The sequence below is a fragment of the Stappia sp. G46H5W genome (genome assembly GCF_058448995.1).
Map to the genome: position 1 here is coordinate 396,146 of NZ_JBZFLL010000003.1, position 111,033 is coordinate 507,178.

A 111,033-nucleotide genomic window follows, 5' to 3' on the forward strand; every position below is an offset into this window, starting at 1 on the left:
CCATCGGGACGTTTTCATTGTCTGATCCGAAGCAAAAGATATCGGGCGGGCGCCCACGGGACGCCCGGCAGGAACCGGCTCGAAAAGCCGGACGATCAGACAGGAAGGGGTGGTCCGCGCGCCCGCGCACAAAGCGGACCGGACGCGCACGCGGCCTCCTGCTCCGTCGCATTGACAGACAAGAGGCGCTGCGCGGGCAGATCGACGGGATCGCCGGCAAGCTGGTCGTGCGGATCGGGGCCCGCCGATGTGTTCAGGCCCTGGCGACGCAGGCTCGTCTGGAGCTGGTGGCGTGCCCGGTCGCGGTCGAGGATCGCACGAGGCGTCGTCGCTCCGCTGCCCGGACGGCTTTCGCCGCTGGCCTGCGAGGAAGCTGCCGGGCCATCTCCAGGCACAGCTCCGCCCCCCGCCGCCGCCAGCAGAAGCAGCAGCGCAGGCAGCAGCAGCCAGGGCAGAACGCCCGCAGAGGCGGCGCGGTTACGCCGCCAGACGATCCGAAAGCGGTTCATGTGGTGCCGACAGGCCCGCTGAGGGCCTTAGCCCGCGGCCGCCGGCAACACGATTTCGGCAACGCCGGAAACCGTCAGGATCACGCCGCCCATGAGAAGCGCGGTGATCGCCAGCGCCATGACCGAGGCCATGCCCGGCTGGGCGGCAAGAACGGCGAACATGCCCTTCTCGCGGGGGGTGCTGTAGACGATGGAAAAGATTGCGGCCACGAAAATGGCCAGCCCAACGGTGATCTGCATGGGAAGTCTCCGCGTCGGCACGCCGGCATCCTGATGCGGCACATGCCCTGAAATCGTTCGGCCGCCCGAAGGCGGCATCGACAGGTTTCAGGCGGAAACGGGAGGGGCGCGCGGAGCATGCGCTGCCCCGGTACGGCCCGGTAGAGCCGCGCAGCAGGCAATCAGCGGCAAACCGCCCGCCGCCACGATTTCGGCGGGCATCGGCATCGCCATGACGACGGCGTCGTCCTGATCGCTGCCGGAAGGAGACGGCGCCGGGAGGGCTCGCTGGCGGATGTCGTGATCCAGCTTCGGCAGCACGGCCGAGGTGGCCGCTCCGCTGTCGCTGGTCAGAACCGGCTGGGCGAGTTTCGGCGTCGGATAGCGCGCGCCGTAGGGAACAGCGGCCGCAAACGCGAAAAGCACCGCCAGGAACGCGATGATCCATCGCTCCAGGCGGAGCGGGCGTCTGGCATCCGTTCCGTTTGTCGTCATCGGCAAAGTCTACACGAGCGCCGGGCAAAAGACGACGGGAATAGTGGCCAGGCTCAGGCCGCCCCCTCCGGCAGGACGGTGTCGACGATGGACGCATCGAGCGCCTCGTACTCGGCAAGCCCGATGGTCTGGTAGAGCTCTGCCCGGCTCTGCATCTCACCCAGCATCGCCTGTGTCGAGCCGTCGCGCGCCAGCACCGTGTAGAGCTTCTCCTGCGCCTTGTTGGCAACGCGCAGCGAGGACACCGGCCAGATCACCATCCGGTAGCCCATCTCCTCGAACTCGCTCGCCGTGAAGAAGGGCGTGCGGCCGAATTCCGTCATGTTGGCCAGCAGCGGCACGCCGGGCATGCGGGCGGCGAACTCGCGGAACATCTCGGCCGTCGTCAGCGCCTCGGGGAAGATCGCATCGGCACCTGCCTCCATGTAGAGCTTCGCCCGTGCGACCGCGCCGTCGATGCCCTCGCTCGCGGCCGCATCCGTCCGCGCGACAATGTAGAGATGACGCCGCGCCCTGGCCGCCGCCGCGACCTTCGCCGCCATGTCTCTCGCATCGGCGAGCTTCTTGTCGTTGAGATGCCCGCACTTCTTCGGCAGCAGCTGGTCCTCCAGATGCACGGCGCCGGCGCCGGCATCCTCGAACGTGCGCACCATGTGCATGACGTTGAGCGCCTCGCCATAGCCGGTGTCGCCGTCGACGAGCAGCGGAAGACCGGCCGCGCGGGTGATCTGGCGGATGAAGAAGGCGACCTCGTCCACCGTGATGATGCCGAGATCGGGAATGCCCATCGAGGCGGTCATCGCCGCCCCGGAAAGATACAGCCCCTTGAAGCCTGCCGCCTTCGCCTGCAGCGCCGCCATGCCGTTATGGGCGCCCGGCAGCCGGGCGATGCCGCCCTGCTCCACCAGCGTGCGAAAACGCTTCCCGGCGGGACTGTCGGGCAGATGGCTGGAAACGAGATAGGGCATCGGCTTTCCTCGTGCGGACCTGCGGTGCCCTCGCCATGATGGCACCGCTCTCCCGACCGAAATAGCCTGCCGGCGAGGCGCTGTCAGCCCCGCCCGCCCCTTCCCGCCATCTCTCCTCGGCAAGCCGGATGCGTCCTTGCCCCGGCCCGGTTCGCGGATCAGAACGTCACGCGCCAGTTGGCAGCCAACCATGCGCTGGCGCCTTCGCCCTTGGTGGTGGCGTTGCCCATCACCGACAGCGTCGATCCAGACACATCGACCTCGAAGCCCGCACCGGCGCGCAGCCAGTCTTGCCGGTACTTGGCCGCGCCCAGGTTGAACGCCCCCAGGCCCACCACCTGGCCGGTAACGTTCGACCCGCTGCTCTCGAAGCGGTGGACGCCCTCCAGCGTGCCGATCAGGCGGAACTGCTCCATGAGCGGATAGCGGGCATCGAAGCCGTAGCGGACTTCGGTGCTGGCATCGCACAGGCTGTTGAACGCCGCCGGGAAGGCGCCGCCCGCCTCCGTATAGGCGCCGAGGCAGGTGCGGGCATAGGAGAGTTCGCCATAGGGAGACACATGCGGAAACAGGTTCTCCCACTGGAGACGACCGCGAATGCCGTAGCCTTCCACATCCGTCTTGCCGGTGGACGTGTTGACCACACCGCCGGAAAGGTAGTTGCGGGCGATATCGGCATTGCCCCAAAGGCCCGTGCCGGTCATCACGGCCCACAGACCGCTGTTCTCGTCGCCCGTGATCTGGCCAAGGGCCTCCAGCTTGACGTAGCCGGCGCGCACCTCGCTCGAGCCGCCCAGCACCGTCGTCTGCTCGGCGCCGGTATAGCCGGCGACACCGTTCAGCTGCACGGGGCCGAAGTTGTAGCCGACGCCGATCTCGCCGAGCCCGAGGCTACCGTCGCGGCTGCCATGGTCGTCGCGGCCCCAGTCGCCGCCCACCCACATCGTGAACTTGCCGTCCGGCGCGCGGCGGTCGAGCGGACGCGACCCCGCGCCGTTGACGATCACGCCCATGGACTTGACGGACATGGTGTTGGTGGCGCCGGCGGAGCCGAGGCTGCTTCCCAGCGCCTGCAACGTGATGATGCCGGTACCGCCTGTGCCACCCGTGCCTCCGGTGCCGCCTGTACCGCCAGTTCCACCGGTCCCACCAGTGCCTCCGGTACCACCCGTTCCGCCTGTGCCGCCAGTTCCACCCGTGCCACCAGTCCCGCCGGTGCCGCCAGTTCCGCCCGTGCCGCCGGCCCCGCCGGTGCCAGTGGGACCTGTGCCGGTGCCGCGGGCGATATAGACCTCGTCATCGCGCGTCAGGCCGATGACGATCGAGCCGTCCTCGTTGGTTGCTTCGGCGGTCATGGTGATATCTGACCGGTTCGGCTCGCTGGGGAGACTGCTCACGATCGTCGCGCCGCTGTTGCGCAGCCAGTCCTCGACGGTCAACATCCCGTCGCCTTCGGTCCACCGAAAGCCATGGCCGGTGCTGCCGCTGGAGATATTGCCGACGATGACCTCACCGTTGCCGGAGACCGCCTGCGCCCAGGACAGGACGCTGGACGCGCCGTCCAGGCCGCCCAGCGAGAAAATCTCGCCATCGACCCAGCGGACCGCCTGCGCCGCATATCCCTCTACGGAGTGGCCGACGATCACCCGCCCGTCCCAGGAAACGCCGGTCGCGCCGGAGATGTTGGAGCGCGCCGTGCTGTCGGTCAGCGTCGGCAGCGCCACCATGCCGGTGTCCTCGGTCCAGCGGAAGGCCTGGAACCGGTCGTCGCTCGACAGAGCCGAGCCGACGATCACCGAGCCGTCATAGGAGGCTGCCGTCGCCTGGTCGTTGCCGTACGTATCGCGGCCGTCGAGCCAGCCGAGGCTCTGCATGCCGCCGCTTTCGGTCCAGCGGAAGGCCTCGCCGCCGGTTGCGCCGACATAACCGACGACGACACTGCCGTCGCCGGAGACCGCCGTCGCCTCGGAGAACGGGTTGGTGTTGCCCTCCAGCGAACCGAGCGGCTGGAAGCCGCCTGCAGACGTCCAGCGATAGGCGCGCAGGCCGAACTCGCCGCCGGACACGCCGGGCGCCGCCCGGCCGACGATGACGCCGCCATCGGCGGAAATGCCGTTGGCGTTGTAGTTCTGGCTCCCGTTCAGCGGTCGGGCGACCGACGGATCGCCGACCGGCCTCACGCCGTCCTGGCCGGTCCAGACGAAACCGCTGGTGATGCTGTTTCCGTAGCTGCGATACACCGTGCCGACGAAGGTGCCGCCATCGGCCGTCATGCCGCCGATGCGGGCCGGGTCGGTCAATCCGGGGCTGTAGCCGGGCTCGTCCGGGTCGCCGTAGAACAGGCGGATCACATGCGCGGGGCTCAGCAGATTGATATCGGCAACTTCCTGCGCGGAAAGCGGATACGCTGCCAGAAGCGACAGGGACGCCAGTGCAGTCGACTGAAAAAGTCCCTTGTATTTCTCAACCCTCATTGACAACGTACCCTCTCACTCACGCCATTCCATTGAAGAAATTCCCGACAACCTAGTGGAACAGGCGACGGCACGGCATCACCTGAACAGGTGAGCGACACGTGCTCGCCTCGCCTGATACGTCTTTGCGCGGAGACGCAAACCAGGTGCTCAAGAGACTGACCCCCTTCACGGTGCTGGCCGTCACGGCGACTGCCGGACTGATCGCCGCAACCCTCGTGCTGGTCACGGTGCTGAACCAGCCCTGGCTCGGCGTGGGGCTTTCGGCCGACGCGCAGTCCGGCCTCGTGCGGGTCGCCACGGTCGCGTCCGGCGGTCCCGCGACCGCCCTGCCCGCAGGCGTTCCGCTTGTGGCGGTCGGCGGCATCCCGATCGAGGCGGGCGATCTGGTCGAGGAGCCCGATGTTGCGGAAAACTACGCAGCGCTGGAACGGTTCTTCGACCGGCAAGGCGCCCTCCATGCCGCTCTCGCAGGCGGCAGCGTGATACTCGAGACCGGCGGGCCATCGGGACTGCAGGTCGAGGTGACGCCGATAGCCGGCCGGCCGCTGTCCAGCCTTCCGCCGACCGTCTGGGTGCAGCTTGTCACCGGTCTCGTCAGCGTGATCGTCGGCGCCTGGGTCTGGAGCCTGCGCCGCAACGAGCTTTCGGCCGCCCTCTTGGCGCTGGCCGGGCTTGCCATCCTCGTCTCCGCCTTTCCCGCCGCGGTCTATTCCTCGCGCGAGATCGCCATGCCGGGCGGGCTCTTCCGCGTGCTGTCGGCCACCAATCATTTCGGCGCGCTGGCATTCGGCGTCGCCATGGTGGCGCTCTTCCTGTCCTATCCGCGCCGCCTCGTCCCCCCTTCCCTGCTCTGGCTGCTGCCGGCCGTCTACGGCGCGATCTGGGCACTGGACACGATCTGGATCGGGTTTCCGGGTCCGGCCGAAGGCCACCACCTGCCCACCGTGACCCTCATGGCCGGCATCCTCCTCGGCGCGCTGCTCCAGTACCGGGCCAGCCGCGACGATCCGGCCGCGCGCGCGGCGATCCGCTGGTTCGCCCTGTCGGTCGGCCTGTGCGCCGGCACCTTCGTCACCGTCGTGCTGATGCCGAACCTGTTCGGCATGCAGCCGACCATCTCGCAAGGCTATGCGTTCATCCTGTTCGGCATGCTGTTTCTGGGCGTTGCCGCCGGCGTTGCCCGCTACCGTCTGTTCGAGCTGGAAGGCTGGGCCTTCTCTGTCCTTTCCTATTTCGGCGCGGTTCTGCTGCTGGTGGTCTTCGATGCCCTGCTGATCTCCTTCGTTGCGATCGACCGCCCCGAGGCCTTCGCCGTGTCGCTGCTCGGCGTGGCGCTCCTCTATCTGCCGTTCCGCGACTGGCTGGCGCGGCGGCTGATCAAGCGGCGGGAGATCGACCGGGAGGAGCTGTTCACCCGGATCATCGACGTGGCCCTGACCACGGACGCCTCCCGCGAAAGCCGCTGGCGGGAGGTCCTGCGCGACGCCTTCACCCCGCTGCAGATGTCCGCCGTCTCGGCCCCTGCGCCCGAAAAGCCCGCTATCTCCGAGGACGGCTTGTCGCTGCTGCTGCCCGGCCTGCCGGGCCTTGCCCCGCTCAGGCTGTCGCATGCGCATTCGGGCCGGCGGCTGTTCAGCCCGCAGGACCGGCGGTTTGCCGGCGAGCTCTACGCCATGCTCGCCCACGCCATCGCCAGCCGCGATGCGCACGAAAAGGGCGCTGCCGAAGAGCGGGTCCGCATCGCCCGCGACATGCACGACAACATGGGCGCGCAGCTGCTTTCCGCGCTCCACAGCGAGCGGCGCGAGCGCAAGGACACCTTGATCCGCGAGACGATCTCGGACCTGCGCGACATCGTCAACAACGCCGCGCGGGGCGGCAAGACCGCCTCGGACCTGCTCGCCGACCTCAAGGTCGAGGCGCTGGAGCGCCTGGCCGCCGCCGACATCCGGCTCGACTGGCAGGACACCTGCGAGGACGGCGAGCGGACGCTCGCCCCCAATATCGCCTATTCCCTGCGCTCCGTGCTGCGCGAGATCATCAGCAACACGATCCGGCATTCCGGTGCCGACGCAATGCGGGTGCGGATCGACATAAGCGACGGCCTGCTTCATTTGCAGGCGAGCGACGACGGCAGCGGACTACCCGAAGGCGTTCAGGGCAAGGGCAACGGCCTGTCCAACCTTGCGGCCCGGTTGCTGGCGCTCAAGGGCACGCTCTTCCTGGAGGATGCGGGGCCGGGCCTGACCGTGCGTGCCAGCTTCCCGCTCGGCGGAGGTGACGCGAAATGACCCGGATCCTGATTGTCGAGGACCTGGCGGAAGCGCGCAAATGGCTGCAAGGCGTCGCGCAGGAAGCCTTCCCCGGCCCGCATGAGATCGACGCCAGGACCACCTTGCAGGATGGCCTGGCGGCCGCGGCCCGGCACGAATACGACGTCGCGCTCATCGACCTGCGCCTGCCGGACGGGTCGGGCATCGAGGTGCTGCGCGCCCTGCGCCAGCGCAATTCCAGGACGCTCTGCGTCGTCACCACCGCCATGGCGGACGACGTCCATATCGTTGCCGCCCTGTCGGCCGGGGCCAACGGCTACCTGCTCAAGGAACAGCCCTCGGGCATGATCGTGCGTCAGCTGTCGCAGCTCGCCGACGGCATTCCCGCCCTGTCGCCGGCCATCGCCCGCCGCATCATGGAGCATTTCCAGCTGACCGGCCCGGCTGCGGAACCCGAGGAAAGCCTGACCGAGCGCGAGAAGGAAGTCCTCGCCCTGATCGGCCGCGGCATGCGCAACGTCGACGTCTCAGAGCAGCTGTCCTTGTCGGGCAATACGGTGGCGACGCATATCAAGTCGATCTACCGCAAGCTCGGCATCTCCTCCCGCGCCGAAGCGTCCTGGCACGCGGCGATGCTGGGCCTTGCCCCCGGCAAGACGGACACGCCCGACACGCAGGCGACAAGCGGGGCAACCGAGGGCACGGCCAAATAGCTGCGGGCCCGGTCTCGAGGCGCGAGGGAAACCGGGCTGGCTTTGGTTAAAGGTTCGGAAACCGCGTCGGTCGTATTCCTTGGTCCGCTCGCCTGAACAAGGGTTCCCTCCAGATGCCGCTCTTCTCCAGTAGAAATCATGACCTGATCGAGGCTATCGGTCGGTCTCAGGCCATGATTCATTTCAGGCCCGACGGAACCATTATCGACGCCAACGAAAACTTCCTTTCACTGATGGGGTATTCGCTCGGCGAAATAGAAAACAAGCATCACCGCATGTTCGTGGACGCAGCTTATGCGGCGAGCGAAGCGTATCGTTCCTTCTGGAAAGAGCTCGCCAGCGGGGAATTCAAGTCCGACGAATTCATGCGCGTGACCAGCAGCGGCGCTCAGGTCTGGATACAGGCGACATACAACCCGGTGTTCGACAGCAAGGGCGAGGTCTACCGCATCGTCAAGATTGCGACCGATATCACGGCCGCCAAATTGAAGAGCTCGGATGCTCAGGGGCAGTTGGAGGCAATCAACCGCTCGCAAGCCGTCATTCACTTCGACCTCGACGGAACCATTCTGGAAGCCAACGACAATTTCCTGAAGGCGGTCGGCTACACGCTCGACGAAATCAAGGGCCGGCACCACTCGATTTTCGTCGCGTCCGACGAGCGCGAAACGCAGGAATACAAGGCGTTCTGGAAGCAACTCGGCGCCGGGCGCTTCATGGCGGGCGAGTTCAAGCGGATGAGCCGGGACGGCGATGAGATCTGGATCCACGCCACCTACAACCCGATCCTCGACGCGGCCGGCCGGCCTTTCAAGGTGGTGAAATTCGCATCCGACATCACGGCCGAAAAGCGCAAGAACGCCGAACATGAAGGCCTGATCGCAGCAATCGGCCGCAGCCAGGCGGTGATCTCCTTCAGCAAGGACGGCATCATCCTGGATGCCAACGAGAACTTCCTGAAGGCGGTCGGCTATCGCCTCGACGAAATCAAGGGCAAGCATCACCGCATGTTTGTCGAGGAAAAGTATGCCCAGTCCGAGCAATATGCCGAGTTCTGGCAGACCCTCGCCGGGGGCAAGCACTTGTCGGCAATCTATCAACGCTTCAACAAGGCGGGAAATCCGATCTGGTTGCAGGCAAATTACAATCCGATCTTCGACGCCTCCGGAAACATCATGAAGGTGACGAAGTTCGCGACCGACATCACCCAGAACATGACGGCGCGACAGGCGGCCATCGAGGCAGCCGAGGAAACACTGAACACGGTAGGGCAGACGGCGCATTCCGCGCAGCATGTGAACTCGTCCGCGCAGGGCATTTCCCGCGGCATGGAGAAAGCCCGCACGGCCGTCGAGGCCATGCACGGGCGTTCCGAGATTGCCGAGCGGTCGACCGAAAAACTTCGCTTGGCCGCTGCCTCCATGGACGGCGTGGTGCAGCTCATTTCCAAGGTCGCGGACCAGATCAACCTGTTGTCCCTGAACGCGACCATCGAGGCCGCCCGGGCGGGCGAAGCCGGCCGCGGCTTTGCGGTCGTCGCCAACGAGGTCAAGACGCTCGCAAACCAGACCTCCCAGGCAACGACGCGGATCTTCTCCGAAATCGCTGAAATGCAATCGGTCGCAGGTGCGGTGGACGAGGCCTTGAAGTCCATCCGCAGTTCGATCTCCGACGTGCAGGACCTCGTTCTGTCGACCACCAATGCGACCGAACAGCAATGTGTGTCCACCGACGAAATCAGCGTCCGTCTCCAGTCGGCGTCCACCAGCGTCGCCTCCGTGTGCGAAAGCCTCGACAAGTGGGTGATCGGCATGGAGAACCGCCGCCGCGACGAGCGCAAGCGCGTCCACCGGGATTGCCTGATCGGCGGCATCAACGGGGAGAAGATCCGCGGCTCCCTGCGCGACATCTCGGACTCCGGCGCGAGGATCTACGTCGCCGATGGCTCGGCGATCCCCGATCAGGTCGTCGTGGAACTGGAAGACAAGAGCGTGAAGCGCGGCACGGTCGTGCGCCGCAACGGGCGGGAGCTCGGCGTCGAATTCCGCACTGAAGCGGCCTCTTTCGCAGCCTAGGTCGCGGCACGGGGAAGCAGAATCATAAGGCCGCGGCCCGGGCTCCTGCCTCGCTTCCCTTTGCGCGGCGAAGCGGGTTTTGCGTGAGCGAAAAGATGGTGGGCCCGGCAGGACTCGAACCTGCAACCAATCCGTTATGAGCGGACGGCTCTAACCATTGAGCTACAGGCCCATCGACAAGCTGGATGCCCGTCGCGCCGGGCGGGGCGGGAACGGCAATGCCCCGCGCGGCGTGCGATCCTTCCTACAACACCTTTTCGAGGGGTTGCAAGGCGGGGCGCGACGCGCGACAAGCGGAAATGCGCAAGGCTAGGCGCAGCGCCCGGGCCGCATGCGAGCAACAGGGAGCCCCATGCCGCAATTTCCGCTCCTGGTCGCCACGACGCTGGTGTCCATCACCCTGTTCGGCTGGCTTCTCGTGCTCGGCCGCTCGCTGCTGATCCCCTTCGTCATCGCCCTGCTCGTCTGGTATCTCATCGTCGCCCTGGCCGAGGCGATCCGCACCCTGCCGCTCGGCCGCGTGCGCCTGCCGCGCCTCGTTGCGGTGCCGGCCGCGCTGGCCGTCATCTTCATCGTCTTCAGCATGGCAGTCGACATCCTTGCCGCCAACCTGACCGAGCTTGCCCGCGATGCGCCGGTCTACCAGGCCCGGCTCGACCAGCTTCTCGAGAGCGGCTCGATCTGGGTCGGCCTTGCCGACCCGATCCAGATGCGCGATCTCGTGCCCGACAACGCCCTCAACCGGGCGCTCAGCGCCGGCGCCAACGCGATCACCCAGATCGCCGGCTCCGCCTCGCTGGTCTTCATCTACGTGCTGTTCCTGCTGCTCGAACAGTCCACCTTCGACCGCAAGATGGCGCGGCTGTTCTCCTCGCGCGAGCGCATGGAGATCGCCTTCCTGATGCGCGAACGCATCACCGGGGCCCTGCGCCACTATCTCGGCATCAAGACCGCGGTCAGCGTGCTGACCGGCGCGCTGACCGCCGGCCTGCTGACGCTGCTCGATCTGCCCTATGCCGCGCTCTTCGGCTTCATCGCCTTCGCGCTCAACTTCATCCCCACCATCGGCTCGCTGATCGCGGTGATCTTCCCCAGCCTGCTGGCGCTGGTGCATTTCGAGACGCTGACCCCCTTCCTGGTGATCAGCCTGGGCCTCGGCACCATCCAGTTCCTGATCGGCAACCTGCTGGAGCCGCGGCTGATGGGCAACAGCCTCAATCTCTCAGGCCTGGTGATCATGCTGTCCCTGTCCTTCTGGGGAGCGGTGTGGGGCGTTACCGGCATGCTGCTCTGCGTGCCGCTGACGGTGATGGTGCTGCTCATCTGCGCCCAGTTCCCGGCCTCGCGCCCCGTCGCCGTCCTGCTGTCCGCAGACGGCGAGGTCGGGGCCCCGATGGTGCCCAGCCGCCCCGGACCGCCCTCGCCGCCGGCGTGAGGCGGGCCGGCACGCCCCTCCCCGCACACGCCAGACCGTCACCTTGCAAATCCGCGCAAGGATCCTGCGCAATTGACCCTTTCCCCCGCCGAAATCGCCCCCAAACCAAGCAATTTCTAGCCTGACACCGCAAAACCAATCGTTATAAATACCTAAAACACCATCCTTGACGCGAAACGCTTGGCCAGTTTATGAAACCTTGTGACCCTGACGTCGACGAAAGACTAATTCGGGAATGTCAGCCCCATCATTCACAGAACAAAGACACGCTTGCGGGTGTCGATTGACTTTGTGTCCTTCGCACACTCTTTAAATAATTTAGGAGGAAACAGGATGAATATCTTGAAGGCAGCCGCCGCTGCCGTGATCACGCTTGGCATCAGCGCGGTCCCGGCGCTCGCCGAGATCGACACCGTCAACCTGCGCCTGGCGCATGTCGTGAACGAGCAGGACGGCTTCCATGCCGCCGCGACCAAGTTCAAGGAGCTGGTTGCCGAGCGCTCCGACGGCAAGATCACCGTCGAGATCTTCCCCAATGCCACGCTGGGCGACGAGCGCACCCTGCTCGAGGGCATGCAAATCGGCACCGTGGACATGGGCGTCATTACCAACGGCCCGGTGTCCAACTTCCTGGAAGAGATGGCCGTGTTCGAGCTGCCCTTCCTCTTCCCCTCGCCCGAGGCCGCCTACAAGGTGCTCGACGGCGAGATCGGCCAGGAGCTGCTCGACCGCCTGTCGGAGGTCAACCTCAAGGGCCTCGCCTATGCCGAGCGCGGCTTCCGCAACCTGACCAACTCCAAGCGCCCGATCAACACCCCGGCCGATCTCAGCGGCCTGCGCGTGCGCGTGATGGAGAACCCGGTCTATATCGACAGCTTCCGCGAGCTGGGCGCCGACGCCATCCCGATGGCCTGGACCGAAGCCCTCACCGCCATGCAGCAGGGCACGATCGACGGCCAGGAGAACCCGGTCGGCGTCGTCTACTCGTTCAAGCTGAACGAGACCCAGACCAACATGACCATGACCCGCCACACCTATGCCCCGGCGATCTTCGTCATGGGAATGCCGAAGTGGAACGAGCTGTCGGAAGAGACCCAGCAGATCGTCCGCCAGGCGGCGCAGGAAGCGGCCGAGTACGAGCGCGCGCTCAACGCCCGTCTTGAGGGCGAGCAGCTCCAGGCGCTCAAGGATGCCGGCATGACCGTGGTCGAGAATGCCGATCTGTCCGCCTTCTCCGCCGCCGTTCAGCCGGTCTACGAGAAGTACGGCGAGAAGTTCGGCGACTACCTGCCCCGCATCCAGGAGGCGCTGAAGTAAGATGCTGGCAGGGTTGGCGTGGATTGACCGTCTTCTGGGCGAGACGCTCAAGCCCGTGGTCTTCGTGGGGATGGCTGCGCTCGTCGCAGTCATCACGCTCCAGATCGTCTCGCGGGTGTTCTTCACATCCGTGAGCTGGACGGAGGAAGTCGCCCGCTTTCTCCTGATCTGGATCACCTTCCTCGGCGCCACGCTGGCCTATCAGCAGGGGCGGCATATCGCGGTCACGATCATGCGTGACAGCCTGCCGCCCGCGTTCAAACGGATCGTGACGGGGGCCGCAATCCTCGTCACGATCGCCTTTCTCGTGGCCCTGGCCCGGGTCGGCTGGCAGTACACGATGCTGCAGAGCTTCCAGAAGTCTCCCTCGCTGCGCCTGCCGATGAACTACGTCTATATCGTCATGCCGATCTCTGCCGCGCTGATTGCCTTCCTGTCGTCCATCGACCTGATCCGGCTGCTCGCTGGCGGCGGCATGCGCGAGACCCCGTCCGAGATCGACGTCGAGCTCGAAACGCAGATCCACGGGAAGGATCGCCGGGTATGAGCCTCCTTCTTTTCGGACTGTTCGTCCTGTTCCTGCTCATGGGGCTGCCGGTCGCCATCGTGATCGGGGCGGCCACCATGACGGCCCTCCACACGGACGGCACCTCGCTGATGGCCGTGCCGCAGCAGATGTTCTCCGGCATCAACTCCTTCGCCCTGGTCGCCGTGCCGATGTTCATCCTGGCCGGCGACGTCATGGCGCAGGGCGAGATTTCCAAGCGCCTCGTCGCCTTTGCCGACAGCCTCTTCGGCTTCATCAAGGGCGGGCTGTCCATTGTCTCGGTTTTTGCGGGCATGTTCTTCGCCGCGATCTCCGGCTCGGGCGCGGCGACCACGGCCGCCGTCGGCGCGAGCCTCGTTCCCGAACTGAAGCGCAAGGGCTACGACCCGGCCTCCGCCGCCTCGTTGATCGCCGCCTCCGGCACCATCGGCGTCGTCATTCCCCCGTCCGTGCCGATGATCATCTATGCGGTGATCGCCCAGGAATCGGTCGCCAAGCTCTTCCTCAACGGCTTCATTCCGGGCGTCGCCATGGGCGTCGGCCTGATCATCATCGCCGTGATCCAGGGCCACCGCCGCGCCTATCCCCGCGGCACGGAGCTGAACCCGCGCATCATCTGGCGCACCTTCGTCGCCGCCAGCTGGGGCCTGATGGCGCCGCTGATCATCCTGGGCGGCATCTTCTCCGGCATCTTCACCCCGTCGGAAGCCGCCGTCATTGCGGTGAACTACGCGATCCTGATTTCCTTCGTCATCCATCGCGACATGACGATGAAGCAGCTCTACGACATCGTGCTGCGCGCGGGCGTGACCACGGCGGTCATCATGTTCGTCATCGCGGCTTCGTCCGTGCTGAGCTGGACCCTGTCGAGCTGGCAGGTGCCGAACCAGATCGCCACCGCCGCCCTGTCGCTGTCGTCCAACCCCTATGTCCTGCTGCTGTTGATCATGGCGGTGATCCTGGTCGCCGGCGTCTTCCTGGAGACCGCCTCGGCGCTGATCATCCTGACGCCGATGCTGCTGCCACTCGCGGCCCAGCTCGGCCTCGACACGGTGCATTTCGGCATCATCATCGTGGTGGGCCTTGCCATCGGCATGGTGACCCCGCCGGTCGCCATCAACCTGTTCGTCGCCTCGACCATCGCCGGGCTGCCGATCGAGCGGATCGCCAGGGCGGTGATGCCCTATCTAGCGACGCTGCTGGTGGTCTATCTGCTGATCGCCTTCGTGCCCTTCGTCTTCTGACGGGGGCCGCGCATCGACGTTTTCGGAACGGCCGCCGCGATCCTGTCGCTGCGGCCGTTTTCGCATGCGGCCCCATGCCGTCCGGCCGGGCCATGTGGATTGACCCGAAACGACCCGAAAACCACCGGGCGAGCGCCTTCCGTCCGCCGCAATTGCTCGCGATGGTCGCGCCATTCCGCGTCCTGCGCCCGAGGGCTGCGGCGGACCGATTCCGTTTTTTGAAGGAGATATTCGATGACCTCGCTCCAGACCGCCGCTCGCCTTGCCTTCGTCGGCTCGCTTGCCCTGGCCGCCGCCACCCTGCCCGCACGGGCGCAGGAGACGCCGCGCATCGCCACCATCGACATGGTCGGCACCGGCATGGTCAGCGCCGCCCCGGACATGGCGATGATCACCAGCGGCGTTGTCAGCGATGCCGACACCGCCGCCGAGGCGCTGGCCGCCAACACCGAGGCGATGTCCGCCGTGATCGCCCGCATCAAAGAGGCCGGCATCGAGCAGCGCGACATCCAGACCTCGGGCTTTTCCGTGCAGCCGCGCTACCGCCAGGTGAAGAGCTCCGCTCCGGAAGAGTACCGCAGCGAGGTGTTCGGCTACCGCGTCTCCAACAATGTCGGCGTGCGCGTGCGCGACCTTGCCAAGCTCGGCGGGCTGATCGACGTGATGGTGCGCGACGGCGCGAACCAGGTCGGCGGCGTCACCTTCATCGTCAGCGAGGAAGGCAAGCTCAAGGACAGCGCCCGCAAGGAGGCCATGGCCGACGCGATCCGCAAGGCGGAGATCTATGCCGAGGCGGCCGGCGTCAAGCTCGGCCGGGTCCTGTCGATCAACGAGCAGGACTTCGGCGGCCCGCGTCCGGTGATGATGATGGCCCGCGCCGAAATGAAGATGGACGGCGCGCCGGCGCCGATGGAAGCGGGCGAGAGCTCGCTCGAGGTGCGTGTCAACGTCACCTGGGAGCTGGTCCAGCCGTAACGGCTGCCTGCCCCCGCAAGACGCTCTCCGGCGCGGGTCATCCCGCGCCGGACTTGTTTTTACCGCCCGCTGCTACGCCGTCACCTTGCGCCGGCCGCTATCAGCCGGATAGCAGCCCATCGCGCATCCACACCTGCATCTGCTTGCGGCTGGAGGCCGTCTCGCCGACATCGGGCCAGTCGAAGCCGACCTTCAGCCCCTCCAGCGGCAGATAGCCGCGCTTGCGCCAGAACGGGTCGAGCGGGCTGTAGTCCTTCGGCCGCTCCGGGTGGTCCGCCGGGCGGATCACCGCGCAAAAGGCCGCGCGGTCGAAGCCGAGATTGCGCGCATGTGCCTCGCGGCCCTCGAAGAAACCGTGCCCCAGCCCCTGCCCCCGATACTGCGGATCGAGCACGGATTCCGCGAAATAGAAGATCGTCGCCGGATCGAGGCCGGCGGCCGCGAACGGATCGCGGAAATCCGCGACTTCTTCGCCAAGGGGCTGTCCGGTCGCCGCGCCGACAAGTCTTTTGCCGGCTAACGCGCCGACGACGACGGCGCCCTTTCCTTCCGCATATCGACGCAGATAGCCGCGCTCGTAGTCCAGCGATCCTTCGTAGAGATACGGCCATTCCCGGAACACCCTGACCCGCAATTCCGCTAGGTCGTCGAGCACCTTGTAAATTTCCTTACCCGTCAAAGTAACAAGCTCTGCCGTCATCGCCTCTCGCCGGTTTTCGGGGACTTGCGGAAAAACGTCCATTGCATCGCAGCACGAACCACCCTATAGCACCCCCGTTCGGGACTGAACCCGGGTTTCATCTGCTGGTTGGGGAGACCGCCATGTCTGACGACGGCCTCTTCCAATTGGGGATGGACTTGGAAGCACGTCACCATGAAGGCGCCGACGCATCGTTTGCGGACGCATATGCCTTCGACGTGCCGAGAAGCACCACCCATACGGAAGACAACGACACTACCGCGCCTGCGGCCAACACGCAGGACGACCGGCTCGATCACTTCATCGAGCGCGAGGGCGTCCGCTGTGCCGGTTCGCATCTGATCATCGATCTCTACGACGCCACGCGTCTCGACGATCTTCCCTTTATCGAGGAGACGTTGAAGACCTGCGTCACGGAGGCCGGTGCAACGCTGCTGCACATCCACCTGCACCCGTTCGAGCCTACCGGCGTGAGCGGCGTCGCGGTGCTGGCCGAAAGCCATATCTCGGTCCATACGTGGCCCGAGGCAGGCTATGCGGCCTTCGACGTGTTCATGTGCGGCGATGCCCGGCCGGAAAAATGCGTGGAGGTTCTCGAGCAGGCCTTCCGCCCCGGTCGCACCAGCGTCAGCGAATTGCTGCGCGGCAAGGAGGTCGCATGAGCGACGGGCTGGTCTTCCGCGAGACGCTCTATCCTGGCGTCCAGGTGCAGTATTCGTGCGACGACATCCTGTACCAGGATCGCTCCGAGCATCAGGACCTCGTGCTGTTCGCCAATCCGGTGTTCGGCAAGGTCTTGATGCTCGACGGCATCACCCAGGTCACCACCGCCGACGAGTTCATCTATCACGAGATGATGGCGCATGTGCCGATCCTCGCCCATGGCGAGGCGCGCGAGGTGCTGATCATCGGCGGCGGCGACTGCGGCATGGCCGAGGAAGCCCTGAAGCACAAGGGCATCGAGCGGCTGACCCAGGTGGAGATCGACGACGCCGTCGTCGAATTCTCCAAGGAGCATTTCGCCGATTTCAACGCCTCCGTCTTCCAGGATGACCGCTTCGATCTGGTTATCGCGGACGGCGCGCGCTTCGTGGCCGAGACCGACCGCCGCTTCGACGTGGTGATGGTGGATTCCACCGACCCGATGGGTCCGGGCGCCGTGCTCTTCACGCCGGAGTTCTATCGCGGCGTTCACCACTGCCTGAAGCCGGGCGGCGTGCTGGTCACCCAGAACGGCGTCCCCTTCCTGCAGAAGGGCGAGCTGGTGTCCTCCATCGGCCACTTCTCGAAGATCTACCGCGACGCCTATGCCTATGTCGCGGCGATCCCGACCTATTTCGGCGGCCACATGGCGCTCGGCTGGGCAAGCGACAATCCTGCCTTGCGCCGCCAGCCGCTCGACGTGCTGGAACAGCGCTTCGAGGCAGCCGGCATCGACACCCGCTACTACACGCCGGAAGTGCACCAGGCCGCCTTCGCGCTGCCGCGCTTCATTCGCGATGCGGTCGCGGAAGGCAAGAGCGGCGCCTGACGCCTCTCTCCTTGCCGAAAACAGAAAAGCCGCCGCCCCTCGGGACGGCGGCTTTTTTTGCGGCGCGCCCTTGGGAGGGTGCCTCGCACTGCCCCTCCTCGGCGTCTTCCCGGACGAGGCCGAAGGCCGAAGATCCGGGACCGGAGAGCCACGGTGCCCGAGGCAGGCGTGAAGCGGTTCCACGAACGCCCTCGGCGCTCCGATCCCGCATCTCCGCTGCGCTGCGTGCGGGATGACGAGGAGAGGGTTTCCGGTATCCTCGCTGCCGCTCTGGCAACCAATAGGCCCCGGCTCGCGCTTCGCTTGACCGGGGTGACGGCAGAGGGGATGCAAGGCTTTTGCCAGTCTCTTCGGCTGTCATCCCGGCCGCGCGCAAGCGCAGAGCCGGGACCCATTGGCACCCTCAGCGGGCGTGAGGCGGGAGCGCATCGCCACCTCCACGGCTGTCATACCTGCGAAGGCAGGTATCCAGTATCCACCGGGGCGGATGGTGCCGCGAAGCTAGCCGCCACCGGCGTTCTCGCGGCAACGCCCCCCTCAGTCGCGCGCCTCGAGCCACTCTCTCAAACCGGCCCGGTCGCCGGACAGAACCCCCTCGGCCACCCGGCGCCCGACCGCCGCGCCGAACTTGTAGCCATGGCCCGAGCAGGCCGAGACCACCGTCAGCCGGTCTTCTCCAGCGACGAAGAAATGCTCGTCGGCGGTGAACGTGTAGGCGCAGGTCACCACCTCGTTCACCCGGTACTCCTCGATGCGTGCGAACGGCGGGGCGAAATGATCGCGCAGCCGCTCGCCCTCGCCCGGCTCGGGAACGCGCCGCTCATCGGCGCCCGAGCGCACCTTGTGGATGCCCGCCCCCACCTTCAGCCCCGTGCCGCGCACCGGCGGCAGCACATAGCCGTCGACCGTACCGCCGACATCGAGGATCACGGGCGATGCCTGCCAGGCGTCAACCAGATCCGCCGGCGGGGCAAGATAGGCAACCGCCGTGCGATAGGAGGTCAGCCGGTCGGAAAGCTGCGGGAACAGTTGCAGCACCCAGGCGCCGGCCGTCACCACCACATGGTCGCCGGCAAGCTCCTCGCCCCCGGCAAGCCGCACCTTGCCCGACGCAGCATCCACCGCCTCCACCCGCGTTTGCGGGCGGATCGTCACGCCGGCGCGCTGCAGGAAGCCCAGCAGGTCCTGCCCGATATGCCGGCACAGCAGCACGCCGCCTTCCGGGCTGAAGGCCGCCGAATGCACGCCGCCGGGATCGAGGAACGGGTGCCGGCGCACCGCCTCATCGCAGCTCAGGTCTTCCACCGGATAGCCGCCGGCCAGCAGGCTGTCGCGATACTCGATGGAGGAGTCCCGCCCGGTCTGCGACACCAGCAGGAACCCCGTATCGGCCAGATGCTTGGCGCCGAGGTCGGCCCACATCTCGTCCCAGGCCGCATAGGCCTCGTCGATCCGCCGCTGATAGCCGCCCTGCGCACCGTAGGCACGGCGGATGATGCGATGATGGTCGCCGGAGGCCGACAGCGGGTTGGGGATCGGCCCCTGCTCCAGCAGCACCACCTCGACGCCGCGCTTTGCCAGCGACCATGCGGTGGACAGGCCGGCAATGCCGGCCCCGACGACGATGACCTTCATGGGAACTTGCCTCCTTGCGGGCGTGGGCCGCCTGCGGCTGCGGGCTGGTTTCAGGCGCCGACCTGGGCGATCCACTCCTGCAGATTGTAATAGGTGGTGATGCGGGCGATCCGCCCCTCGCGAATGTCGAAGAACGTGCCGGCCGGCAGGCGATAGGTCTGGCCCGCCGCCGGCGGCAGGCCCTCGTCGGTGACCAGATAGGTGCCGGAGACGATGAACTCGGCCGCCGCACGGCGGCCGTCCTCGCTGGCGAAGATCACGATCTCCGACAGCTCTTCCTTGTAGCAGCGCGTCATGTGGTCGTTGAACGCGGCGAACAGCGCCTTGCCCTGCCGCCGCTCGCCCTGGTTCACGTCATGGGCGATGTCGTCGGTGACGAGCTCCAGCATCGCTGCCGTGTCGCCCGCGTTGAAGGCGGCATAATAGGCGTCGAGGAGCTTGAGGGTCGCAGCGTGCGGCATGTCTGTTTCCGGTGCTTTCGGCAGGGAGAAGGGGAAGGACGTCCGGGCCGCATTCTGGCCTTCCCGTCCCGGCCTTGGCAAGCCGCAGCCATCCCCCTTGTCCACACCGTCCGCACCGTGCTCCCGCACCCGCCCCTCCACCCCTCACTCGGTCGGAACGGCATCCTCCGCATACTGCGCCAGGAACGCCGCGCTCGGCGGGATCGGCTTGATCATGTCGATCAGCACGCCATTCGGATCGCGTGTGATGAAATGCCGCTGGCCGAAATCCTCGTCGCGGATATCCAGCAGGATCGGCAGGCCCGCCGCCTTCAGTCGCGCGTATTCGGCATCGACATCCGCCACCTCGAAATTGAGCAGCAGGCCGGCGACCGACTGCCCGCGTGCAGGCGCCGGGATCGTCTCATGGCTGCCGTCCAGCACGGCAAGGTTCACGGACGGATCGCTTTCCGACTGCAGATGCACGTACCAGTCGGCGCTGAAGGCCCGGCGAAAGCCGAAATGCGTCTCGTAGAACCGCGCGGTCGCGTCCACCTCGCCGGTCATCACCACCGGATAATAGCTCGTCACCTTCATGGCCCGTCCTTCCTTGCTTTCCATCGGCAGCGCGCCCGCCGCCCCCGCGGCCCGGCCGTCTTGCCCGTCCCTCGGCGACAGCATCAAACCCTTGCCTGCCGCCGCCGCTCCATGTCACATACATGCAGCATGTATCCATATACATACAAACAGTCTGTATGTAAACAGGTGACCGATGGACCACTCGATGACGGAAAAGCCCGACCGGCGGCGCGGCAAGGGCCGGGGCAATTCCGAGCGCTCCGCCGAAATGCGCGGCGAGCTGATCGCCGCCGGCCGGCGGCTCTTTGCCGAAAAGGGCTTCGCCGACACCTCAACGCCGGAGATCGTTGCCGCCGCCGGCGTGACGCGCGGCGCGCTCTATCATCACTTCGCCGACAAGACCGCGCTCTTCGCCGCTGTTTTCGAGGCGGAGAGCCGGGAGGTCGCGCGCGAGATCGAGGACGAGTCGAACGATGCCGCATCGGCGCGCGAGGCGCTGCTTGCCGGCGCGCGGGCTTACTTTACGGCGATGCGCGCGCCCGGCCGCTGCCGCATCCTGCTGGTCGACGGCCCGGCGGCGCTCGGCCCCAATGAGGCCATCCGCCTCGACGCCCTGCATGCCGGCCGCACCCTGCGCGAGGGGCTGACGGAAGCCCTCGCGCAAGGAGCGCTGCGCTCCCTTCCCCTCGATGCGCTGACCGGCGTGCTCTCCGCCGCCTTCGACCGCGCCGCCCTCGACATCGCCTCGGGCGCGGACGAGACCGGCTTCCTCGCCGTCTTCGAGGCGCTTGTCGACGGGCTGCTCCCCCCGGAACGGTAAGACCCGCTCCGGGCACGCCTCAGGCCAGCCCCAGTTCCTTCAGCGCTGCCTCCAGCCTCACATGGCCGAGGAACCCGCCCGCGGAGGCCACCTCCTCGCCCGCTTCCACGCCGGCGGCAAAGCGCACCGCCGGATCGTCCGCAAGCCGCGCGAACAATGCCTGCAGGCGCGGGAAGGCGCTGCGGTCAGGCACGCCGTGATACTCGGCCCAGCGCGCGATCCCGTAGAAATAGGCATCGGCCAGCGTCCGCCTCTCGCCCAGCAGATACGGCCCCTCGCCCAGCATTCGCTCCAACTGCGCATGGGCGCCGGTCAGCTTCGCCTGCGCATAGGCGACGAGCACCGCCTTCGCCTCGCCTTCGACGCCATGCTCATAGGCATGCCAGAGCGGGCTGAACCCGTCGAACAGCGCCGTGTTCAGAAAGGCCAGCATCTGGTTCAGCCGGTCGAAGCCCGCCGTTCCCTGGCGAAAGCCGAGACCTCTTTCCGCCCCCTGCGGCGCCAGATGGTTGAGGATCGCCATGCTCTCCGCCACCAGCCGGCCGTCGGCGGTGGCAAGGCTCGGCGTCTCGGCGACCGGGTTGATGCGCCGATAGGCCTCGCTGCGGATCTCCTCGCCGGCCATGTCGATGCGGCACAGCCGGTAGGGGATCTGCAGCCATTCCAGCGCGACGATCGAGCCGAAGGAGCAGCCCGCCGGCACGCCGTAGAACAGGATGGGGGTCATGATGTCTTGTCCCTTTGCTTGCGGGGCGAGAGGTCTCGCCCGGATGCCGGGACTATGCGATCATGGACGCCGGTGCTGTAGCCCACGATATATCCCCTTCAAGTCCACAGATATGGACGCTGCCGATGTACAATCTCAACGACCTGCGCTTCTTCGTCCGGGCGGTGGAGGGCGGCGGCTTTGCCGCTGCGAGCCGCCTGTCGGGCACGCCGAAATCCACCGTCGCCAAGCGCGTTGCCGAGCTGGAGCGCCAGCTCGGCGCCCGGCTGGTGCATCGCAGCTCCCGCAGCTTTCGCCTCACCGATGTCGGCCGAGACGTCTACGAGCATGCGCGCGCGGCGGTGATCGAGGCGGAAGCGGCCGAGGCCGTCGTGCGCCGCCGTCTTGCCGAGCCGAGCGGCACGGTCCGCCTGACTGCCTCCGTGCCCGTCTCCCGCTTCCATCTGGCGCCGAAGCTCGCGACGATCCTGCAGCGGCACCCGAAACTCTCGGTGAAGCTGCATGTCAGCGACCGCTTCGTCGACCTTGCGCATGAGGATTTCGACATCGCCGTGCGCAGCCACCGCGCGGCGCTGCCCGATTCCGGGCTGATGCAGCGGCGCCTGTCGGAGGAAGCGGTGATCCTGGCCGCCGCGCCGGCCTATCTCCAGCGCGCCGGCACGCCGCAGACCCCGGCCGACCTCGCCGGCCACGAGCTGATCGACATCGGCGACGGTGCCCCCTGGCAGTTGGAAGGACCGGACGGCGCCCGTGCCGAAGTCCGCCCCGGCTCCCGCCTGTCGCTGAACGAAGCCGGCATGCTGCTCGCCGCCGCCTGCGCCGGGCTCGGCATCGCCTGCCTGCCGCAGCAGGTCGCCGCCGGCGTTCTGGAGCGGGGCGAGCTGCTCCCCCTCCTGCCCGGCTGGCGCGCCGGCACCATCACCACGACCATCCTCACTCCGCACCGCCGCGGCGTGCTGCCGGCCGTGCGCGCGGTGATCGAGGCCCTTGTCGAGGCGTGAGCTGCGCCCGTCCGGTCACACCATGTCGTGCGGCACCAGGATGGCATCGTCGTCGAGCCGCACCGGCGTTCTCGCCGGCCGAACATCGTCCGGCACGGGTGCGGACAGCAGCTTCACCGGCAGCGGAAACGGCACCGACCGCCCCTCGGCCTCGATCTTCGCAAGCACCCCCTGAAGCATCTCCAGATGCTGGTGGTTGGCATGGGTGCTCGGCCACATCGTCTGTTTCAGCACCGGCCCGGCGAACCCGCCCTCTTCCGAGCGCTCGCAGATCGCCCGCAGAAGGCGCACCTCGTCGCTGTCGTTCGGATCGAAGCCACTTGGGGCCCATCTCGTTCCGCCCGATGCGAGGTCGAGCGTCACGTCGTCGTTCATCAGGCTCAAGATGTCGATTGCCGTTGCCGCATCGCAGTCCGGCTGGCGCACGACCCATAGCAGGATCGGGTGCAGATGCTCCGCATGGTCCCAGTTGAGGTCGGGCAATATGTGCCAGAGATCCGGGCTGCGCGGCGCCCGCGTCTGCAGCCAGGCCAGGATCTCGGGCATTTCGATACGCGTCATGGCGGGCGGCTCTTCCGGCCGGGCAATGGTGGCGGCGGGCGCGTGCTGCTGCTTCCGCCGCCTGGCTACGCGTGGCAGATGGCGCACGACCAGAAAGGCCGTTCCCGCGATCACGACAAGGTACCAGAACCAGATCGGCAATCCGTCGAGCATGGCAATCACCTCAAGAAAGCAGTGCCTCGACCATGCCGGCACGGCCTTAAGCCGGCCCTAACCCGACCCAAAAACTCAGGCCCGAAAACGCAAACGGGCGCGGCAATGCTGCCGCGCCCGAAAGGGTCATGGTCTTGCGAAAACAGCCTCAGGCCGCGCCGCGCATCCGGTCGATGCTGATCGGGCCGGGGCCCGCCGCCGACAGGTACAGGAAGGCGAAGCAGTAGAGCGCCGCCAGCTCGCCGCCGTTGAGGAGCGGGTAGAAGTTCTGCGGCGCATGCACCATGAAATAGGCGACCGCCATCGTGCCGGAGGCGAGGAACGCGGCCGGCCGCGTGAACAGGCCGAGCACGATCAGCGCACCGCACACGAGCTCGATCAGGCCGGCAGCGCCGCCCATGGTCATCGGCGAGGCGCCCGACATCTGCGTCGGCGGCAGGCTGAGATACTTGGTCGTGCCGTGCTGCAGGAACAGCAGACCCGCCGCGATGCGGAAGACGCTGAGAAGCGGTCCGGAATAGCTCTTGAGGAACGTCATTCAAGCCTCCTTCGTGCCGCGCTCCCGATTGTGGGCGCCCGCCCTGCAAACAGGATGCAGGCAACGTCCCGGCGCGGCAAGCGCCAGCCTAAGCCGATTTTCCCGGCGAACGGGAGCCCCCTGACACGAATGTGAGGGGATAACCGGGGGGCAGGGGGGCGGATCACGAGGACCAGAATCACCCAAAAGCTCAGTTGCCGGGGAAGCCGCGGGCCGACCATTCCGAGGGCGGGACCGGCGCGCCGACGCGGAAGGTGAAGCTTTCCACCCGCGTCACCTGCGTGTTCAGCTCGCAGCGGAAGGCAAGGTCGTACCACTGCCCGCCGGCGCGGAAGGCCGCCCGTCGCGGCTGCAGCACCGTGCCGCTTTCCAGCCGGAAAGAGGGTAGGAGATCGGGCTGATAGGGCGGCGTTGCCGTGCGCAGCTGCGCCCGCAGCTCGGTCATGCACAGAAGATCGACGCGCGCGGCCTGCGGCATGCCATTCATCGCCGTCCGCATGCGCGGATCGTCGGAAATGTCGCGCGAGAACAGGCGCGTTGCCGTGGTGCCGCCGGCAAGCTCGCCCTCGCCGCCCCCGCCGCTCGGCCTGGCAAAGCTCAGCCCGCCGGAGCCCGGCGTCGTCGCGGCGATCGCCCGCGCCACCGCCTCGGCCTCCGATTGCGGGTCGGCACGGGACCCGGCAAACAGCGGGATGTCCGCCGGCTTTGCCCGCGGCACGGCCGTCCCGCCCGCCGGCACGCCGGCCCCTTCCGTCGGCGCGGCCAGCACGTCGAGATCGCTCGGTCCTTGCGTCTCCGCCTCGCTCGGGTCGGTCAGCGCCGCAACTTCCGTCTCGGCCTCGCTCTCCGCGTCCGGCTCGCTTTCGGGCGCGGCTTCGGGCGCAGCTGCGCCCTCCTGCGGCGTGCCCTCTTCCTGGGCGCCCGGCGTCTCTGCCGCAAGCTCCTCGGCAGCGCCCGTCTCGCCGCTGTCCGCGGTTCCCTCGCTCTCCGCCTCGCCAGGACCTTGCTGCGCGCTGTCGCCTTCGGCCTCGCCCGCGGGCTGGTCCTGCCCCTCCGCGCTGGCGGACGTCTCGGGCGCCTCTTGCGGGGCGGTCTCGGCCGGCTCGTCCTGGCCCTCGCGCAAGGTAATCTCGCCGGCCTGGTCCTCGCTGCCGCTGTCCTCCTCGGCAAACTCGGTCACCGGCATCAGCACGCGCGGCACCGCCGCCTCGGAGGCTGCCTCAGGCGCCTCGGGCATTTCTTCAGGGGTCTCTTCCGGCGTCTGTTCTTCCGGAGCCGGCGGCGGAGGTGGTGGCGGAGGCGGCGCGGTCTGCGCCTCCTCTTCCGGCACGTCCTCTTCTTCCGGCGGCGGGGGCGGCGGTGCGGACGGCTCGGTCTGCTCTTCCGCCTGTTCCTCCGCTGCGGGCGGCTCGATCAGCACCACCTCGATCGGCTCGTCGACGGTCGGCGGCAGCGCGCGCACCGCGCCGGGGCCGAAGAACACCAGCCAGGCGGCCGCCCCGTGCAATAGCAGCGACAGGGCAAGCCCCGCCCCGATTCGTCGCCGCAAGCCGGTCCCCCGCGCCGCCACGTCCGCCGTCTCGCCGGCAGCGCTTTCGGCAACGAGGTCGGGCGCGACCTGCAGCAGGTCCTGCGACGCGGGCACGGCTTCGCCCCGCCGCTCGCCCGCCCGTTCGTTGGCGGGTGGCAAGGACGTGAAACCCGGCTCCTGCTTGTCGATTGGCTGTCTCAGGGTCAGGCCCCGTCGCTCCGTTCGGTGTGGTCGGGCACGGTGTTTCGCGCGCCCGCTGCTACGCCTACCCCAGCTTCGGGGAAAAAGGGAGGCCGCACCTGCACGCACCGCCCGTCTCGCGCCTACGTGATCGACGCTCTCCCGCCTCATGCCTGCCTAAGGTGCCAATGGCTCCCGGGTCGCGCTTCGCTTGCCCTAGATGACAGCCCGTGAGACTGGCAAAAACCTCGCATCCCTTCTGCCGTCACCCCAGACGAACATCGCGAGATCCGGGGCCCAATCGTTCCCAGAGCGGCTGCGAGAGGAGCCCCCAAAAACACAGGGCCCGGCGTTGCCGCCGGGCCCCGAAAAATATCTGAGCCCTGGCTCCGCCAGCGTCCTCAGCTGTCGAGGAACGAGCGCAGCTTGCGCGAACGCGAGGGGTGCTTCAGCTTGCGCAGCGCCTTCGCCTCGATCTGGCGGATACGCTCGCGCGTCACCGAGAACTGCTGGCCGACTTCCTCCAGCGTGTGGTCGGTGTTCATGCCGATGCCGAAGCGCATGCGCAGCACGCGCTCCTCGCGCGGGGTGAGCGAGGCCAGCACCCGCGTCGTCGTCTCGCGCAGGTTCGACTGGATCGCCGCGTCGATCGGCAGGACCGCGTTCTTGTCCTCGATGAAGTCGCCCAGGTGGCTGTCTTCCTCGTCGCCGATCGGCGTCTCGAGCGAGATCGGTTCCTTGGCGATCTTCAGCACCTTGCGGACCTTCTCCAGCGGCATCTGCAGCTTTTCGGCCAGCTCCTCCGGGGTCGGCTCGCGGCCGATCTCGTGCAGCATCTGGCGCGAGGTGCGCACGATCTTGTTGATCGTCTCGATCATGTGCACCGGGATGCGGATCGTGCGGGCCTGGTCGGCGATCGAGCGGGTGATCGCCTGCCGGATCCACCAGGTCGCATAGGTGGAGAACTTGTAGCCGCGCCGGTACTCGAACTTGTCGACCGCCTTCATCAGGCCGATATTGCCTTCCTGGATGAGATCCAGGAACTGCAGGCCGCGGTTCGTGTACTTCTTGGCGATGGAGATGACGAGGCGCAGGTTGGCCTCCACCATCTCCTTCTTGGCGATGCGCGCCTCGCGCTCGCCCTTCTGCACCATCGAGACGATGCGGCGGAACTCGGCTGTCTCCAGGCCGGTCTCCGAGGCAAGGCTCTGGATTTCCTGGCGCAGCTCGCGGATCGTTTCCTTCTCCTGGGCGACGAAGTTCTTCCAGCCCTTGGAGGCAAGGTTCGCGACCTTGCGGATCCAGTTCGGATCGAGCTCGTTGCCCTGGTACTGCTTCAGGAAGTCGCCGCGGTCGACGCCGTGGCTGTCGGCAAGGCGCAGCAGGCGCCCCTCGTAGCCCATCAGCCGCTTGTTGATGTCGTAGAGCTGCAGGACCAGCGCGTCGATGCGCTGCTGGTTCAGCGACAGGCTCTTCACATCGACGACGATGTCTTCCTTGAGCTTCTTGTAGCGGCGCTCCTGGGACGGCGACAGGGTCTTGTTGGCCAGCTTGTTCTCGACAAGCTGGTCCTGCAGGCGGCGCAGCTTCTTGTAGTCGTCGGCGATGCGGTCGAAGGTCTCCAGAACCTTCGGCTTCAGCTCGGCCTCCATCGCGGAGAGCGAGATGTTCGCCTCGAACTCGTCGTCCTCCTCGCCGTCGCCCTCGCCCTCGGTCTCGCCGGAGGCTTCGCCATCGCCCGCCGGGCGGGCAGAGCCCTCGCCGCGGGCCGTCGTCTCCTCACGGGCCGTTCCCGATGCGCCGGAAGCGCTCGTCTCGCCCTCAGAAGCACCCTCCTCCTCGCTCTCCTCGGCATCGTCGCCGCGGAAATCGGGGCCCGCATAGGTCGCCTCGAGATCGATGATGTCGCGCAGAAGGACCTTGCCCTCGTTGAGCTCGTCCCGCCAGATGATGATGGCCTGGAAGGTCAGCGGGCTCTCGCAGAGCCCGGCGATCATCGCCTCGCGGCCGGCCTCGATGCGCTTGGCGATGGCGATCTCGCCCTCGCGCGACAGGAGCTCGACCGAGCCCATCTCGCGCAGATACATGCGCACGGGGTCGTCGGTGCGGTCCGTCGGCTCCTTGGCCGTGGTCTTGGCGACGGTGGTCGGCCCGGCCTCGACGATCTCGCCGCCCTGGTCGTCCGCCTGGGCCTCCTCGGCCTCTTCTTCCTCGATGACGTTGATGCCCATGTCGGACAGCATCGCCATCGTGTCCTCGATCTGCTCGGACGTGACCTCCTCGGACGGGAGCACCTCGTTGAGCTCCTCGTAGGTCACGTAGCCGCGCTTCTTGGCGAGCTTGATCATCCGCTTTACAGCGGCATCGGAAAGATCCAGAAGCGGACCGTCAGAGGTCTCGGTCGCGGTTTCCTGGGTCTCTTCCGCCTGGGTCGATTTGGCTGCCATGGTTGTCTCCGGCCCCGCCGGCCCGCGGGCCTGGCGCTGTCGTTCGTGTCACGCTCGTTGCCCGCCAGGCGGGCCCGGTTTCCGCTTTCCGCGCCTCAGGGCGCCGTGAAAGCCGGAGGACCGGCTGATTCATTTCGCGGCTGAATGCCGGATCCTTTCCCGGCCACGGCCTTGCGGCCATGCAGATCCCCTCCCTGCGACGCGCCGCCACGCCAGCCGGGACAGAATGTCAGTCTTAGTCGCTGTCCGTTAAGTGCCACTTAACCCTGCAACCCGGTTCGACAAGACAAGACACCGGACCAAGCCGTCGCACAATGAAGGCTCCGGCCGTCCGGTTCCGCACGGGATATCGGCAGGCAAGGTGATTTCGGGCCGCCGTGTCGGCTCCTGTCATGTCTTGCGACCTCTTGTCTCCTGGACCGGGTCTGCATGACGGGCCTGTCGCGGCTCTGGATGCTGCCTGAATTGCTTATGTAGCGCAAAGGTTCGGATTCGCAAGAGTGATTCGTTGGACGTCAACCAAAGAGGCAGCGCGATCCACAGCCGCGCGCCCCTCGTCCGTCAGCCGCCGGCGCCGGCAACCGCCCCGTGCGTGCCCCCGCCCTGCACACCTGCACCCTGGGCCATCGCGGCCCGGGCGCGCGCCGCAGCTCCCGCCGGGCTGGAGGACACCGGACGGGCCGAGCGGAAGACCTTGCCCCGCTCGGCGATCTCCTGCTCGTCGCGCGCACATTCCTCGCGCCGCCGGGCAAGGTCCTGCGAATGGGCGCGGATGCGCTCCCAGTCCGCCTCGTCCAGCCCGTCGCCGAGCGCGGCCAGTTCCGCCTCCAGATCCTGCTCCAGCGCCCGCAGCTCCAGCACGTCGAGATAATGGCAGAACAGATCCTCGATGAACTCCACCGGCGGCTCGTGCCGCAGGATCGGCAACCGCTGCAAGAGGTCGTGGAAGCGGGTGATCAGCCCGCGGCCTCCGCCGCCCCCGGCCTCCTCCGGCCCGTCCAGCGCCTCGGACAGGATCTGGAAGAAGCGCGTGTCCAGCGTCTCGAAGAAGCCGCTCACCGGCACGTCCTGCAGCTCGGTGGCGATCCGGCACAGCTCGTCGCGGAAGCGCGCATGCAGCACATCGCCGAACTGCGCCTGCGACAGCCGCTCCACATGCCGCTCCAGCAACTCGGGATATTTCAGGCACAGCCCGCACAGCATCCGCTCATGGCCGAACATCGAGCTTTCGGGCAGGTCCGACCCGCGCGCCTGGCCGGAGGGCGCCTTCTGGGCGCCGCCCTGGCCGAAGCCCTGCCCGCCCCCCTGTCCGCTGCCCTGCCCACTGCCCTGGCCCCGAGCGGCACGCGCCTGCCGGTAGAACAGGTTGGACAGCCGCAGCCGGATATCGAGCTGATAGCCCCGGCGCACCCGCTCGTCGGCGATGGTGCGCACCAGGTCGTCGAGGCTCTTTTCCAGGGCCGCGCGCCGCTCCGGCGTGTCGATGCGCGCCGCATCCACCTCGCGCGACCACAGGACGTCGATCAGCGGCTGCGAGCCCTCCAGCGCCTTGGTAAAGGCGGCCAGTCCGCCGTCGGCGATCAGGTCGTCCGGGTCCTTGCCGTCGGGCAGGAAGACGAAGCCGAAGGAATGGCCGCTGCGCAGGCCCGGCAGGATGCGGTCGACCGCCCGATGGGCGGCCGAGGTGCCGGCGGCATCGCCGTCGAAGCAGATCACCGGCTCCGGCGCCAGCCGCCACAGCCGGCCGACCTGCTCCTCGGTGAAGGCGGTGCCGAGAGCCGCGACCACATTGCCCATGCCCGCCTGGGCGATGGCGATGGCATCCATGTAGCCTTCCACCACCACCGCCTGGCCGGTGCGGTGGGCGGGCTCGCGCGCCCGGTGGAAGTTGAAGACCATCGTGCCCTTGTGGAAGAGCGGGGTCTCGGGCGAGTTGAGATATTTCGGCTGGCCGTCCGGGTCGAGCGTGCGCCCGCCGAAGGCGATCACCCGGCCGCGCTCGTCCTGGATCGGGATCATCAGCCGGTTGCGGAAGCGGTCGTAGGTCGGCCGGCCGTCATCGGGGCGGATCACCAGCCCCGCCTCCACCATCGAAGCCTCGTCGACGCCCTTGCCTATCAGGTGACGCTTCAGCGCATCGCGCCCGTTCGGGGCATAGCCGATGCGGAACTCGCGCACCGTGTCCGGGCGCAGGCGGCGGCGGGAGATGTAGTCGCGCGCCTGCTCGCCGCCGCTCATCGCCAGCGCGTCCTGGAAGAAGCGCGCCGCCATCTCACAGATTTCCGCAAGGCTGGCGCGCTCGGCCGCCCGGGCCGCCGCCTGCGGATCGGGCGCCGGCAGCGCCACGCCCGCCTGCTCCGCCAACCGCTCCACCGCCTCGGGAAAGGACAGCCCCTCCGTCTCGGTCAGGAAGCGGAAATGGTCGCCCGAGGCGCCGCAGCCGAAGCACTTGTAGCGGTTGCGCCGGTCGTCGACGTGAAAGCTCGGGGTCTTTTCCTGGTGGAACGGGCAGCAGGCCCAGAAGTCGCCGCGCGCCGGCTGGGACTTGCGCCGATCCCAGCTCACCCGCCGCGCGACCACCTCCGACAAAGGCACTCGGGCACGAATCTCATCGAGGAGACCGGGTGAAAATCGCATGGGCTTACAGGCTTTCGAAAACGGAGGACCGCCGGCGCGCGGCCCCCGGCGAGGGCGGCGGCGCCGAGCATCGGTTTCAGGGTAGGACAGCCGGGCGGAGATTTCCAGTCGCCGAGAGGGCGTGCCGCCATGCGGCCGCCCGGTGCGGGGCGCGAGACGGCTCGCGCCGGGCTATTCGCTGCGCAGCAGGTCCTTGACCAGGCAGCTTGCCCGCACGAAGTCCATCTGCCCCGGAAAGCGCTCCTTGAGCGCGCTCATGCAGCGGCCCATGTCGCGCAGGCCCCGTGCATTGATGTCGCGCACCACGTCCTCGCAGGCATCCTGCATCGCCCGCTCGTCGAACTGGCGCGGCAGAAACTCCTGGATGACCGCCATTTCCTCGCGCTCCTGGGAGGCAAGGTCCAGCTGGCCGGCTTCCTCGAAGTCGCGCACGGAGCTTTCGCGCTGGCGCAGCATCTTGTTGAGGATCTCGCGGATCTCCGCATCCGGCACGACGTCATGACCCAGCTCGCGGGAGCGCGCATCGCGGTCCTTGATCGCCGCCAGCATCAGCCGCAGCGTCGCCGCCCGGCGCTTGTCGTCGCTCTCCACGGCGTCCTGCAACGCCGCATCGATACGTTCACGCATGATCTGCCCTGCCGTTTGCCCGGGCCGGAAGCGCGGAAACTTTCCTCAAAGCTTCGGCTCCACTGCCGGACACCTCGCTCATCATGTTGATTTACAAGGATTATTTTTGTATTGTGTGTTGGTTGACCCTCACGCGCGCTTCCCCTAGAGTGCCGCGCGACACGCACCGTTGACAGCCGAGCCCCGCTCCGTCAAGGCGCGTTCAGCGAAATCATGTCATCGAACCGATCGAGAAAGCAAGATATGACGACCGCCGACGTCTGGTCCGCGCCGCCGACCACGGCCGTTCTCGTCCTGGCCGACGGAACAGTGATCGAGGGCAACGGCTTTGGTGCCACTGGCCAGGCCTGTGCCGAAGTCTGCTTCAACACCGCCCTTACCGGTTACGAGGAGATCCTCACCGATCCCTCTTATGCCGGTCAGATCGTTACTTTCACGTTTCCGCATATCGGAAATGTGGGGACGAACGAGGAGGATGTCGAGACCGTCAACATGGCCTCGTCCTCCGGCGTGCGCGGCGCCATCGTGCGCGCCGATGTCACCGAGCCGGCCAACTACCGTGCCTCCCGGCATTTCGATGCCTGGTTGAAGGCGCGCGGCATCATCGGCCTGTCGGGCATCGACACCCGCGCCCTGACCGCCCTGATCCGCGAGACCGGTGCTGCCAACGCGGTCATCGCCCACGATCCGGACGGCAATTTCGACATCGAGGCCCTGAAGCTTGCCGCCCGCAACTGGCCGGGCCTGGTCGGCATGGACCTTGCCAAGGACGTCACCTCCTCGCAGAGCTACGGCTGGACGCAGACCCCATGGGTCTGGGACCAGGGCTACGGCGAGCGTGAGGACGGCGAGTTCAACGTCGTTGCCATCGACTACGGCATCAAGCGCAACATCCTGCGCCTGTTGACCGATGCCGGCTGCAAGGTGACGGTGCTTCCCGCCGATGCGAGCGCCGAGGACGTGCTCTCGCGCAAGCCCGACGGCATCTTCCTGTCCAACGGTCCCGGCGATCCGGCGGCAACCGGCGAATATGCCGTGCCGGTGATCCGCGACCTGGTCGCCAGCGGCCTGCCGGTCTTCGGCATTTGCCTCGGCCACCAGATGCTGGCGCTCGCCCTTGGCGGCGAGACCGAGAAGATGCACCAGGGCCATCACGGCGCCAATCATCCGGTCTTCGACCGCACCACCGGCAAGGTCGAGATCACCTCGATGAATCATGGCTTCGCGGTCAACGCCAAGAGCCTGCCGGAGACGGTCGAGGAGACCCACGTCTCGCTGTTCGACGGCTCCAATTGCGGGCTGCGGCTCAAGGACAAGCCGGTCTTCTCGGTGCAGTACCACCCGGAAGCCTCGCCCGGCCCGCGCGACAGCCACTACCTGTTCCGCCGCTTCACCAACCTGATGCGCGCCCGCGCCGGCACCCCGGCGCTCCCGGAAAAGGACGCCGCCGCCTGACAGGCGCGCCCCGGCCGAACCGGACATGATCACGACACGCCGCCCGCCTTGCGGGCGGCGTTTTCTTTTGCCCTAGGGAGACGCCGCCGCGCCACCATCCGCCCGGCGGATACTGGATACCTGCCTTCGCAGGCGTGACAGCCGTGGAGGTGGCGACGCGCTCCCACCTCACGCCTACTAAGGGTGCCAATGGGTCCCGGGTCGCGCTTCGCTTGCCCGGGATGACCTTGGAGAGAGAAGCACGACTTTCGCATCCCCTCTGCCGTCACCCCGGCCAAGCGCAAGCGCAGAGCCGGGGCCCATTCGTTTCCAGAGCGGTGGTAAGGGCGCCCCGCCGCTCCCCGCGGTTTACGGCACTTCGCCCGCCCCCAGGATGTCATCCCGGTTTCGGCGCAGCCGAAGACCGGGATCCAGTACCCCCGAACGGGGCAACCAGAGCCTCGGCGGTGCCGCGAGCACCCCTCGCCATAACCGGGGCACGCCGCCGCGCCACCATCCGCCCGGCGGATACTGGATACCTGCCTTCGCAGGTATGACAGCCGTGGAAATGGCGATGCGCTCCCGTCTCACGCCTGCCGGAGTTGCCAATGGTTCTAGGCTCTCCAGCTTCGCCTGCCGCAGGGATGACGTCCAAGGGGAGACGCGACCGCGAAAAACACGCGCCCGCAACGAAAAACGCCGCCCGGGGGCCCCGGACGGCGTTCGGTGTCTTGCTCAGCCTGGGCGCGGTGGCCCGTCGGCTCAAGCCTGCGGATTGGCCTCGATCAGCGCGTCCAGCGCGGCGACCACTTCGGCGGTTTCCTTGGCCTGCTCCTTGAGCTGGGCCAGCTGCTCGCTCAGCAGTTCGTCCTGACGCGCGCACATCTCGCGCAGCGAACGCAGCTGCGACATGCGGCTGGTCTTGCCTTCGAGCAGGCCGATCACATCCCTGATCTCGACCAGGGTCAGGCCGATCCGCTTTGCCTGCAGGATCACCTTCATCCGGCCGATCTCGCGAGCGCCGTAGAAACGGCGCGCGCCTTTTCGCTCCGGGCGCAGCAGCGCCTTTTCCTCGTAGAAACGCAGCGCACGCAGAGTGACCCCGAAAGTCTCGGCCATCTCGGCGATGGAGAGCCGCGCCTCGTTCTTGCCGTCGATCTGGATCGGTCCCGCAAGGTCCGGTCCGAACGCAGAAGTCCTGGAGAGTTCCGTCATTTCACTATCCGTAATTCCCGATCGAAAGGCGCGGCCCGGAACGCGCACAACGGAAGGAACTATGCCATCGGCTTCGCGTTTCGGCCTTCTCTTCCGGTGCCATTTTTTTATCCCTGCGCTCTTTTTCGAAAAAAACTCGCAGAAAAACAGCTCCGCGCAAAGAAGCGCTCAGGATGCCGGCCGGCGCCTCTGCGTCGAGAAACGCGTTATCTACCCGCGACAGCTTGCCGCTGTTTGAAATCTTCTTGGCAAAAACACGACCTACGCGAAGTCAGTAGAGCGACAAGCGCCAGATTAACGCGATGGTATACAAAATACAGTCGCGGCATCTTCGAGATAAACATTACATAAAACTAAAGTATATACGTGGTTAGACGGGCGGAAGCCCGCCTCCAGCGCGCAAGGCTGTAAAGTTGCTGGCCGCAACCGTTCTGGGATGAGGATTATCGCGAAGTTCACACTTTCAGGTCGCCGTTGCGGCATTCGCTGGGTGGACGCCCGAACCAGCGCCGCGCCGCCCGCGAGAAATTGCCCACCGCCGAAAAGCCCAGGCGGAACGCGATCTCCGAGATCGGCAGGTCGGTCTGCACCAGATAGTCGGCGGCCATGCGCCGGCGCACCCCGTCATGCAGGGCGTTGAACGTCGTGTCGCGCTCGGCCAGCTTGCGCTGCAGCGCCCGCACGCTGATCGCCATGCCCCTCGCCACTTCGGAAATCGTCAGCAACGGATCGGCGATGCGCTCGGCGATGGCATCGTTGACCATCGCCACGAAATCCTCCGCCCGCCGCCGGTCATCGAGCCGCCGGCGGTTGAGCTCGCACAGCGCGTCGAACAGGTCGTCGTCGCGCAAGGGGTTTTCTCCCCCTTGCGGATCGATACGGAAATGCAGGCTGTTGCGCGGCGCGCCGAAGCGCACCGGTACGCCGTAGAACATGTCGTGCAGCGTCACGTTGAGGGGGCGCGAGCGCGCCAGGCGCACTTCCAGCGGCTGCACGCTGCCGGCGCCGATGCGCATCAGCCGGCCGAACACCTTGCTCGTCACCCGGTCATGCAGCTGGTCGCGGCACACCAGTTCGGGAGAGAACCCGAAGGCGAGTTCCGCGGTCTCCCCGTCGAATTCGGCCCGCACCTCGGCCACATCGGCGACGATCCGCATGAAGCGGGCGCTCACCTCCAGCGCGGTGCGGAAATTCGGCGCATGCCGGACCGCCAGCGACACCGTGTCTTCCGGACCGTTGCCCAGCGAGCGGGTCCAGCCGAGGCCGAACGTGTCGTCGTCGGCCAGCCGGCTTGCCGCTTCCAGCGCGCTGGAATGGGCGCGCAGGCTGATGTGACCGCCCAGCGATGCGCTCACCGTCTCCGCCTCCAGCCCGCTCTCGCGCAAGACCGCGTCGAAGGGCACGCCGCGCAGCCGGCAGTAGTCGGCCAGTCCGATCTGGGCGCGAGAATGTATGAGAAGCGTATCCGCCGGCGCGGCCGCGTCGAATCTCATCAGCATTGCAGACACGATCCGTCAAAGGAGCCCGGCGGACTGCGCCGGAAGGGCAAGACCCGGGAAGCGGGCCGCCGCGCACATTATAAGAAAATGTCGGCATTATGTAAGTTCGCGTCGCCCGCGACCCAATCAGGGTAAATGGCCCGATTGCCGTTTGACATTTGCTCCGGCGCGTTGGATCAAGTCGGGCGCAAAAGTTGCGCTTCAGGCGCAGCGTTCCCCACCGGAACCGCAAGAGCCCACGCAAGACCGACGAGACGGCCCATGGCGCCCCCTGCCCTCACAGCCACGATGACGCCCGAGCTGTTCCGCAAGTGGCGAAAGTCGCTCGGCCTGAAGCAGAAGGATGCCGCCGAGGTGCTCGGCCTCAAGAAGCGGATGATCCAGTATTACGAGAAGGGCGACCGCAACGGCCGCCCCGTCGAGATCCCCAAGGCCGTGCGCCTTGCCTGCTATGCGCTGACCGCCGGCATCGCCGATTTCGACGGCCTGACCCCGGTCCGCGGCCCCGTCCAGCCTGCCTCCCCTCCTGCCGCCGGACGCCCGGCGCGCGCCGCTTCCGACCCGGGTGCCGGCACGTGACAGCCCCCCGCCGCATCAGGAGCTGGAAACATGGCGAGGATGGGGTTTCACCTTTCGCGCTTTTTGCCTATAAGGCGCGCTCAGCCGTAGATTTCACCCAGTAAGACGCCAACGACCGGTTCCCGCCCGCGCGGAAGGATCCGGCGAAGGCCAGCCGCGAGCCCAGTATGCCCAGACGCACAGATATCTCCTCGATCCTGATCATCGGCGCCGGGCCGATCATCATCGGCCAGGCCTGCGAGTTCGATTACTCGGGAACCCAGGCCTGCAAGGCGCTGCGAGAGGAAGGCTATCGGGTCATCCTGGTCAATTCGAATCCGGCGACGATCATGACCGACCCGGATCTGGCCGATGCGACCTATATCGAGCCGATCACGCCGGAAATCGTCGCCAAGATCATCGAGAAGGAGCGCCCGGACGCGCTTCTGCCGACCATGGGCGGCCAGACCGCGCTGAACTGCGCCCTGTCCCTGAAGAAGATGGGCGTGCTGGAGAAGTTCAATGTCGAGATGATCGGCGCTACCGCCGAGGCCATCGACAAGGCCGAGGACCGCGAACTGTTCCGCACGGCGATGGAAAAGATCGGCCTGGAGACGCCGCGCTCGCGTCTCGCCCATTCCCTGGGCGAGGCGCTCGACGCGCTCGACGACATCGGCCTGCCGGCGATCATCCGCCCCTCCTTCACGCTGGGCGGCACCGGCGGCGGCATCGCCTACAACCGCGAGGAATATCTCGACATCATCGAGCGCGGCCTCGACGCCTCCCCGACCACCGAAGTGCTGGTTGAGGAATCGGTGATCGGCTGGAAGGAATACGAGATGGAGGTGGTCCGCGACCGCGCGGACAACTGCATCATCATCTGCTCCATCGAGAACATCGACCCGATGGGCGTGCATACCGGCGATTCCATCACCGTCGCGCCGGCGCTGACGCTGACCGACAAGGAATACCAGATCATGCGCGACGCCAGCCTGGCGGTGCTGCGCGAGATCGGCGTCGAGACCGGCGGTTCCAACGTCCAGTTCGCGGTCAATCCGGAGAACGGCCGTCTCATCGTCATCGAGATGAACCCGCGCGTGTCGCGCTCCTCCGCGCTCGCCTCCAAGGCGACCGGCTTCCCCATCGCCAAGGTCGCAGCAAAGCTCGCCATCGGCTACACGCTGGACGAGCTGGAGAACGACATCACCGGCGGCGCCACCCCGGCCTCGTTCGAGCCGTCGATCGACTATGTCGTCACCAAGATCCCGCGCTTCGCCTTCGAGAAGTTCCCCGGCGCCGAGCCGACCCTGACCACCGCCATGAAGTCGGTCGGCGAGGTCATGGCCATCGGCCGCACCTTCGCCGAGAGCCTGCAGAAGGCCCTGCGCGGCCTGGAGACCGGCCTGACCGGCCTCGACGAGGTCGAGATCCCCGGCCTTGGCCAGAACGACGACAAGAACGCCATCCGCGCCGCGCTCGCCTCGCCGACGCCGGACCGCCTGCTCAAGTGCGCCCAGGCCTTCCGCCTCGGCACCGACCTGGAGCAGGTCTACCGTTCCTGCCATATCGACCCGTGGTTCCTGCGCCAGATCAAGGCCATCGTCGACGTCGAGGAGAAGGTGCGCGCCCACGGCCTGCCGGACACCGCGGTCGCCATGCGCCAGCTCAAGGCGATGGGCTTCTCCGATGCCCGCCTCGCCTCGCTTGCCGGTCTCGACGAGGCCGACGTCAAGAAGCTGCGCGGCACGCTCGACGTGCACCCGGTCTACAAGCGCATCGACACCTGCGCGGCCGAGTTCGCCTCGCCGACCGCCTACATGTACTCCACCTACGAGACGCCCTTCGCCGGCAAGCTCGCCGACGAGGCGCGCCCGAGCGACAAGAAGAAGGTGGTGATCCTTGGCGGTGGCCCGAACCGGATCGGCCAGGGCATCGAGTTCGACTATTGCTGCTGCCATGCGGCCTTCGCGCTGCAGGATGCCGGCTTCGAGACCATCATGGTCAACTGCAACCCGGAGACCGTCTCCACCGACTACGACACGTCGGACCGGCTCTATTTCGAGCCGCTGACGGCCGAGGACGTGCTGGAGATCATCCGCACCGAGCAGACCAACGGCACGCTGCACGGCGTCATCGTCCAGTTCGGCGGCCAGACGCCGCTGAAGCTCGCCCAGGCCCTGGTCGAGGCCGACGTGCCGATCCTCGGCACCGCGCCGGATATGATCGACCTCGCCGAGGACCGCGATCGCTTCCAGAAGCTGCTGCACCGCCAGGGCCTCAAGCAGCCGCAGAACGGCATCGCCTATTCGGTCGAGCAGAGCCGGCTGATCGTCGCCGAGCTCGGCCTGCCGCTGGTCGTGCGCCCGTCCTACGTGCTCGGCGGCCGCGCCATGCAGATCATCCGCGACGAGGACGCGCTCAACGCCTACCTGCTCGGCACCCTGCCCGAGCTGGTGCCGGCCGACGTGCGCGCCAAGTACCCGAACGACAAGACCGGCCAGATCAACACGGTGCTCGGCAAGAACCCGCTGCTGTTCGACCGCTATCTCGACGGCGCCATCGAGGTCGATGTCGACGCGCTGGCCGATGGCAAGGACGTCTTCGTCTGCGGCATCATGGAGCATATCGAGGAGGCCGGCATCCACTCGGGCGACAGCGCCTGCTCGCTGCCGCCCTATTCGCTCTCCGAGGAGATGGTGGCCGAGCTCACCCGCCAGACCGAAGTGCTGGCCAAGGCGCTCGCCGTCGGCGGCCTGATGAACGTCCAGTACGCCATCAAGGACGGCGAGATCTTCGTGCTGGAGGTCAACCCGCGTGCCTCGCGCACCGTGCCCTTCGTCGCCAAGACCATCGGCGCGCCGATCGCCAAGATCGCCGCGCGGGTGATGGCCGGCGAGCCGCTCGCCTCCTTCGGCCTCAAGACCGAAAAGCTCGACCATGTCGCGGTGAAGGAGGCGGTGTTCCCCTTCGCCCGCTTCCCCGGCGTCGACACGGTTCTCGGCCCGGAGATGCGCTCCACCGGCGAGGTCATGGGCCTCAATGGCACGTTCGAGGTGGCCTTCGCCAAGTCGCAGCTGGGCTCGGGCACGCGCGTTCCCACCAGCGGCACCGTCTTCGTTTCGGTGCGCGATGCGGACAAGGAGCGGGTGCTCGATCCGATCCGCCGCCTGGCCAGGACCGGCTTCAGGATCATCGCCACGCACGGCACCCAGGCCTTCCTGGAGAAGCAGGGAATTTCCTGCGACAAGGTCAACAAGGTGCTTGAAGGCCGGCCGCACATCGTTGATGCTATCAAGAACGGAGAGGTTCAGCTCGTCTTCAACACGACCGAAGGCGCACAGGCTCTCTCCGACAGCAGGTCGCTGCGCCGCGCGGCCCTGCTGCACAAGGTGCCGTATTACACGACCTTGGCTGGTGCGATCGCGGCCGCAAAGGGGATCGAGGCCTACGCTTCGGGCAACCTTGAAGTGGTTCCGTTGCAGGCCTATTTCACCAAGGCCTGATAGCTTCTGGTCCGGCTTGCCGGGCCTTAGGGAAATGTGGAACGTTCCGGCTGGGACACCCCCTGCCGGACGTCATTTTTTTTGACGCGAGACGCCTGCGGGCGGCGCGAAGAAGAAGGGTCGAAGACCTATGGAAAAGGTTCCGATGACAGGCGCTGGCTACGCCATGCTCGAGAAGGAGCTGAAGCAGCGTACGTCGGAAGAGCGGCCGCGCATCATCCAGGCGATCGCCGAAGCGCGCGCCCATGGTGATCTGTCGGAAAATGCCGAGTATCACGCCGCCAAGGAACAGCAGAGCCTGAACGAAGGTCGCATCAGCGAGCTTGAGGACAAGCTCGGCCGCGCCGAGGTGATCGACGTCAGCAAGCTGTCGGGCGACACCGTCAAGTTCGGCGCCACGGTGACCCTCATCGACGAGGACACCGAGGAAGAGAAGAAGTACATGATCGTCGGCGATGTCGAGGCCGACGTGAAGCTCGGCCGCATCTCGATCTCCTCGCCCATCGCGCGCGCGCTGATCGGCAAGGCCGTCGGCGACAGCGTCGAGGTGACCGCTCCCGGCGGCGCCCGCGCCTACGAGATCATCAACGTCACCTTCGGCTGATCGCCGCCCGATCGTCCGTTCCGGACAATCGGCCCTTCCGGTCACATCGTAGATCGCTCATCCCACGGCTTCGCCGGGCCCCTGCCCCGCGAAGCCGTTTTGCTGTGCGGCTGTGGCTCACGGCCGCCGGGCCGTTGGGGGAGGAGGCAGGCCGGTACGCCCGGCGCTTCCGGTGGCCGGGCCGGCAACCGGCGAGCCACGACGCCGCCCCCTCGCAAAAAGCGCCTCCGCAGTCGCCCTCGGCTCTCCGGCACGACCTCTCCTTTCGTCATTCCGGGCAAGGCGAAGCCGCGACCCGGAACCGGAGAGCCACAGAGTCTACCTCTATTGGCAAAGCACCTCCGCAACCGCCCTCGGCTCTCCGATCCCGGTTCGACGCGATGCGCCGTCCGGGAAGACGATGGAAGAGTTGCGCGGGATCGCGCCGGCTGGCCCACCGCCCCATCACGACTGCTCTGGGAACGAATGGCCCCCGGATCTCCGGCTTCGCCTGCGCCGGGGTGACGTCAGAGAGGGAGGCACCGCCACGCGCTACCGCGGCCCTCGCCGAGCATCAGGCTGCGCACGGGACCGACCGGGCGGCCGAAAGGATGCCAAGCCGCTCCTCGCCGCTCTGCCGTCATCCCGGGCAAGCGCAAGCGCGACCCGGGATCCATTGGCACCCTGAGCAGCAGCCAGCAGGCCAGAGCGCCCACAGCGCGCTCCCGCCCCTGCGGAGGGCTAGCCGCGCAGCCGATGGCCAGACCGGGAACCGGTGGCGCTGCAGGCGCGTAGATTGTCTGACAGGACGAACCAATCGGCCTGTTCGAGGCCGCCGTCTCGATTTCAGCGGATTTCGAGAGCGATTTTTGCAAAATTCTTATCGAAATTTGCGACGCTAGATCAGGTCGAATAATCTAATTATTTCAATATCATAAACCTGAAAATCACACACCCGCTCGATTTTTTCGAGACACTGCTCTCAATCGCCGCCCGCTACTTATACCCGTGGCGGAAGCCGCCTATCCCCGCCGGGGGAAATCATCTATCCCCGTTTTTGCAGCCCTCTGGCGCATACCGCCAAGACCCCGCTTCGGGGCACTTTGTCCCCGCTCCCGCAGCCCTCGCGACGCCCACGCGCCCCTCCCGTCGTCATTCCGGGCATGGCGCAGCCACGACCCGGAACCGGCGAGCCACAGAGGCTGCCTCTCTTGGCAAAGCGCCTCCGCTAACGCCCTCGGCTCTGCGATCCCGCATCTCCGCTGCGCTGCGTGCGGGATGACGCTGAAGAGGTGTGCGAGAATGATTGGAAGAACGCTTTCGAGCACGCCGACAGGCTCTCAAGCCCATCGCGACCGCTCTGGGAACGAGTGGCCCCCGGATCTCCGGCTTCGCCTGCGTCCGGGGTGACGTCGAAGAGGGTGGCGCGGCCATGCGTCGGCAGTCATGCGTCGTGCCGCTCACGCCTCACCAGCCTCCGCCCCGTCGAACAAATTTTCCGACAGACGAATACCATCTCCGCACACCTCTTCAAAGTATCGTATTTACTATCTAAAATAATTCATACGAAGAATCAATTTTATCTACACGTTCTAAGCGAGTATTTCTCACGAAATTCTAAGATAATTTCTTTCTGTGATTTAGAAAGACGATAATCCTCATTCTGAATAATAGATAGCCGATCGAAGTCGTCAAAATCCGTGAGTGCTACTATTTTCAAGAAAGTGAGATCTCCCACAACCGATTCGTCATCCAAAAGCTGATGGATCGCAGCGCTATTGATTTCCCCGACTTCTGCCAATCGGCACAGAGCCACCACTGCGGTTCGATAGCTTCCTGCCTGCCAGGTACGAAAAGACGAGTATTTCGGGGTGTCACGAGTCTCGAAGGCGGTTTTGGACGATCGAAATACCGCACGCAGAATAGGAAACGCTTCCTTGCCCAGAGCGGGAACACCAGCGAAGGCGAAAAAGGTCGCATCGATGGTGAGCGGATCATTCGCGAGCGTTGCCAATTGATTTTTGTGCTTCAAGAACTGGTCTGGCGGCAATTTTGCGATTGCGCGACCTGTGGAGCTCAAAGAGCTTCGAACTTTCTGGAGACCTTCGCTGTGCGCTATGTCTGCGTAATGCCGTGCGGCGGTAAACAGGCTCTCCGATAGAATAGACCATTGTTCAGTCGTATTCGGATTTAAGGCCTCGATCAGGCCAGGGGCGAGGTTGTGGGAAGCGAAGTCCTCCGACTCGATGAGGTTTCTCGCAATTTCAAAAGCGACTGCGGATCTATCATGTCCTTTTAGAACAACGCTTCTCACGTAACTCCAAACCACGGACTTTTGTTGAGTGGTGAGCTGCCCCTTCTTCAGGAGAGCCAGAACTCGGTTTCTGTAGGCCGGGTCTTGTAGAACGCTACGAGCTTCTAACAGTTGTTGTTCGGAGAGAAACAGATGCTCAAGCGCACGCATTGCCTGTATTGTGATCCTGCGACGGATGTACCCGCGTTCCGCGCTGGTTTGAGGTCCTCTTGCAATCGAAATTGGTGCCAAAATCGGCTTCGGCGGAAATGCGGAAGTCGCGGTAAATTGAAAGATCTTGGAATATTTCCCGTCCGAGAGCGCGAAAACGCTTGTTCTTTCGGCGTATATCGCCTCCGCAAAAGGATTAAACCCTAAAACTTTGATATTTTTGGTGGATTCTCTCTTATCACGTGTCACAAGGATAAGATCCGGCACAATTGTTTCGCCTAAAAATTTCCTGATGCAACGGCCATTCTCGGCAAAATACGTTCTCAAATCGCCAGCAATACCCCATGCGGGATATTCACAAGAACCCAAATTCACCGGTAAAAGCTCGAACGAGTTACCCTTGAATTCGATCGGAAGCTCACCTTCCGCGGGACCTTTCGAGAAGGTAACTTTACGTGCGCCAGCCAAGAAAATCAGCGTCTCGCAGACGTGACCGCATTTATTTGCCGAGCCTTCACCAATTACAAAAACCGACTTTCCTGAAAAATCAATACTCTGAATGATATCCTCCGATGTGAGAGTCTTGGCCGTTGCAGTCAAATGAATTTCCATGATTTGGCAAATAACGGCGGATAAACCCAACGCGAGCAGGATACTCAATATTATGCTTCTTCCGATCTTGGAAGGCCAAACATAGACTTGCAGGAAGTAGAATGGCAGCGAAAGAGCCAGCGTCAGACCAACGGTCGGAATTACCCCAACAATGACTGCGACAGGGATCGTGATAAGCCCCATCAGAAGATGGAGGGTAAAAGTGGACCCCGGACCAAGCATAAAAACACCATAAATCACGACGAGAAAAACAAACGCAGGATAGGCGAAGACGGAAAATCTGCTGTTTGACGTCATAGCACAGTCTCATTTCATTTATTTCTGATTTAAGCTTGCAAAAATTAATAACCCCAACGTAAAATTAAATCGTCTGGAGCAGGTTGATGTGGTTCCTGGATACTCCCACGCTGTTTGGCGAAGCGGATTGTTCGCGTTCCGTCCTGAGTTTCCTTTGCGCCGCGCCGAAACCCTTGGGCGAACTCTCTCCGGAAGGAGTAGCACGCCCCCTCACTCCTTCACCGGCACCACGGGTTCGTTCTTGGTCTGGCGAATGGTGAGGGCCGTGCGCACGCTGTCGACATTGGGCGTGGCGGTGAGTTCGCGGATGATGAAGTTCTGGAAGGCCTGGAGGTCCGGCACCACGCATTTCAGGAGGAAATCTACTTCGCCGGACAGCATGTAGCTTTCGCGTACCTCGGGCCAGCTCTTGACCTTGTCCTCGAAGGCGTTGAGGTCGCTTTCGGTCTGCGAATGCAGGCCGACCATGGCGAAGGCGGTGACGTCGTAGCCGAGCTGCTTCTCGTCCAGCAGGGTGCGGTAACCGGTGATAAGTCCGGCCTCCTCCAGCGCGCGCACGCGGCGCAGGCAGGGCGGTGCGGAAATGCCGACGCGCCGCGCCAGCTCCACATTGGTGATGCGGCCATCCGCCTGCAGCTCTTTCAGAATGTGCCAATCAATCGCGTCGAGGCGAATTTTCACGCTGGTCTCCTTCACAAATCGCTGGCACAGACATGTCGTCACCCCATCCGCCACCGCGGCGGCCGGGCCGGTCGCCTCGCCCACGTTCCGGCAGGCGGGAGGACCGGCCGGACGGGCAAGGGACGCGGTGCCAGGCACACGATGGGGCCGACAGATCGTGCCTCCTGTTCATCCGGGCACTTATGATTCTTTGCCGAAACCTGCAATACTATATCAACACAGGTCATGACGAAGAAATATCCGGAAAGCGAAACCTCACAGGAACCGGCGGCCGCCTGGGTGCTGACCGACGGGAAGGCCGGCGACGAGACCCAGTGCCTGGCCGTGGCCGAAGCCCTGGGGCTGGCGGCCGAGCGTCGGCGCGTGGCACCGCGCGCGCCCTGGTCCTGGATCATGCCGCGTCTCGGCCTGATCGACCCGCGCGAGGCGCCCTCGCGCCCCGGCAGCCCCATCGCCCCGCCCTTTCCCGATCTCGTCATCGCCTCGGGGAGGCGCGCGATCTCCTATCTCGCCCGCATCAAGCGTGACAGCGGCGGGCGCACCTTCACCGTGTTCCTGAAGGATCCACGCACCGGCACCAAGGCGGCGGACCTGATCTGGGTGCCCGAGCACGACCCCTTGCGCGGGGACAACGTGATCGTGACGGCAAGCGGCCCGCACCGGTTCTCGCAAGACCGCCTTGCCGCCGCGCGGGCTGCGCCCCTGCCGGACATCGCCGCCCTGTCCCATCCGCGCGTGGCCGTACTGGTCGGCGGCGACAGCCGCAACCACCGTTTCACCGACGGGGACATGGCGGAGCTTGCGCGCGGGCTGGCGCAGATCGCCGAGGATGGCGCCGCGCTGATGATCACCGCCTCCCGCCGTACCCCGCCGGCGCTGGCGCGCGCGCTTCGCAAGCTCGCGGACAGCGGGCCGCATGTGATGTGGGACGGGCACGGGGACAATCCGATGCTCGACTACCTTGCCAATGCGGACGCGGTGGTGGTGACGGCGGACAGCGCCAACATGGTCGGCGAGGCGCTGGCGAGCGGGCGGGCAGTACATGTTTTCCACCCCAGCGGTGGACACCGCAAATTCGATGCGTTTCTGGGGGCAGTTTCGGCAAGGAACGCCGTGCACCCCTTTCCCGGACCGCTTAAAGTGACTACCTGTGAGCCGATGGATTCTACCCCCGTGATCGCCAAGGCGATCCGGCAGCGCTTGGCGGCGCATCGCGCGAGCTTCGCGCAAGAACCGACCGGCGAACGAACATGACAGGCAAGGACGACGAGGCGATGGCCGAACAGCACCACAAACTCCTGATCGTCGGCTCCGGCCCGGCCGGCTACACCGCAGCCGTCTATGCGGCACGCGCCATGCTGGAGCCGGTGCTGATCACCGGCATCCAGCCGGGCGGCCAGCTGACCATCACCACCGAGGTGGAGAACTATCCCGGCTTCGCCGACCCGATCCAGGGTCCCTGGCTGATGGAAGAGATGCGCAAGCAGGCGGAAAACGTCGGCACGACAATCGTTTACGACACGATCCTGTCGGCCGACCTGTCGGTTCGTCCGTTCCGCCTGACCGGGGATAGCGGCACGGTCTACACCTGCGACGCGCTGGTGATCGCCACCGGCGCGCAGGCCAAGTGGCTGGGCATCCCGAGCGAGCAGGAGTTCATGGGTGCCGGCGTGTCGGCCTGCGCCACCTGCGACGGCTTCTTCTATCGCGGCAAGGAAGTCATCGTGGTCGGCGGCGGCAACACCGCCGTGGAAGAGGCGCTGTATCTCGCCAACCTCGCCTCCAAGGTGACGGTGGTGCACCGGCGCGATTCCTTCCGCGCGGAGAAGATCCTGCAGGACCGCCTTGCCCGTAACGACAAGATCGAGGTGATCTGGGACAGCGTGGTCGAGGAAGTGCTGGGCGGCGGCATGCCGAAGGCGGTCACCGGCGCGCGCATCCGCAATGTCCACACGGGCGAGACCCGCGACATTTCCGCCGACGGCTTCTTCGTCGCCATCGGCCACGCGCCGGCGGCCGAGCTGTTCAAGGAGCAGCTGAAGATGAAGCCATCCGGCTACATCTGGACCGCGCCGGACAGCACGGCGACCTCCATCCCCGGCGTTTTTGCCGCCGGCGACGTCACCGACGAGATCTACCGCCAGGCGGTGACAGCGGCCGGCATGGGCTGCATGGCGGCCCTGGAATGCGAGCGCTTCCTCGCCGAACTGGAGATTGCGGAAGTGCAGGCCGCCGAATAGGCTGTCTTCCGGGAGGCTTCGGCCTAAATCGCTGGAAACTGACGAGAACAGGCAGAGGGTGTCGTGCCGCTTGACTGGGACAAGCTGAGGATTTTCCACGCGGCCGCGCAGGCCGGCAGCTTCACGCATGCCGGTGACATGCTCAACATGAGCCAGTCGGCGGTCAGCCGGCAGGTCAGCGCGCTGGAGCACGACCTGAAGGTCCCGCTGTTCCACCGGCATGCGCGTGGCCTGCTGCTGACCGAGCAGGGCGAGGTGCTGTACCGTACCGCGCGCGAGGTGTTCATGAAGCTGGAGGCCGCGCAGGCCCGGCTGACCGACAGCCGCGAGAAGCCCACCGGCGCCCTCCGCATCACCACCACCGTCGGCCTCGGCTCCACCTGGCTGACCGAGCGGCTCAACGAGTTCATCGACCTCTATCCGGAGATGGACCTCAGGCTGATCTTCGACGACGACGAGCTCGATCTCGGCATGCGCGAGGCGGACGTGGCTATTCGCCTGCGCCAGCCGACCCAGCCGGACCTGATCCAGCGCAAGCTGTTCACCGTGCATTTCCACGTCTATGCCGCGCCGAGCTACATCCAGCGTTTCGGCGCTCCGAAGTCCGTCGCCGCCCTCGACGGCCACCGGATCGTCACCTTCGGCGAGCATGCCCCGCCCTATCTGCGCGACATGAACTGGCTGGAAACCGCCGGTTTGCCGCCGGGCGAGCAGCGGCGTTCGGTGCTGCGCGTCAACAACGTGGTGGCGATCAAGCGTGCGGTCCAGCGCGGCATCGGCATTGCCATGCTGCCCGATTATATCAACGAGGACAGTTCCGGCCTCGTGCAGCTGCTCCCCGAGGCGGAGGTGCCGAGCTTCGACACCTATTTCGTCTACCCTTCCGAGCTGAAGAACACTGCGCGCATCGCCGTGTTCCGCGACTTCCTGCTGGCCAAGGCAGAGCGCTGGACCTACTGAGCCAGGCTCGCCGCGCGCCCCGTTCTTGCTGCACCGCAAAATTGCGAAACAGGCCGCAACGCACCCCTCCATGCGGTCATTCGAGCATCCTTGCGAGCAATCCTGCGAACATTTCGAATGCCGACGCAGCAGGCATCGGCGTTTCCGCTGCCGCATCCGGCGGCACGGAGCAGCTGCGACAGGCTGCCGCACTGGCGTGAAATCAGGCACTTCGCCCGCCATCCGGGCACGATATCCGGCCGACATGAACCCTTACGCAGGGCTGACGCGACCGCCTTGCGGAATATGCATAGCAGCCCTGCAAGAGTGCTTCTTGCATAGGCGCGTTGTGCACTGCATATAAGCAACAGGCTGTTGGTCTGCTTCGTCGCTACCTCCTCCCAGCGACGTATGATGCGACCAGCTGTTCCCCTCTGGAAGGTGATTTCGCCACGCATGTGGCAAAATCGAATAACTGCCGGGCCTCTTGGCCCGGCATTTTTTTTGCCCGGATCACAGCCGCTTGACATGCTGAGGACAGGGCCTGTCGTTTTCGACTGCCCTCCCATTATGCCACCAGCCCCCAGGCGGTGGATTAGATTTCCGGCATACCGGCGCCTTGCCCGGGACGCCGCGCCAAGCAAAAGGCCCGGCGCAGAGCACCGGGCCTTCGGATCGTCTGGAGAGAGCGGCCGAGCGGCGCGCATCCCTCACATGTAGAGGTTCTCGCCCTCCAGCCCCTTGTAGAGGGTGGCGACCTGCTCGCCATAGCCGTTGAAGAGCTGGGTCGGCACCTGCTCGCCCGTCGGCAGCAGCTGCTCACGCGCCTGGCTCCAGCGCGGATGCGAGACCTCCGGATTGACGTTGGCCCAGAAGCCGTACTCCGCCGACTGGATCTCTTCCCAGAAGCTCACCGGGCGCTCCTCGACGAAGGAGAAGCGGACGATCGACTTGATCGACTTGAAGCCGTATTTCCACGGCACCGCAAGGCGCAGCGGCGCACCGTACTGCTTGGCGAGCGGCTTTCCGTAAACGCCGGTGACCATGAAGGCGAGCTCGTTGGTCGCCTCGGCCAGAGTCAGCCCTTCCACATAGGGCCAGGGATACCAGGACGCCCGCTGGCCGCTGGCCGTGTCGGGATCCATGAAGGTCTCCATGCGCAGGTACTTCGCCTCCGGCTTGGGCGAGGCAAGACGCACCAACTCGGCAAGGGGGAAGCCGGTCCAAGGCACCGCCATCGCCCAGGCCTCGACGCAGCGGAAACGGTAGAGCCGTTCCTCCAGCGAGACCTTCTTCATCAGATCGTCGAAATCCAGCACCTGCGGATTGTCGCAGAGCCCGTCGATCTTCACCTCCCACGGGCGGATCTTCAGCGCCTGCGCGGCGGAGGCGATCTGCTTGTGCGAGCCGAACTCGTAGAAATTGTTGTAGACGGAGGTGACGCCTTCCGGCGTGATCTCGCGGTCGAGCGTATAGGCCTCGTTGCGGTTTGCCGGATAGAGCCCCGCATTGGGGTCTTCCTCGGCAAAGGCGTGGCGCGGGAGCCCTGCCCCGCCGGCGATGGAAGCGCCGGCGATGCCGAGCCCGGCAAGAACCGAACGGCGATTGAAGAAGACGGCCTCGGGCGTCGCCTCGCGCTCGGGCAGTTCCCAGCTGCGTTTGCGGATGATGTTCATCGTGATGCGTCCTCTTCCAGTCCCTTCAGGACGCCCTTTGCAGACGTCTGACACCGTTTGACCTAGCGTGCGCACCCCATCCCGGCAAATCAAGTGCGGTTGAACGGCCCGTGCGGACCCCGTGAGCGAGCGCCGCCGGCACCCGGTGTCACGGCATCTCGCGCAGCCGGTGGCCCGAGGCTTCCTGCCCCGCCGAAGCAGGCAGGAAGGCGAATATCGGCACGGAGATCAGCGCCAGCACCGCTGTCACCGCAAAGGCGACATGGAAGTTGACGAGGCCCAGCGTGTCGCCGGTGACCCAGCCCGTCGCCTCCAGCACGAAGCCGGCCAATGCCACGCCCAGCGCCAGCGAGACCTGCTGGAACACCGAACTGAGCGCCGTCGCCTGACTGGCCTCGTTCTCCTCGATGCTGGTGAACGCCAGCCCGTTCGACGAGGTGAAGAGGAAAGAGCGGGTGAGACCGGCGCCATAGAGCACCAGGACGAAGATCCAGATCGGCGTGCCGGGCACGAAGCCGATCATGGCGAAGGTGAGCAGCGCGCCGCCCAGCGAGGCGATCACCAGCGCCATGCGGAAGCCGACGGCCGCAAGAGCCCGCTTGACGATGAACTTCATCGAGATGGCGCCGAACGCCCCGGTGAAGGTGATGAGGCCAGACTGAAAGGCGTTGTAGCCGAAGCTCGTCTGCAGCATCAGCGGCATCAGGAACGGCATGGAGCCGGACGAGATGCGGAAGATGTTGGTGCCCAGCACCGTCAGGCCGAAGGCGCGGTTGCGCAGCAAGGCCGGATCGAGGATCGGGTTCGCCCGCCGCCTTGCATGCAGCAGATAGGCAAGCAGGGCGGCAAAGCCGATGATCGTCGTCACAAGTCCCACCGCCGGCGGCAGGGCCGGCAGGCTGATTACCGACAGGCCAAAGACGATGCCGGCGGCCGCCGTTCCGGTCAGCAGGAAGCCGGTCCAATCGAGCTTCGAGGTCTCGCGCCTCGGGATCTCCGGCAGGTAGATGCTGCAAAGCCAGATGCCGGCGAAGCCGATGGGCACGTTGATGATGAAGATCCAGTGCCAGGACAGATAGGTGGTCAGGAACCCGCCGAGCGGCGGCCCCGCCATCGGACCGATCAGCCCGGGAATGGTCATCAGCGTCATCGCATGCACCAGATCCTTCTTCTGGAAGGTCCTGACGAGAATGAGCCGGCCGACCGGCACCATCATCGAGCCGCCCATGCCCTGCAGGAAGCGCGAGAGCACGAAGGTCAGCAGAGAATTGGAGAAGGCGCAGGCGACCGAGCCGATGACGAAGACGACGATGGCCCAGCGGAACACGCGCTTGGCGCCGAACTTGTCGGCCACCCAGCCGCTGACGGGAATGAAGATGCCGAGCGCCACCAGATAGGACGTCAGCGCCAGCTTTAGCGCAATGGGGCTGGTGCCCAGGTCCTCAGCGATCACCGGCAGCGAGGTGGCGATGACGGTGGAATCCATCATCTCCATGAAGAACGCAAAGGCGATGATGAGGGGGATGCTGTTCATGTCGACCGGAGGCGCGGCAGGGGAAGGGATCGGGGCCGCACGTCCTCAATAGCCCGAAAGCGATTGTCTGCAAATGCATGAAACGGCAAAAGTGCCGCGACCGGAGAGCTGAGAGACCGGGCAGAGCCCGGCCCTCCTGCCCGTTGTCGGCGCGATCAGGGCACGCCGGAAATCCGGTAAATCCCCCCCTCGCCCTCGTCGGTGGAAAACCACAGGGCGCCGTCCGGCCCATTGCGCAAGGTGCGGATGCGCCCGTACTCGCCAGCGAGCAGCCAGTCCTCGGCAACGATCTTGCCGTCCGCCACTGCGAGCCGCGAGATCAGTTGATCTTTCAGAGCCCCGACGAACAGGTTTCCGCGCCACTCCGGCACTGCATCGCCGGTGTAGAAGGCCATCCCCGACGGGGCGATGGACGGATCCCAGTAATACACTGGCTGTTCGTAGCCCTCCGCCTCGGTGCCGACGCCGATGCGGAGCCCGGAATAGTGGCGGCCGTAGGAGATCACCGGCCAGCCGTAGTTCTTTCCCGCTTCCGGAATGTTGATCTCGTCGCCCCCCCGTGCCCCATGCTCCACGATCCACAGCCTTCCGGTTTTCGGCTCGATGGCCGCGCCCTGGATGTTGCGATGACCGATGGACCAGATCTCCGGCAGGGCCTCGCCACTCCTCGCAAACGGATTGTCGGGCGGGATGGACCCATCTGCGGCAATCCTGAGCACGGAGCCGGCATGATCCTGCGGATCCTGCGCACGGTCCTGCTGGCCGCGGTCGCCCAAGGTGACGAAGAGCGTGCCGTCGGGCGCAGAAACGATGCGCGAGCCGAAATGCCGCCCGCCGGACGTCTTGCGGTTCATGCTGACGAGGACCTTCACGTCCTCCAGCTGCGCGGCACCGTCTGTGACCACAAGACGGGCGCGTGCGGCGGCCGTGCCTGTCCCGCCCGGCCCCGGCTCGGAGAATGTGAAATAGATCGTGCGCGTGTCATCGAAGTCCGGAGCGGCAACGACATCCAGCAATCCGCCCTGCCCGGAGGCACGAACCTCCGGCACGCCGGCGACCTCGATGCGACTGCCGCCATCGGGCGAGACGATGAGCATCCGTCCCTCGGCCTCGTTCACCAGAAAGGAGCCGTCTGGAAGAATGTCGAAGCCCCAAGGATAGGACAGGTCGCCGACGACCTGAGTGACCGAGAAATGGGTGTCGCCGGACGTATGCACGGTCTGGGCGGAAACGCTGACGCAGGCGGCGGCAAGAACTGCGCTGCCCGCAAGAACGGTGGTGACCAATCGCAAAGACATTCTCCCTCGGCATGAAATCCGAACCCCGCGGAAAATAGCTAGGGTGCGAGCAAGCGAAGACAATCTATCATTGTAAAAGAACGGGCGGGGCGCGCCAACGGCACGCCCCATGCCCCTGTCGTGTCACGCGGCCTGACGGCCGTGCCGGGCAAGCACCAGATCCGCAGCCTTGCCGGTCAGCTCCGCCAGGTGATCGAAGCGGCTGGAATAGGTGGCGACACCCGCCGTCGCCGAGCGCAGCTCGACGATGAGGCCGGACAGCTCGGTCGCCGGCATCAAGGCCTGCACCTCGTCCCAACCGCTCCATCCCGGCCTTGCATCGAAGCCGAGCAATTGCCCGCGCCGCGCGGAGACGATGGCATTGATCCGCGCCGTCGCCTCGCTGGGACAAGCGATGGTGACCTGGTGGACCGGCTCCAGCAGAACCGGCCGGCAGTCCGGTAGCCCTTCGCGCATCGCCTGGATCGCCGCCATGCGGAACGCCTGGTCCGAGGAATCGACGCTGTGATAGGACCCGTCGGTGAGTGTCACCGCGATGTCGACGGTGGGAAAGCCCAGCGTTCCGGTCTTCAGCGCCTCCTCGACACCGGCCCGCACCGACGGGATATACTGCTTGGGGATGACGCCGCCGGTGATTGTGTCGTCGAAGACGAAGCCCTCGCCGCGCCCGAGCGGGCGGATATCGATGGCGACATCGCCGAATTGGCCATGGCCGCCCGACTGCTTCTTGTGCCGGGCACGCACGGAAGCCCCAGCGCGGATCGTCTCGCGATAGGGGATCGCCGGCTCCCCGGTCTCCACCGCAAGGCCGTATTTGGCGGTCAGCCGTTCCAGCGCGACGCGCAGGTGCATCTCGCCCTGACCATCGAGACGGGTCTCGCCGGTGTCCTGGGCCTGCGTGACGACAAGCGCCGGATCCTCCTCGCAAAGCTTCGCAAGCGCCGCGGATAGCTTTACTTCGTCGCGGCGCTCGCGCGGGGAAATCGCAAGGCCGAGAACCGGCTGCGACATCTCCAGCGGAGCGAGCTGCGGCGCCGGGGCCGTACCGCCCAGCGTATCGCCTGTCCTGACGCCATCGAGCTTGCCCAGCCCGACCGTATCGCCGGCCTCCGCCTGCGGGCGTTTGGTCGCCTGCTGCCCGTTGACCCGGTAAAAGCCGGAAATGCGCACCTGCTCGCCGTCGGGCCGGGTCAGCGTGTCGGCATCGGCAAGCGTGCCCGCGAGCAACCGCGCGATCGACAGCTTGCCGGCATGCAGCGTGTGCACCGTCTTGAAGATCTGCACGATCGGGCCGGCCTCGTCGTCGATGCCGAGGCGCGCGCGCGTGGCGGCAACACCTGGCGCATCGTGGCGCAGCGCCTTGAGCAGCCGGCCGATGCCGTTGCCGTGCTCTGCAGAGCCGAACAGCACCGGGCAAATCAATCCCCCGCGCATCTCGGCGCCGATATCGGCGAAGATCCGCTCGCGCTCGGGCGAGATATCCTCCAGCAAGGATTCCATCAGAACGTCGTCGTGATCGGCCAGCGTCTCCAACATCGAGAAGCGCGCCTCCACCTCCCGCGCCATGGCCTCGTCGGGGATATCGATCAACTGGCTTTCGGCATGTTCGCGGTAGACATAGGCCCGCTCCAGCGCCAGATCGATGAAGCCGGTGGCGATGCCATCGTTCCAGATCGGGATCTGGCGCAGAACCAGTGGCACCGCCGAGGCCGGCTGCAGCATGGCCAGCACGTCGCGCAGCCGCGAAGACGTGCGGTCGATCTTGTTGAGGAAAAGCAGCCGCGGGATGCCGCGATCTTCCAGCTGCTTGAGGATGACCTGCAGCGCTGGCACCTTCTTCTCGTCGGCCTCCGCGACGACGATGGCGAGGTCGATGCCGGGCATGACCCCGGCCATGTCGCCGAGAAAGTCGACGGCGCCGGGGCAATCGAGAAAGGTGAAGCGCTCGCCCAGATGCTCCGCCTCGGCCACGTTGACCTCGACGCTCATGGCATGGGCCCTGGCTTCCGGTGCGCCGTCGCCCACCGTGTTGCCGGCTCCCACTGTTCCCTGTCTTGCTATGGCCCCCGTGCGGGCGAGCACCGCTTCCAGCAGCGTGGTCTTGCCGCTGCCGAACGGCCCGAAGATCCCGATGCACCGGGGCCCCGTTTCCCTGCCGCCGGCTGCACCGCCATTCACCCTGTCTGCGCCCATGTCGCGTCTCCTTCTCCCGTCGGCCCCGCAGGGCCGCTTGTTGTCAGGAGGAGCCGGGCGCGGCTGACCTAGCGGCACCGCGCACCGGCGCCGCCGCCCGCCGACAGCGGGCGGACGTTGATCGTCGCGCCGATGCCGCAGCGAACGCAAGGGAAACCTGTGCCGCACTGCGGCAATCCGGGCGCTTGGGGCCCGCAACCACGCACAAAAGAAACGGCCGGCGACATCGCTGCCGCCGGCCGGAGGAAAGGCTCGAAAGCGCCTTGCGCGGCTTACTTCAGATTGCCGCAGAAGCGCTGGATGCGGGTGCAGGCTTCCTCAAGCGCCTCGGTCGAGGTCGCGTAGGAGATGCGGAAGTTGGGGCCGAGACCGAAGGCCGATCCCTGGACCACGGCAACGCCCTCGCTCTCCAGCAGCTCGGTGACGAAATCCTCGTCGGTCTCGATCACCTTGCCGGACGGCGCGGTCTTGCCGAGCGTGCCGGCGCAGGACGGGAAGACGTAGAACGCGCCTTCCGGCGTCGGGCAGCTCAGGCCCTTGGCCTGGTTCAGCATCGACACGACGAGATCGCGGCGGGCCTTGAACACCTCGTTGTTGGCCGGGATGAAGTCCTGCGGGCCGTTCAGCGCCTCGACCGCCGCCCACTGGGCGATGGAGCTCGGGTTGGACGTCGACTGGGACTGCACCTTGGCCATCGCCTTGATCAGCTCGACCGGGCCGCCGGCATAGCCGATGCGCCAGCCGGTCATGGCATAGGCCTTGGAAACGCCGTTCACCGTCAGCGTGCGGTCGTAGAGCTTCGGCTCGACCTGCGCCGGGGTGGTGAACTCGAAGCCGTCATAGACGAGGTGCTCGTACATGTCGTCCGACATCACCCACACCTGCGGATGACGCAGCAGCACATCGGTCAGCGCCTTCAACTCGTCGCGGGTATAAGCGGCGCCCGACGGGTTGGACGGCGAGTTGAAGATGAACCACTTGGTCTTCGGCGTGATCGCCGCTTCCAGCGCCTCGGCGGTGATCTTGAAGGTCGACTTGTCCGCCTCCACGATCACCGGCTCGCCGCCGGCCAGCAGCACCATGTCCGGGTAGCTGACCCAGTAAGGGGTCGGCACGATGACCTCGTCGCCCGGATTGATGGTGGCGATCAGCGCGTTGTAGAGCACCTGCTTGCCGCCCGTGCCGACGGTGATCTGCGACGGCTCGTAGGAGAGGCCGTTCTCGCGCTTGAACTTGGCGCAGATCGCCGCCTTCAGCTCGGGGATGCCGTCGACGGCCGTGTACTTCGTCTTGCCCTCGGTGATCGCGGCGATCGCCGCCGCCTTGACGTTCTCCGGCGTATCGAAATCGGGCTCGCCCGCGCCCAGGCCGATGACGTCGCGCCCGGCGGCCTTGAGTTCGCGAGCCTTGTTGGTCACGGCGATGGTAGCGGACGGTTTGACGCGCGAAAGTGCGTCGGCGATGAAGCCCATGATGCTCTCCCGATGAGGCAGGTGCCCGATGAGGCAGGTGGTTGAAGGCGCGCGGGAGACTACTTCCCGCGCTCCTGCCATGCAAGGGAGGATGGCCGCAATCTCGCGGATTTCCGCGGAAGCCGGCTCGCCGCCGGCTATCGGCTTCAGCCGGCCAGCATGCCGCCGCCGCAATGGGCGCCATGAACGCGGATGTCCGCTTCGCCCAGGTGCAGCCCAAGGGTCGACAGCACGCCGTAGACGACCGCATCCAGCGGCTCTGCCACGGTGCCGAGCAGATCGCCCACCGCCGCCAGCAGCGGTCCGGGCAGAACGAGGCCCAGCGTCACGACCTGCACCTCCATGTCGAGATTACCGACCAGGGTGCTGACCAGAGAGCTGATCACGGAATTGGTGCTCACTCGCTTCACCGTTCCGCGCTCGATGTCGAGGCCGGTGAAGTTCAGCCGCGTCTCGGCAAGATTGCCGGCCGTGACATGGGCACGCCCGTCGACCCGGATCAGCGATGCATCGATGATCTTCGCCCGCGCCAGCTGCGGCGTGCGCGAGAAATCGTTCAGGTCCGCATCGCGCAATTCGCCGATCCAGGCCTCGGCGATGCCGGGCCGCGCGGCCACGGTCACCCGGGACGGCCCGCTCGAGGAACAGGCCATCGAGGCAAGTTGCGCCTGTGCATGGGCAAGGTCCAGCACGAGCGGCAGGTTGACGCTCAGGTTCTTCAGGAGCCCCTGCCCGCCCATGGAAGCGACGATCCGCAGCCGTGCCTGCGCGGTCCGCACGCGGGTCGAATTGGGGCCGATGGCGATCATCGCCGTGCGCTGCGGCATTTCGCCGATGGCAAGGTCCACCTTGAGGCCGAGCAGGCCCGGCACCTCGGCCCCGAGATCGATCTGCACCTGCCTCTTGCCATTGGCCAGGATCGCCGAGGACGACAGGATCTGCATCGCCGAGACGCGGGCATCGAAGCCCGGTGCCGGATCGCCGATGGCGACGGTCGAGAACGGGCCGAGGTCGATCAGCGAGGACAGGGGAACCTTCGCCCCGAGCCCCCCGCCGAGCAACAGCCGCTTGAGAGCAAGGTTGGCCGCTGCATCGCCGCTCTCACCCGTCACCTTGGCCATTGCGGCGACGAGATCGCCGGCGGTGACGGACGCATCCAGCACATCCTGGAAGGTGCCGGCCTTCAGGTCGATCTGGGATGCGACCGCATCCATCATCCGTGCCACCTGAACATCGGCCGAGGCCAGGCCCTGGTAGTCCATCACCGTCAGCTCGACCCGGGTGCCCAGCAGCTTGCCGAGCAACTGGTTGGCGACGCCGTCGCGAAGAGCCAGCAGGCGCGAACCGACCGAAAATGCGGCCAGTTCGGAATTGGCTGCCAGGGACCGGACGCCGAGCGTCGCCGTCTGCGCGTTGAAGACCTTGGCGAAGTAGAGGCGCCCGGCCTTTTCCAGCGACACCTGGACCGCGTTGTAGGGGGTCGCGTTGGCGGCGAAACGCTGGGTGTGATCGATCTGCGGATCGGCGACATAGCGGCCGCGCACGATGGTGTAGCGGGCATCCACCTGGTTGGCGGCAAGCGTTGCTGCGACCGCCTCCTCCGCGCGTGCGATATCCGAGGCGCCGGCCACGGCGGCGATGTCGGCAACCCCCTGCAGAGACCGCCGCTCCAGATAAAGCGAGGCCATGTCGATGGCGATGGCCAGAAGTCCCATCATCACGAAGAAGAAGAAGCCGGTCATGATCGCGACCGATCCGGCGCGATCGCCGAAAAACCCGCCAGTGCCGCGCCAGCGTACCAGCCGCCTTGCGGCTTTCGCAGGAGCGGGAGAAGACGTGCCGGGAGGAACAGGGACGGGCATGGTCGGTCTCCTGGTCAATATCCGCCGCGCTTGATCACGGCGACACGCCGGATCGTCTGGTTCGGCAGAGGAAGAATGGGACCCAGGGTCCAGATCGGCAGGCGGCTGGCGTCATAGACAACCGCCACCCGGAACTGGGTGACATCGCCTGCGACCGGGCCCGCATCGACGGAGACGTTGCCGGCGTCGATCAGTGCGTACTGGCCGGCGTTGCGCTGTACGTGCTCGGTGACGATACGAACCCGCTCCTGGTCGGTCAGGCCCGCGATCGACGCTCGCGCCGCATCGGCGGCGAGCTGGGCGACACTGTGGGTGGCACCGAAATAGATGCCGTATGCGATGATCCCGAGCATCACCAGAATGAAGACGGGAAGAACCAGGGCGAACTCGACGGCGGACGCGCCAGACCTTGCACGCAGAAAATGTTTTAGAACTGCAAGCACCTCAGCCTCCATTCCTTCAGAATGGCGGTGCAACATGCTACGGCCGTGCGCAGCATCGTCATCGCGACGGGAAGCCCCCGTCTCTCAACGATGATGCCGAGAACTTCAAATCCATTCTCGGCAAATACTTTACTCACAAGCCACAACAATCAGACATGAAGCACCAATGAGGCAAGTATAATTCATATGTTCATATAAGATTGCGTAAACGTTGCGGTATGTTAATAATTTCCTTCCGCAACATTTTAGAAAATTAGAATAAGCACCTACGCAAACCAATTTCTATTCCGTAGAGGAAATTTGGCTATCGGTTTGATGTAGCGAAGGGTTTTTACACGCACAGGTCGGCAGGGTCGGATCGCACCCTCACCCGCGGGTGAGCCTGGGATGGCTGTCCGCCGTTAAAAAAAGTGCGTGCCGAAGGTGTTGAAAACGATGCGGCGCCCCACAGCCGGGCCGCAAAAACGACTCGGCCCGCAACAAAGCCCACCGTGCCCCTCATGCAGCCGCACATGGCACTGGCTGCGGGCACGAAGGGACGCGCGCGGTTCAGCGCCTCCTCTGGTGCCGGAGCAGTCTGAAGCTCGGCACAACGCAAAACACGCGCCGGGCTGTGCCGCGGCGCGTGTGAATGAGCAATCGCAGGAAGGGGAGTATGCGACCTAGTGCTTGGTCTCGATGAGCAGGTAATGGGTCGGGCCGCTCTCGATCAGCATGACCCGCATGCGTTTGCTCCGCGTCACGCCGTCGAAGCCGCTCACGGTCGCCTGCAGCGGCGTGCTGCCGCCCTTGCGCGCGTGTTCGATCAGGCTGACGAAGGTCTTCGGGTGCAGCATCGTCTCGGTGATGGGCGCCGATTCCATCAGCTGCTCGGTCACCGCGAAGGTCTTGCGCGCCGAATTGTTCGCCGAGACCAGCATGCGTGTGCGCACATCGATCACCAGCATCGGCGCATGGACGCAGTTGAATATCTGCTGGAAGTCGACCCCGCGCTCCTTCACCTTGGTCGCGGAGAAGACCACGCCGCCGAGACCCGCCGAGACCCGGAACGGGATCACGTCGAAGTTCAGCGTGAAGGAATCGCCGCTGGCCAGGAAGAAGCGCTTGCTGCCATCCATCGGCGCGCGCCGCGCCAGCGCGGTCAGCACCACAGACGCCAGCGTCTTGCCGACGCGATTGGGAATGTGCGCGATGTTGCGGCCGATGCACAGCGACGAGTCGCCGATCTCGAACAACTTGTTGAACGGGTCGTTCGCGTATCGCAGATACCCGAAACTGTCGACCACGAGCACCGCCTTCTCGCTGTCTTCCACCAGATGGCGGATGAGGGGCGCGACACCGCGAACCGCCGTACCGTTCGCCTCGTCCTCGACCTCCGCGCCGGACACGGCAATCACGAAGGTGCGCCCGCCCTCGACCTGATAGCGCATCGCCAACAGCGACAAGCCGGCGCCCAGATCGTCACCGCCGAGCTCGATCGGACCGGCCGTGCCGTTCTTCACCGCCTGCTGGATAAGTCCGAGGATCTGCTTCTGGTCGTTTTGCGCCATATGGCGCAATGCGGTCGACAGCGACGCCTCGTTCAGCCCCGAACGGTGTTCGAAATCGAGCGAGCGCGGCTCCAGCCAGATGACCCTCTTCGCCTGGATGTCGACCGTGAAGAAGGACAGGCCGGCAATCGACATCGCCGGCGCCCCATTGCCGGCATTTGCGGCAACCGCCGCAGCCTCGCCCTCCGCCTCGGTCGCGGCAACAGCCGCAGGCCGGGCAGTCTTCTCCATTGCATCCATTTGGCTTTTCCGGTTGCTCTCATGCGGGCCGGAATCGGCACGCACATGACCCTGATCTATCTGGGAATGATCCTGTCAAAAAAGCTCCTGATATTCGGTAAAGGGGACGCACCAAATTTACAGGATCTGTTAACCGGACCGCCACGGTTCTGCCGCGAAATGACACAGGAAGCGCCCGATTGGCGGCTTTGGGAAGTCCAACTCGCCAGTCACCTTCTCCCCATCAGGCAAGTCCGAATGGACGGAGAAAAGTCATGCGTTCCACATCCAGCTCGTCCCGCCGCCGTTCCGGCACCCGCTTCGGCAAGACGCTCAGCGCCCTTGCCATTGCCGTCCTCGGAGCTTTGCCCGCCCTGCTGATCGCCTCCGCCGCCCGCGCCTCCGGCAGCCTCGTCGTCGAGGACTGGACGATGGGCGTCCTGCTTGCTGCCTTCGGCAGCATGCTGGTGCTGGTGACCGTGCTCGGCAAGCGCCTGTCGCACGGTCTTCTGGCCAGCATCCGCTCCCGCTCGAACGACCACAGGAATTCGTGATGCGTACCCTCTCCCTCAGCGCCGCCGCGGGCCGCAGCGTCCGTGCCACCAGCCGCAACCGGAGCGACGAGGAACGGGCAGCCATGCTGCTGGCCACCGCCGTCGGCGTCGGCCTGCTCTTCGCCGCCTCGCTTACCCTGTTCGGCGGCCCGCTGACCCATTCGCTCAAGGACCTTGCCCCGCCCAAGGCCGCGGTCACCCAGGACCGCTGACGGCACGGGGACGCCCTGCGCCCTCTTCACTGGAAGGCCTGTCGCCCCGAATGAGGCCACTGGCAAAGCAACCCGTCAGCGCGTAGGCTCATCATGGCAAGCCGCCGGCAAGCCCACAGGGGATAACCTGCCGGCTCGCGACACGTTGTTGCGATGGATCAAGGTACCGGCTGCGGCTTGCAGCAAGTGTCCGGACAGGGACGGACTTCGGCACGAGACTGCGCGGCGCGATCCCCCGCCAGCCAGGCCGACACCGCCCCGCGCAAGACGGGAGCTGAATGCAAGCCATGGCGGTCAATCTGACACTTTCTCCGGCGACAATGCGCATGCTGGTCCAAAAGGCCCGCGCAGCCTCGGCCTCGGACCTTGACGGCGGTTATGAAGACGGCCGCGACCGGGAGATCGAGTTCGACACCGACACGCTTCAGGACAGCCATGCCCATGACGGGCTCGCCGAAGAGGAAACCGACGACCTGTCGGCCGAGGAATTGGCCGAACTGATCGCGGATCTTAACGTCGACGAGGCCGCCGAGCTTGTGGCCACCGTGTGGATCGGCCGCGGCGACTACGAAGCCGACGATTTCGAGCAAGCGGTCGACGATGCCCGCGACCGGGCCTTCCGATCAACGGCCAAATACTTGATCGGCATGCCGCTTTTCGCCGATCACCTGGAAGCCGGCCTGGACGCGCTGGACCTTTGACGCCGCAGCGTCACCCACAGGCAAAGACGATTTCTCTGGATATCCTCTCTCCCGCCTCCCTTCGCCATTTACACATTGTTAACCATGACGGTTAACTCTTCGTCGGCGAGGGAAGAGGTCGGAGATACCGCATGAACTTCACGGACCGCATACAGGCAGACGAGAACACCGACCTTCACGCCGATACGCTCAGCGTACAAAAGCCTTCACCCTGGCCGATCGCCCTTCGCGTCACCAGCGCTGCCTTCTTCCTGACGCTGGTCTTCTGCTACGCCTTCCCCAACGGCTGATTTTCAACGCTCCATCAAGGCGCTTGCGGGCGCTCCGCCTTTCCGGTAGCGGAGGCAGATGAGCCGCTCACTCGCCAACACGCTTCTGCTTCTGACCGCCCTGATCTGGGGGTCCGCCTTCGTGGCGCAGTCCACGGCGATGGAGCATGTCGGACCGCTGACCTTCACGGGCATCCGCTTCCTGATGGCAGCGCTCGCGGTCCTCCCCTTCGCCCTTTTCGAATCGCGCCTGCGCCGGGACCGGCCGCTCGACCTGCGAACCGCCGGTGCCTTCACCGCGCTCGGGCTGGTGTTCTTCGCGGCAATCTCCCTGCAGCAGATCGGCCTGCTCACCACCACGGTGACCAATGCCGGCTTTCTCACCGGCATCTATGTGGTGCTGACGCCGCTGGTCGCCCTGCTGGCCTTTCGCGAAAAACCGCATCCGGTGGTGTGGCCCGCCTCTCTGATCACGCTGGGCGGCATCTATCTGCTGGGCGGCGGCGCGCTGTCCGCGCTGACCACCGGCGATATCCTCATGCTCGTCTGCGCGATCTTCTGCGCGCTGCATGTCGGCATGATCGGCAGCGTGGTGCGCCACTACGCGCGCCCGGTCTTGCTGTCGGTCTGGCAGTTCGCGGTGGTTGGAACGGCAGCGATCATCCCCGGCCTGCTGCTTGAGCCGGTCAGCATGGGCGCTGTGATGGCAGCCGGCCCGGAGCTTCTCTATACCGGCCTTGTTTCCGGCGGCCTTGCCTTCACCCTGCAGGCCATCGGCCAGCGCTGGACGCGGGCGGCGGACGCCGCGATCCTGCTGTCCTCCGAAGCGCTGTTCGCCGCCCTGTTCGGAGCCCTGCTGCTGGGCGAGCGGCTGGGTCCGGCGGGGCTCGTTGGCTGCGCCCTGATATTCGCGGCAATCCTGGCGGTGCAGCTGGTGCCGATGTTCTCGCGCGCCCCGCGCGAGGTCGCGACAGGTCCCACCATCGTGCCGCCCGTCGTCCCGCCCAAGACCGAGCCGGCCAGCCCGGCCTGACAGCACGGGAGACGATCGTGACCGACACCGCCCCCGCATCCGCCCTTCCCCATTCCGGCAGGATCGATGCGCTGGACGTGGCGCGCGGGATCGCGCTCGCTGCCATGGCGGTTTATCACTTTTCCTGGGACCTGAAGTGGTTCGGCGTGGTCGACTGGCCCGTCGATTCCGGCCTCGGCTGGCGGCTCTTCGCCATATCCATCGCGGCGAGCTTTCTGTTCCTCGTCGGCGTCGGCCAGGTCCTCACCCATCGCAAGGGACTGCGGCTGGAGCGCGCCCTGCGCCGCGCCGGCAAGATCGCCCTTGCGGCCGCGGCCATCAGCCTGGCCACCTATTTCGCGCTCTCCGGACAATATGTCCGCTTCGGCATCCTGCATGCGATCGCCGCCGGTTCGCTGCTGGCGCTGCCGGCGCTTCGCGCGCCGCTCTGGCTGGTGGCCGGGCTGGCGATTGCCGCTCTCGCCTTGCCCCACGTCATTTCGCTGAGCTTTCCCGGCGATGCCTGGCTGGTGTGGACGGGCCTTCTCGCCGCCCCGCCGCTGGCGGTCGACTACGTGCCGCTCCTGCCGTGGATGGCGGCGATCCTGGCGGGCATCGTCGCGGCCCGGCTGGCGCTCGCCTTCGGGCTCTTCGCGCGCCTCGCGACCTGGACCGCACAGGGGCCGGCAACGCGTCTTGCCGCACTCGCCGGACGCCATTCGCTGCTCGTCTACCTGGTGCACCAGCCGGTCCTTTTCGGCCTGGTGTGGACGGCGGCGACCCTCGGCCTGACGCCGGACCGCTCGGCCGAGACCTTTGTCGAGCAATGCGTGCAGAGCTGTACCATCACCGGAGAGGAAGCCGCCTGCCGCGCCACCTGCAGCTGTACGGTGGAGAGCTTGCGCGCCGACGGCACCTGGGACGCGCTGCTCGCCCGGCCCGAGGACCCCGGCCTCAACGACCTGCTGGCCGAGCGCTACCGCATGTGCCGATCCCGGGCAAACTGAAGGCCCGGCTCTCACCGGAACGTGACACAGGTCACTTCGCCGCCCGCCTCAACCGGTCATTCTCATGCTACACTTATGACGCGATTGAGGAATATCGCGAGCGATGACGGCGATTGCGCAAGTCGTGCGGCAGGCCAGCAGGGCCCGGCGGCGGCGCAATGGCCGGAGGGGAGCCTTTGAATGATCCGGCAGGAATGGACCGTCGGCCTGATGACCGGCACGGTGCTCGACGGCAATATCGACGTGGCGCTGCTGCGCAGCGACGGCGAGACGATTTCCGAGTTCGGCCCGTGGACGCTGGCGCCCTATCCGGCTGACCTGCGCCCGCTGCTGGTCGAAACCCTCGCCCAGGCTGCCGACTGGGGTTTTTCCGGCGACGAGCCGGAGATCTTCGCCAAAGCCGAAGCCCGCATCACTGAAGCCCAGGCAGAGGCCGTCGCAGCCTTCCTGGAGGAGGTCGGCCTGCCGCATGCAGAGGTCGCCGCCGTCGGCTTCCACGGCCAGACGGTGCTGCACCGGGCTCCGACCGCGGCGCGGACCGGCCGCACCCGCCAGCTTGGCGATGGCGCGGCGATGGCCCGCCGCCTCGGCATCACCGTCGTCAACGATTTCCGCAGTGCCGACATGGCCGCAGGCGGCCAGGGGGCACCGCTTGCCGGCATCTATCATGCTGCGCTGCTGAAGCGCGCGGAAGCCGGCCCCGACACCGCCGTGCTCAATCTCGGCGGCGTTGCCAACATCACCTGGGTCGATGCAGCCGGAGTGCCGCATGCCTTCGACACAGGCCCGGCCAACGCCCCGCTCAACGACTGGATCGGCCGCAAGGGACGCGGCAGCATGGACCGCGACGGCCGCATCGCCGCCGCCGGACAAGTCGACGAGGACCGCCTCGCCCGGCTGCTTGAACACTCCTATCTGACCGCGCCCTACCCGAAGTCTCTCGACCGCAACGACTTCACCTCCGCCATGGCCGACGGCCTGTCGGACGAAGACGGCGCCGCCACGCTGACCGCCTTCACCGCCGGCGCGGTCGCCAAGGCGCTCGACCGGCTGCCGGCCCGCCCGCAGCGGCTGGTCCTGTGCGGCGGCGGGCGCCACAATCCGGTCATGCGGCGCGAGATCGCAGCCCGCGCCGGGGTCGAGGTGCTGATGTCGGAAGACTTCGGCTGGCGGGGCGATGCGGTCGAGGCCGAGTGTTTCGCGCTTCTCGCCGCCCGCACCTTGCGCGCCTTGCCGATCAGCTTTCCCACCACGACCGGTGTCGCCAGAGCCCAGGGCGGCGGGGTGATCCACACAGCGACGGCGCATGGGCAGACGAACACGCAGGCAAAGGCGGGCGGTTCATGACGCTCCGTCTCCCCGAAAGCCTGCGGCGGCGCCAGCCCGACGAAATGCTCGGCGACCTCTTCCGCGAGGAGGCCGAGACGGAGCGCGTCGCCACCCTGGTGCGCCTCAACAAGGCGCTCGCAGCCTCGCTTCAGCGACTGCAGGCGAGCGCTCGGCGGTTTCACGAGGCCGAACCGGAAGCTGCCGAGGACGCACGCCGGCGCTGGCATCGACGCCATGCGGAAGCTGGAGAGGCCCTGTGGAACGTGCTGATCCAGCGCGAGATATGCGGCCTGCGCCGACACGAGGCTTTTCTGCGCGAATTCGACGTGCCGCGCTCGGTCCAACTGCTGATGGGGCCGGCGGCAACGGCCATCGCCCCTCCCGATCCGCAACTGCCTGCCCACACCGCCCCCACCGCAAACGACCAGACACAGCGATCCGCATGACCTTTTCCTCCCCCCTCGCCAGTCTCAAGCCGTGGGCACGGCGCAACACCTTGAGAAATGTTCGCCCGCGTGAATGCAGGACCCTGCAACAACCCTTCCCACGCATCGGTTTGCCGGTATATGGACAGGGCATCCCGAACCCGCAGCGCCGGACAGCCGTGGCAACCATGAACAGACTTATTGCCCGAGGCCGGAAAACGGCTGTCAATGCGGTCCTCGCCACCGTGTTGCTCGCCTTCATGCCTGCGCCCGACGGATCCGACGGTTTTCCCGCCCTGACCAGCGAGGCGAACGCGGCAACCGCTGTCCCGCCGGGCAATCGTCATGCGACGCAGCCACGTATTCCCTTCGCCTCCGCCCGCCGCACCGCCGCCGGCAATGCCGGCTATGACGCCAAGTTCGAGCGGATCGTGGGCGTCCTGCGCCGCGACAGCCGGTTGATCCGCGACATCAAGCGCGTGGCCGGGCTCTACGGTATCGACCCGGTGCACATGCTGGGCGCCATCGTCGGCGAGCACACCTACAATTACGACAGCCTCGACAGTGCCCAATCCTATTACGTCAAGGCGCTGAGCTATGCGGGCATCCGCATGGAGTTCTCGCTCGGCGGAGAACATGTCGAGGACTTCGTGAAGCGCCCGCAATTCGAGCGCTGCAATGCCGGGCGCAAGGACACCAACACGCTCTGGAACTGCTACCAGCGGGTGTGGGACAGCACCTTCCGCGGCAAGCGCGTCGACGGCACCCGCTTTCCGCCGAAGACCTTCAACGAGGCATTCTTCCAGCCGCTCTTCGCCGGCCAGAGCTTCGGCCTCGGCCAGTTGTCGCCGCTGACCGTGCTGATGATGAGCGACAAGGTGGCCAAGACCAGCGGGCTGGACAAGCTGTCGCCGGCCAACGAGCAGGAGATCTATCGCGCGGCGATGGATCCGGGCCGCTCGCTCCACTACATGGCCGCGATCCTGCGAGACGCCATCGACGCCTACAAGGTCGTCGCCAATGTCGACATCTCGAAGAACCCGGGACTGACCGCCACGCTCTACAATCTCGGCGACCCCTGGGCGCGTGCGTCCGAGTATCGCCGCCGCCGGGCAGCAGGGACGCAGGCCTGGCCGGTCGAGAACTATTATGGCTGGCTGGTGAACGACAAGATCGAGGTGCTGCGCAGCCTGCTGTAACCAGGCAGGCCGGTCGCACGGGAAAAGCACCGTCCCCGACCTGCCCCCCAGCCGACATGCGGGCCGGCCGGAAGTGCCCGCCGGACCGCAACAGGGCTTGCTGCAAGGTGCAGCGCTCTCACCTCAGATACGGATTGGTCCGCCGTTCGTGACCGATGGTCGAGGCCGGGCCGTGGCCAGGCAGGAACGTGACGTCGTCGCCGAGCGGCAGCATCTTGTCGCGGATCGAGGCGATCAGCGTTTCGTGGTTGCCGCCGGGCAGATCGGTGCGGCCGACGGAGCCGGCGAACAGCACATCGCCCGAAATCGCGAACCGCAATTCGGGATCGAAGAACACCAGATGCCCCGGCGCGTGGCCCGGGCAGTGCAGGATCTGGAAGCTGCGCCCGGCCATAGTCAGAGCATCGCCTTCCGACAGCCAGGTGTCGGGCTCGACCGAGCGCACGTCGCCCACGCCGAACTCGCGCGCCTGCTGCTCCACCCTCTCAAGAAGCGGCCGGTCCGCCTCATGCGGGCCGAGCACAGGAACGGACAGCCGTTCGGCAAGCTCCGCCGCCCCGCCCACATGATCGATGTGGCCATGGGTCAGGACGATCTTTTCCACCTTGACCCCGTGCTCCTCCAGCGCGCCGAGAATGCGCTCCACATCGCCGCCCGGATCGATCACCGCACCGGCCTTGGTCTCGCGGTCGAAGATGACCGAGCAGTTCTGCTGGAAGGCGGTGACCGGGATGACGATGATCTGGATGGGGGGCTCCTGGCCCTGCATTTCCGACATGACGGCTCCCGTCGGCTGAATGGGATGAATGCGCCCGGCCGCTGGACTTGCGATGGCCGAACCTGCGGTCGCTGAAAGGTCTGCGCGCTCCCCCGGAGCCGCCACAGACACTGGCGCTCAGGTAACCCGCCCGCAGGTGGTCTGGCAACCGCCGGACACCGAAATGCCCGGCCGCGGGCGCCGCACCTGTCATTTCGGTCAGGGCAAATGCCGCTCGCCCCCGTCTCGCATTTGCGAAAATGCCGCCGGCGACACGGGTTGCAAGGGTTTTCCTTGCCCGGAAGCCTCACAAGACCGTATGATATACGCGCGGTTGGCAAGGCTGGAGCGGTGCGCGGGTGCCGAAATCGTGAGTTCGGACGGTTCGGCAAGACACAAGTCATCGAAATTGGTCACGCTGCACGGTCGCGGCGGAATTCCTCTGGGGAAGTCGTGCGACGGAGTGTGGCTGACAGCCGCATATGGAACCTGGCGTGGCAAGGACTGAGAAGGCAGCCCTGCGCCGGACGATGAAGATCTGCGAGCGGCTGCTGCGGCAGGCTCTTACAAGGTGATGTGAACATGGAAGACTGGCGTTCGGACAATCGTCGGCAGGGAAAGCGGCGCGGCGGTTCGAAGGACTATGGTGGGGACGGGGACGAATTCGACGCTGGTTTCGACCATGGCAAGCGCAACAAGCCCGAACGGGGCGGACGGCGCGACAGTTTCGGCGAAGCTGGTTGGACTGCTCCCGAGCCGGGATTCGTGCCGGAAGAGCCGTTTGCGTCGGGCGACCGCTTCGGCGGCGGTGGCGACCGCGGTCCGCGCGGTGGCGGTGATCGTTTCGGCGGCCCGCGTGAGGGCGGCGATCGCGGCCCGCGTGGCGGCGGTGACCGGTTCGGTGGCGGCGATCGCTTCGGCGGTGGCGGCGACCGTGGTCCGCGCGGCGGCGGTGATCGTTTCGGCGGCCCGCGTGAAGGCGGCGGCGACCGCTTCGGCGGCGGCGGTGATCGCGGCCCGCGCGGCGGCGGTGACCGGTTCGGTGGCGGCGATCGCTTCGGCGGTGGCGGCGACCGTGGTCCGCGCGGCGGCGGTGGCGGTGATCGCTTCGGCGGCCCGCGTGAGGGCGGCGATCGCGGCCCGCGTCGCGGACCTCCGGTGGAGCGCGGTCCGCGCCAGACTGGCGTCGTGAAGTTCTTCAAGTCCGACAAGGGCTTCGGTTTCATCATGCCGGATAACGGCGATGCCGATGTCTTCGTGCACATCTCGGCGGTCGAGCGCTCCGGCCTCACCAGCCTGGACAGCGGCCAGCGCGTCTCGTTCGAGACCGAGCCGGACCGGCACGGCAAGGGCCCGAAGGCCGTCGAACTGAAGATCGAGGAAGGCGGCGACGAGGAGGCGTAAGCCGCCTCGTATCGCTCGAACCTTACCGGGCTGCCGCGCCCCTGGCCTGCGGCACCCGAGCGAACAGACATGGCGGCGGCCAGCGATGGCCGCCGTCTTTCATTTTTCATGCCCCTTCACACAGCCCTCTCCCTCGCCACGCGCGCGGGAGACCTTCCTGCCCTCGCGCGCCTTGTGCCGTCCCGGCCTTGCAGCAGTCGCGAAATTGGAGGGCTTGCAAGGCGGGCGGCAAGCAGCCATAGACCGGACATGATCGACATTCGCCCCTTCACGCCCGCCGATACCGACGGAGCGCTCGCCGCAAACGAGGCGAGCCTGCCGGCGGTCAACAGCCTTGTCCCCGAGGAGCTGCGCGCCCTGGCGGCCCAAAGCCGCCACACGCTGGTCGCAGTGGGCCCGGACGGGGTCATCGGCCTGATGGTCTGCCTCGACGAGACGGCCGAGTACGACAGCCGCAACTTCGCCTGGCTGAAGGACAATCTCGGCCGCTTCTCCTATGTCGACCGCATTGCCCTTGCGCCGGCTGCGCGCGGGTCCGGCACCGGCGAGCGCCTTTATCGCGCGTTGCTCGCCCTGCTGGCCGCCGATCCCGACAGGGCGGCCCTGCCGCTCGCCTGCGAGGTCAACACGCGGCCGGCGAATCCAGGCTCCCTGCGCTTTCATCGGCGGCTCGGCTTTACGGAGATCGGCGCCAACGACCATGGCGACAAGGCGGTCGTCTACCTGGCCCGGGCGGTGGTGCCTGCGGAACAGCAAGGAGTTTCAGCGTGAACTATCGGCACGCCTTTCATGCGGGCAATATCGGCGATGTGCTCAAGCACGCAACCCTTGCCCGCATCCTCACCTATCTGAAGACCAAGGACACGCCCTTCCGGGTCATCGACACTCATGCCGGTCTCGGCCTCTACGACCTGACGAAGGGCGATGCCCAGCGCACCGGCGAGTGGAAGCAGGGCATCGCCCGGGTGCTGGAGACGCCGCAGCCGCCCAAGGTGGCCGAGCTGCTGGCGCCCTGGCTCGACGTGGTGCGCGAAGTGAATGGCGGCAGCGGCAAGCTGTCGCTTTATCCCGGCTCGCCGCTGCTTGCCCGCAAGCTGATGCGCGAGCAGGACCGGCTGACGGCGACCGAGCTGCATCCGCTCGATGCGGCCAAGCTCGCCGAACTCTTCGCCGGCGACTACCACACCAAGGTGATCGAGCTCGACGGCTGGCACGCGATCAAGAGCTTCGTGCCACCGAAGGAAACGCGGGCCCTCGTCGTCGTCGATCCGGCCTTCGAGGAACAGAACGAATTCGAGCGCATGGCCTCCGGCCTCTACAAGGCCTGGCGCCGTTTCGGCACCGGCGTCTACATGGCCTGGTACCCGATCAAGGACCGCAAGCTGGTCAAGCGCTTCTATGACGCCATGTCGGTCTCCGGCATCACCCGGATCTCGGTCGTCGAGCATTTCGCAGGCCGGCCGGCCCCCGACAAGCCGATGGCCGGCAGCGGCCTGATCATGATCAACGCCCCATGGGTACTGCGCAGCGAGTTGCAGACCCTGCTGCCCTGGCTGACCGAAACCCTGCAGCAGGGACGCGGCGCCGAGTGGAAGGTCTTCGACCTGACCGGCGAGTAGCAGCGGGCGAACGACCCGGTCGAGGCATCCGGGCGCTTGACCGGGGCAATCCGCTGACGCATCGTCCACGGGTTCAGTCCTGGCCGCCGAGGAGATCGCCGCATGACCGATTTTGCCCGCCCGCTTCTGCGCAGCCTGTCCGGCGCCGTCCTGGCCGTCGTCCTGGCCCTGCCTGCGGCCGCCGGCGAGCGGCCCTATTTCTCCTGGAACGGCGAGCCGCGCGTGCCCGACTGCGAGGCCATGTCCGTCCAGGGCGCCGTCATGGGCCACATTGCCGGCGCCGATCCGGTCTATAGCGGCGGCCTCAAGATCCGCGAGATGCATCGCATCGTCGAGACGGGCTACAAGGTTGACCAGCCCAGCCCCTATGCCCGCCGCTACTGCGAGGCGCGGGCGCAGATGAGCGACGGGCGCGAGCGCCGCGTCTACTACGCCATCATGGAGCACAGCGGCTTCGTCGGGATTTCCTGGAACCTCCAGGCCTGCGTTGCCGGCGTCGACCCGTGGCGGGTCTATGACGCGCGCTGCCGGACGGTTCGCCCCCACTGAGCAGCCCCGATACGGCAGGACAGGCATGATGCGGCAGACCGTCCGTTCGCAGCTTCGGCGGGGCTGCGCCCGCGCCTTGGCAGTGGTCCTTGCGATGGCAGCCCTTGTGCTTCTGGCCCCGAGCGGGCCGATGCGCGCGGCGGCCGACGAGGCGGGCCGCTTCGACTACTATGTCTTGTCGCTGTCCTGGTCCCCGTCCTACTGCGCCCGGGCCGGACGCTCCGCCGACCCGATGCAGTGCCGGACCACCCGCCCATTCCGCTTCGTCCTGCATGGGCTTTGGCCGCAATACGAACGCGGCTATCCCGAATTCTGCCGCAACGACTACGGCCGCGACCTTTCGCACCGCACGGTCGACGGCATGCTCGACATCATGCCGAGCCGGGGCCTTGTCCGGCACCAATGGCGCAAGCATGGCAGCTGCAGCGGGCTGAGCCCGGAGGCCTATTTCGACCTCTCCCGCAAGGCACTGCAGAAGCTGCGGATCCCGGCCGCCTTCACGAACCTGGAGGCCGGCGGCCGCGTTGCGCCGGACGCGGTGGAGACCGCCTTCCGCCTCGCCAATCCGGGCCTGCGCGACAATGCCATCGCCGTCACCTGCGAGGCCGGACGGCTGAGCGAGGTGCGTGTATGCTTCACGCGAGACCTCCAGTTCCGCTCCTGCCGCTGGGTCGACCGGCGCGGCTGCACGCAAAGGCAGATCAATGTCCCCGCCCCCGGCCGCTAGGCGGCACGAGCCCCGCGCACGCCTCTCCCTCCTCCTCCGGGCGGCCGCCGTTGCCTTCTGCCTGCTGGCCGGACTGTCACCCGCGCCCGTTCGCGCCGAGGTCTTCGCCGACTGGCAGCTCGACTGCGAAACGCGCGAGACCTGCCGGCTGGCGACACAGGGGCGCGAGGAGCTGAGCGGCGAACCGCTTTTCGCACTCGCCCTTTCCCCCAGCGGCGATGCGCTCGCGCTGGAACTTGCTGTTGGCGCCGCCCGCCCGGACGACATCCGTGCCATGCAGTGGGAGGTCGACGGCAACCTCGTCCATGTGCTGCGCCCCGGCGAATTCGCCCTTCATGGCGACGCCCGCCGCTTCTTCGTCACCGATGGCGCGACCGGGCGCAAGCTGCTGACCGCCATGCGCGGCGGCACGCGCCTGCGCATCTCCTATCTCGACGCGGTCGCCGAGGCCCATGATGCGGTCTTCTCGCTGGACGGTCTGACGGCCGGACTGGAGGCGATGAGCGCACAGATGAGCCTGCCCGCCTCGCCGAAGATCGCAGCCCCTGCCCTTGCCGAGGTTGCAGCCCCCACGCGCAGCGAAGCGGTCGCCGCGCTCGGCATTCCCTACGCCGTTCTGGAGCGCCATGCCCGCAGCAGCGACTGCGAGGCAACGGACAGCGACGCCTTCCGCAGTGTCAGCGTCCCCATCGCCGCACTGGGACAAACGGCGGTGCTCTATGCCATTCCCTGCACCGCCTCGGGCAAGACGGTGACCTATCGCCTCTACATGCGCGACACCGGCGAGATCGGCGGCATCGAGACGCTGCACTTTGCCCTGCATGATCCGCGCTTCGGCTGGACCGGCACCGACCTTCTGTCGAATGTCCGCTTCGACCATGCCACCGGCCTGCTGGAGGCCGAGTATGTCGGCCCGGGCGACCGCGTGTGCGGCTATCGCGCCAGCTGGTCCTGGCAGGACCACGCCTTCAGGATGGAACGGTTCGAGGGACCGGACGATTGCCGCAATGCCTCCAGACCCAACAGCTGGACGCGCCAGCATCCACGCTGAGGCGCAAGCGGCTCAACGGCGCAGCATGCCCTCGATTTGCTGGCGGACGTGATGGGGCGATGCCTTCAGCGGCTCCGTCACCATCGCCAGCATGGGCGTCTGGTCGGAGAGCATCTCGTTGACCGCCTGATGATAACGGCTGAGCGGCAGGTCGATGATGTCCGGACGATACGGGGCGAGCGACGGGCCGGACACCGCATAGACCGCGGCCGACAGGCAAAGCGCCTTGCAAAACGCTCCGAACGGAGTGTGAAGCGAAAGCCGCATGTCGGATCCTTGGTGAGTGGCGGACAAGGGGAGAGACGGGCCCGCAGCCCCGGTTTCCGCCACGCTAGGAACCGCCCTTTAACGAGACCTTACCGCCGCTACGACAATTCGTATCAACAACATTCTGAAATCTCTGTTGTTTTTCAAGTCGTGGACAGACAACGCAAAACCGCGTTAACCAGAGAACGTCGCTGCCAGAGAAAATTTCGGCAACGCCACGTCCCCCACCGTGCCGCAGGCCTGCCCTGCGACCGGGCTCCCCGATCCGCAGCACTGTTCCCGCGCCACAACAAAACCGGAGGCTCCCCCGTGCTCGTGCTTCGTTCTTCCCCGCCCTCGCCCTTCGGCCGCAAGATCAAGATCGCGGCAGCCAGCCTCGGCCTGAAGGACCGTATCAAGGTCGAGATGACCGACACGCTCGACCCGCAGGATTCGATCCGCGGCCAGAACCCGCTCGGCAAGATCCCTGCCCTCGTTCTGGAGAACGGCAAGGTGCTGTTCGACAGCCGTGTGATCCTGGAATATCTCGACCATCTCGCCGGCGGCGGACGGATCATTCCCAACGGCGAAGCCCGCTTCGACGCACTGTGCCTTGCGGCCCTTGCCGACGGGCTGATGGACGCCGCCCTGCTGCAGGTCTACGAGGCGCGCTTCCGGCCCGAGGAACGCCGCCATGCCGACTGGCTGGCCTATCAGGGCGAGAAGGTCACCCGTGCGCTCGGCGTTCTCGAGGCGACCCCGCCGGCAGCGGTGCCGGCCGGCGGCACGCCCGATGTGGGTCAGATCGGCGTCGCTTGCGCTCTCGGCTACCTCGACCTGCGCTTTGCAGGCAGCTGGCGGGCCGATCATCCCAAGCTCGTCGCCTGGCTCGACGCCTTCGAGGCGGCCGTGCCGTCCTTCGCCGAAACGCGCATCACCGCCTGAGGACGTAACTCAGGCAAGAACAGGATAACCGAGCGCGACCGCATGCCGGTCGCGCTCGGCGATGACCTTGTAGTCATCCGCATCGAAGGCGGCAAAGCCGTGCAGCGACAGCGCCGTGCGCAGGTCCTGCGGCGCGGCCGCAATCGCCTCAGCCACAGCCTGGCGCAGCATCGGAACCTTGTCGCGATTGCCCCGTGCGGTGATCATGGGAAGGCCTGGCGTCGGAGGCGTCGCCAGCAACACCCGGACGCTGCGCGCGGCTGGCTCATGCGCCTGCGCCAGCCGGTAGCTCATGGCATCGAGCGTTGCCGCATCCGCCTCTCCTGCGGCCACGGCCTTGAGCGCGGCCCGGTGAGATCCGGTCTCCATCACCGACGAAAAGAACGACTTGCCCTCGGCAATCGGTGCAAGCACGTGCCGCAGCGCCCCCTCCCCCGACTGCGAGCCGGGGTGATTGTAGGCCAGCCGGCGCCCGCGAAGCTCGGCGAGCGAAGCCGCCGGGTCCCCCTCGCGTACAACAACGACCGAGCAGTAATGGCCGGGCGGGCAATCGGGCAGCCCGTAGTCGGGCGATCCGAGCACGCAGACACGGTCCAGGAGATGGCGCACCAGGGGCAGGCCGCACGTCTGGCCTAACAGCAGGGACGGATCCTGCCAGCCGTCCATCAGCTCGCGCCCGCGCTCCAGCTGCCGGGGCGCACCGAGCCCGAGGTCGGCGAGCGCTTGGCGCAGGAGCGACCACAGACGGTCGGTCTGCGTGCGGACTTCCGGCCAGTCGTACATCGGCAGGAAGGCGAAGATCTCGGAACTGTCGGGAGAAGGGGCGGTGTGGGGCAATGGGGAACCTCTTGCTGGGTTCCCTCGAGGCTAGGAAGCCTTCACGCGGCTGGCAAGGCGCGCAAGCTGTCCGTCAGCGACCGAACGGCCCCTGAAAAGCGACAAGGGGAGCCGCACTGCGACTCCCCCTGGCGTCTGTTCGTCCCGGGAGGGATCAGAACTTGTAGCTGAGACCGAACCGAACCTGGTTGTTGTCCAGCTTGTTCTTGTAGGTCTGGCCACCGAGACCGAAGTTCGTGGTGCCGTAGTCCTGATACTGGTACTCGAGGCGAGCCGTCACGTTCTGGGTGACTGCACCCTCGACACCGGCACCTGCCGTCCAGCCGATACGGGCCACGCTATCGGAAGCGCCGTTGGCGGACGCATCGACGTCGGCGATCGCAAGACCACCGGTACCGTAGACCAGGAAGCGGTCGAAGGCCCAACCGGCGCGTGCGCGCACCGTGCTGTTCCAGCTGCTCGAGGTCTTGTAGTTGACGCCGGCGACAGTGCGCGACTTCTCGATGTCGCTGAGGCTGAAGTCGGCTTCGGCACCGAGCAGGAAGTTCGGCGTGACCATGTAGTTGTAACCGGCATGGACACCACCGGTGACGCCATTGTCATGGTTGTTGAATCGACCGGTTACACCGTTGGAGACGCTATAGTCGGACCAGTTCCAACCGAGATGCCCACCGAAATAGAACCCGGACCAGTCGAACCGTTCCGCAGGAACCGGATCCGTGTAGGTGTAGGGCTGTTCGGGCTGCGGAAGGTCGGCCGCGAAAGCCGGGGCACTCGCCGCAAATGCGGCGGCCGCAGCAAGGCCGGCAGCAGCTAGACGCTTCATGTGAATACTCCAGTTACCACGTGGAACAAGCGGGCATGCAGGACAGAATCCCGAGCAAACCCGGCCCCCCAGACGCTCACCTATGACGGGTGAATGTGGCGCTGCCCGAGACAAAATGGGGAGATCCCGTGGCAATGGATGATTTTTCGGTGACATGGTAACCGATTGGTTACCATAGGGCATCGATAGAACAGACAGGGTCCGCGGCGCAGGGGAACGGGACCGCCCCGCCACGACCGGGCTTTTCATCTCCGGGTAAATGCATATATAGGGCAGGTCTTCAGCGGGCAGCGCCCAGGCGCCATCTGGTGCACCGCGCGAGACCGCAAAGTCCTTGCTGACCAGCACGTACGACAATCCGTCCACCTCGCAGCCGGGTGCCACAGCTTCATGCTCATCGACTATGTCAGCCTCGTGGGAGGTCTCGTCGTCCTGATCGTCGCCGGTGACGTTCTGGTTCGCGGGTCGGTGAGTGTTGCGGAGCGGCTCGGCATTCCCACGCTTGTGATCGGCCTGACGATCGTCGCCTTCGGCACCAGCGCTCCCGAGCTCGTGATCTCGCTACGCGCGGCAATCGATGGCCTCTCGGGCATCGCCATCGGCAATGTGGTCGGGTCCAATATCGCCAATGTGCTGGCGGTTCTCGGTTTGCCGGCCCTGTTCGCCGCCACGTCCTGCGACGAGAACGGCGCGGTCCGCAACTCGGTGTTCATGGTGGCGATCACCGCCATCTTCATCGGCATGGCCTTCCATAGCCCGATCTCGCGCCTCGACGGGACGATCCTGTTGGTGCTGCTTGCGCTCTTCCTGTGGGAATCGGTGCGCGCCACCCGCAGGCACCGCGCCCAGAATGTCGGCGCCGCGGCCGTTGCCGACGGCGACGAGGACCTGCCCTTCGACGAGGTCGAGGGCGTGCCGGACAATGTCGGCCTTGCCATCCTGTTCATCGTCCTCGGCCTGATCGGCCTGCCGCTCGGCGCGCATTTCACCATCGAGGGCGCCTCGGCACTGGCTCGCGACTGGGGTGTCTCCGATGCTGTGATCGGCCTGACCGTGGTCGCTCTCGGCACATCGCTGCCCGAGCTCATGACCTCGCTGATGGCCGCGATTCGCGGTCACGCGGCCGTCGCGCTCGGCAATGTCATCGGCTCCAACATCTTCAATCTGGTCGCGATCATGGGCATCACCTCGATGGTTGTGCCGCTGCAGGTTCCGCCGGAAGTCCTGCGCCTCGACCTGTGGGCGATGCTTGCCTGCGCCCTGCTGGTGCTCGCCTTCGCCGCGTTCAAGGTGACCATCCGCTGGCCATCCGGTATCATTCTTTGCGCGTTGTACGCCCTGTACATTTTCGTCGTGTTCCAGACGGGCAAGATCGCCTGATCGGGCTGTCCCGAATTCGCGTAAGACCCGCTGATCTCTCGTCCATTTCGACAACCAGCGAGTCGCCATGTCCGTTTCCCAGATGCCCGCCAGCAACGAGCAGTCTCCCGTAGCCCTGGTGACGGGCGCGGCCCTGCGCATCGGCAGGTCGATCGCCGAGGATCTCGCGGCCAACGGCTTTCGGGTGGCGATCCATGCCCACCGCTCGCTGTCCGAGGCGGAAGCCCTGGCAACCGATATCGCCGCACGTGGCGGGCGCGCCTGCATCGTTGCCGGTGACCTGACGCTTCCCGACACGCCGGGCCGGATCATGGCCGCAGCCCGCGCGCAGCTCGGCCCCGTCCGCCTGCTGGTCAACAGCGCCTCGATCTTCGAAAAGGACGAGATCGGCGAGCTGGAGCTGGATCGCTACGAAAAGCACATGGCGATCCACACCCGCGCGCCGATCTTCCTGACCCAGGAGATGGCCAACGCCCTGCCGACGGGCATGACCGGACTTGTGGTCAACATCATCGACCAGCGCGTGTGGAAGCTGACGCCGCAGTTCTTTTCCTACACCCTGTCCAAGGCGGCGCTGTGGGCGGCGACACAGACGCTGGCGCAGGGGCTCGCCCCGCGAATCCGCGTCAACGGCATCGGCCCGGGCCCGACGCTTGCCAACACGCGCCAGCAGGCGTCCGACTTCGCCCGCCAGACCGAGGCGGTGCTCATGAGGCGCGGCCCCGCGCTGGAGGAGTTCGGGCGCACCATCCGCTACCTGTGGGAGACGCCTTCGATCACCGGCCAGATGATCGCCCTCGACGGTGGCCAGCATCTTGCCTGGGAGACCCCGGACGTCGTAGGCATCGCCGAATGAGCGGACGCAAGAACGACCTCCCCCCCAACAACGAGCTGGCCGACGACGATCTGCCAGACGATGCGGTCGACGATCTGGACGCCGACGAGACCGCCGAGACCGGGGACGGTGCGACCGGTGAGGGCGGCGGGCGCGTGCCCATGCCGGTCTTCGAGGCAGAGCCCTCTCCGCTCGGCCCGGACGCGCGCGGCGTCGACGTCATCTCGCATTTCGTGCGAAGGCTGCCGCTCGGACCGGGCGTCTATCGCATGCTCGACGAGGAAGGCACGGTTCTTTACGTCGGCAAGGCGCGCTCGCTGAAGAAGCGGGTGACGAGCTACACGCGCCTGCAGGGCCAGTCCAACCGCATCATGCGGATGATCATGGCAACCGCGTCGATGGAATTCGTGACCACGGGCACGGAAACCGAGGCGCTGCTGCTCGAGGCCAACCTGATCAAGCGCCTGCGGCCGCGGTTCAACGTGCTGCTGCGCGACGACAAGTCGTTCCCGTACATTCTCGTCACCGGCGACCACGAGTCCCCTGCTCTCGTCAAGCACCGCGGCGCACGCCGGCGCAAGGGCAGCTATTTCGGCCCCTTCGCCTCCGCCGGCGCGGTCAACCGGACGATCAACGCGCTGCAGAAGGCGTTCCTGATCCGCAACTGCACCGACAGCTACTACGCCAATCGCAGCCGGCCCTGCCTGCTCTACCAGATCAAGCGCTGCGCAGGTCCGTGCACCGGCGAGATCGACCAGGAGGACTATGCCGGCCTCGTCGCGGAGGCGAAATCCTTCCTGTCCGGCCGCAGCCAGATGGTGAAGAAGGACCTCGCCCGCCAGATGGAGGCGGCCTCCGAGACGCTCGATTTCGAGCGTGCGGCGGTCTATCGCGACCGTCTCGCCGCCCTCTCCCACATCCAGTCGCACCAGGGCATCAACCCGCAGAACGTGGAAGAAGCGGACGTCTTCGCCATCCACGAGGAAGGCGGGCAGTACTGCATTCAGGTGTTCTTCTTCCGCACCGGCCAGAACTGGGGCAACCATGCCCTCTTCCCGCGCGCCGACCGCTCGCTGGACGTGGCGGAGGTGCTGGAGAGCTTCCTGGCGCAGTTCTACGACGACAAGCCGGTGCCCCGGCTGGTGCTGCTGTCGCACGAGATCGAGGAGCGGGCGCTGCTCTCCGCCGCCCTTTCCGAGCGCGCCGGACACAAGGTCGAGGTCGCCGTGCCCCAGCGGGGCGAAAAACGCGAGCTGGTCGAGCACGCCCACAAGAATGCGCGCGAGGCGCTCGGACGGCGGCTCGCCGAGACCAGCAGCCATGCGCGCCTGCTCAAGGGGGTGGGCGAGGCCTTCGGCCTGGCCGCAACGCCGCGCCGGATCGAGGTCTACGACAACTCGCATATCATGGGCACCAACGCGGTCGGCGGCATGATCGTCGCCGGGCCGGAAGGCTTCGCCAAGGGCCAGTACCGCAAGTTCAACATCCGCTCCGAGGACCTCGTTCCGGGCGACGACTACGGCATGATGCGCGAGGTCCTGACCCGGCGCTTCTCGCGCCTGCTCAAGGAGCATGCCGAGGAGCGCAAGGCGGCAGCGCCCCCCCCCGAGACGGCAAACCCGGACGAGGAGACGGCCGAGGACACCAGCACAATTCCGGCATGGCCGGACCTGGTCTTCATCGACGGCGGCCTGGGACAGCTCAATGCGGCGCGCGAGACGCTGACCGCCCTCGGCATCGAGGACGTGCCGCTGGTGGGCATCGCCAAGGGCCCGGACCGCGACGCGGGACGGGAGAAGTTCTTCATCCCCGGCAAGCCGTCCTTCATGCTGCCGGAGCGCGATCCGGTGCTCTACTTCGTCCAGCGGCTGCGCGACGAGGCCCACCGCTTCGCCATTGGCACGCACCGGGCGCGGCGCAAGAAGGACATCGCGCGCAGTCCGCTCGACGAGATCGCCGGCATCGGCCCCAGCCGCAAGCGCGCCCTGCTGCGCCACTTCGGCACGGCCAAGGCGGTCTCCAAGGCCGGCATCGACGACCTGATGGCTGTGGACGGCGTCTCCGAAACGGTTGCACGCACGATCTACGACCATTTTCACGAATAGCGACGGCGGTCCCAGGTCGCCGGCGGGGTTGAAGCGGTCGGCGGGACAGCAGACACTTGCCCCGGCGCGGGGCAGACAAAGACGGAAGGACGGGCAATGGTTTTCGGGAAGCTCTTCGGCGGACTGTTCGGCGGCGGCGGCGACAAGGGCCCGGCAGCCTCGCGCCACCAGACGCAGGAATACAAGGGCTACCTCATCACGCCGGCGCCGACCGCGCGCGATGGCCAGTGGCAGGTTGCCGGCTCCATCGCCCGCACCTTCGACGACGGCGACACCCGGACCCACGACTTCATTCGTGCCGACCTGATGCCGAGCGAGGAACAGGCAGCGGAGTTCGCCGCGCGCAAAGCCCGTCAGATCATCGACGAGCAGGGCGACCGCATGTTCGACTGAGTCGCTCTCAGCGCGCCTGCGACCGGATATCCTCCAGACGCTGGATCTGCCGGCCCTGCAGGTCGAAATTCTCCGGCGCGAGCCAGGCTTCGAATGCCGTGCGCAGATGCGGCCACTCGCTGTCGAGGATCGAGAACCAGGCCGTGTCGCGGTTGCGCCCCTTGTAGATCATCGCCTGGCGGAACGTGCCCTCGTAGGAAAAGCCGAGCCGCCCGGCGGCCCGCCGCGAGGGAGCGTTCAGCGCGTCGCATTTCCACTCGTAGCGGCGATAGCCCAACTCGTCGAACACCCGGCGCATCATCAGGTACATCGCCTCTGTCGACTGCACGCTGCCTTGCATGAGTGGTGAGAAGTTGATGTGCCCGACCTCGATCACACCGTTCGCCGGGTCGATCCGCAGGTAGCTGGCAACGCCCAGTTCGCGCCCGTTCGCCTCATCCACCACCACATGGAACAGCGGATCCTCACCCGTATAGGTCGCCTCGGCGAATTTCTCGAACTCCGCCTGCGTCGCGGCGGGGCTGTACCCGAGATAGGTCCAGTTGCGCCCTTCCCCATCCTCGCTATAGGCGGCGAAAAGCCCGGTGGCATGGCGTGGCTCATACGGCTCCAGACGGCAGGTCCTGCCCTGCATGGGCGTGCGCGGCGGCCGGGGACGCGACGTCCAACCCGCAACCTCCGGCCCGATGGCCTGTCCGAATCCGTTCCGCCTCTCGATCATTTCGCGCCCTCGCCGACTACCCGTGACCGTCTGTCACTGTCCCCAGATATACCCCTCCTTCATGTGGAAGGGAGCACCGGCCGGCCGCAGTTTCAGGGCACCGGTAGGGCCCCTGCACGCGCCTGCGTCAAGGAGGCCCGATTGACGCGATGGGGCCCGCATGCTTCAAGGACCATACCTATCCCTGCCACTCATGCAGTGCGAGACCCTGAAGCGACATGTCTCAATCCCATGTCTGGAGCCTTCCCAACATCCTGACCTACGGGCGCATCCTTGCGGTACCCGCGGTCATGATCTGCTTCTATTTCCCCGGCCACGGCCCGCGCTGGGTCGCCCTTGGCATCTTCATCGTCGCTGCCATCACCGACTTCTTCGACGGCTATCTTGCCCGGGCCTGGCAGCAACAGTCCCGCCTCGGCCAGATGCTCGACCCCATCGCCGACAAGCTGCTGGTCGCCGTCTGCCTGCTGCTGCTGGCCGGACAGGGTGACATCGGCGGCTGGTCGATGATCGCAGCAGCGATCATCCTGTGCCGCGAGATCCTGGTTTCGGGCCTGCGCGAGTTTCTGGCGGACCTGCGGGTCAGCGTGCCGGTCACCAAGCTCGCCAAATGGAAGACCACGGTCCAGCTCGTTGCCATGGCCTTCCTGCTGGCCGGCCCCGCCGGCGAGGTCGTGCTGCCCGGAACGCAGCTCCTTGGCCTGATCGCCCTGTGGATCGCCGCCCTGCTGACGCTATATACCGGCTACGACTACTTCCGGGCCGGCATCGGCCACCTGGTGCGGGACTAGGATACGAACCGCCGCAAGGACGGAGACGAGAATGCAGCTGCGCTACTTCGCCTGGGTCCGCGAGCGGATCGGCAAGGACGCCGAGACCGTGGACCTGCCTGGCGACATCACCACCGTCGCCGGCCTGCTCGACTGGCTGGCCTCCCGCGACGAAGGCTATGCCGGCGCCTTCGCGGACCGCGAGATCATCCGCGTTGCCCTCGACCAGGAGCATGCCGAGCATGATGCACCGCTGGCGGGCGTGCGCGAGGCAGCCTTCTTTCCGCCGATGACCGGCGGCTGAGCCTACCATGACCGCCACGTCGAGCCCGTCCTCTGATGGCCTGCCGCCGGTCGAGGTCCGCATCCAGAGCGGCGACTTCGACGTGGCTGCCGAGATCGAGCAGCTTCGGCAGGCCAACCCGAATATCGGCGCCGTCGTCACCTTCACGGGCCTTTGCCGCGACGAGGGCGGGCGCCTTGCCGCGCTCGAACTCGAGCACTATCCCGGCATGGCCGAGGCGGAGATCACCCGCATCGCCCATCAGGCCTGCGCGCGCTGGCCGCTCGACGGGCTGACTGCGATCCACCGCCACGGCAAGATCGAGCCGGGCGGCAACATCGTTCTTGTGGTCGCCGCCTCCCGCCACCGCCGCGCCGCCTTCGAGGCTGCCGAGTTCCTTATGGACTATCTCAAGACCCGTGCACCCTTCTGGAAGAAAGAGCACCTGAAAGACGGCAGCAGCGGCAACTGGGTGGACGCCCGCGACAGCGACACGCGCGACGCCGACCGCTGGAAGGCTTGACCTGCCGCCCATAAGGGAGGAAGTCTTGCCTATTCGTGGCAGACACGCCCCCCTCCCAAACAGGCGCGCCCCGGATTGCCCCGGGGTCTGCGACCGGACCGCTCATGAACACCACAGCTACGCCCGTCGAGGTGATCGACGGCCCGCGCCATGGCCTTGGCTTCACGGAATTTGTCGTGATCGTCGCCGCACTGATGGCGCTGAACGCCCTCGCCATCGACGTCATGCTCCCCGCGCTCGGCGATATCGGCCGTGCCTTCGCCATCTCAGATCCCAACGAACGCCAGAAGATCGTCATCGTCTATCTGATCGGCTTCGGCTCCGCACAGCTCGTCTGCGGCCCCTTGTCGGACCGCTTCGGCCGGCGCCCCGTCCTGCTTGGCGGGCTCACCCTTTATGCCCTCGCCGGGCTTCTCAGCGTCTTCGCCCCGAACATGGAGCAGATGCTGCTTGCCCGTCTGCTGCAGGGCATCGGATGCGCCGCCCCGCGCGTGGTGGCGCTGTCGGCCGTGCGCGACTGCTATTCCGGCCCGCGCATGGGCAAGGTCATGTCGCTGGTCATGATGGTGTTCATGAGCGTGCCTGTGATCGCGCCGTCCATCGGACAGCTGATCCTCTTCGTCGCGCCCTGGCGGGCCATCTTCCTGATGCTCACCTTCGGCGGCTTCGCCATGCTCGGCTGGTGCCTGCTGCGGCTGCGCGAGACGCTTCCCGTGGAGGAGCGCCGGCCGCTTTCCGTCGGCACCGTACTCGGCGCCTACCGCACCACGCTCGCCACCCGCACCACCTCCGGCTACATGCTGGCGACGACGCTGATCTTCGGCGCACTGTTCTCCTTCATCGCCTCCGCTCAGCAGGTCTATGTCGACCTGTTCGGCCTCGGCGCCGCCTTCCCGCTCGTCTTCGCGATGATGGGACTGGCGCTCGCGGCCTCGTCCTTCCTCAGCGCCTCGCTGGTGGAGCGCATCGGCCTGCGCCCGCTGTCGCACTGGGCGCTGGTCGCATACGCGCTGCTCAACATCGTGCAGGTGGTCGCCGCGCTGACCTTCGGCTCGAACTTCTATGTCTTCACCGGCCTCCTGGTGCTTGGCGTCTTCTCCTTCGGGCTGATCGGTCCGAGCTTCAATGCCATCGCGATGGAGCCGCTCGGCCATATCGCCGGCGCCGCATCCGCCATGCTCGGCTTCGTCACCACCAGCGGCGGGGCAGCGCTCGGCTTCCTGGTCTCCAGCCGCTTCGACGGGTCGGTCCTGCCGCTCACCCTCGGCTTCGCCTGCTTCGCCCTCTCGGGTCTTGCCGTCGTCGCCTGGACCGAGCGCGGACGGATGTTCACCGTCTAGGGGCACAAGATCCGGTTCCGAAACGCAAAAGGGCGGCCAAACGGCCGCCCTTCGCATATTCCACGGTGAGATCCGAGGGGATCTCAGCCGGCAGCGGCGATCTTGGCCGCGGCCTTCGGCTGCACCTCGACGTGATAGTCTTCCATCAAGGTCTTGGTGATCGCATCGACGGTGAACGTGTACGGACCGACCTCGGAAACCGGGGTCACTTCCGCCGCCGTGCCGGTGAGGAAGCAGGCCTCGAAGCCCTCCATCTCGTCCGGCAGGATCGCCCGCTCGATCACCTCGAAGCCGCGCCGCTTGGCCAGGTCGATGACCGTGCGGCGGGTGATACCGTCGAGGAAGCAATCCGGCTTCGGCGTGTGGATCTTGCCGTCCTTCACGAAGAAGACGTTGGCACCGGTCGCCTCGGCGACCTGGCCGCGCCAGTCGAGCATCAGGGCATCGGCATAGCCCTTGCGCTCGGCCTCGTGCTTGGAGATCGTGCAGATCATGTAGAGGCCGGCCGCCTTGGAGCGCGAGGGGGCCGTCATCGGGTCCGGACGGCGATAGGCCGCCATGTCGAGACGGATGCCCTTCAGCCGATCTTCCGGCTTGAAGTAGCTCGGCCACTCCCAGGCGGCAATCGCCAGGTGAATGGTGTTGGACTGGGCCGACACGCCCATCATCTCGCTGCCGCGCCAGGCCACCGGACGGACGTAAGCGTCGACCAGGTTGCCCTTGGCCAGCAGCTCGCGCGTCGCCTGGTTGATGGTTTCGGCGCTGTAGGGAATCTCGAAACCGAGAATACGGGCCGACTCGTGCAGGCGCTCGGTGTGCTCGCCGAGCTTGAACACCTCGCCGCCATAGGCGCGCTCGCCCTCGAAGACACTGCTGGCATAGTGCAGGCCGTGGCTCAGTACGTGGAGCTTGGCCTCGGCCCAGGGCACGAACACGCCATCATACCAGATGTGGCCTTCGCGTTGGTCAAAGGGCAGCTGCGCCATATGAACTACTCCCGAAACAGGCAACGGGCTCGATCCCGTTTGCGTTTGAATGAGATACCGGTCCGGCCGGCACCGTCAGGACTGCAATGTGGTTCCGTCTCGCGGCTTTGCGCGGCTCGTCAACTGTTTGTATGGTGACGGGCCGCTTGGCGCCTGAACACGCACGACACCGGAGTCGCACGCCTAGCCCGGAAAGCCGCGTTCTGCAACGCCTACGGACAACATCTACCATGCTTGAAGGGCGATGACGTACGATCGTTTCGCTGCAGACTGAATACGTGTAACAATCGGTCGGAAATAAGTCAATATGGCTGACGTAAATTTCTCGCAGGGCGCGAAACAGGGCCAGTCGGCCACCTCGGCGGAGATCCCCATCGACCTCATCGAGCTGCTGTTCTTCGCCTATCGCGACTTCACCGCGGATCCGGATGCGGCGCTTGCCGAGTTCGGTTTCGGGCGGGCCCATCACCGCGTGCTGCACTTTGTCAGCCGCAATCCGGGCCTGCGCGTCACCGACCTGCTGGCGATTCTCAAGATCACCAAGCAGAGCCTTGCCCGGGTGCTGAAACAGCTGGTGGAGGAGGGCTATATCCTGCAGGAACCTGGCCCCCAGGACCGCCGCGAACGGCTGCTCTTTCCGACAGTCGAGGGCGAGCAGCTGGCAGCCCGCCTCACCGACCTGCAGTCCCGCCGCATCCGCCGGGCGCTCGGTGCCATGCCGGCCGAGAGCCACGATATCGCCCGCCAGTTCCTGTACCATATGATCGATCCGGATCAGCGCGGCGACGTTGCCCGCCTGATTGACCGGCCGGCCCAGACGAGGGTAAGCCCGTGACGACCGACAGCATCGAGACCCAGGCCACCACCGGGACGCCGCCGGCCGCAAATCTGCAGGACGATGCGCCGCACCTGTTGCTAGTGGACGACGACACCCGCATCCGCACCCTGCTGAAGCGCTTCCTGACCGAACACGGCTTCCGCATCACGGTGGCCGCCTCGGCAGCCGAGGCGCGCCGGCGCCTGAACGGGCTGGCCTTCGATCTGCTGGTGGTCGACGTCATGATGCCGGGCGAGAGCGGGCTGGAACTCGCCGCCGACCTGCACGCCCGTTCCGACGTGCCGATCCTGATGCTGACGGCCCGCTCCGACGCCGCCGACCGGATCGCAGGACTGGAAGCGGGCGCCGACGACTATCTGGTCAAGCCGTTCGAGCCGCGCGAGCTGCTGCTGCGCATCCGTGCGATCCTGCGCCGGCGCTCCACTCCGGAAGTTCCCGAGCCGACCGATATCCGCTTCGGGCCTTACGTTTTCGATGCCGCGCGCCGGGAGCTTCGCCGCGGGGACGAGGTGATCCGCCTGACCGATCGGGAGAAGGAGATCCTGACGCTCTTCACCGAAAAGCCCAACGAGACCGTGCCGCGCACCGAAATCGTCGGCGACGACAGCGGCCTTGGCGAACGCACCGTCGATGTGCAGATCAACCGGTTGCGGCGCAAGATCGAGACGGATCCCGGCAACCCGCTCTATCTGCAGACCGTGCGCGGCATCGGTTACCGGCTCGTATGCGACTGAGCACACCGTTTCGCGGCGCCCTCGCCCGCCTTGGCGCCTTGCCTCTTCCGGCGGGCCTTCGGCGGATCGGCGAATTGCTGGCAGTTCCTTACCGCGCCCTGGCCGGCGCGCTGTACCGGCGCATGCCGAAAGGCCTTTTCACCCGCACGCTGCTGATCATCATCACCCCGCTGGTGGTCATGCAGGCCGTGCTCGCCTTCGTCTTCATGGAGCGGCACTACAATCTCGTCACCCAGCGGCTTTCGGATGCGGTCGTGCGCGACATTGCGATGATCGTACGACTGACCGAGGCCAGCCGCAGCGAGGAGGAGTTCCAGAAGATCACGGAGATGGCGCGTGCCGACGTCGGGCTTGCCATCACCTTGCTGCCGCCAGAGCCGTTGCCGCCACCGCGCCCCAAACCCTTTTTCGACATCCTCGACCGCTATCTGTCGCAGCAGGTCGCGTCCCGGATCGGCAAGCCGTTCTGGATCGACACTGTCGGCCGCTCCAGCTTCGTCGAGCTGCGTATCAAGCTGGAAAACAACGTGCTGCGAGTGATCGCGCGTCGCAGCCAGACCTACGCGTCCAATTCGCATCTCTTCATCGTGTGGATGGTATCGACCTCGCTCGTCCTGGTGATCCTGGCCATGTTGTTCCTGCGCAACCAGACCCGCCCGGTGGAACGGCTGGCCAATGCGGCGGAGAGCTTCGGCAAGGGGCGGCCGATCGAGGATTTCCGCCCCAGTGGCGCGCGCGAGGTGCGCCGCGCCGCCCAGGCCTTCATCGAAATGCGGCGGCGGATCGAGCGCCAGATCGAGCAGCGCACGGCGATGCTGGCCGGCGTCAGCCACGACCTCAGGACCATCCTGACGCGCTTTCGCCTGCAGCTCGCGCTCTTCCCCGACAGCGAGGAAGTGCGCGCCCTGCAGCGCGACGTCGACGAGATGAAGACGATGCTGGAGGACTACCTCGCCTTCGCCCGCGGCGAGGGAGACGAGCAGGCCCACCCCACCGATATCGGCCTGCTGTTCGAGGAATTGGAGGCGGAAGCCGAGATTCTCGGTGCCTCGGTGTCCTCGCACCTTCAGGGCCCTGCCGAGGTGACCTTGCGGCCAAGCGCCTTCAAGCGGGCGCTGACCAACCTGGTCACCAATGCGGCCCGGCATGGCAGCCGGCTCACCATCGAGGGGCGCAATGCGGATGGCTGGCTGACGATCACTATCGACGACGACGGCCCCGGCATCCCGGCCGAGGAGCGGGAAAACGTGTTCCGCCCCTTCTACCAGCTCGATCAGGCGCGCAACCGCGACAGCGGCGGCAGCGGCCTCGGGCTTGCCATCGCCCGCGACATTGCCCGCGCCCATGGCGGGGACATCGTGCTCGGCGACAGCGAAACGCTGGGCGGCTTGCGCGCCCGCGTCCGCATCCCGGTCTAGGTCGCGGACGCGGGCACGTCCTTAGTACAGACGGCCGCCGAGCGGCACGTCCTTGTCAGGCACCAGCAGCACGACCTCGCCATCCGCATCCGGAACCCCGAGCGTCAGGACTTCCGACATCATCGGTCCGATCTGGCGCGGCGGAAAGTTGACGACCGCCATCACCTGGCGGCCGACCAGCTCTTCCGGCGTGTAGTGGCGGGTGATCTGGGCGCTGGACTTCTTGAGGCCGATCTCGGCGCCGAAATCGATCATCAGCTTGATCGCCGGCTTGCGCGCCTCGGGAAAGGGCGCGGCCTCGACAATACGGCCGACGCGGATGTCGACCTTGAGGAATTCGTCAAAGGAAATGGCCGGCGAAGCGGCCGCATGGTCTTTCGTCATGGTGGATAATGTCCTGGACGACAGTAGGCGGGAACGTGAAAGCCCGCGCGGACCTTTCGGTCGGCGCGGGAGGGGCGCGGCGCTCCCGCTACCTTAGTCGTCAGGCTGCGTTCGGGGAAGCCCCGGAGGGGGCGGCAGCCTCATCCCCGGCATCCGCCGTGCCGGGCGGCGGCGTCTCCTGCCGCGCACCGCGCTCGCGCGCCCTCGACAGGAACGGCTTCAGGAAGCGGCTCACCCGGTCGAGCCGGCCCATCCACACCTCGCCTTCGTCGAGCTGGCGGGCGAGCGCCGACATGGTACGGGCAAGGCCGGGATCCTCGTCGTCCAGCCACACATCGACGACGCGGGCAAAAGCCACGACAAGCGCTTGCGACATGACCGCAGCGCGCGGCCCGGCCGCCGGAATGCCCGCCGCCGTCAGCATCCAGCGCTGCGAGGTGACGGCCTCGCGGTTGATCTTGAGCGCCAGCTGCGGATCGCGCTGCACCGCCTTTCGCAGGGCGCGGATGGCATCCTTGTGAGGAGACAGGGTGTCCAGCCGCGTCATCAGCACGTCGAACAATCGCTCGCGCGCCGGTTCGCCCTCCATGTCCGGATCGATGGCATCGAGGACCTTCTGGTCCACATCGGACAGGAACGCCCTCAGGCATGCCGTCTTGCCGGGAAACTCCGCACGCAGCACGGACAGCTTGACGCCCGCCTCGCGCGCGACATCCGCCATCTCGAAGCCGTGCCAGCCCTTGTCGCCCAGGAGCGAAAGGAAGCTCGCGACGATCTTCTGCCTGGTTTTCGCGGTGGCCATGCTCATCTCCGGATCACGTGTGACCGCGTTTCAGCCGCAGCTGCGACAGGCCGGTCACGAACACCTGATGAAGATGTAGGAAACCCGGAGCGACTTTTCGAGCCTTGGCGGAAGAAAGCAGATGCGGCGGCGCAAGGCCGGCTGTTCAGCCGGCCAGCTCCTGCGAGCGCTTGCGCGCAGCCGCCACGGCCTTGTCCATCACCGGCTGCAGGCCGCTTTCCGGCTCCATCAGCACGGCGAGCGCGGCAGCGGTCGTCCCGTTCGGCGACGTGACGTTCTGGCGCAGCTCCGCTGCCGGCAGATCGGAGCGATACAGCAGCTCCCCTGCGCCGCACACGGTCTGGCGGGCGATACGCATCGCCAGGTCTTCCGGCAGGCCGGCCTTGACGCCGGCAGCGGCCAGCGCCTCGGTCAGGTAGAAGACATAGGCAGGGCCCGAACCGCTGACGGCGGTCACGGCATCGATCTGCTCTTCCTGCTCGATCCAGTCGGAAGCGCCGATGGCCGAAAGCAGCGCATCGACAGTCGCCCGCTGATCTCCGTCGGTGCGGTCGTTGGCATAGGCAACGCTCATGCCGCGGCCGACCTGGGACGGGGTGTTCGGCATGACGCGAACGATCGCCACATCGCCGAAGGCCTTGCGGAACGCCGCGACCGGCGTCCCGGCAGCGACCGAGACCACCAGCGTGTCCCCATCGACGGCGGGCGCCAGGCTCGGCAGCACGCTTTCCATGATCTGCGGCTTAAGGGCCACCAGCAGTACGCCGGCCTTCAGCCCTTCGGTGACCGCCTCCGCATGGCGGATACCGGACCTGGCCACCATATCGAGCAACTCGGCCGAGGGCTTCGGATCGACGACGAGAACGGATTCCGGCTCGGTGCCGGCAGCAAGCCAGCCCGACAGCATCGCGCCCCCCATCTTGCCGGCTCCGACAAGGACGAGCGGACGCTCCTTCGAAAAACTCATGCTTCCCCCGCGGTTTCGAACAAGGCGGTGTCGATTGCCTCGGAGGCGCTTTTACCCGCCCAGACCACGAACTGGAAGGCCTGGTAGTAGCGCTCGCAGGAGTCGAGCGCGTTGGTGAGCAATCCCTCGATCTGCTTGGACGTCGCCTCCGCACCGCCGGCAAGCAGCAGCGACTGGCGGAAGATCACCACGCCTTCGCGGTTCCACAGGTCGAAATGCCCCATCCACAGCTGCTCGTTGACAAGCGCCAGCAGGCGCACGACCTCGGTACGGCGCGGATCCGGCACCTTGAGATCGAAGGCGCAGGCCAGATGCAGCGCCTCCAGGTCCTCCATCCAGGAGAACGAGACGTGATAGTCGCACCAGTGGCCGGCAACGGAAATCGTGATCTCCTCGTCGCAGGAGCGCTCGAAGGACCAGTCGTTGATGGCGGCGATGTGCTCGATCGTGTCGACGGGGTTGGCGGGCCGTTCGAAGTCGATGTCGATGAGGCTCATGGGAGGTTCCTCTCGGCTTGCGGGCCATGCGCGGCGCTGCCCCAGCGCGTGGCCACCGTGTCGGTCCGCAGGGTGCTGGCCTGCCGCGAGCGAATGTCCGCGAGCCGCGATGACTGTTCGTGCCCCTCGGCATCGCCGTCCCGCGAATCTCCGCCTGACTTCAGTATATAGGGAGAACTTATTTCAAGGATATGTTCACTTTTCCTTTACGGATTTGAAGCTGTGGACGGCGAGCTGCCGCTACGGCTTTCTCCGCACCCGGCGAAAGACGCCGGGTGATCATCCTGCACCGATTCGCTCGTGCCGCCTCAGCCTCAGTCGTCTGCGGCTTTCGGCTTGGTCGAGCGCGGCTTGGCCGTCGGCGTCTCCAGCGCGGCGATGCGTGCCTCGAGCTCGTCGATCCGGTCGAGCGCACGTGCCGCCATATCCTTCACGACATCGTGTTCTTCGCGCTTGACCAGGTCCATGTCGGCCAGAAACCGCTCGGCCTGTGCCCGGAAGGCAGTCTCCACCTCGCGCCGCGCGCCCTGGGCGACACCGGCCATGTCCGTCATCAGCTTGGCGAAATCGTCGAGAACCCGGTTCGGTCCCTGTGTCATGGCCAGTCCTTCTCTGCTGCCGGCCCATCGGGCCGTGTCGTACTTTCTCCTAGGTAGTGCGCTTTTGTGCGCGACGAAACACCCCATCTCGGAGAAATCGCCGCAGCCTTGACGCACGCGGCCCGGAGCGGCAACGTCGCGCCGCATGTCGTGCCGGTCCGCCGGCCAGCCGGAGCCCCCATGCCGATCCTTGCCCTGCCCTTCCCCGCCATCGATCCCGTGCTGATCGAACTCGGCCCCTTCGCGATCCGCTGGTACGCGCTCGCTTATATCGCCGGGCTGCTGCTCGGCTGGCGCTACATGCGCGGCCTCGTGTCCCGCGACGAATTGTGGGGCCGGACACCGCGCCCGTCCCTGCTCGATGTCGACGATTTCGTCGTCTATGCGACCATCGGCACGATCCTCGGCGGACGGCTCGGCTACGTGCTGTTCTATTCGCCCGGCTACTACCTGCAGAATCCTCTGGATATCCTCCAGGTCTGGACAGGCGGCATGTCCTTCCACGGCGGCTTCCTCGGCGTCGTCGTCGCCATGATCGTCTTCGCCTGGCGACGCGGCATCCCGCTTTGGACGCTGTTCGACCTCGCCGGCGCCGTCGCGCCCATCGGCCTGTTTTTCGGACGCCTTGCCAACTTCATCAATGGCGAACTCTGGGGCCGGGTCACCGACGTGCCCTGGGCCTTCGTCTTTCCCGGCGCGGGGCCTGATCCCCGCCATCCGAGCCAGCTTTACGAGGCCGCACTCGAAGGCCTGCTGCTGCTCGTCGTCGCCCGCATCGTGGTGCTGCGCGGCGGCTTCCGCCGGCCGGGCCTCGTTGCCGGTACCTTTGCACTCGGCTACGGCCTGTCGCGCTCCTTCGTCGAGTTCTTCCGGGTGCCGGACGCCCATATCGGCTATCTCGGGCCGGGCCTGACGATGGGCATCCTGCTGTCTCTGCCGATGATCGCCGCCGGCCTGTGGGCCATCGCCCGGGCACTACGCAAGCCGCCCGCCGACCCCGACGCAACACCGGGCGGGCCTGCGTGACGTCCCCCGAACCGCAAGCGACACCGCTCGGCGCACGCATCCGCGCGCTGATCAAGGCGAGCGGCCCCATGTCCGTCTTCGACTTCATGGGCCTTTGCCTCGCCGATCCCGAGCATGGCTACTACATGCAGGCCGAGCCTTTCGGAGCGGATGGCGACTTCATCACCGCGCCGGAGGTCAGCCAGTTCTTCGGCGAACTGGTCGGCGCCTGGGTCGTCCAGACCCATGCCGCCCTCGGCAGCCCGCAACCCTGCCATCTCGTCGAGCTCGGGCCCGGCCGCGGCACCTTGATGGCCGACATGCTGCGTGTCGCCGCCCTGCGCCCGGCCTTTCGCGAGGCAGCTTCTCTGCACCTTGTGGAGACCAGCCGGCGGCTGCGCGCCGTCCAGCGCACCACGCTGGGCGAGGCAGGAGCGCGCACGCACTGGCACGACCGGATCGCCGACCTGCCCACGGACGCGCCGCTGATCGTCGTCGCCAACGAGTTCTTCGACGCCCTGCCCATCCGACAATATGTCAGGACCGCGCAGGGCTGGCGCGAGCGGGCCGTTGGCCTCGATGCAAGCGGCGCCCTGCACTTCGTCGCCGGCACCGGCAGCCTCGATCCCGGCTCGCTGCCGGCCGATCTTGCCGGTGCGGCCGAAGGCGCGATCCTCGAGACCCAGCCGCTCGCCAATGCGCTGATGGAAGAGCTTGCCGCCCGCATCGCCCGGCAGGGCGGCGCCCTGCTCGCCATCGATTACGGCTATGCCCGCGCCGCCACCGGCGAGACGCTACAGGCCCTGCGCGCCCATCGCCATGTCCCGGTTCTCGCAGAACCGGGCCGGGCCGATCTAACCGCCCATGTGAACTTCGAGGCGCTGGCCCGCGCCGCCCGGACCGGCGGACTGCACCCGCGCCCGCTGATGACACAGGGAGACTTCCTGCTCCGCCTCGGCCTGCTGGAGCGCGCCGGCCAGGTCGGCGCAGGCCGGCCTCCGGAAGAGCAGGAGCGCATCCGCGGCGAGGTCGAGCGGCTGGCAGCGCCCCAGGAAATGGGCGAGCTTTTCAAGGTGCTTGCCGTTGCGCCCCATGAGGTCGTTCTGCCGCTCTTCGATGGCGTTTGACAGCGGCTCCGCTTCAACCCACCATCCCGGCAAACTTACTCCCGCCACGAAACAGGCTGACAGGCCCCATGCTCACCTCCCCGGATCTTGCCGGCCTCCCCGGTATCTCGCACGGCTTCTTCACCCGGCAGGGCGGCGTCTCCGGCGGCATCTACGCCTCGCTCAACATCGGCCTCGGCTCGCGCGACGAGCGCGCCGCCGTCCTGGAAAACCGCACCCGCGTCGCCAGCCTGATGGGCGTGGCTCCAGGGGCGCTGCTGTCGCCCTACCAGCACCATTCTCCGGATGCGATCGTGGTTGATGCCCCGTGGGAGCCGGATGCCCAGCCGCGCGGCGATGCGCTGGTGACCGACCGGCCCGGCATCGCCCTCGCCATCTCCACCGCCGATTGCGGCCCGGTGCTTTTCGCCGATCCGCAGGCCCGCGTCATCGGCGCGGCCCATGCCGGCTGGCGCGGTGCGTTTACCGGCGTCCTCGAGGCAACGCTTGCCGCCATGCAGCAGCTGGGAGCACGCAACGAGCGGGTCGTCGCCGTGCTCGGCCCGACGATCTCGAAGGAGAATTACGAAGTCGGCGAGGAATTCGTCACCCGCTTTCTCGAGGCGGACACCGCCAACCAGCGCTTCTTCTCTCCCTCGGAAAACGCCGGCCACGCGATGTTCGACCTGCCGACCTACATCCTGGCGCGGCTGCAGGCGGCAGGTGTAGCAATCGCCGCCAATCTCAACCGCTGCACCTATGCGCAGGAGGACCTGTTCTTCTCCTACCGCCGCGCCACCCATCGCGGCGAGCCGGATTACGGCCGCCTCGTCTCCGCCATCACCCTGTCGGGAAGCTGATCCATGTCGCTCGCCTTCACGCGGGAGGAGTATGCCTCCCGGCTGGACGCCCTTCGCGCCCGCATGACTGAGACCGGCCATGACGCCATGCTGCTCTTTGCCCAGGAGAGCATGTTCTGGCTGACCGGCTACGACACGTTCGGCTTCTGCTTCTTCCAGTCGATGGTCGTGACCCGCGACGGAGCCATCGTCCTGCTCACCCGTTCGGCCGACCTTCGACAGGCGCAGATCACCTCGGTCCTGGACGATATCCGCGTGTGGGAGGATCGCGACGGCGCTTCTCCGGTGCTGCAGCTGCGCGACCTGCTTGGGGAACTGGGCCTTGGCGGCGCGCGCATCGGCGTCGAATACGACACACACGGCATGACCGGACGCATCGCCATCGACATCGCGACGCTGATGTCCGACTTCGCGCGCCTGGAGGACGCCTCCATGGTCGTCCAGCGCCTGCGGGCAGTAAAGTCGCCGGCCGAGATCGCCTATGTTCGCCGTGCGGCAGGCCTGACCGATGCCGCCTATGAGGCCGCGCTGCCGCTGATCAAGGAGGGTGCGCGCGAGGGCGAGATCCTCGCCGCCATGCAGGGCGCGGTCTTTGCCGGCGACGGCGACTATCCGGGCAACGAGTTCATCATCGGCTCCGGCCCCGAGGCCCTGCTGTGCCGCTACCAGACCGGCCGCCGGGTGCTGGACCGCAACGACCAGCTGACGCTGGAATGGGCCGGCGCCTTCCGCCGCTACCATGTTGCCGCCATGCGCACGGTCATCGTCGGCGAACCGACCGGCCGGCATGTGGCTCTCTACGAGGCTGCCCGTGCCGCGCTTGCCGCGGTCGAGGAGTGCCTCGTTCCGGGCCGCACCTTCGGCGAGGTCTTCGAGGCCCATGCCCGCGAGATCGACGCGCGCGGGGAAGGCGCTCACCGGCTCAATGCCTGCGGCTATTCGCTGGGCGCACGGTTCGCGCCCAGCTGGATGGACTGGCCGATGGCCTATCGTGCGAATCCGGCGAGGATCGTGCCCGGCATGGTCATCTTCACGCATATGATCCTGATGGATTCGGACAGCGGCGCAGCCATGTCGCTCGGCCAGACCTACCTGACGCATGAGGGGCGCGCGGAGTGTCTTTCCAAGCTCCCCCTCGACCTGCCGGTCAAGGCGGGCTAAACGAAGAAACCTGAAACCGGTGCCGCGGACGCCAAGAGGCGCGTTCGATCCGCGGCCTGGCAAGGACCGATGACGGACACGGGGACCAGCAAGGCCAGATGAACGCGTTCCATTTCACCAGAAAAACCGTTCTGCGTGCCGCCGCGCCGGCACTCGCGCTCCTGCTGGCCGCCTGCGCCGGCAATCCCGTTCCCCCCGCCTATGTCTCCGATACGCGGACACAGGCCTCGGCAACGCCCGTGCCCAGCGTCCCGGCCGACCAGGCGACATTCGCCTTCGAGCCCTTCACCGGCGCTCCCGGCAACATCGCCGACGCCCTTTCGCGCCAGATCGGCGCCGAGGCGCGCAACCAGAATCTTCGCCTCGTCCGCCGCGTCGGGGCTCCCGCGACCTACCGCATCAACGGCTATCTGTCCGCCTCCGGCGACCAGTCGCAGACGACGCTCTTCTATGTGTTCGACGTCGTCGATGCCGGCGGCAACCGGCTCACCCGCATCGTCGGTCAGGAATCGGCTCCCGGTTCCTCCGGCGATCCGTGGTCGGGCATCGACGATGAGGCGCTGAACCGGGCTGCCCGCCGTTCCATCGCAGAACTGGCCGCCTGGCTGCGCCGTTGAGCGCGCCGAACGCCCAAATCAAGGAAAAATAGCCGACAGGTGCACTGGCCGGTTGTGCAAGGCGGGAGGCGTTGTTAAAACGCCGCCGCCTGTAGGAGGAAGGCTCGCCAATGCCGGACTCCGGTCTGGCCTGCCGCGCTTCGACCTAGGCCACGAAAGAAGACCAGACAGACCACCGTGTGACCCTGTCGTGCCGGCGCTGCGTTCCCCGTGCGGCGGCGGACCCAAGAAAGGACTTGCGGGCCATGAAGATCGTCGCGGGCAATTCCAATCGCGCGCTTGCAGAGGAAATCTCGTCCTATCTCGGGGCGCCCCTGGCAAAGTGTCAGGTGCGCCGTTTCGCCGACCAGGAGATTTTCGTCGAACTGCAGGAAAACGTGCGCGGCGAGGACGTTTTCGTCCTGCAGTCGACCAGCTTTCCCGCCAATGACCACCTGATGGAGCTGCTGATCGTCATCGACGCTCTGCGCCGCTCCTCCGCCAAGCGCATCACTGCGGTCGTGCCGTATTTCGGCTACGCCCGTCAGGATCGCCGCGCATCCGGCCGCACGCCAATTTCGGCCAAGCTGGTTGCCAACCTGATCACACATGCCGGAGCCCACCGCGTGCTGACGCTGGACCTGCATGCCGGCCAGATCCAGGGCTTCTTCGACATCCCGACCGACAACCTGTTTGCCGCTCCGGTGATGACCCGCGACATCAAGGAGCGCTACTCGACGGACAACGTCATGGTCGTCTCCCCGGATGTCGGCGGCGTGGTGCGCGCCCGTGCGCTTGCCAAGCGCATCGATGCGCCGCTGGCGATCGTCGACAAGCGCCGCGACAAGCCTGGCGAGTCGGAAGTCATGAACATCATCGGCGACCCGTCGGGCCGCGACTGCATTCTGGTCGACGACATCGTCGATTCCGGCGGTACCTTGTGCAACGCCGCCGAGGCGCTGCTCGCACAGGGCGCCAAGTCGGTCACCGCCTACATCACCCACGGCGTGCTGTCCGGCGGTGCGGTTGCCCGCGTGTCCTCGTCCAAGCTCAAGGAACTGGTCATCACCAATTCCATCGAGCCGACCGCAGCAGTCCTCGCCGCGCCGAACATCCGCACCATCTCCATCGCCCCGCTCATGGGCGAGGCGATCTCGCGCACCGCGCTCGAGCAGTCGGTGTCCAGCCTGTTCGGCTGACGGCAACGAAACAGCCGAAGATCTCTCGAATGCCCGGAGCCCTGCTCCGGGCATTTTCGTTTGACCTTCCCCCTGCTGGAAGGGCCACACTCGGGACGTTTCAACGCAAGGTCAGGAGACTTCCCGTGAAAGCGCGTCTTGCAAGCACACTCCTCGTTCTCGGTTCGCTGATGGCCGCCTATCCGGCCCTGGCAGGCGAAAAGGACATGACCGTGTGGAAGTCGCCATGGTGCGGCTGCTGCGAGGCATGGAGCGAGGCGATGAAAGCCGCCGGCTACACGGTGCGCATCGAGAATCGCGAGGACCTTGCCCCGATCAAGGCAAAGGCCGGCGTGCCCGCCGACATGGAAGGCTGCCACACCGCGATGATCGACGGCTATTTCCTGGAAGGCCACGTGCCGCTCTCGTCCGTGCAGCGCCTGCTGTCGGAGCGCCCCGCCGTTGCCGGACTGGCGGTACCGGGCATGCCGACCGGCTCTCTCGGCATGGGCGAGGACCCCGCGGCCCGCTACGACGTCCACTATGTGCAAAAGGACGGCGGTACCGGCATCTTCGAGGAAGTCGGGGCGCGCTGAGCAGCCTCAGCCGCGCCAGGCCAGCAGCCAGCGCTCGAGCCGGCCGATCAGCCAGTTGACGATCAGACCGAGCACAGACAGGATCGCGACGCCCGCCAGCAGCTGGTCGGTGGCGAACAGGCTGCCGGCCATCAGGATATAGGCGCCGACGCCGTATTCGGCGCCGATCATTTCGGCCGCCACCAGCAGGATGATGCCGATCGAGGCGGAGATCCTGCAACCCGACAGGATCGCCGGCATGGCGCCCGGCAGGATGATCTTGCGCACGATGGACCACCAGGACAGGCCGAAGGACTGGCCCATGCGCACCAGGGTGCGGTCGACATTGTCGACGCCGCCATAGGTGGCGATGACGGTGGGAAAGAACGAGCCGAAGAGGATCGTCGCGACCTTCGAGCCTTCGCCGATGCCGAACCAGATCACGAACAGCGGCAGGAGGGCAATCTTCGGGATCGGAAACAGCGCCGAGACCAGCGGCAGAAGGCCGGCCCGCGCCAGCGAGAAGAGACCGATGGCGAGCCCGACGGCGATGCCGAGCGCGGTGCCCAGCGTCCAGCCGATCACGAGGCGCTGCAACGAGGCGGAAAGATGCCGCCAGAGCTGCCCCGATTCGACCAGATAGCTGAAGGCCTCGAAGGCCTCGCTGGGGGCCGGCAGCACCAGGTTGCTGATGACGCCGCTGCGCGAACCGGCCTCCCACAGCGCGATGATCGCCAGGAAGACGAGCGGGCCGATCAGCCGGATCGGCGCGGGACGGAATCCGCCCCCGCGATAGGGAACGGGGCGCAGGCCATCGCGCGGCGCCTCGCCGTCGCCGGTTGCCGCGCTGCCGGACGCCTGGTCAAGCGACGTCATGGGCGATCTCCCTGTCGGCGGCGCGCGCCTCGTCGCGCAGGAGCTGCCAGAGCTCGCGCTGCACCGCGTCGAGCTTCGGGTCGCCCGCCTCGCGCTCGCCGAGATCCCGGTCGATCTCCACGATGGTGCGGATACGCCCCGGCCGGCGCGACAGCACGACGATGCGATGGCCGAGCCGCACGGCCTCGGCCAGATTGTGGGTGACGTAGCAGGCGGTGAAGCGCTCGCGCTGCCACAGGGCGACGAGATCGTCCATCAGGAGTTCGCGGGTCTGGCTGTCCAGCGCCGACAGCGGTTCGTCCATCAGCATCACCGCCGGGCGCACGCTGAGCGCCCGGGCGATGGCGACGCGCTGCTTCATGCCGCCGGAGAGCTGCCGCGGCAGCGCCTTGCGGAAATCGGACAGCCCGGTGCGCTCCAGCACGTCGGCGACGATCTCCTCGCGCTCCGCCGCGGACAGCGGATGGTCTTCCAGGACCAGCGAGACATTCGCCTCGACGCTGCGCCAGGGCAGCAGCGCAAAGTCCTGGAAGACATAGGTCAGCGGGTTGAGCGAGCCGGCGGGAACCGGGCCGGCGAGCAGCACCTCTCCCTCGTCCGGCCGTTCCAGCCCGCCGATGAAGCGCAGCAAGGTGGACTTGCCGCAACCGGACGGACCGATGATGCACACGATCTCGCCCTCGCTGACCGCAAGGTCGATCCCGCTCAGCACCTCGGTCGCACCATAGCGATGCGTGATCCCGCGCAGCAGGAGATCCATCGGCTGCGTTCCTTGCCTGCTACCTGCCCGTTCCGGCTCAGTTCGTCTCGACGAAGCTCGGATCGACGAGAAGGTCCATCGTCACCGTCTCGGGCACCAGCTTCTCCGACTTGAACCAGTCGAGCTGGTCGGCAATCGAGGTCATGTTGAGCTTGGCGCCCTCGTTGATCCGCATCGCGCCGTTGCGGATGGAGGGGGCCGCCTTCTCGTAGGGCTGGTCGTTGTAGACATACTTGTGCAGCAGCTGCACCAGCGCCTCGGCTTCCTCCTCGCTGGCCGTCTTGTCGATCAGCGCCGCGTTGAAGTCGGCCGCCCCCTTGGAGAAGGCCGCGAGGAAACGCTTGACCAGGTCCGGCTTGTCCTTGGTCATCGCGGTCGAGGTGAAGACCGTCGTCACCTGATAGTCCGGAATGTAGTCGGCGACCATGCCGATCGACTCGATCTCCGGCCCGGCGGCCAGCGGCTTGGCGATATGCGGGACGATGGCCCAGGCGTCGATCTGCCCGGTCTTCAGCGCGCCGATCACCGCGCCGACCTTCTGCAGCGGCCGCAGGGTGATCTCCGAGCGGGCGAAGCCTTCCTTGTCGGCGATCTTGTGGGCGATGTAGTGGAACGAGGAGCCGGTCTGGGTGATGCCGAAGCTCTTGCCCTTCAGCTGTGCCGGCGTGGTCAGGCCGGCATCGAAGGCGGCCTTGGAGACCAGGATCATCTGTCCGTCGACGCCCGGCTCTTCCTGGAGACCGCCGCCGACCACCTTGATCGCGCCCTTCTCGGCCAGGTTGATCAGGCCGCCGGAAATCGCAGTGATGCCGAAATCGACGTCGCCGGAGGCGATGGCCACCGCCATCGGCTGCGCCGCCTGGAAGAACTCGAAATTCACCTCCAGCCCCTCGTCGGCGAAATAGCCGCGCTCGAAGGCGATGAAGCTCGGCGCATGCGAGGTGAAGCGCAACGCCCCGACCGTGATCTTGTCGGCGGCGAAAGCCGTGCCGAGCGGAGCGATGCTCACGCCGGCGGCGATGCCGGCCGCTGCCGCCAGTTTCACGAATCCGCGTTTGGTCAAAGCCTTCATGTCACCCTCCCATATGGCCGGAAGTCCGCTCCGGTCCTGTTCAGTCCGTCGTGCGGACATCTTGCTGATATGTCGGCGCATACCGCCGCGGGACGGCAAGGCGCCGGGGCAGGTGACCGCAGCAGGTCGGCCTTGTCAATCTGTGCAGGGTCGTTTCCCCTGCGCCGAGTGCAGGTTCACAGTTCTTCCACATCGACGCCGAAGGTCAGCGCGCCGATCACCTCTTTCGTCTGCGGATCGACGACCGGCAGGCTCACCTGGCTTTGCACAGTGCGGGTCGAAAGGTCTTCCTCCAGAGCGCCGATATGCAGACTGTTCGGCCCGGCGAGGAAGGTCTTCTGCCACTTGTCCTCGTCGCCCTGCCAGTAGTCGGAGGTCGTCTGGCTGATGCCGACATTCAGACCGCGGGCGTCCATCAGGATGATTTCGGTGAACAGGCCTTGGCTCCGCTCCTGGATCTGGCGCAGGTAGAGCGACACCGGCCGGCCCATCGTCTCGGCGATCAGCGGCCCCGCCTCCCCGCCTTTCTGCTCGGCCGCAGCCTCGGCCGCCCATTTCTCGTCCAGTTCCGCGATCCTGGCATCGGGGTAGGCCCCCGTCGCCCGGTTCTGCTCGCGCACGGCCTCCACCACCACGGGCGAGCGGGCGACCTCCACCAGCCGCGTCCTTGCCAGTTGTCCCAGTTCCGTCTCGAAGACGTTAAGCCCGACTGCGGCGTTGGGCCCCGTCAGCCCAACCACAAAAGCGCCCGCGATCGTCAGCCTTGCAAACCAGCTCCTCATGCTCCCCCGATCTCCCCCTCGGCCCTTGCCTGGCGCACCCCGGCAAGCCTTTCGTCGGCATGGTCTTTCCAGTGCGCCGCAGACATGAAAATCCGCATTGCTGAAAACATGCAAGATGAGAAAGCTCCGCAGCGTCATCGGGACTTGCGAAAACCCGTCGCGCGCTTGCCCTTTTCCGCGGCTTCCGCTATAGCACCGGCGCGCACCTGCACCCCTGGAGGCGGCGCAATCGGGTCGGCATTGAGGCCAGAGCACTGGCAGCCGCCCGCTTTCACGAAACATCAAGGAGAACTACCATGGCTGAAGGCTATGTGCTGAAGGCTTCGGTGAGGGACCGGGTTGGCAAGGGGGCCGCTCGTGCACTTCGCCGTGAAGGCCTCGTCCCCGCCGTGATCTACGGTGAGAAGAAAGCTGCCCTGCCGATCGCGATTCCGATCAAGGAGTCCACGATCGCCCTGCACCGCGGCGGCTTCATGACCAACCTCGGCACCATCGAGGTCGACGGCGTCGCTCACCGCGTCATCGCCAAGGACTACCAGCTCGATCCGGTTCGCGACGACCTGATCCATGTCGACTTCCTGCGCGTGTCCAAGGGCGCGACGCTGACCGTCGACGTGCCGGTCCACTTCATCAACGAAGAGAAGTGCCCGGGCATCAAGGCAGGCGGCGTGCTGAACGTGGTTCGCCACACGGTCGAGATGACCGTGCCGGCCGACGCCATTCCGGATGCGCTCGTCATCGACCTGGCCAAGGCCAAGGTCGGCGACTCGATCCACATTTCGGCCGTGGAGATCCCCGCCGGTTCCGCCCCGACCATCACCGATCGCGACTTCACCCTCGCGACGATCGCTGCTCCTGGCGGCGGCGCCGGTGCGTCGGATGAGGACGAGGCTGCCGAGGACGAGAGCGAGGACTGAGGTCCCGCTTGACCACCGGCGAGGGGAAGTGACGGGGAGTACCCATGCGCCTCATCGTCGGTCTCGGCAATCCGGGCGAGAAATACGCCCGCAATCGCCACAATATCGGTTTTCTGGCCGTGGACGCGATCCACGGCCGGAATTCCTCCTTCGCCCCCTGGCGAAACCGCTTCCAGGCGGAAATCAGCGAGGGCCTTCTCGACGGCGAGAAGGTGATGCTGATGAAACCCCAGACCTACATGAACGAGTCCGGCCGGTCGGTCGGCGAGGCCGCCCGCTTCTATAAGCTCGCGCCCGCCGATGTGATCGTGCTTTACGACGAGCTCGACCTGCCGCCGGGCAAGGTTCGCACCAAGGTCGGGGGCGGCAGCGGCGGCCATAACGGCATCCGCTCCATCGACGCCCATCTGGGCAAGGAATATTCGCGCGTGCGCCTGGGGATCGGGCATCCGGGGCACAAGGACCGCGTCACCGCGCATGTCCTCGGCGATTTCGCCAAGGTCGATGCCGAATGGCTCGACCCGATGCTCGACGCCATCGCCGCCGAAGCCGGCCTTCTGGTCGGCGGGCATCATTCGGAATTCTGCAACCGGCTGCATCTGGCTCTGGCCCCCTCAAAGGCGCAAAAGCCCCGCAAGGAGCAAGGCGCGGCCTCGGGCGGCACCTCCCGCAACCCGAACCCGCCGCTGCCGCGGCGCGGCAAGGACAGCGCGCCCAAGGGAGCGCTCGCAGAGCAGCTGGCACGCATGTTTGGAAAGAAGGACTGAGACGAGATGGGATTCCAGTGCGGCATTGTCGGCCTGCCGAATGTGGGCAAGTCCACGCTGTTCAACGCGTTGACCAAGACCGCTGCGGCTCAGGCGGCGAACTATCCCTTCTGCACCATCGAGCCGAACACCGGCGAGGTGGCGGTGCCGGATCCGCGCCTGAAGGACATCGCCCGCATCGCCAAGTCCGCCAGCATCGTGCCCACGCGTCTCACCTTCGTCGACATTGCCGGCCTGGTACGCGGCGCCTCCAAGGGCGAGGGCCTCGGCAATCAGTTCCTCGCCAACATCCGCGAGGTCGACGCCATCGCCCATGTGCTGCGTTGCTTCGAGGATGACGACATCACCCATGTCGACGGCCGCATCGACCCCATCGCCGATGCCCAGACCGTCGAGACCGAGCTGATGATCTCCGACATGGAGAGCCTCGAGCGTCGCCTGGCGCCGCTCAAGAAGAAGGCGACCGGCGGCGACAAGGACGCCAAGGCGGTGATCCCGATCATGGAAGGGGCGCTGGAGCTGCTGCGCGAGGGCAAGCCCGCGCGCCTGCTCGACGTCTCCACCCCCGAGGAGCGCAAGATCCTTGCCGGCCTCAACCTGCTGACCACCAAGCCGATTCTCTACGTCTGCAATGTCGAGGAGTCCTGCTCGGCCACCGGCAACGCCCAGTCCGAGCGCGTGCGCGAGATGGCAGAGGCGGAAGGGGCGGCCTGCGTCGTGATCTCCGCCGCCATCGAGGCGGAGATCGCCCAGCTCGACGATGCGGAACAGGCAGAGTACCTGGAGACCATGGGTCTCGAGGAGCCGGGCCTCGACCGTCTCATCCGTGCTGGCTACGACCTCCTCGACCTGATCACCTATTTCACCGCAGGTCCGAAGGAAGCGCGCGCCTGGACGATCCGCAAGGGCACCAAGGCCCCGCAGGCGGCCGGCGTCATCCACAGCGACTTCGAGCGCGGCTTCATCCGCGCCCAGACCATCGCCTTCGACGACTACGTCACCCTCGGCGGCGAGGCTCCGGCGAAGGAAGCCGGCAAGGCCCGCGACGAAGGCAAGGAATACGTGGTCAAGGACGGCGACGTGCTGCTGTTCAAGTTCAACACCTGACCGACAGCCTGTTGATCGCACTCGCAGTTTCCCGAAAGACAGTCTAATGTCGAAACCGCCGCCGTCTTGGCGGTTTCGTCCTAAAAGGAAACTGCATGTTCCATCGCATGCTCGCGACCGCTTCGGCGGCGCTGCTTCTTTGCGCGTCCGCCGCATTTGCCGGCACGGGTGCCGAGGGCTACTTCCAGATCTACAACAACACGGACGACAACACCGTCGTCGGTTTCTACACCAATGATGGCAGCGGCTGGTCGAGCAACTGGCTCTCCAGCAGGATCGGCCCGGACGAGTCGGCGCGCGCCGAGTTCACGGACGACAGCGGCTCCTGCGCACAGACCTTCCGGGTTGGCTGGCTCGGCACCGATGGCGGCGAGGTGCTCGACGAGCCGATCGACATCGATATCTGCGAAGCCAGCAACGTCTATCTCGACGACAACGAGATCTATTACGACTGAGCGTCGGCGCGCGGCCGGAGGCTCTCGACAGCAGCCTCCGGCTGCGTATAGATCGATACCATGAGCACGTTCAGAAGCTTCGAGGACTTCGAGCCGGGCGAGACCATTGCCCTCGGCTCCAAGACCGTCACCCGCGAAGAGATCATCGCGTTCGCGGCCGAGTTCGATCCCCAGCCGTTCCATCTCGACGAGGCGGCGGGCGAGGCCTCCCTTCTCGGCGGTTTGGCGGCGTCCGGCTGGCACACGATTTCCATGCTGATGCGCCTGCTGTGCGACAACCTGCTGCTGAATTCCAGCGGCAAGGGCTCCCCCGGCGTCGATGAAGTGCGCTGGATGCGCCCGGTGCGCCCCGGCGACGTGCTGACCGCCAGCGCCGAGGTGATCTCCGCCCGGGTCCTCAACTCCCGCCCCGATCTCGGCATGGTCGACTTCCTGTTCACCGTCATCGACCAGACAGGCGCCACCGTCATGACCCAGCGCAACAAGATCCTGTTCGCACGGCGGGAGGGCGCGCAATGACCTGGTTCGAAGATATGGTCATCGGCGAGCGCCGCGAGCTCGGCAGCTATCATTTCACGCCGGACGAGATCATCCGCTACGCGCGCGCCTTCGACCCCCAGCCCTTCCACCTGTCGGACGAGGGGGCGGCGCAGACCCATTTCGGGCGCCTGTGCGCCTCCGGCTGGCATACCGGCTCGGTGTGGATGAAGCTGATGGTCGCCCATATCCAGGCGGAATGCGAAAGGCTTGGCACGCCCTCGCGCCTCGGCCCCTCTCCCGGCTTCACCGACCTGAAGTGGATCCGCCCGGTCTTCGCCGGCGACACGATCACCTACAGCTCCACGCTGCTGGAGAAGCGCGAAATGCGCACGAGGCCCCAATGGGGCCTCGCGATCCACGGCAACGAAGGCGTCAATCAGGACGGCGTGACGGTCTTCTCCTTTACCGGCAAGGTGCTGGTCGCCCGCCGCTCCGAGACGGACGACACGGGCGGCTGAACCCACCGCAAGTGCAGACCTGCGAGCACGTCCCTGGCCGGGACCGCGGCCTGGGCCCGGGCAGGTGTGGTGCCGTTAACGTCTTGTTCACCATTAACTCTTTTTTAACAGGTGTCGGCCGATACACATTGCATCTGATGGTTGCAAGACCTTCCATGCCCCTGTGCCGGCGGTCCGGTGCCGTGCGGGCGATGATGTCGGCCTCCATCCCGGGCCGGAGGACGTCGCAGTGTCGGTGCTATCCCTTCTCAATACGGCCTCGACCCTTGCAGGGCTTCCCTCCCGCTCCAACGACCGCCTGTCCAACCCGTTCGCGAACCGGACCAATGCGACACTGGGACGGCTTGCCGATAGCGGCATCACGTTGAGCGAGGACTCGGTCAAGGAGATCGAGGATACCGTCGAGATCAGCCAGCAGCTGCAGCGCGCGGTCGACCAGATGAAGGACGATTCACGCTCCAACAAGGCCAGCGAGATCAAGCAGAAGATCGAGGAGCTGAAGCAGCGCCTGCAATTCGCGACGCCGAAGCAGGCCAAGGCGATGCTGCGCGAACTCAAGGCGCTTGCGCAGGACTTCAAGGGCGCGGCCTCCCAGCTGGGCGCGGATGCTGCCGAGCTGTCATCGGGCACCTCCGACGTCAGCATGTCCCAAGCGCAAGGTGCAGCGGCCTCAGACGACGCAGCAGGCCCGACGGCCTCGGGCGAAGCGCAAGGCACGGCCCAGCCCGGCGAGCCGCAAGAGACCGAAGCAGCGGGCACTGCAAGCAACGGGGCGAAGCCGTCCGGCGAGCCCGGAGAAGAGAGCGACGCGAACGCCACGGGCAAGAGCGATGACGAGCCGAGCCAGGAAGAGCTGAAGTCCGCCCTGCAGGCCTATATCGGCGCGCAGCACAAGGAAGAGGAGGCGGCGAACCGCTCCCGTGCCGTGGGGATGAAGAAAGAGCGCGAAGATCTGAAGACGCTCGGCGAGGAACTGAAGCAACTGGCGAAGAGGATCGCGGACCTCGCCCGCCGCGACCGAACAGACGAAACGGAAAGCCGACGCGACAAGTCGTCGATCGATCAGGCCGTCAACGACGCCAAGCAAGCCCTCGACAGCCCCGAGCTGACCCGGTCGCTCGACCTGGCGCTTTCCGAAGGGCCGGGGAGCGCCAGGGCTCAGGTGTCGGGAGCGGCCACCGTCGCGCCCGCGCAGGCAAGCCTTGCCTATACCGCCGGGGTGGGCGTTCCTGCCCTCGCATCCCCGCAGGCGCTGATTCTTTAGAGCACCCTGTCTTTAGAGCGCCCTGGCGAAGACCACCTCGTCGCGGATCGGAATGCCGTATTCGCCGAGCATCGGGATCTCCGGCTTCAGCTTGCGCTCCTCGTCGATCGCGCCGGGGACAATCTTCTCCAGCCGGAAGTCGCGGCGCTGGTAGAAGCGGAAGGCGTCGAGATTGTCGTTGGAGGTGCGCACCAGCAGCCGGCGGATCCCGTTTTCCACGGCAGCTCCGGCCACCGCCTTGAGCAGCAGCGTGCCGACCCCGCCCCAGCGGTTCAGCGAATCGAGCGTCAGGATCTCCCACTCGCTCTCCCGCTGGATCAGCGTGACGAGACCCACGATCTCCTCCTCCTCGTCCACCGCGATGAAGCCGGGCAGGCGCGAGGCATCGATCATCTCGCCCTCGATCAGGATATCCGGGCTGGTCCATCGTCGGGTCAAAAGCTCGACCATCGCCGCGTGGTCGTCCTCCGTCGTGGCACGAATGGTTACGGTCATGACAGCGTCCTCGTGATGGGCGGGCACCGCGCCCGCCAGACTTGTACGAAAGATTAGCGCCGGAACAGCCGTTCGCCGAGCCCCTGCCGTGCCTGCCAGCCGGCACGCTCCAGTTCCGGATCGTCGTGCTCCTCCTGCGGATAGCCGATGCACAGATAGGCGATCAACCGCCAGCTGCCCGGCACGTCCAGCGCTTGCGCCACCTCCGCAGGATCGATGATCGACACCCAGCCAAGGCCGATGCCCCGCGCCCGTGTGGCCAGCCACAGCGTGTTGACGGCACATACGCAGGAGTATGCGAGCATTTCCGGCATGGTCCGCCGGCCGAGGCCCTCGCCCTGATCTGTGCCCTCGTCGCAGAAGACGGCCAGCTGCACCGGCGCGACCGTCAGCCCTTCCAGCTTCAGCCGGGCATAGAGCTCGGCCCGCTCGCCGTCATAGGACGCAAGCGCGTCGGCATTCGCGGCGAGAAAGCTGCCCCGCACCGCCTCGCGCCGGGCAGGGTCGTCGACCAGCACGAAGCGCCAGGGCTGGCTGTTGCCGACCGACGGCGACATATGCGCCTGTGCCAGCAGCGTTTCCAGAAGCCCGTCCGGCAGGGCGCGCGGATCGAACCGCCGCACGTCCCGACGCCAAGCCAGCAATGTCTGGAAGCCGGTCAGAAAGGCATCGTCGAACGCCGGCACCCCGCCGCCTTGCCCATCAACGTGGGCCGGGTCGCGGGTGCCCTGCCCGGTCAATGGCCCGGAAATTCCACCAGCGTGCGCACCGGAACGCCAAGGGCTTCCAGTCGCGCCCGCCCGCCGAGATCCGGCAGATCGACGATGAAACAGGCCGAGACCACCTCGGCGCCCATCTGCTGCAGCAGCTTGGTCGCTGCTTCCGCCGTTCCGCCGGTCGCGATCAGGTCGTCCACCAGGATTACCTTCTCGCCCGGACGGATCGCATCCTTATGCATCTCCATCTCGTCGAGACCGTATTCCAGCGAATAGGCGATGCGCACTGTCTCATGCGGCAGCTTGCCCTTCTTGCGGATCGGCACGAAGCCGGAGGACAGCTGATGCGCCACCGCGCCGCCGAGGATGAAGCCGCGCGCCTCGATGCCCGCGACCTGGTCGACCTTGGAGCCGGCCCAGGGCTGCACCAGCGCATCGACCGCACGGCGGAACGCCCGCGCATTGCCGAGCAGCGTGGTGATGTCGCGAAACAGGATGCCCGGCTTGGGATAATCCACGATGGTGCGGATCGCCGCCGTCAGTTCCTGCGAGACCGTCTCAGTCGTCATTGCACGTCCGTCTTGTTGCTTGGGGCGCGCGTGCCCGACAGGCAGCCGCGCGACCGTTTGGTAAGGGAGTTTGCCACATTCGCCGGTTCGGCAAAGCGGTTTCGTTCGCAGCGCCTTGGTCGCCTCAGCGGGAGAGCACGCGGCCGGCGACCGCGTCCAGCTTCGCCACCAGCTCGGGATCGCGCGCCTCCGGTGCCGTCATCAACGCGTATTCCAGTGCCGTGTCGGAGCCGACCGGACACGCCTCATGCGTGCGCGGCAGGTCCTGCGCCAGCCGCGCGACCAGCCGGCGGGCATTGTCCGCATTGTCGTGCAGAACCTTGATGATCGACTGGATGTCGACCGACCCGTGGTTGGGATGCCAGCTGTCGTAGTCGGTGACCATGGCGACCGTCGCGTAGCAGATCTCCGCCTCGCGCGCGAGCTTCGCCTCCGGCATGTTGGTCATGCCGATGACGTCGCAGTTCCAGCTCCGGTAGAGATTGCTCTCCGCCAGCGAGGAGAACTGCGGGCCTTCCATGGCCAGATACGTGCCGCCCCGGTGGAAGGTCAGATCCTCCGCCTCGGCCGCCGCCGCGATATGGCCGACAAGGCCCGGCGAGACCGGCTCGGCCATCGACACATGGGCGACGCAGCCCTTGCCGAAGAAGCTCTTTGCCCGCGCGAAGGTACGGTCGATGAACTGGTCGACCAGCACGAAATGCCCCGGCGCCATCGCCTCGTTGAGCGAACCGACGGCCGAGACCGAAACCAGCGAGGTCACGCCGCAGCGCTTCATCACGTCGATATTTGCGCGGTAGTTGATGTCGGAGGGCGCGTAGCGGTGGCCACGGCCATGACGCGGCAGGAAGACGACCTTCAGGCCGTCGATCTCGCCGATCCGCACCGCATCCGACGGCTCGCCCCAGGGGCTTGCGACCTCGACCCATTCCGCGCCTTCAAGCGCCGGCAGGTCGTAAAGCCCCGATCCGCCGATCACACCCAGTACAGCCTTGTTCATCCGCGCAACTCCTCTGCCGTGCCTGCTGCGATAGCATTCCCGCCCCGCCCGTCAACCGGGAAGCGGACATGAAAAGGCCGCCGGATTGCTCCGGCGGCCGGTTTTTCAGGACTTTCGTCGGGGCCGCTTAGTGCTCGACGTCGCGCCAGATCGACTTCTTGGTGAAGTAGAGGAGCGAAGCGAAGATGACCAGGAAGATCATCACGCGGAAGCCCATGCTCTTGCGCTCCTCGAGCTTCGGCTCGGCAACCCACATCATGAAGGCAGAGACGTCGTGGGCGTACTGGTCCACGGTCATCGGCGTGCCGTCGGTGTACTCGACCTGCTCGTCGGACAGCGGCGGCGCCATGCCGATCGGGCCACCGGTCAGGGGCTGGCCGTGGCATTCCTCATTGGTGATCGAGCCGCCGATGAACTTCTCGTTATAGTAGCCCGAGAAATCCTCGCCGAAACAGGCCGGCGCGTCCTTGTAGCCCGTCAGCAGGTTGTAGATGTAGTCCGGGCCGTGCTCCTGGTACTGCGTGAACATGTCGAACACGAAGCCCGGGAAGCCGCTGGCGACGGCACGAGCCTTTGCCAGCGTCGAGAAGTCCGGCGGATAGGCGCCGCCATTGGCGGCACGGGCCGCCTGCTCGTTCGGGAACGGCGAAGGCCAGCGGTCGGAAGGGATCGCTGCGACCTCCTCCATCTCGCCGTCGTCGTTCGGGCCCTTCATGACCGTGTACTCGGCGGCAACTGCCTTGACCTGGTCTTCGGTGAAGCCCGGGCCGCCCTCTTCCGCCAGGTTGCGGAAGGAGAGCAGCCGTGCGCCGTGACAGGAGGCGCAAACCTCCTTGTAGACCTTGAAGCCGCGCTGCAGCTGGGCCTTGTCGTACTGGCCGAAGGGGCCGGAGAACGACCACTGCTGGCGTTCGATGTGCGGGGCTTGGCCCGCGGCCATTGCCGGTGCGGCGACCGCCATTGCGGCCACGGCCAGCAGGGCGCCACGCACGGATTTGATCATCGTCTTCATTGAGGAGAACTCCCAATCCCGTCCGTGGTTCACTTCGTTTCCGGCGCCGCGACCGCACCGGCCGGCTTGCCGCCGCCGCTGAGCACGGCTTCCGAGATCGAGGCCGGCAGCTCCTTCGGCTTCTCAAGGAAGCCCAGCAGCGGCAGGATGATCAGGAAGTGAGCGAAATAATAGGCCGTCAGGATACGGGCCGCGATCACGTAGCCGCCTTCCGCCGGCATGGCGCCGAGGTAGCCGAGACCGACGCAGACAGCGGCGAAGATCCAGAAGAACTGCTTGAACAGCGGACGGTAGGTGCCCGAACGGACCTTCGAGGTGTCGAGCCACGGCAGGACGAACATCACCGCGATCGAGCCGAACATCAGGATGACGCCGCCGAGCTTGTCCGGAACCGCGCGCAGGATCGCGTAGAACGGCAGGAAGTACCACTCGGGAACAATGTGCGTCGGAGTGACCAGCGGGTTTGCTTCGATGTAGTTGTCGGCGTGACCCAGGAAGTTCGGGATGTAGAACACGAAGTAGGCGAACAGGATCATGAACACCACGATCGCGAACAGGTCCTTCACCGTGTAGTACGGGTGGAAAGGGATCGTGTCCTGCTTGGTCTTCGGGTTGATGCCCGTCGGGTTGTTGTTGCCGGTGGTGTGGAACGCCCACACGTGCAGCAGAACCACGCCGAAGATCATGAACGGCAGCAGGTAGTGCAGCGAGAAGAAGCGGTTCAGCGTCGGATTGTCGACGGCGAAGCCACCCCACAGCCAGTTCACGATCGGCTCGCCGACCAGCGGCAGCGCCGAGAACAGGTTGGTGATCACGGTGGCGCCCCAGAAGGACATCTGGCCCCAGGGCAGCACGTAGCCCATGAACGCGGTCGCCATCATGATCAGGAAGA

111 protein-coding genes and 1 tRNA gene (2 of these 112 only partly in view) are annotated in these 111,033 nt (G+C 66.4%); 60 read left to right on the forward strand and 52 right to left on the reverse strand.

The annotated features are described in order from the left end of the window. The 6 genes from secD to ACVJ6E_RS12020 form a co-directional block, all read right to left on the reverse strand. A protein-coding gene (secD, locus tag ACVJ6E_RS11995; protein WP_120267097.1) for a protein translocase subunit SecD crosses the window boundary here: on the reverse strand, positions 1-18 show its 5' portion. Its footprint begins 2,505 nt before the window's first position; only the first 18 of its 2,523 coding nucleotides appear in the window; the start codon lies at positions 16-18; its stop codon lies off the left edge, out of view. A 77-nt stretch (positions 19-95) separates the two neighbouring features. Further along, the gene (locus tag ACVJ6E_RS12000; protein WP_120267096.1) at positions 96-509 is read right to left on the reverse strand and encodes a hypothetical protein; all 414 of its coding nucleotides are present in this window, start codon (positions 507-509) and stop codon (positions 96-98) included. 27 nt (positions 510-536) lie between these two features. Next, entirely contained in the window at positions 537-749 is a 213-nt protein-coding gene (locus tag ACVJ6E_RS12005) for a hypothetical protein (protein WP_120267095.1), read from the reverse strand. An 87-nt stretch (positions 750-836) separates the two neighbouring features. Further along, positions 837-1,223, reverse strand: a complete 387-nt coding sequence (locus tag ACVJ6E_RS12010) for a hypothetical protein (RefSeq protein ID WP_120267094.1) — start codon at positions 1,221-1,223, stop codon at positions 837-839. A gap of 53 nt (positions 1,224-1,276) precedes the next feature. Next, entirely contained in the window at positions 1,277-2,191 is a 915-nt protein-coding gene (prpB, locus tag ACVJ6E_RS12015; protein WP_120267093.1) for a methylisocitrate lyase, read from the reverse strand. 158 nt (positions 2,192-2,349) lie between these two features. Further along, the gene (locus ACVJ6E_RS12020) at positions 2,350-4,665 is read right to left on the reverse strand and encodes an autotransporter domain-containing protein (RefSeq protein ID WP_120267092.1); all 2,316 of its coding nucleotides are present in this window, start codon (positions 4,663-4,665) and stop codon (positions 2,350-2,352) included. Between the two features lie 146 nt (positions 4,666-4,811). On the opposite strand from ACVJ6E_RS12020, the gene ACVJ6E_RS12025 reads away from it, so the two are divergent. From ACVJ6E_RS12025 to ACVJ6E_RS12035, 3 genes are all read left to right on the forward strand, one after another. After that, entirely contained in the window at positions 4,812-6,959 is a 2,148-nt protein-coding gene (locus tag ACVJ6E_RS12025) for an ATP-binding protein (RefSeq protein ID WP_120268274.1), read from the forward strand. Next, positions 6,956-7,654, forward strand: a complete 699-nt coding sequence (locus ACVJ6E_RS12030; RefSeq protein ID WP_120267091.1) for a response regulator transcription factor — start codon at positions 6,956-6,958, stop codon at positions 7,652-7,654. The genes ACVJ6E_RS12025 and ACVJ6E_RS12030 overlap by 4 nt, the downstream gene beginning before the upstream one ends. A gap of 173 nt (positions 7,655-7,827) precedes the next feature. Continuing rightward, entirely contained in the window at positions 7,828-9,729 is a 1,902-nt protein-coding gene (locus ACVJ6E_RS12035) for a PAS domain S-box protein (protein ID WP_491676457.1), read from the forward strand. A 96-nt stretch (positions 9,730-9,825) separates the two neighbouring features. On the opposite strand, the gene ACVJ6E_RS12040 is transcribed toward ACVJ6E_RS12035, so the two are convergent. Continuing rightward, positions 9,826-9,901: transfer RNA gene (locus tag ACVJ6E_RS12040), tRNA-Ile, on the reverse strand. A gap of 180 nt (positions 9,902-10,081) precedes the next feature. Here ACVJ6E_RS12040 and ACVJ6E_RS12045 point away from each other — a divergent pair. The 5 genes from ACVJ6E_RS12045 to ACVJ6E_RS12065 all read left to right on the forward strand — a co-directional run bounded on the left by ACVJ6E_RS12045 (position 10,082) and on the right by ACVJ6E_RS12065 (position 15,247). After that, a complete protein-coding gene (locus tag ACVJ6E_RS12045) occupies positions 10,082-11,164 on the forward strand; it encodes an AI-2E family transporter (RefSeq protein ID WP_120267089.1) in 1,083 nt (360 codons plus the stop codon). 333 nt (positions 11,165-11,497) lie between these two features. After that, a complete protein-coding gene (locus ACVJ6E_RS12050) occupies positions 11,498-12,481 on the forward strand; it encodes a TRAP transporter substrate-binding protein (RefSeq protein ID WP_120267088.1) in 984 nt (327 codons plus the stop codon). 1 nt (position 12,482) lies between these two features. Then, positions 12,483-13,028, forward strand: coding sequence for a TRAP transporter small permease (locus tag ACVJ6E_RS12055; RefSeq protein WP_120267087.1), 546 nt, complete (start codon positions 12,483-12,485; stop codon positions 13,026-13,028). Next, positions 13,025-14,272 carry a TRAP transporter large permease gene (locus ACVJ6E_RS12060; protein WP_120267086.1) on the forward strand — a complete coding sequence of 416 codons (1,248 nt, stop codon included), beginning with the start codon at positions 13,025-13,027 and terminating at the stop codon, positions 14,270-14,272. The genes ACVJ6E_RS12055 and ACVJ6E_RS12060 overlap by 4 nt, the downstream gene beginning before the upstream one ends. A gap of 234 nt (positions 14,273-14,506) precedes the next feature. Further along, positions 14,507-15,247 (forward strand): SIMPL domain-containing protein, encoded by a 741-nt coding sequence (locus ACVJ6E_RS12065; protein ID WP_120267085.1) that lies wholly within the window; start codon positions 14,507-14,509, stop codon positions 15,245-15,247. Positions 15,248-15,347: 100 nt separating this feature from the next. On the opposite strand, the gene ACVJ6E_RS12070 is transcribed toward ACVJ6E_RS12065, so the two are convergent. Further along, positions 15,348-15,902: a GNAT family N-acetyltransferase gene (locus ACVJ6E_RS12070; RefSeq protein ID WP_491676458.1), complete on the reverse strand. Its 555-nt coding sequence runs from the start codon at positions 15,900-15,902 to the stop codon at positions 15,348-15,350. 167 nt (positions 15,903-16,069) lie between these two features. On the opposite strand from ACVJ6E_RS12070, the gene speD reads away from it, so the two are divergent. Both speD and speE read left to right on the forward strand, forming a co-directional pair. Continuing rightward, positions 16,070-16,609: an adenosylmethionine decarboxylase gene (speD, locus tag ACVJ6E_RS12075; protein ID WP_120267083.1), complete on the forward strand. Its 540-nt coding sequence runs from the start codon at positions 16,070-16,072 to the stop codon at positions 16,607-16,609. Further along, positions 16,606-17,478 (forward strand): polyamine aminopropyltransferase, encoded by an 873-nt coding sequence (speE, locus tag ACVJ6E_RS12080; RefSeq protein ID WP_120267082.1) that lies wholly within the window; start codon positions 16,606-16,608, stop codon positions 17,476-17,478. The genes speD and speE overlap by 4 nt, the downstream gene beginning before the upstream one ends. A gap of 537 nt (positions 17,479-18,015) precedes the next feature. Here the strand turns inward: speE and ACVJ6E_RS12085 are convergent. From ACVJ6E_RS12085 to ACVJ6E_RS12095, 3 genes are all read right to left on the reverse strand, one after another. Then, positions 18,016-19,113 (reverse strand): FAD-dependent oxidoreductase, encoded by a 1,098-nt coding sequence (locus ACVJ6E_RS12085; protein ID WP_120267081.1) that lies wholly within the window; start codon positions 19,111-19,113, stop codon positions 18,016-18,018. Between the two features lie 50 nt (positions 19,114-19,163). Next, a complete protein-coding gene (locus ACVJ6E_RS12090) occupies positions 19,164-19,574 on the reverse strand; it encodes a ketosteroid isomerase-related protein (protein ID WP_120267080.1) in 411 nt (136 codons plus the stop codon). Between the two features lie 144 nt (positions 19,575-19,718). Beyond that, on the reverse strand, positions 19,719-20,150 hold the full coding sequence (locus tag ACVJ6E_RS12095; protein WP_120268273.1) for a VOC family protein: 432 nt from the start codon (positions 20,148-20,150) through the stop codon (positions 19,719-19,721). Positions 20,151-20,337: 187 nt separating this feature from the next. Here ACVJ6E_RS12095 and ACVJ6E_RS12100 point away from each other — a divergent pair, with 187 nt between their 5' ends. Continuing rightward, the gene (locus tag ACVJ6E_RS12100) at positions 20,338-20,952 is read left to right on the forward strand and encodes a TetR family transcriptional regulator (protein WP_120267079.1); all 615 of its coding nucleotides are present in this window, start codon (positions 20,338-20,340) and stop codon (positions 20,950-20,952) included. 19 nt (positions 20,953-20,971) lie between these two features. Here ACVJ6E_RS12100 and ACVJ6E_RS12105 read toward each other — a convergent pair whose 3' ends face one another. Next, entirely contained in the window at positions 20,972-21,679 is a 708-nt protein-coding gene (locus tag ACVJ6E_RS12105) for a glutathione S-transferase family protein (RefSeq protein WP_120267078.1), read from the reverse strand. A gap of 125 nt (positions 21,680-21,804) precedes the next feature. Between ACVJ6E_RS12105 and ACVJ6E_RS12110 the strand changes: the two genes are divergently transcribed. Beyond that, on the forward strand, positions 21,805-22,680 hold the full coding sequence (locus ACVJ6E_RS12110; protein WP_120267077.1) for a LysR family transcriptional regulator: 876 nt from the start codon (positions 21,805-21,807) through the stop codon (positions 22,678-22,680). Between the two features lie 15 nt (positions 22,681-22,695). Here the strand turns inward: ACVJ6E_RS12110 and ACVJ6E_RS12115 are convergent, their stop codons facing one another. The 6 genes from ACVJ6E_RS12115 to ACVJ6E_RS12140 form a co-directional block, all read right to left on the reverse strand. Next, positions 22,696-23,394 (reverse strand): hypothetical protein, encoded by a 699-nt coding sequence (locus ACVJ6E_RS12115; protein ID WP_147421802.1) that lies wholly within the window; start codon positions 23,392-23,394, stop codon positions 22,696-22,698. 148 nt (positions 23,395-23,542) lie between these two features. After that, positions 23,543-23,932 (reverse strand): DoxX family protein, encoded by a 390-nt coding sequence (locus ACVJ6E_RS12120; protein WP_120267075.1) that lies wholly within the window; start codon positions 23,930-23,932, stop codon positions 23,543-23,545. 190 nt (positions 23,933-24,122) lie between these two features. Beyond that, positions 24,123-25,577, reverse strand: coding sequence for a DUF930 domain-containing protein (locus tag ACVJ6E_RS12125; RefSeq protein ID WP_158592602.1), 1,455 nt, complete (start codon positions 25,575-25,577; stop codon positions 24,123-24,125). A gap of 467 nt (positions 25,578-26,044) precedes the next feature. Then, entirely contained in the window at positions 26,045-28,090 is a 2,046-nt protein-coding gene (gene rpoD, locus ACVJ6E_RS12130) for an RNA polymerase sigma factor RpoD (RefSeq protein ID WP_120267073.1), read from the reverse strand. A 561-nt stretch (positions 28,091-28,651) separates the two neighbouring features. Then, positions 28,652-30,727 (reverse strand): DNA primase, encoded by a 2,076-nt coding sequence (gene dnaG / locus ACVJ6E_RS12135; protein WP_120267072.1) that lies wholly within the window; start codon positions 30,725-30,727, stop codon positions 28,652-28,654. Between the two features lie 171 nt (positions 30,728-30,898). Next, positions 30,899-31,354, reverse strand: a complete 456-nt coding sequence (locus ACVJ6E_RS12140) for a GatB/YqeY domain-containing protein (protein ID WP_120267071.1) — start codon at positions 31,352-31,354, stop codon at positions 30,899-30,901. 243 nt (positions 31,355-31,597) lie between these two features. Between ACVJ6E_RS12140 and carA the strand changes: the two genes are divergently transcribed. Continuing rightward, positions 31,598-32,809 (forward strand): glutamine-hydrolyzing carbamoyl-phosphate synthase small subunit, encoded by a 1,212-nt coding sequence (gene carA, locus ACVJ6E_RS12145; RefSeq protein ID WP_120267070.1) that lies wholly within the window; start codon positions 31,598-31,600, stop codon positions 32,807-32,809. A 741-nt stretch (positions 32,810-33,550) separates the two neighbouring features. Here the strand turns inward: carA and ACVJ6E_RS12150 are convergent. Together ACVJ6E_RS12150 and ACVJ6E_RS12155 are read right to left on the reverse strand one after the other, a co-directional pair. After that, positions 33,551-34,003 (reverse strand): MerR family transcriptional regulator, encoded by a 453-nt coding sequence (locus tag ACVJ6E_RS12150; protein ID WP_120267069.1) that lies wholly within the window; start codon positions 34,001-34,003, stop codon positions 33,551-33,553. Between the two features lie 455 nt (positions 34,004-34,458). Further along, positions 34,459-35,502, reverse strand: coding sequence for an AraC family transcriptional regulator (locus ACVJ6E_RS12155; protein ID WP_120267068.1), 1,044 nt, complete (start codon positions 35,500-35,502; stop codon positions 34,459-34,461). Positions 35,503-35,763: 261 nt separating this feature from the next. Here ACVJ6E_RS12155 and ACVJ6E_RS12160 point away from each other — a divergent pair, with 261 nt between their 5' ends. The 3 genes from ACVJ6E_RS12160 to greA all read left to right on the forward strand — a co-directional run bounded on the left by ACVJ6E_RS12160 (position 35,764) and on the right by greA (position 40,167). Next, positions 35,764-36,081 (forward strand): helix-turn-helix domain-containing protein, encoded by a 318-nt coding sequence (locus ACVJ6E_RS12160; RefSeq protein WP_245165102.1) that lies wholly within the window; start codon positions 35,764-35,766, stop codon positions 36,079-36,081. 167 nt (positions 36,082-36,248) lie between these two features. After that, on the forward strand, positions 36,249-39,563 hold the full coding sequence (gene carB, locus ACVJ6E_RS12165) for a carbamoyl-phosphate synthase large subunit (protein ID WP_120267066.1): 3,315 nt from the start codon (positions 36,249-36,251) through the stop codon (positions 39,561-39,563). A gap of 130 nt (positions 39,564-39,693) precedes the next feature. Then, on the forward strand, positions 39,694-40,167 hold the full coding sequence (greA, locus tag ACVJ6E_RS12170; RefSeq protein ID WP_120267065.1) for a transcription elongation factor GreA: 474 nt from the start codon (positions 39,694-39,696) through the stop codon (positions 40,165-40,167). Positions 40,168-41,725: 1,558 nt separating this feature from the next. Here greA and ACVJ6E_RS12175 read toward each other — a convergent pair. Beyond that, positions 41,726-43,519: a hypothetical protein gene (locus tag ACVJ6E_RS12175; RefSeq protein ID WP_147421801.1), complete on the reverse strand. Its 1,794-nt coding sequence runs from the start codon at positions 43,517-43,519 to the stop codon at positions 41,726-41,728. A gap of 210 nt (positions 43,520-43,729) precedes the next feature. Then, the gene (locus ACVJ6E_RS12180) at positions 43,730-44,200 is read right to left on the reverse strand and encodes an Lrp/AsnC family transcriptional regulator (RefSeq protein ID WP_067217655.1); all 471 of its coding nucleotides are present in this window, start codon (positions 44,198-44,200) and stop codon (positions 43,730-43,732) included. Positions 44,201-44,425: 225 nt separating this feature from the next. Here ACVJ6E_RS12180 and ACVJ6E_RS12185 point away from each other — a divergent pair, with 225 nt between their 5' ends. The 3 genes from ACVJ6E_RS12185 to ACVJ6E_RS12195 all read left to right on the forward strand — a co-directional run bounded on the left by ACVJ6E_RS12185 (position 44,426) and on the right by ACVJ6E_RS12195 (position 47,400). Continuing rightward, positions 44,426-45,454: a mitochondrial fission ELM1 family protein gene (locus ACVJ6E_RS12185; protein ID WP_120267064.1), complete on the forward strand. Its 1,029-nt coding sequence runs from the start codon at positions 44,426-44,428 to the stop codon at positions 45,452-45,454. Between the two features lie 20 nt (positions 45,455-45,474). Further along, positions 45,475-46,440 (forward strand): thioredoxin-disulfide reductase, encoded by a 966-nt coding sequence (gene trxB, locus ACVJ6E_RS12190; protein ID WP_120268272.1) that lies wholly within the window; start codon positions 45,475-45,477, stop codon positions 46,438-46,440. Positions 46,441-46,503: 63 nt separating this feature from the next. Beyond that, positions 46,504-47,400 carry a LysR family transcriptional regulator gene (locus tag ACVJ6E_RS12195; RefSeq protein ID WP_120267063.1) on the forward strand — a complete coding sequence of 299 codons (897 nt, stop codon included), beginning with the start codon at positions 46,504-46,506 and terminating at the stop codon, positions 47,398-47,400. A gap of 689 nt (positions 47,401-48,089) precedes the next feature. Here ACVJ6E_RS12195 and msrP read toward each other — a convergent pair. The 8 genes from msrP to ACVJ6E_RS12235 all read right to left on the reverse strand — a co-directional run bounded on the left by msrP (position 48,090) and on the right by ACVJ6E_RS12235 (position 59,647). Further along, a complete protein-coding gene (gene msrP / locus ACVJ6E_RS12200; RefSeq protein WP_120267062.1) occupies positions 48,090-49,055 on the reverse strand; it encodes a protein-methionine-sulfoxide reductase catalytic subunit MsrP in 966 nt (321 codons plus the stop codon). A 148-nt stretch (positions 49,056-49,203) separates the two neighbouring features. Then, positions 49,204-50,589, reverse strand: a complete 1,386-nt coding sequence (locus ACVJ6E_RS12205) for an MDR family MFS transporter (protein WP_120267061.1) — start codon at positions 50,587-50,589, stop codon at positions 49,204-49,206. A gap of 155 nt (positions 50,590-50,744) precedes the next feature. Further along, the gene (locus ACVJ6E_RS12210; protein WP_120267060.1) at positions 50,745-51,887 is read right to left on the reverse strand and encodes a PQQ-dependent sugar dehydrogenase; all 1,143 of its coding nucleotides are present in this window, start codon (positions 51,885-51,887) and stop codon (positions 50,745-50,747) included. 123 nt (positions 51,888-52,010) lie between these two features. Continuing rightward, entirely contained in the window at positions 52,011-54,080 is a 2,070-nt protein-coding gene (locus tag ACVJ6E_RS12215; RefSeq protein WP_120267059.1) for an elongation factor G, read from the reverse strand. 272 nt (positions 54,081-54,352) lie between these two features. After that, the gene (locus ACVJ6E_RS12220; RefSeq protein WP_120267058.1) at positions 54,353-55,552 is read right to left on the reverse strand and encodes a pyridoxal phosphate-dependent aminotransferase; all 1,200 of its coding nucleotides are present in this window, start codon (positions 55,550-55,552) and stop codon (positions 54,353-54,355) included. A gap of 146 nt (positions 55,553-55,698) precedes the next feature. Continuing rightward, on the reverse strand, positions 55,699-57,414 hold the full coding sequence (locus ACVJ6E_RS12225) for a TadG family pilus assembly protein (protein ID WP_120267057.1): 1,716 nt from the start codon (positions 57,412-57,414) through the stop codon (positions 55,699-55,701). Positions 57,415-57,428: 14 nt separating this feature from the next. Continuing rightward, entirely contained in the window at positions 57,429-57,857 is a 429-nt protein-coding gene (locus ACVJ6E_RS12230) for a TadE/TadG family type IV pilus assembly protein (protein ID WP_199680957.1), read from the reverse strand. A gap of 662 nt (positions 57,858-58,519) precedes the next feature. Further along, on the reverse strand, positions 58,520-59,647 hold the full coding sequence (locus tag ACVJ6E_RS12235) for a nitrogen regulation protein NR(II) (protein WP_120267055.1): 1,128 nt from the start codon (positions 59,645-59,647) through the stop codon (positions 58,520-58,522). Between the two features lie 254 nt (positions 59,648-59,901). Here ACVJ6E_RS12235 and ACVJ6E_RS12240 point away from each other — a divergent pair, with 254 nt between their 5' ends. From ACVJ6E_RS12240 to ACVJ6E_RS12280, 9 genes are all read left to right on the forward strand, one after another. Then, a complete protein-coding gene (locus ACVJ6E_RS12240) occupies positions 59,902-60,180 on the forward strand; it encodes a hypothetical protein (RefSeq protein WP_120267054.1) in 279 nt (92 codons plus the stop codon). Continuing rightward, positions 60,180-60,392, forward strand: a complete 213-nt coding sequence (locus tag ACVJ6E_RS12245; RefSeq protein WP_120267053.1) for a hypothetical protein — start codon at positions 60,180-60,182, stop codon at positions 60,390-60,392. The genes ACVJ6E_RS12240 and ACVJ6E_RS12245 overlap by 1 nt, the downstream gene beginning before the upstream one ends. Positions 60,393-60,679: 287 nt before the next feature. Beyond that, positions 60,680-61,093: a DUF3775 domain-containing protein gene (locus ACVJ6E_RS12250; RefSeq protein ID WP_120268271.1), complete on the forward strand. Its 414-nt coding sequence runs from the start codon at positions 60,680-60,682 to the stop codon at positions 61,091-61,093. 131 nt (positions 61,094-61,224) lie between these two features. Beyond that, positions 61,225-61,383 (forward strand): hypothetical protein, encoded by a 159-nt coding sequence (locus tag ACVJ6E_RS12255; protein WP_158592601.1) that lies wholly within the window; start codon positions 61,225-61,227, stop codon positions 61,381-61,383. Between the two features lie 58 nt (positions 61,384-61,441). Beyond that, positions 61,442-62,395, forward strand: a complete 954-nt coding sequence (locus tag ACVJ6E_RS12260; protein WP_120267052.1) for a DMT family transporter — start codon at positions 61,442-61,444, stop codon at positions 62,393-62,395. Positions 62,396-62,412: 17 nt separating this feature from the next. Further along, positions 62,413-63,381: a heparan-alpha-glucosaminide N-acetyltransferase gene (locus tag ACVJ6E_RS12265; protein ID WP_199680955.1), complete on the forward strand. Its 969-nt coding sequence runs from the start codon at positions 62,413-62,415 to the stop codon at positions 63,379-63,381. Between the two features lie 180 nt (positions 63,382-63,561). Further along, positions 63,562-64,728 (forward strand): anhydro-N-acetylmuramic acid kinase, encoded by a 1,167-nt coding sequence (locus ACVJ6E_RS12270; RefSeq protein WP_120267051.1) that lies wholly within the window; start codon positions 63,562-63,564, stop codon positions 64,726-64,728. Continuing rightward, complete coding sequence (locus ACVJ6E_RS12275; protein ID WP_199680953.1) at positions 64,725-65,156, forward strand: DUF6665 family protein; 432 nt, start codon at positions 64,725-64,727, stop codon at positions 65,154-65,156. The genes ACVJ6E_RS12270 and ACVJ6E_RS12275 overlap by 4 nt, the downstream gene beginning before the upstream one ends. Positions 65,157-65,323: 167 nt before the next feature. Further along, positions 65,324-66,334 carry a DUF1402 family protein gene (locus ACVJ6E_RS12280; RefSeq protein ID WP_120267050.1) on the forward strand — a complete coding sequence of 337 codons (1,011 nt, stop codon included), beginning with the start codon at positions 65,324-65,326 and terminating at the stop codon, positions 66,332-66,334. 118 nt (positions 66,335-66,452) lie between these two features. Here ACVJ6E_RS12280 and ACVJ6E_RS12285 read toward each other — a convergent pair whose 3' ends face one another. Both ACVJ6E_RS12285 and ACVJ6E_RS12290 read right to left on the reverse strand, forming a co-directional pair. Further along, the gene (locus ACVJ6E_RS12285; protein ID WP_120267049.1) at positions 66,453-67,112 is read right to left on the reverse strand and encodes an MBL fold metallo-hydrolase; all 660 of its coding nucleotides are present in this window, start codon (positions 67,110-67,112) and stop codon (positions 66,453-66,455) included. 543 nt (positions 67,113-67,655) lie between these two features. Continuing rightward, positions 67,656-68,354 carry a hypothetical protein gene (locus ACVJ6E_RS12290; RefSeq protein ID WP_491676459.1) on the reverse strand — a complete coding sequence of 233 codons (699 nt, stop codon included), beginning with the start codon at positions 68,352-68,354 and terminating at the stop codon, positions 67,656-67,658. Here ACVJ6E_RS12290 and ACVJ6E_RS12295 point away from each other — a divergent pair. The 6 genes from ACVJ6E_RS12295 to ACVJ6E_RS12320 all read left to right on the forward strand — a co-directional run bounded on the left by ACVJ6E_RS12295 (position 68,319) and on the right by ACVJ6E_RS12320 (position 72,441). Continuing rightward, a complete protein-coding gene (locus tag ACVJ6E_RS12295) occupies positions 68,319-68,495 on the forward strand; it encodes a cold-shock protein (protein WP_067218356.1) in 177 nt (58 codons plus the stop codon). The two genes, ACVJ6E_RS12290 and ACVJ6E_RS12295, sit on opposite strands and share 36 nt — an antisense overlap. Positions 68,496-68,744: 249 nt before the next feature. Beyond that, on the forward strand, positions 68,745-69,266 hold the full coding sequence (locus ACVJ6E_RS12300; RefSeq protein WP_120267047.1) for a GNAT family N-acetyltransferase: 522 nt from the start codon (positions 68,745-68,747) through the stop codon (positions 69,264-69,266). Further along, complete coding sequence (locus ACVJ6E_RS12305; RefSeq protein ID WP_120267046.1) at positions 69,263-70,114, forward strand: 23S rRNA (adenine(2030)-N(6))-methyltransferase RlmJ; 852 nt, start codon at positions 69,263-69,265, stop codon at positions 70,112-70,114. The genes ACVJ6E_RS12300 and ACVJ6E_RS12305 overlap by 4 nt, the downstream gene beginning before the upstream one ends. A gap of 102 nt (positions 70,115-70,216) precedes the next feature. Continuing rightward, on the forward strand, positions 70,217-70,663 hold the full coding sequence (locus ACVJ6E_RS12310; RefSeq protein ID WP_120267045.1) for a cytoplasmic protein: 447 nt from the start codon (positions 70,217-70,219) through the stop codon (positions 70,661-70,663). A 28-nt stretch (positions 70,664-70,691) separates the two neighbouring features. After that, complete coding sequence (locus ACVJ6E_RS12315) at positions 70,692-71,390, forward strand: ribonuclease T2 (protein ID WP_208996592.1); 699 nt, start codon at positions 70,692-70,694, stop codon at positions 71,388-71,390. After that, positions 71,368-72,441, forward strand: a complete 1,074-nt coding sequence (locus ACVJ6E_RS12320) for a DUF1176 domain-containing protein (protein ID WP_120267044.1) — start codon at positions 71,368-71,370, stop codon at positions 72,439-72,441. The genes ACVJ6E_RS12315 and ACVJ6E_RS12320 overlap by 23 nt, the downstream gene beginning before the upstream one ends. Before the next feature lie 12 nt (positions 72,442-72,453). On the opposite strand, the gene ACVJ6E_RS12325 is transcribed toward ACVJ6E_RS12320, so the two are convergent. Then, positions 72,454-72,708, reverse strand: coding sequence for a hypothetical protein (locus ACVJ6E_RS12325; protein ID WP_120267043.1), 255 nt, complete (start codon positions 72,706-72,708; stop codon positions 72,454-72,456). Between the two features lie 309 nt (positions 72,709-73,017). On the opposite strand from ACVJ6E_RS12325, the gene ACVJ6E_RS12330 reads away from it, so the two are divergent. After that, entirely contained in the window at positions 73,018-73,632 is a 615-nt protein-coding gene (locus tag ACVJ6E_RS12330; RefSeq protein ID WP_120267042.1) for a glutathione S-transferase family protein, read from the forward strand. Between the two features lie 9 nt (positions 73,633-73,641). On the opposite strand, the gene ACVJ6E_RS12335 is transcribed toward ACVJ6E_RS12330, so the two are convergent. Further along, on the reverse strand, positions 73,642-74,469 hold the full coding sequence (locus ACVJ6E_RS12335; protein WP_120267041.1) for a PhnD/SsuA/transferrin family substrate-binding protein: 828 nt from the start codon (positions 74,467-74,469) through the stop codon (positions 73,642-73,644). Positions 74,470-74,623: 154 nt separating this feature from the next. After that, positions 74,624-75,295, reverse strand: coding sequence for an outer membrane protein (locus ACVJ6E_RS12340; RefSeq protein WP_120267040.1), 672 nt, complete (start codon positions 75,293-75,295; stop codon positions 74,624-74,626). A 390-nt stretch (positions 75,296-75,685) separates the two neighbouring features. On the opposite strand from ACVJ6E_RS12340, the gene ACVJ6E_RS12345 reads away from it, so the two are divergent. From ACVJ6E_RS12345 to ACVJ6E_RS12360, 4 genes are all read left to right on the forward strand, one after another. Beyond that, the gene (locus tag ACVJ6E_RS12345) at positions 75,686-76,675 is read left to right on the forward strand and encodes a calcium/sodium antiporter (RefSeq protein ID WP_120267039.1); all 990 of its coding nucleotides are present in this window, start codon (positions 75,686-75,688) and stop codon (positions 76,673-76,675) included. Between the two features lie 67 nt (positions 76,676-76,742). Continuing rightward, positions 76,743-77,531, forward strand: a complete 789-nt coding sequence (locus tag ACVJ6E_RS12350) for an SDR family oxidoreductase (RefSeq protein WP_491676460.1) — start codon at positions 76,743-76,745, stop codon at positions 77,529-77,531. Continuing rightward, positions 77,528-79,615, forward strand: a complete 2,088-nt coding sequence (gene uvrC, locus ACVJ6E_RS12355; RefSeq protein ID WP_120267038.1) for an excinuclease ABC subunit UvrC — start codon at positions 77,528-77,530, stop codon at positions 79,613-79,615. Before ACVJ6E_RS12350 ends, uvrC begins: the two co-directional genes overlap by 4 nt. A gap of 96 nt (positions 79,616-79,711) precedes the next feature. After that, on the forward strand, positions 79,712-80,008 hold the full coding sequence (locus ACVJ6E_RS12360; protein ID WP_120267037.1) for an HlyU family transcriptional regulator: 297 nt from the start codon (positions 79,712-79,714) through the stop codon (positions 80,006-80,008). Positions 80,009-80,015: 7 nt separating this feature from the next. On the opposite strand, the gene ACVJ6E_RS12365 is transcribed toward ACVJ6E_RS12360, so the two are convergent. Continuing rightward, positions 80,016-80,642: a GNAT family N-acetyltransferase gene (locus ACVJ6E_RS12365; RefSeq protein WP_491676461.1), complete on the reverse strand. Its 627-nt coding sequence runs from the start codon at positions 80,640-80,642 to the stop codon at positions 80,016-80,018. Positions 80,643-80,947: 305 nt separating this feature from the next. On the opposite strand from ACVJ6E_RS12365, the gene pgsA reads away from it, so the two are divergent. From pgsA to ACVJ6E_RS12385, 4 genes are all read left to right on the forward strand, one after another. After that, complete coding sequence (gene pgsA, locus ACVJ6E_RS12370) at positions 80,948-81,520, forward strand: CDP-diacylglycerol--glycerol-3-phosphate 3-phosphatidyltransferase (RefSeq protein ID WP_120267035.1); 573 nt, start codon at positions 80,948-80,950, stop codon at positions 81,518-81,520. 31 nt (positions 81,521-81,551) lie between these two features. After that, positions 81,552-81,803: a molybdopterin converting factor subunit 1 gene (moaD, locus tag ACVJ6E_RS12375; RefSeq protein WP_120267034.1), complete on the forward strand. Its 252-nt coding sequence runs from the start codon at positions 81,552-81,554 to the stop codon at positions 81,801-81,803. 7 nt (positions 81,804-81,810) lie between these two features. Then, complete coding sequence (locus tag ACVJ6E_RS12380) at positions 81,811-82,305, forward strand: molybdenum cofactor biosynthesis protein MoaE (RefSeq protein ID WP_120267033.1); 495 nt, start codon at positions 81,811-81,813, stop codon at positions 82,303-82,305. A 104-nt stretch (positions 82,306-82,409) separates the two neighbouring features. Continuing rightward, on the forward strand, positions 82,410-83,645 hold the full coding sequence (locus ACVJ6E_RS12385) for a multidrug effflux MFS transporter (protein ID WP_120267032.1): 1,236 nt from the start codon (positions 82,410-82,412) through the stop codon (positions 83,643-83,645). Positions 83,646-83,728: 83 nt separating this feature from the next. Here the strand turns inward: ACVJ6E_RS12385 and ACVJ6E_RS12390 are convergent, their stop codons facing one another. After that, the gene (locus ACVJ6E_RS12390; protein ID WP_120267031.1) at positions 83,729-84,631 is read right to left on the reverse strand and encodes a branched-chain amino acid aminotransferase; all 903 of its coding nucleotides are present in this window, start codon (positions 84,629-84,631) and stop codon (positions 83,729-83,731) included. Positions 84,632-84,938: 307 nt separating this feature from the next. Between ACVJ6E_RS12390 and ACVJ6E_RS12395 the strand changes: the two genes are divergently transcribed. From ACVJ6E_RS12395 to ACVJ6E_RS12405, 3 genes are all read left to right on the forward strand, one after another. Further along, positions 84,939-85,466, forward strand: a complete 528-nt coding sequence (locus ACVJ6E_RS12395; protein WP_120267030.1) for a MarR family winged helix-turn-helix transcriptional regulator — start codon at positions 84,939-84,941, stop codon at positions 85,464-85,466. 11 nt (positions 85,467-85,477) lie between these two features. Beyond that, complete coding sequence (locus ACVJ6E_RS12400) at positions 85,478-86,203, forward strand: response regulator (RefSeq protein ID WP_120268267.1); 726 nt, start codon at positions 85,478-85,480, stop codon at positions 86,201-86,203. 122 nt (positions 86,204-86,325) lie between these two features. Further along, positions 86,326-87,621, forward strand: coding sequence for an ATP-binding protein (locus ACVJ6E_RS12405; RefSeq protein ID WP_491676471.1), 1,296 nt, complete (start codon positions 86,326-86,328; stop codon positions 87,619-87,621). A gap of 21 nt (positions 87,622-87,642) precedes the next feature. Here the strand turns inward: ACVJ6E_RS12405 and ACVJ6E_RS12410 are convergent, their stop codons facing one another. The 5 genes from ACVJ6E_RS12410 to ACVJ6E_RS12430 form a co-directional block, all read right to left on the reverse strand. After that, positions 87,643-88,005: a tRNA-binding protein gene (locus ACVJ6E_RS12410; RefSeq protein ID WP_120267028.1), complete on the reverse strand. Its 363-nt coding sequence runs from the start codon at positions 88,003-88,005 to the stop codon at positions 87,643-87,645. 100 nt (positions 88,006-88,105) lie between these two features. After that, entirely contained in the window at positions 88,106-88,807 is a 702-nt protein-coding gene (locus ACVJ6E_RS12415; protein WP_158592600.1) for a TetR family transcriptional regulator, read from the reverse strand. Between the two features lie 145 nt (positions 88,808-88,952). Beyond that, on the reverse strand, positions 88,953-89,774 hold the full coding sequence (gene proC / locus ACVJ6E_RS12420; RefSeq protein WP_120267026.1) for a pyrroline-5-carboxylate reductase: 822 nt from the start codon (positions 89,772-89,774) through the stop codon (positions 88,953-88,955). Continuing rightward, the gene (locus tag ACVJ6E_RS12425; RefSeq protein WP_120267025.1) at positions 89,771-90,271 is read right to left on the reverse strand and encodes a type III secretion system chaperone family protein; all 501 of its coding nucleotides are present in this window, start codon (positions 90,269-90,271) and stop codon (positions 89,771-89,773) included. Before ACVJ6E_RS12425 ends, proC begins: the two co-directional genes overlap by 4 nt. Positions 90,272-90,585: 314 nt before the next feature. Then, a complete protein-coding gene (locus ACVJ6E_RS12430; RefSeq protein ID WP_120267024.1) occupies positions 90,586-90,870 on the reverse strand; it encodes an accessory factor UbiK family protein in 285 nt (94 codons plus the stop codon). 180 nt (positions 90,871-91,050) lie between these two features. Between ACVJ6E_RS12430 and lgt the strand changes: the two genes are divergently transcribed. The 7 genes from lgt to ACVJ6E_RS12465 all read left to right on the forward strand — a co-directional run bounded on the left by lgt (position 91,051) and on the right by ACVJ6E_RS12465 (position 97,372). Continuing rightward, a complete protein-coding gene (gene lgt, locus ACVJ6E_RS12435) occupies positions 91,051-91,896 on the forward strand; it encodes a prolipoprotein diacylglyceryl transferase (RefSeq protein ID WP_120267023.1) in 846 nt (281 codons plus the stop codon). Continuing rightward, positions 91,893-93,002, forward strand: a complete 1,110-nt coding sequence (locus ACVJ6E_RS12440; RefSeq protein ID WP_491676462.1) for a class I SAM-dependent methyltransferase — start codon at positions 91,893-91,895, stop codon at positions 93,000-93,002. Before lgt ends, ACVJ6E_RS12440 begins: the two co-directional genes overlap by 4 nt. Positions 93,003-93,070: 68 nt before the next feature. Next, on the forward strand, positions 93,071-93,841 hold the full coding sequence (gene pgeF, locus ACVJ6E_RS12445; protein WP_120267022.1) for a peptidoglycan editing factor PgeF: 771 nt from the start codon (positions 93,071-93,073) through the stop codon (positions 93,839-93,841). Positions 93,842-93,844: 3 nt separating this feature from the next. Next, positions 93,845-95,002 carry a M24 family metallopeptidase gene (locus ACVJ6E_RS12450; RefSeq protein WP_120267021.1) on the forward strand — a complete coding sequence of 386 codons (1,158 nt, stop codon included), beginning with the start codon at positions 93,845-93,847 and terminating at the stop codon, positions 95,000-95,002. Between the two features lie 98 nt (positions 95,003-95,100). Then, positions 95,101-95,619 (forward strand): hypothetical protein, encoded by a 519-nt coding sequence (locus ACVJ6E_RS12455; protein ID WP_208996591.1) that lies wholly within the window; start codon positions 95,101-95,103, stop codon positions 95,617-95,619. A 245-nt stretch (positions 95,620-95,864) separates the two neighbouring features. Next, positions 95,865-96,797 (forward strand): ribose-phosphate pyrophosphokinase, encoded by a 933-nt coding sequence (locus ACVJ6E_RS12460; protein WP_120267020.1) that lies wholly within the window; start codon positions 95,865-95,867, stop codon positions 96,795-96,797. A gap of 170 nt (positions 96,798-96,967) precedes the next feature. Then, positions 96,968-97,372, forward strand: a complete 405-nt coding sequence (locus tag ACVJ6E_RS12465) for a DUF411 domain-containing protein (protein WP_120268264.1) — start codon at positions 96,968-96,970, stop codon at positions 97,370-97,372. 6 nt (positions 97,373-97,378) lie between these two features. Here the strand turns inward: ACVJ6E_RS12465 and ACVJ6E_RS12470 are convergent, their stop codons facing one another. The 4 genes from ACVJ6E_RS12470 to ACVJ6E_RS12485 form a co-directional block, all read right to left on the reverse strand. Continuing rightward, positions 97,379-98,227: an ABC transporter permease gene (locus tag ACVJ6E_RS12470; protein ID WP_120267019.1), complete on the reverse strand. Its 849-nt coding sequence runs from the start codon at positions 98,225-98,227 to the stop codon at positions 97,379-97,381. Further along, complete coding sequence (locus ACVJ6E_RS12475; protein ID WP_120267018.1) at positions 98,214-98,987, reverse strand: ABC transporter ATP-binding protein; 774 nt, start codon at positions 98,985-98,987, stop codon at positions 98,214-98,216. The genes ACVJ6E_RS12470 and ACVJ6E_RS12475 overlap by 14 nt, the downstream gene beginning before the upstream one ends. Before the next feature lie 37 nt (positions 98,988-99,024). Further along, on the reverse strand, positions 99,025-100,059 hold the full coding sequence (locus ACVJ6E_RS12480) for an ABC transporter substrate-binding protein (RefSeq protein ID WP_120267017.1): 1,035 nt from the start codon (positions 100,057-100,059) through the stop codon (positions 99,025-99,027). A 176-nt stretch (positions 100,060-100,235) separates the two neighbouring features. Next, positions 100,236-100,841 carry a hypothetical protein gene (locus tag ACVJ6E_RS12485; protein ID WP_147421800.1) on the reverse strand — a complete coding sequence of 202 codons (606 nt, stop codon included), beginning with the start codon at positions 100,839-100,841 and terminating at the stop codon, positions 100,236-100,238. 296 nt (positions 100,842-101,137) lie between these two features. On the opposite strand from ACVJ6E_RS12485, the gene ACVJ6E_RS12490 reads away from it, so the two are divergent. The 7 genes from ACVJ6E_RS12490 (at position 101,138) to ACVJ6E_RS12520 (ending at position 106,349) form a co-directional block, all read left to right on the forward strand. Next, complete coding sequence (locus tag ACVJ6E_RS12490) at positions 101,138-101,758, forward strand: 50S ribosomal protein L25/general stress protein Ctc (protein ID WP_120267015.1); 621 nt, start codon at positions 101,138-101,140, stop codon at positions 101,756-101,758. Between the two features lie 44 nt (positions 101,759-101,802). Then, positions 101,803-102,525 carry an aminoacyl-tRNA hydrolase gene (pth, locus tag ACVJ6E_RS12495; RefSeq protein WP_120267014.1) on the forward strand — a complete coding sequence of 241 codons (723 nt, stop codon included), beginning with the start codon at positions 101,803-101,805 and terminating at the stop codon, positions 102,523-102,525. 6 nt (positions 102,526-102,531) lie between these two features. Continuing rightward, complete coding sequence (gene ychF / locus ACVJ6E_RS12500) at positions 102,532-103,632, forward strand: redox-regulated ATPase YchF (protein WP_097173740.1); 1,101 nt, start codon at positions 102,532-102,534, stop codon at positions 103,630-103,632. 95 nt (positions 103,633-103,727) lie between these two features. Next, positions 103,728-104,087: a hypothetical protein gene (locus ACVJ6E_RS12505; RefSeq protein WP_120267013.1), complete on the forward strand. Its 360-nt coding sequence runs from the start codon at positions 103,728-103,730 to the stop codon at positions 104,085-104,087. Between the two features lie 60 nt (positions 104,088-104,147). Next, positions 104,148-104,606, forward strand: coding sequence for a MaoC family dehydratase (locus ACVJ6E_RS12510; protein ID WP_120267012.1), 459 nt, complete (start codon positions 104,148-104,150; stop codon positions 104,604-104,606). Continuing rightward, positions 104,603-105,085, forward strand: a complete 483-nt coding sequence (locus ACVJ6E_RS12515; protein WP_120267011.1) for a MaoC family dehydratase — start codon at positions 104,603-104,605, stop codon at positions 105,083-105,085. The genes ACVJ6E_RS12510 and ACVJ6E_RS12515 overlap by 4 nt, the downstream gene beginning before the upstream one ends. Positions 105,086-105,449: 364 nt before the next feature. Continuing rightward, entirely contained in the window at positions 105,450-106,349 is a 900-nt protein-coding gene (locus ACVJ6E_RS12520; RefSeq protein ID WP_147421799.1) for a hypothetical protein, read from the forward strand. Between the two features lie 12 nt (positions 106,350-106,361). Here ACVJ6E_RS12520 and ACVJ6E_RS12525 read toward each other — a convergent pair whose 3' ends face one another. The 6 genes from ACVJ6E_RS12525 to ACVJ6E_RS12550 all read right to left on the reverse strand — a co-directional run. Then, entirely contained in the window at positions 106,362-106,844 is a 483-nt protein-coding gene (locus ACVJ6E_RS12525) for a GNAT family N-acetyltransferase (RefSeq protein WP_120267009.1), read from the reverse strand. 53 nt (positions 106,845-106,897) lie between these two features. After that, positions 106,898-107,530 (reverse strand): 5,6-dimethylbenzimidazole synthase, encoded by a 633-nt coding sequence (gene bluB / locus ACVJ6E_RS12530; RefSeq protein WP_120267008.1) that lies wholly within the window; start codon positions 107,528-107,530, stop codon positions 106,898-106,900. Positions 107,531-107,580: 50 nt separating this feature from the next. After that, positions 107,581-108,129, reverse strand: coding sequence for an adenine phosphoribosyltransferase (locus ACVJ6E_RS12535; RefSeq protein ID WP_120267007.1), 549 nt, complete (start codon positions 108,127-108,129; stop codon positions 107,581-107,583). 124 nt (positions 108,130-108,253) lie between these two features. After that, on the reverse strand, positions 108,254-109,129 hold the full coding sequence (locus ACVJ6E_RS12540; RefSeq protein ID WP_120267006.1) for an S-methyl-5'-thioadenosine phosphorylase: 876 nt from the start codon (positions 109,127-109,129) through the stop codon (positions 108,254-108,256). 127 nt (positions 109,130-109,256) lie between these two features. Continuing rightward, a complete protein-coding gene (locus ACVJ6E_RS12545) occupies positions 109,257-110,141 on the reverse strand; it encodes a cytochrome c1 (RefSeq protein ID WP_120267005.1) in 885 nt (294 codons plus the stop codon). 29 nt (positions 110,142-110,170) lie between these two features. After that, positions 110,171-111,033: the 3' portion of a cytochrome b gene (locus ACVJ6E_RS12550; protein ID WP_120267004.1), read on the reverse strand. The gene runs 400 nt beyond the window's last position; only the last 863 of its 1,263 coding nucleotides appear in the window; the start codon falls outside the window, past its right edge; it ends in the stop codon at positions 110,171-110,173.

What these genes read in the sequence shown, in the direction of transcription:
- uvrC (WP_120267038.1), top strand. Translation starts at nt 77,528, where the DNA reads ATGAGCGGACGCAAGAACGACCTCCCCCCCAACAACGAGCTGGCCGAC.
- ACVJ6E_RS12255 (WP_158592601.1), top strand. Translation starts at nt 61,225, where the DNA reads ATGAACTTCACGGACCGCATACAGGCAGACGAGAACACCGACCTTCAC.
- ACVJ6E_RS12220 (WP_120267058.1), bottom strand. Translation starts at nt 55,552, where the DNA reads ATGGGCTTCATCGCCGACGCACTTTCGCGCGTCAAACCGTCCGCTACC.
- ACVJ6E_RS12515 (WP_120267011.1), top strand. Translation starts at nt 104,603, where the DNA reads ATGACCTGGTTCGAAGATATGGTCATCGGCGAGCGCCGCGAGCTCGGC.
- rpoD (WP_120267073.1), bottom strand. Translation starts at nt 28,090, where the DNA reads ATGGCAGCCAAATCGACCCAGGCGGAAGAGACCCAGGAAACCGCGACC.
- ACVJ6E_RS12050 (WP_120267088.1), top strand. Translation starts at nt 11,498, where the DNA reads ATGAATATCTTGAAGGCAGCCGCCGCTGCCGTGATCACGCTTGGCATC.
- trxB (WP_120268272.1), top strand. Translation starts at nt 45,475, where the DNA reads ATGGCCGAACAGCACCACAAACTCCTGATCGTCGGCTCCGGCCCGGCC.
- proC (WP_120267026.1), bottom strand. Translation starts at nt 89,774, where the DNA reads ATGAGTTTTTCGAAGGAGCGTCCGCTCGTCCTTGTCGGAGCCGGCAAG.
- speD (WP_120267083.1), top strand. Translation starts at nt 16,070, where the DNA reads ATGTCTGACGACGGCCTCTTCCAATTGGGGATGGACTTGGAAGCACGT.
- ACVJ6E_RS12175 (WP_147421801.1), bottom strand. Translation starts at nt 43,519, where the DNA reads ATGACGTCAAACAGCAGATTTTCCGTCTTCGCCTATCCTGCGTTTGTT.
- ACVJ6E_RS12060 (WP_120267086.1), top strand. Translation starts at nt 13,025, where the DNA reads ATGAGCCTCCTTCTTTTCGGACTGTTCGTCCTGTTCCTGCTCATGGGG.
- ACVJ6E_RS12105 (WP_120267078.1), bottom strand. Translation starts at nt 21,679, where the DNA reads ATGACCCCCATCCTGTTCTACGGCGTGCCGGCGGGCTGCTCCTTCGGC.
- msrP (WP_120267062.1), bottom strand. Translation starts at nt 49,055, where the DNA reads ATGAACATCATCCGCAAACGCAGCTGGGAACTGCCCGAGCGCGAGGCG.
- ACVJ6E_RS12260 (WP_120267052.1), top strand. Translation starts at nt 61,442, where the DNA reads ATGAGCCGCTCACTCGCCAACACGCTTCTGCTTCTGACCGCCCTGATC.
- ACVJ6E_RS12430 (WP_120267024.1), bottom strand. Translation starts at nt 90,870, where the DNA reads ATGACACAGGGACCGAACCGGGTTCTCGACGATTTCGCCAAGCTGATG.
- ACVJ6E_RS12345 (WP_120267039.1), top strand. Translation starts at nt 75,686, where the DNA reads ATGCTCATCGACTATGTCAGCCTCGTGGGAGGTCTCGTCGTCCTGATC.
- ACVJ6E_RS12155 (WP_120267068.1), bottom strand. Translation starts at nt 35,502, where the DNA reads ATGCTGATGAGATTCGACGCGGCCGCGCCGGCGGATACGCTTCTCATA.
- ACVJ6E_RS12470 (WP_120267019.1), bottom strand. Translation starts at nt 98,227, where the DNA reads ATGACGTCGCTTGACCAGGCGTCCGGCAGCGCGGCAACCGGCGACGGC.
- ACVJ6E_RS12215 (WP_120267059.1), bottom strand. Translation starts at nt 54,080, where the DNA reads ATGGGCGCAGACAGGGTGAATGGCGGTGCAGCCGGCGGCAGGGAAACG.
- ACVJ6E_RS12365 (WP_491676461.1), bottom strand. Translation starts at nt 80,642, where the DNA reads ATGCAGGGCAGGACCTGCCGTCTGGAGCCGTATGAGCCACGCCATGCC.
- ACVJ6E_RS12245 (WP_120267053.1), top strand. Translation starts at nt 60,180, where the DNA reads ATGCGTACCCTCTCCCTCAGCGCCGCCGCGGGCCGCAGCGTCCGTGCC.
- ACVJ6E_RS12535 (WP_120267007.1), bottom strand. Translation starts at nt 108,129, where the DNA reads ATGACGACTGAGACGGTCTCGCAGGAACTGACGGCGGCGATCCGCACC.
- ACVJ6E_RS12285 (WP_120267049.1), bottom strand. Translation starts at nt 67,112, where the DNA reads ATGTCGGAAATGCAGGGCCAGGAGCCCCCCATCCAGATCATCGTCATC.
- ACVJ6E_RS12455 (WP_208996591.1), top strand. Translation starts at nt 95,101, where the DNA reads ATGAACGCGTTCCATTTCACCAGAAAAACCGTTCTGCGTGCCGCCGCG.
- greA (WP_120267065.1), top strand. Translation starts at nt 39,694, where the DNA reads ATGGAAAAGGTTCCGATGACAGGCGCTGGCTACGCCATGCTCGAGAAG.
- ACVJ6E_RS12140 (WP_120267071.1), bottom strand. Translation starts at nt 31,354, where the DNA reads ATGCGTGAACGTATCGATGCGGCGTTGCAGGACGCCGTGGAGAGCGAC.
- ACVJ6E_RS12390 (WP_120267031.1), bottom strand. Translation starts at nt 84,631, where the DNA reads ATGGCGCAGCTGCCCTTTGACCAACGCGAAGGCCACATCTGGTATGAT.
- ACVJ6E_RS12525 (WP_120267009.1), bottom strand. Translation starts at nt 106,844, where the DNA reads ATGACCGTAACCATTCGTGCCACGACGGAGGACGACCACGCGGCGATG.
- ACVJ6E_RS12000 (WP_120267096.1), bottom strand. Translation starts at nt 509, where the DNA reads ATGAACCGCTTTCGGATCGTCTGGCGGCGTAACCGCGCCGCCTCTGCG.
- ACVJ6E_RS12020 (WP_120267092.1), bottom strand. Translation starts at nt 4,665, where the DNA reads ATGAGGGTTGAGAAATACAAGGGACTTTTTCAGTCGACTGCACTGGCG.
- ACVJ6E_RS12310 (WP_120267045.1), top strand. Translation starts at nt 70,217, where the DNA reads ATGACCGATTTTGCCCGCCCGCTTCTGCGCAGCCTGTCCGGCGCCGTC.
- ACVJ6E_RS12545 (WP_120267005.1), bottom strand. Translation starts at nt 110,141, where the DNA reads ATGAAGACGATGATCAAATCCGTGCGTGGCGCCCTGCTGGCCGTGGCC.
- ACVJ6E_RS12405 (WP_491676471.1), top strand. Translation starts at nt 86,326, where the DNA reads ATGCCGAAAGGCCTTTTCACCCGCACGCTGCTGATCATCATCACCCCG.
- lgt (WP_120267023.1), top strand. Translation starts at nt 91,051, where the DNA reads ATGCCGATCCTTGCCCTGCCCTTCCCCGCCATCGATCCCGTGCTGATC.
- ACVJ6E_RS12210 (WP_120267060.1), bottom strand. Translation starts at nt 51,887, where the DNA reads ATGTCTTTGCGATTGGTCACCACCGTTCTTGCGGGCAGCGCAGTTCTT.
- ACVJ6E_RS12280 (WP_120267050.1), top strand. Translation starts at nt 65,324, where the DNA reads ATGAACAGACTTATTGCCCGAGGCCGGAAAACGGCTGTCAATGCGGTC.
- pth (WP_120267014.1), top strand. Translation starts at nt 101,803, where the DNA reads ATGCGCCTCATCGTCGGTCTCGGCAATCCGGGCGAGAAATACGCCCGC.
- ACVJ6E_RS12095 (WP_120268273.1), bottom strand. Translation starts at nt 20,150, where the DNA reads ATGAAGGTGACGAGCTATTATCCGGTGGTGATGACCGGCGAGGTGGAC.
- ACVJ6E_RS12295 (WP_067218356.1), top strand. Translation starts at nt 68,319, where the DNA reads ATGCCGGATAACGGCGATGCCGATGTCTTCGTGCACATCTCGGCGGTC.
- ACVJ6E_RS12240 (WP_120267054.1), top strand. Translation starts at nt 59,902, where the DNA reads ATGCGTTCCACATCCAGCTCGTCCCGCCGCCGTTCCGGCACCCGCTTC.
- ACVJ6E_RS12360 (WP_120267037.1), top strand. Translation starts at nt 79,712, where the DNA reads ATGGTTTTCGGGAAGCTCTTCGGCGGACTGTTCGGCGGCGGCGGCGAC.
- ACVJ6E_RS12410 (WP_120267028.1), bottom strand. Translation starts at nt 88,005, where the DNA reads ATGACGAAAGACCATGCGGCCGCTTCGCCGGCCATTTCCTTTGACGAA.
- ACVJ6E_RS12270 (WP_120267051.1), top strand. Translation starts at nt 63,562, where the DNA reads ATGATCCGGCAGGAATGGACCGTCGGCCTGATGACCGGCACGGTGCTC.
- ACVJ6E_RS12490 (WP_120267015.1), top strand. Translation starts at nt 101,138, where the DNA reads ATGGCTGAAGGCTATGTGCTGAAGGCTTCGGTGAGGGACCGGGTTGGC.
- ACVJ6E_RS12505 (WP_120267013.1), top strand. Translation starts at nt 103,728, where the DNA reads ATGTTCCATCGCATGCTCGCGACCGCTTCGGCGGCGCTGCTTCTTTGC.
- ACVJ6E_RS12340 (WP_120267040.1), bottom strand. Translation starts at nt 75,295, where the DNA reads ATGAAGCGTCTAGCTGCTGCCGGCCTTGCTGCGGCCGCCGCATTTGCG.
- ACVJ6E_RS12185 (WP_120267064.1), top strand. Translation starts at nt 44,426, where the DNA reads ATGACGAAGAAATATCCGGAAAGCGAAACCTCACAGGAACCGGCGGCC.
- ACVJ6E_RS12225 (WP_120267057.1), bottom strand. Translation starts at nt 57,414, where the DNA reads ATGCCCGTCCCTGTTCCTCCCGGCACGTCTTCTCCCGCTCCTGCGAAA.
- ychF (WP_097173740.1), top strand. Translation starts at nt 102,532, where the DNA reads ATGGGATTCCAGTGCGGCATTGTCGGCCTGCCGAATGTGGGCAAGTCC.
- ACVJ6E_RS12480 (WP_120267017.1), bottom strand. Translation starts at nt 100,059, where the DNA reads ATGAAGGCTTTGACCAAACGCGGATTCGTGAAACTGGCGGCAGCGGCC.
- ACVJ6E_RS12250 (WP_120268271.1), top strand. Translation starts at nt 60,680, where the DNA reads ATGGCGGTCAATCTGACACTTTCTCCGGCGACAATGCGCATGCTGGTC.
- pgsA (WP_120267035.1), top strand. Translation starts at nt 80,948, where the DNA reads ATGTCTCAATCCCATGTCTGGAGCCTTCCCAACATCCTGACCTACGGG.
- ACVJ6E_RS12275 (WP_199680953.1), top strand. Translation starts at nt 64,725, where the DNA reads ATGACGCTCCGTCTCCCCGAAAGCCTGCGGCGGCGCCAGCCCGACGAA.
- ACVJ6E_RS12465 (WP_120268264.1), top strand. Translation starts at nt 96,968, where the DNA reads ATGGCCGCCTATCCGGCCCTGGCAGGCGAAAAGGACATGACCGTGTGG.
- ACVJ6E_RS12150 (WP_120267069.1), bottom strand. Translation starts at nt 34,003, where the DNA reads ATGACGGAACTCTCCAGGACTTCTGCGTTCGGACCGGACCTTGCGGGA.
- ACVJ6E_RS12120 (WP_120267075.1), bottom strand. Translation starts at nt 23,932, where the DNA reads ATGACGTTCCTCAAGAGCTATTCCGGACCGCTTCTCAGCGTCTTCCGC.
- ACVJ6E_RS12450 (WP_120267021.1), top strand. Translation starts at nt 93,845, where the DNA reads ATGTCGCTCGCCTTCACGCGGGAGGAGTATGCCTCCCGGCTGGACGCC.
- ACVJ6E_RS12460 (WP_120267020.1), top strand. Translation starts at nt 95,865, where the DNA reads ATGAAGATCGTCGCGGGCAATTCCAATCGCGCGCTTGCAGAGGAAATC.
- ACVJ6E_RS12010 (WP_120267094.1), bottom strand. Translation starts at nt 1,223, where the DNA reads ATGACGACAAACGGAACGGATGCCAGACGCCCGCTCCGCCTGGAGCGA.
- ACVJ6E_RS12205 (WP_120267061.1), bottom strand. Translation starts at nt 50,589, where the DNA reads ATGAACAGCATCCCCCTCATCATCGCCTTTGCGTTCTTCATGGAGATG.
- ACVJ6E_RS12380 (WP_120267033.1), top strand. Translation starts at nt 81,811, where the DNA reads ATGACCGCCACGTCGAGCCCGTCCTCTGATGGCCTGCCGCCGGTCGAG.
- ACVJ6E_RS12485 (WP_147421800.1), bottom strand. Translation starts at nt 100,841, where the DNA reads ATGAGGAGCTGGTTTGCAAGGCTGACGATCGCGGGCGCTTTTGTGGTT.
- ACVJ6E_RS12475 (WP_120267018.1), bottom strand. Translation starts at nt 98,987, where the DNA reads ATGGATCTCCTGCTGCGCGGGATCACGCATCGCTATGGTGCGACCGAG.
- prpB (WP_120267093.1), bottom strand. Translation starts at nt 2,191, where the DNA reads ATGCCCTATCTCGTTTCCAGCCATCTGCCCGACAGTCCCGCCGGGAAG.
- ACVJ6E_RS12540 (WP_120267006.1), bottom strand. Translation starts at nt 109,129, where the DNA reads ATGAACAAGGCTGTACTGGGTGTGATCGGCGGATCGGGGCTTTACGAC.
- ACVJ6E_RS12300 (WP_120267047.1), top strand. Translation starts at nt 68,745, where the DNA reads ATGATCGACATTCGCCCCTTCACGCCCGCCGATACCGACGGAGCGCTC.
- ACVJ6E_RS12510 (WP_120267012.1), top strand. Translation starts at nt 104,148, where the DNA reads ATGAGCACGTTCAGAAGCTTCGAGGACTTCGAGCCGGGCGAGACCATT.
- ACVJ6E_RS12395 (WP_120267030.1), top strand. Translation starts at nt 84,939, where the DNA reads ATGGCTGACGTAAATTTCTCGCAGGGCGCGAAACAGGGCCAGTCGGCC.
- ACVJ6E_RS12115 (WP_147421802.1), bottom strand. Translation starts at nt 23,394, where the DNA reads ATGCTCGACGGATTGCCGATCTGGTTCTGGTACCTTGTCGTGATCGCG.
- ACVJ6E_RS12035 (WP_491676457.1), top strand. Translation starts at nt 7,828, where the DNA reads ATGATTCATTTCAGGCCCGACGGAACCATTATCGACGCCAACGAAAAC.
- ACVJ6E_RS12005 (WP_120267095.1), bottom strand. Translation starts at nt 749, where the DNA reads ATGCAGATCACCGTTGGGCTGGCCATTTTCGTGGCCGCAATCTTTTCC.
- ACVJ6E_RS12160 (WP_245165102.1), top strand. Translation starts at nt 35,764, where the DNA reads ATGGCGCCCCCTGCCCTCACAGCCACGATGACGCCCGAGCTGTTCCGC.
- ACVJ6E_RS12100 (WP_120267079.1), top strand. Translation starts at nt 20,338, where the DNA reads ATGACGGAAAAGCCCGACCGGCGGCGCGGCAAGGGCCGGGGCAATTCC.
- pgeF (WP_120267022.1), top strand. Translation starts at nt 93,071, where the DNA reads ATGCTCACCTCCCCGGATCTTGCCGGCCTCCCCGGTATCTCGCACGGC.
- speE (WP_120267082.1), top strand. Translation starts at nt 16,606, where the DNA reads ATGAGCGACGGGCTGGTCTTCCGCGAGACGCTCTATCCTGGCGTCCAG.
- ACVJ6E_RS12235 (WP_120267055.1), bottom strand. Translation starts at nt 59,647, where the DNA reads ATGGATGCAATGGAGAAGACTGCCCGGCCTGCGGCTGTTGCCGCGACC.
- ACVJ6E_RS12325 (WP_120267043.1), bottom strand. Translation starts at nt 72,708, where the DNA reads ATGCGGCTTTCGCTTCACACTCCGTTCGGAGCGTTTTGCAAGGCGCTT.
- ACVJ6E_RS12090 (WP_120267080.1), bottom strand. Translation starts at nt 19,574, where the DNA reads ATGCCGCACGCTGCGACCCTCAAGCTCCTCGACGCCTATTATGCCGCC.
- ACVJ6E_RS12350 (WP_491676460.1), top strand. Translation starts at nt 76,743, where the DNA reads ATGTCCGTTTCCCAGATGCCCGCCAGCAACGAGCAGTCTCCCGTAGCC.
- ACVJ6E_RS12030 (WP_120267091.1), top strand. Translation starts at nt 6,956, where the DNA reads ATGACCCGGATCCTGATTGTCGAGGACCTGGCGGAAGCGCGCAAATGG.
- dnaG (WP_120267072.1), bottom strand. Translation starts at nt 30,727, where the DNA reads ATGCGATTTTCACCCGGTCTCCTCGATGAGATTCGTGCCCGAGTGCCT.
- ACVJ6E_RS12085 (WP_120267081.1), bottom strand. Translation starts at nt 19,113, where the DNA reads ATGAAGGTCATCGTCGTCGGGGCCGGCATTGCCGGCCTGTCCACCGCA.
- carA (WP_120267070.1), top strand. Translation starts at nt 31,598, where the DNA reads ATGACGACCGCCGACGTCTGGTCCGCGCCGCCGACCACGGCCGTTCTC.
- ACVJ6E_RS12315 (WP_208996592.1), top strand. Translation starts at nt 70,692, where the DNA reads ATGCGGCAGACCGTCCGTTCGCAGCTTCGGCGGGGCTGCGCCCGCGCC.
- ACVJ6E_RS12425 (WP_120267025.1), bottom strand. Translation starts at nt 90,271, where the DNA reads ATGAGCCTCATCGACATCGACTTCGAACGGCCCGCCAACCCCGTCGAC.
- ACVJ6E_RS12110 (WP_120267077.1), top strand. Translation starts at nt 21,805, where the DNA reads ATGTACAATCTCAACGACCTGCGCTTCTTCGTCCGGGCGGTGGAGGGC.
- ACVJ6E_RS12320 (WP_120267044.1), top strand. Translation starts at nt 71,368, where the DNA reads ATGTCCCCGCCCCCGGCCGCTAGGCGGCACGAGCCCCGCGCACGCCTC.
- ACVJ6E_RS12385 (WP_120267032.1), top strand. Translation starts at nt 82,410, where the DNA reads ATGAACACCACAGCTACGCCCGTCGAGGTGATCGACGGCCCGCGCCAT.
- moaD (WP_120267034.1), top strand. Translation starts at nt 81,552, where the DNA reads ATGCAGCTGCGCTACTTCGCCTGGGTCCGCGAGCGGATCGGCAAGGAC.
- ACVJ6E_RS12065 (WP_120267085.1), top strand. Translation starts at nt 14,507, where the DNA reads ATGACCTCGCTCCAGACCGCCGCTCGCCTTGCCTTCGTCGGCTCGCTT.
- ACVJ6E_RS12055 (WP_120267087.1), top strand. Translation starts at nt 12,483, where the DNA reads ATGCTGGCAGGGTTGGCGTGGATTGACCGTCTTCTGGGCGAGACGCTC.
- ACVJ6E_RS12415 (WP_158592600.1), bottom strand. Translation starts at nt 88,807, where the DNA reads ATGGCCACCGCGAAAACCAGGCAGAAGATCGTCGCGAGCTTCCTTTCG.
- carB (WP_120267066.1), top strand. Translation starts at nt 36,249, where the DNA reads ATGCCCAGACGCACAGATATCTCCTCGATCCTGATCATCGGCGCCGGG.
- ACVJ6E_RS12045 (WP_120267089.1), top strand. Translation starts at nt 10,082, where the DNA reads ATGCCGCAATTTCCGCTCCTGGTCGCCACGACGCTGGTGTCCATCACC.